The organism is Reyranella sp., from assembly GCF_004297405.1.
Classification (GTDB): domain Bacteria; phylum Pseudomonadota; class Alphaproteobacteria; order Reyranellales; family Reyranellaceae; genus Reyranella.
The window spans coordinates 1-111,982 of the sequence record NZ_SCVC01000039.1 but is presented as its reverse complement, the minus strand read 5'-3'; the positions used below and the strand labels follow the sequence as shown (position 1 = coordinate 111,982).

At 63.1% G+C, this 111,982-nt stretch carries 108 protein-coding genes, 1 tRNA gene, 2 pseudogenes and 2 riboswitches (1 of these 113 cut by a window edge); of the genes and pseudogenes, 47 read left to right on the top strand and 64 right to left on the bottom strand.

Features of this window, described 5'->3' with window-relative positions:
• Positions 1 to 572, bottom strand: partial view of a tripartite tricarboxylate transporter substrate-binding protein gene (locus EPO50_RS25140; protein WP_296348689.1) — the 5' portion only. It extends 415 nt beyond the left edge of the window; 572 of the gene's 987 nt are visible here — the first part of the coding sequence; it begins with the start codon at positions 570 to 572; its stop codon lies beyond the left edge, outside the window.
• Positions 573 to 674: 102 nt separating this feature from the next.
• Here EPO50_RS25140 and EPO50_RS25135 point away from each other — a divergent pair, with 102 nt between their 5' ends.
• Positions 675 to 1,589: a LysR family transcriptional regulator gene (locus EPO50_RS25135; RefSeq protein ID WP_296348687.1), complete on the top strand. Its 915-nt coding sequence runs from the start codon at positions 675 to 677 to the stop codon at positions 1,587 to 1,589.
• A gap of 38 nt (positions 1,590 to 1,627) precedes the next feature.
• On the opposite strand, the gene EPO50_RS25130 is transcribed toward EPO50_RS25135, so the two are convergent.
• Positions 1,628 to 2,716 carry a site-specific DNA-methyltransferase gene (locus EPO50_RS25130; protein WP_296348686.1) on the bottom strand — a complete coding sequence of 363 codons (1,089 nt, stop codon included), beginning with the start codon at positions 2,714 to 2,716 and terminating at the stop codon, positions 1,628 to 1,630.
• 180 nt (positions 2,717 to 2,896) lie between these two features.
• Here EPO50_RS25130 and EPO50_RS25125 point away from each other — a divergent pair, with 180 nt between their 5' ends.
• Positions 2,897 to 4,000 carry an amidohydrolase family protein gene (locus tag EPO50_RS25125; RefSeq protein ID WP_296348684.1) on the top strand — a complete coding sequence of 368 codons (1,104 nt, stop codon included), beginning with the start codon at positions 2,897 to 2,899 and terminating at the stop codon, positions 3,998 to 4,000.
• A gap of 17 nt (positions 4,001 to 4,017) precedes the next feature.
• Here EPO50_RS25125 and EPO50_RS25120 read toward each other — a convergent pair whose 3' ends face one another.
• From EPO50_RS25120 to EPO50_RS25110, 3 genes are all read right to left on the bottom strand, one after another.
• A complete protein-coding gene (locus EPO50_RS25120; protein ID WP_296348801.1) occupies positions 4,018 to 5,004 on the bottom strand; it encodes an amino acid ABC transporter substrate-binding protein in 987 nt (328 codons plus the stop codon).
• Positions 5,005 to 5,088: 84 nt separating this feature from the next.
• A complete protein-coding gene (locus EPO50_RS25115) occupies positions 5,089 to 5,718 on the bottom strand; it encodes a glutathione S-transferase N-terminal domain-containing protein (protein WP_296348682.1) in 630 nt (209 codons plus the stop codon).
• A 4-nt stretch (positions 5,719 to 5,722) separates the two neighbouring features.
• Positions 5,723 to 6,343, bottom strand: coding sequence for a ribonuclease HII (locus EPO50_RS25110; protein ID WP_296348679.1), 621 nt, complete (start codon positions 6,341 to 6,343; stop codon positions 5,723 to 5,725).
• A gap of 30 nt (positions 6,344 to 6,373) precedes the next feature.
• Here EPO50_RS25110 and EPO50_RS25105 point away from each other — a divergent pair, with 30 nt between their 5' ends.
• Positions 6,374 to 6,916: a nucleotidyltransferase family protein gene (locus tag EPO50_RS25105; RefSeq protein ID WP_296348677.1), complete on the top strand. Its 543-nt coding sequence runs from the start codon at positions 6,374 to 6,376 to the stop codon at positions 6,914 to 6,916.
• Here EPO50_RS25105 and EPO50_RS25100 read toward each other — a convergent pair.
• Positions 6,913 to 8,070 (bottom strand): PA0069 family radical SAM protein, encoded by a 1,158-nt coding sequence (locus EPO50_RS25100; protein WP_296348675.1) that lies wholly within the window; start codon positions 8,068 to 8,070, stop codon positions 6,913 to 6,915. The genes EPO50_RS25105 and EPO50_RS25100 overlap by 4 nt on opposite strands.
• Before the next feature lie 99 nt (positions 8,071 to 8,169).
• Here EPO50_RS25100 and EPO50_RS25095 point away from each other — a divergent pair, with 99 nt between their 5' ends.
• Entirely contained in the window at positions 8,170 to 8,640 is a 471-nt protein-coding gene (locus EPO50_RS25095) for a GNAT family N-acetyltransferase (RefSeq protein WP_296348673.1), read from the top strand.
• Here the strand turns inward: EPO50_RS25095 and EPO50_RS25090 are convergent.
• Both EPO50_RS25090 and moaB read right to left on the bottom strand, forming a co-directional pair.
• The gene (locus EPO50_RS25090) at positions 8,635 to 9,621 is read right to left on the bottom strand and encodes a phosphotransferase (RefSeq protein ID WP_296348671.1); all 987 of its coding nucleotides are present in this window, start codon (positions 9,619 to 9,621) and stop codon (positions 8,635 to 8,637) included. The two genes, EPO50_RS25095 and EPO50_RS25090, sit on opposite strands and share 6 nt — an antisense overlap.
• On the bottom strand, positions 9,614 to 10,162 hold the full coding sequence (gene moaB / locus EPO50_RS25085; RefSeq protein ID WP_296348669.1) for a molybdenum cofactor biosynthesis protein B: 549 nt from the start codon (positions 10,160 to 10,162) through the stop codon (positions 9,614 to 9,616). The genes EPO50_RS25090 and moaB overlap by 8 nt, the downstream gene beginning before the upstream one ends.
• A 58-nt stretch (positions 10,163 to 10,220) precedes the next feature.
• Between moaB and EPO50_RS25080 the strand changes: the two genes are divergently transcribed.
• Complete coding sequence (locus EPO50_RS25080) at positions 10,221 to 10,685, top strand: cupin domain-containing protein (protein ID WP_296348667.1); 465 nt, start codon at positions 10,221 to 10,223, stop codon at positions 10,683 to 10,685.
• A 40-nt stretch (positions 10,686 to 10,725) separates the two neighbouring features.
• Here the strand turns inward: EPO50_RS25080 and EPO50_RS25075 are convergent, their stop codons facing one another.
• The 7 genes from EPO50_RS25075 to EPO50_RS25045 form a co-directional block, all read right to left on the bottom strand.
• Positions 10,726 to 12,210 carry a tripartite tricarboxylate transporter permease gene (locus EPO50_RS25075; RefSeq protein ID WP_296348665.1) on the bottom strand — a complete coding sequence of 495 codons (1,485 nt, stop codon included), beginning with the start codon at positions 12,208 to 12,210 and terminating at the stop codon, positions 10,726 to 10,728.
• Positions 12,211 to 12,223: 13 nt separating this feature from the next.
• A complete protein-coding gene (locus EPO50_RS25070; RefSeq protein ID WP_296348663.1) occupies positions 12,224 to 12,721 on the bottom strand; it encodes a tripartite tricarboxylate transporter TctB family protein in 498 nt (165 codons plus the stop codon).
• Positions 12,718 to 13,689: a tripartite tricarboxylate transporter substrate binding protein gene (locus EPO50_RS25065; protein ID WP_296348661.1), complete on the bottom strand. Its 972-nt coding sequence runs from the start codon at positions 13,687 to 13,689 to the stop codon at positions 12,718 to 12,720. Before EPO50_RS25065 ends, EPO50_RS25070 begins: the two co-directional genes overlap by 4 nt.
• Before the next feature lie 108 nt (positions 13,690 to 13,797).
• The gene (locus EPO50_RS25060; protein WP_296348659.1) at positions 13,798 to 14,163 is read right to left on the bottom strand and encodes a VOC family protein; all 366 of its coding nucleotides are present in this window, start codon (positions 14,161 to 14,163) and stop codon (positions 13,798 to 13,800) included.
• A 17-nt stretch (positions 14,164 to 14,180) separates the two neighbouring features.
• Positions 14,181 to 14,792: a cysteine dioxygenase gene (locus EPO50_RS25055; protein WP_296348657.1), complete on the bottom strand. Its 612-nt coding sequence runs from the start codon at positions 14,790 to 14,792 to the stop codon at positions 14,181 to 14,183.
• Complete coding sequence (locus EPO50_RS25050) at positions 14,789 to 15,952, bottom strand: CaiB/BaiF CoA-transferase family protein (RefSeq protein ID WP_296348656.1); 1,164 nt, start codon at positions 15,950 to 15,952, stop codon at positions 14,789 to 14,791. The genes EPO50_RS25055 and EPO50_RS25050 overlap by 4 nt, the downstream gene beginning before the upstream one ends.
• Positions 15,953 to 16,004: 52 nt before the next feature.
• Entirely contained in the window at positions 16,005 to 17,855 is a 1,851-nt protein-coding gene (locus tag EPO50_RS25045) for a lytic transglycosylase domain-containing protein (protein WP_296348654.1), read from the bottom strand.
• A 74-nt stretch (positions 17,856 to 17,929) separates the two neighbouring features.
• Here EPO50_RS25045 and EPO50_RS25040 point away from each other — a divergent pair, with 74 nt between their 5' ends.
• From EPO50_RS25040 to EPO50_RS25015, 6 genes are all read left to right on the top strand, one after another.
• On the top strand, positions 17,930 to 20,131 hold the full coding sequence (locus EPO50_RS25040; RefSeq protein WP_296348652.1) for a rhodanese-like domain-containing protein: 2,202 nt from the start codon (positions 17,930 to 17,932) through the stop codon (positions 20,129 to 20,131).
• A 155-nt stretch (positions 20,132 to 20,286) separates the two neighbouring features.
• Positions 20,287 to 20,622: an AtpZ/AtpI family protein gene (locus EPO50_RS25035; RefSeq protein ID WP_296348650.1), complete on the top strand. Its 336-nt coding sequence runs from the start codon at positions 20,287 to 20,289 to the stop codon at positions 20,620 to 20,622.
• A 22-nt stretch (positions 20,623 to 20,644) separates the two neighbouring features.
• Positions 20,645 to 21,373 (top strand): F0F1 ATP synthase subunit A, encoded by a 729-nt coding sequence (locus EPO50_RS25030; protein WP_296348648.1) that lies wholly within the window; start codon positions 20,645 to 20,647, stop codon positions 21,371 to 21,373.
• A gap of 54 nt (positions 21,374 to 21,427) precedes the next feature.
• Positions 21,428 to 21,652: a F0F1 ATP synthase subunit C gene (locus tag EPO50_RS25025; RefSeq protein ID WP_020698011.1), complete on the top strand. Its 225-nt coding sequence runs from the start codon at positions 21,428 to 21,430 to the stop codon at positions 21,650 to 21,652.
• Positions 21,653 to 21,660: 8 nt separating this feature from the next.
• A complete protein-coding gene (locus EPO50_RS25020; protein WP_296348646.1) occupies positions 21,661 to 22,230 on the top strand; it encodes a hypothetical protein in 570 nt (189 codons plus the stop codon).
• Positions 22,227 to 22,751: a F0F1 ATP synthase subunit B gene (locus EPO50_RS25015; RefSeq protein ID WP_296348645.1), complete on the top strand. Its 525-nt coding sequence runs from the start codon at positions 22,227 to 22,229 to the stop codon at positions 22,749 to 22,751. Before EPO50_RS25020 ends, EPO50_RS25015 begins: the two co-directional genes overlap by 4 nt.
• 97 nt (positions 22,752 to 22,848) lie before the next feature.
• Here the strand turns inward: EPO50_RS25015 and EPO50_RS25010 are convergent, their stop codons facing one another.
• The 7 genes from EPO50_RS25010 to gcvT all read right to left on the bottom strand — a co-directional run bounded on the left by EPO50_RS25010 (position 22,849) and on the right by gcvT (position 29,184).
• A complete protein-coding gene (locus EPO50_RS25010; protein ID WP_296348643.1) occupies positions 22,849 to 23,532 on the bottom strand; it encodes a class I SAM-dependent methyltransferase in 684 nt (227 codons plus the stop codon).
• A complete protein-coding gene (locus tag EPO50_RS25005) occupies positions 23,529 to 23,993 on the bottom strand; it encodes an Rrf2 family transcriptional regulator (protein ID WP_296348641.1) in 465 nt (154 codons plus the stop codon). The genes EPO50_RS25010 and EPO50_RS25005 overlap by 4 nt, the downstream gene beginning before the upstream one ends.
• A 66-nt stretch (positions 23,994 to 24,059) precedes the next feature.
• Positions 24,060 to 24,671, bottom strand: coding sequence for a LysE family translocator (locus tag EPO50_RS25000; protein ID WP_296348640.1), 612 nt, complete (start codon positions 24,669 to 24,671; stop codon positions 24,060 to 24,062).
• Between the two features lie 45 nt (positions 24,672 to 24,716).
• Positions 24,717 to 26,315, bottom strand: a complete 1,599-nt coding sequence (gene gcvPB / locus EPO50_RS24995) for an aminomethyl-transferring glycine dehydrogenase subunit GcvPB (RefSeq protein ID WP_296348638.1) — start codon at positions 26,313 to 26,315, stop codon at positions 24,717 to 24,719.
• The gene (gene gcvPA, locus EPO50_RS24990) at positions 26,315 to 27,661 is read right to left on the bottom strand and encodes an aminomethyl-transferring glycine dehydrogenase subunit GcvPA (protein ID WP_296348636.1); all 1,347 of its coding nucleotides are present in this window, start codon (positions 27,659 to 27,661) and stop codon (positions 26,315 to 26,317) included. The genes gcvPB and gcvPA overlap by 1 nt, the downstream gene beginning before the upstream one ends.
• Before the next feature lie 12 nt (positions 27,662 to 27,673).
• Positions 27,674 to 28,051: a glycine cleavage system protein GcvH gene (gcvH, locus tag EPO50_RS24985; RefSeq protein ID WP_296348634.1), complete on the bottom strand. Its 378-nt coding sequence runs from the start codon at positions 28,049 to 28,051 to the stop codon at positions 27,674 to 27,676.
• Between the two features lie 11 nt (positions 28,052 to 28,062).
• The gene (gene gcvT / locus EPO50_RS24980; RefSeq protein ID WP_296348632.1) at positions 28,063 to 29,184 is read right to left on the bottom strand and encodes a glycine cleavage system aminomethyltransferase GcvT; all 1,122 of its coding nucleotides are present in this window, start codon (positions 29,182 to 29,184) and stop codon (positions 28,063 to 28,065) included.
• Positions 29,185 to 29,240: 56 nt separating this feature from the next.
• Positions 29,241 to 29,334: riboswitch (glycine riboswitch) on the bottom strand.
• A 3-nt stretch (positions 29,335 to 29,337) separates the two neighbouring features.
• Positions 29,338 to 29,429, bottom strand: a riboswitch (glycine riboswitch).
• Positions 29,430 to 29,570: 141 nt separating this feature from the next.
• Here gcvT and EPO50_RS24975 point away from each other — a divergent pair.
• Positions 29,571 to 29,768: a hypothetical protein gene (locus EPO50_RS24975; protein WP_296348630.1), complete on the top strand. Its 198-nt coding sequence runs from the start codon at positions 29,571 to 29,573 to the stop codon at positions 29,766 to 29,768.
• A complete protein-coding gene (locus EPO50_RS24970) occupies positions 29,735 to 30,310 on the top strand; it encodes a TetR/AcrR family transcriptional regulator (protein WP_296348628.1) in 576 nt (191 codons plus the stop codon). Before EPO50_RS24975 ends, EPO50_RS24970 begins: the two co-directional genes overlap by 34 nt.
• A gap of 7 nt (positions 30,311 to 30,317) precedes the next feature.
• Here EPO50_RS24970 and EPO50_RS24965 read toward each other — a convergent pair whose 3' ends face one another.
• Complete coding sequence (locus EPO50_RS24965) at positions 30,318 to 31,520, bottom strand: acyl-CoA dehydrogenase family protein (RefSeq protein WP_296348626.1); 1,203 nt, start codon at positions 31,518 to 31,520, stop codon at positions 30,318 to 30,320.
• A gap of 88 nt (positions 31,521 to 31,608) precedes the next feature.
• Between EPO50_RS24965 and EPO50_RS24960 the strand changes: the two genes are divergently transcribed.
• On the top strand, positions 31,609 to 32,520 hold the full coding sequence (locus EPO50_RS24960; protein ID WP_296348624.1) for a LysR family transcriptional regulator: 912 nt from the start codon (positions 31,609 to 31,611) through the stop codon (positions 32,518 to 32,520).
• On the opposite strand, the gene EPO50_RS24955 is transcribed toward EPO50_RS24960, so the two are convergent.
• From EPO50_RS24955 to EPO50_RS24935, 5 genes are read right to left on the bottom strand one after another with little or no spacing between them, the layout of a single operon-like run.
• Positions 32,521 to 32,874 carry a gamma-glutamylcyclotransferase family protein gene (locus tag EPO50_RS24955; protein ID WP_296348622.1) on the bottom strand — a complete coding sequence of 118 codons (354 nt, stop codon included), beginning with the start codon at positions 32,872 to 32,874 and terminating at the stop codon, positions 32,521 to 32,523.
• The gene (murA, locus tag EPO50_RS24950) at positions 32,871 to 34,205 is read right to left on the bottom strand and encodes a UDP-N-acetylglucosamine 1-carboxyvinyltransferase (protein ID WP_296348620.1); all 1,335 of its coding nucleotides are present in this window, start codon (positions 34,203 to 34,205) and stop codon (positions 32,871 to 32,873) included. The genes EPO50_RS24955 and murA overlap by 4 nt, the downstream gene beginning before the upstream one ends.
• A gap of 4 nt (positions 34,206 to 34,209) precedes the next feature.
• Positions 34,210 to 35,553, bottom strand: a complete 1,344-nt coding sequence (locus EPO50_RS24945) for a (Fe-S)-binding protein (RefSeq protein ID WP_296348618.1) — start codon at positions 35,551 to 35,553, stop codon at positions 34,210 to 34,212.
• Positions 35,550 to 36,089 carry a hypothetical protein gene (locus EPO50_RS24940; protein ID WP_296348616.1) on the bottom strand — a complete coding sequence of 180 codons (540 nt, stop codon included), beginning with the start codon at positions 36,087 to 36,089 and terminating at the stop codon, positions 35,550 to 35,552. Before EPO50_RS24940 ends, EPO50_RS24945 begins: the two co-directional genes overlap by 4 nt.
• Positions 36,086 to 36,328 carry a CDGSH iron-sulfur domain-containing protein gene (locus EPO50_RS24935; RefSeq protein WP_296348614.1) on the bottom strand — a complete coding sequence of 81 codons (243 nt, stop codon included), beginning with the start codon at positions 36,326 to 36,328 and terminating at the stop codon, positions 36,086 to 36,088. The genes EPO50_RS24940 and EPO50_RS24935 overlap by 4 nt, the downstream gene beginning before the upstream one ends.
• A gap of 121 nt (positions 36,329 to 36,449) precedes the next feature.
• Here EPO50_RS24935 and ispH point away from each other — a divergent pair, with 121 nt between their 5' ends.
• From ispH to rnhA, 3 genes are read left to right on the top strand one after another with little or no spacing between them, the layout of a single operon-like run.
• Positions 36,450 to 37,400: a 4-hydroxy-3-methylbut-2-enyl diphosphate reductase gene (gene ispH, locus EPO50_RS24930; RefSeq protein WP_296348612.1), complete on the top strand. Its 951-nt coding sequence runs from the start codon at positions 36,450 to 36,452 to the stop codon at positions 37,398 to 37,400.
• Between the two features lie 10 nt (positions 37,401 to 37,410).
• Complete coding sequence (locus tag EPO50_RS24925; protein WP_296348609.1) at positions 37,411 to 38,361, top strand: homoserine kinase; 951 nt, start codon at positions 37,411 to 37,413, stop codon at positions 38,359 to 38,361.
• Positions 38,358 to 38,801 carry a ribonuclease HI gene (gene rnhA / locus EPO50_RS24920; RefSeq protein WP_296348607.1) on the top strand — a complete coding sequence of 148 codons (444 nt, stop codon included), beginning with the start codon at positions 38,358 to 38,360 and terminating at the stop codon, positions 38,799 to 38,801. The genes EPO50_RS24925 and rnhA overlap by 4 nt, the downstream gene beginning before the upstream one ends.
• Here the strand turns inward: rnhA and EPO50_RS24915 are convergent.
• Both EPO50_RS24915 and EPO50_RS24910 read right to left on the bottom strand, forming a co-directional pair.
• Entirely contained in the window at positions 38,798 to 39,460 is a 663-nt protein-coding gene (locus EPO50_RS24915) for a hypothetical protein (protein WP_296348606.1), read from the bottom strand. The two genes, rnhA and EPO50_RS24915, sit on opposite strands and share 4 nt — an antisense overlap.
• 34 nt (positions 39,461 to 39,494) lie before the next feature.
• Positions 39,495 to 40,361: a tetratricopeptide repeat protein gene (locus tag EPO50_RS24910; RefSeq protein WP_296348604.1), complete on the bottom strand. Its 867-nt coding sequence runs from the start codon at positions 40,359 to 40,361 to the stop codon at positions 39,495 to 39,497.
• Positions 40,362 to 40,397: 36 nt separating this feature from the next.
• On the opposite strand from EPO50_RS24910, the gene EPO50_RS24905 reads away from it, so the two are divergent.
• Complete coding sequence (locus EPO50_RS24905) at positions 40,398 to 41,261, top strand: SDR family oxidoreductase (RefSeq protein WP_296348602.1); 864 nt, start codon at positions 40,398 to 40,400, stop codon at positions 41,259 to 41,261.
• Here EPO50_RS24905 and EPO50_RS24900 read toward each other — a convergent pair.
• Positions 41,258 to 42,004, bottom strand: coding sequence for an alpha/beta hydrolase (locus EPO50_RS24900; protein ID WP_296348600.1), 747 nt, complete (start codon positions 42,002 to 42,004; stop codon positions 41,258 to 41,260). The two genes, EPO50_RS24905 and EPO50_RS24900, sit on opposite strands and share 4 nt — an antisense overlap.
• 59 nt (positions 42,005 to 42,063) lie before the next feature.
• On the opposite strand from EPO50_RS24900, the gene EPO50_RS24895 reads away from it, so the two are divergent.
• From EPO50_RS24895 to infC, 3 genes are all read left to right on the top strand, one after another.
• Entirely contained in the window at positions 42,064 to 43,197 is a 1,134-nt protein-coding gene (locus EPO50_RS24895; RefSeq protein WP_296348598.1) for a glycosyltransferase, read from the top strand.
• A gap of 212 nt (positions 43,198 to 43,409) precedes the next feature.
• Positions 43,410 to 45,353 carry a threonine--tRNA ligase gene (gene thrS, locus EPO50_RS24890; protein WP_296348596.1) on the top strand — a complete coding sequence of 648 codons (1,944 nt, stop codon included), beginning with the start codon at positions 43,410 to 43,412 and terminating at the stop codon, positions 45,351 to 45,353.
• Positions 45,354 to 45,424: 71 nt separating this feature from the next.
• Positions 45,425 to 45,961, top strand: coding sequence for a translation initiation factor IF-3 (gene infC, locus EPO50_RS24885; RefSeq protein ID WP_296348800.1), 537 nt, complete (start codon positions 45,425 to 45,427; stop codon positions 45,959 to 45,961).
• Between the two features lie 49 nt (positions 45,962 to 46,010).
• On the opposite strand, the gene EPO50_RS24880 is transcribed toward infC, so the two are convergent.
• The gene (locus EPO50_RS24880) at positions 46,011 to 47,018 is read right to left on the bottom strand and encodes a LacI family DNA-binding transcriptional regulator (RefSeq protein ID WP_296348798.1); all 1,008 of its coding nucleotides are present in this window, start codon (positions 47,016 to 47,018) and stop codon (positions 46,011 to 46,013) included.
• Positions 47,019 to 47,125: 107 nt separating this feature from the next.
• On the opposite strand from EPO50_RS24880, the gene EPO50_RS24875 reads away from it, so the two are divergent.
• From EPO50_RS24875 to EPO50_RS24865, 3 genes are all read left to right on the top strand, one after another.
• Complete coding sequence (locus tag EPO50_RS24875; RefSeq protein WP_296348594.1) at positions 47,126 to 47,995, top strand: phytanoyl-CoA dioxygenase family protein; 870 nt, start codon at positions 47,126 to 47,128, stop codon at positions 47,993 to 47,995.
• A 65-nt stretch (positions 47,996 to 48,060) separates the two neighbouring features.
• Complete coding sequence (locus EPO50_RS24870; protein WP_296348592.1) at positions 48,061 to 49,407, top strand: MFS transporter; 1,347 nt, start codon at positions 48,061 to 48,063, stop codon at positions 49,405 to 49,407.
• 3 nt (positions 49,408 to 49,410) lie between these two features.
• Positions 49,411 to 50,256 (top strand): sugar phosphate isomerase/epimerase, encoded by an 846-nt coding sequence (locus EPO50_RS24865; RefSeq protein WP_296348590.1) that lies wholly within the window; start codon positions 49,411 to 49,413, stop codon positions 50,254 to 50,256.
• A gap of 11 nt (positions 50,257 to 50,267) precedes the next feature.
• On the opposite strand, the gene EPO50_RS24860 is transcribed toward EPO50_RS24865, so the two are convergent.
• Both EPO50_RS24860 and EPO50_RS24855 read right to left on the bottom strand, forming a co-directional pair.
• A complete protein-coding gene (locus tag EPO50_RS24860; RefSeq protein WP_296348588.1) occupies positions 50,268 to 51,050 on the bottom strand; it encodes a hypothetical protein in 783 nt (260 codons plus the stop codon).
• Positions 51,051 to 51,359: 309 nt separating this feature from the next.
• On the bottom strand, positions 51,360 to 52,118 hold the full coding sequence (locus EPO50_RS24855) for an SDR family NAD(P)-dependent oxidoreductase (RefSeq protein ID WP_296348586.1): 759 nt from the start codon (positions 52,116 to 52,118) through the stop codon (positions 51,360 to 51,362).
• Between the two features lie 192 nt (positions 52,119 to 52,310).
• On the opposite strand from EPO50_RS24855, the gene rpmI reads away from it, so the two are divergent.
• The 5 genes from rpmI (at position 52,311) to lepA (ending at position 58,319) form a co-directional block, all read left to right on the top strand.
• Positions 52,311 to 52,514: a 50S ribosomal protein L35 gene (rpmI, locus tag EPO50_RS24850; protein ID WP_296348583.1), complete on the top strand. Its 204-nt coding sequence runs from the start codon at positions 52,311 to 52,313 to the stop codon at positions 52,512 to 52,514.
• Positions 52,515 to 52,517: 3 nt separating this feature from the next.
• Positions 52,518 to 52,874, top strand: a complete 357-nt coding sequence (gene rplT / locus EPO50_RS24845; protein WP_020698044.1) for a 50S ribosomal protein L20 — start codon at positions 52,518 to 52,520, stop codon at positions 52,872 to 52,874.
• A 101-nt stretch (positions 52,875 to 52,975) separates the two neighbouring features.
• Positions 52,976 to 54,076: a phenylalanine--tRNA ligase subunit alpha gene (pheS, locus tag EPO50_RS24840; RefSeq protein WP_296348580.1), complete on the top strand. Its 1,101-nt coding sequence runs from the start codon at positions 52,976 to 52,978 to the stop codon at positions 54,074 to 54,076.
• Positions 54,073 to 56,469: a phenylalanine--tRNA ligase subunit beta gene (gene pheT, locus EPO50_RS24835; protein ID WP_296348578.1), complete on the top strand. Its 2,397-nt coding sequence runs from the start codon at positions 54,073 to 54,075 to the stop codon at positions 56,467 to 56,469. Before pheS ends, pheT begins: the two co-directional genes overlap by 4 nt.
• A gap of 47 nt (positions 56,470 to 56,516) precedes the next feature.
• The gene (gene lepA / locus EPO50_RS24830; protein ID WP_296348576.1) at positions 56,517 to 58,319 is read left to right on the top strand and encodes a translation elongation factor 4; all 1,803 of its coding nucleotides are present in this window, start codon (positions 56,517 to 56,519) and stop codon (positions 58,317 to 58,319) included.
• A gap of 16 nt (positions 58,320 to 58,335) precedes the next feature.
• Here the strand turns inward: lepA and EPO50_RS24825 are convergent, their stop codons facing one another.
• Complete coding sequence (locus EPO50_RS24825) at positions 58,336 to 58,692, bottom strand: hypothetical protein (protein WP_296348574.1); 357 nt, start codon at positions 58,690 to 58,692, stop codon at positions 58,336 to 58,338.
• A gap of 108 nt (positions 58,693 to 58,800) precedes the next feature.
• Here EPO50_RS24825 and EPO50_RS24820 point away from each other — a divergent pair.
• Positions 58,801 to 58,890, top strand: a tRNA-Ser gene (locus tag EPO50_RS24820).
• A 207-nt stretch (positions 58,891 to 59,097) separates the two neighbouring features.
• On the opposite strand, the gene EPO50_RS24815 is transcribed toward EPO50_RS24820, so the two are convergent.
• Positions 59,098 to 59,412, bottom strand: coding sequence for a hypothetical protein (locus tag EPO50_RS24815; RefSeq protein ID WP_296348572.1), 315 nt, complete (start codon positions 59,410 to 59,412; stop codon positions 59,098 to 59,100).
• Between the two features lie 225 nt (positions 59,413 to 59,637).
• Here EPO50_RS24815 and EPO50_RS24810 point away from each other — a divergent pair, with 225 nt between their 5' ends.
• Entirely contained in the window at positions 59,638 to 60,951 is a 1,314-nt protein-coding gene (locus EPO50_RS24810) for a hypothetical protein (protein ID WP_296348571.1), read from the top strand.
• 183 nt (positions 60,952 to 61,134) lie between these two features.
• The gene (locus tag EPO50_RS24805) at positions 61,135 to 61,998 is read left to right on the top strand and encodes a hypothetical protein (RefSeq protein ID WP_296348569.1); all 864 of its coding nucleotides are present in this window, start codon (positions 61,135 to 61,137) and stop codon (positions 61,996 to 61,998) included.
• A 246-nt stretch (positions 61,999 to 62,244) separates the two neighbouring features.
• Here EPO50_RS24805 and EPO50_RS24800 read toward each other — a convergent pair whose 3' ends face one another.
• The 3 genes from EPO50_RS24800 to EPO50_RS24790 form a co-directional block, all read right to left on the bottom strand.
• The gene (locus EPO50_RS24800) at positions 62,245 to 62,703 is read right to left on the bottom strand and encodes a hypothetical protein (protein WP_296348567.1); all 459 of its coding nucleotides are present in this window, start codon (positions 62,701 to 62,703) and stop codon (positions 62,245 to 62,247) included.
• Positions 62,704 to 62,713: 10 nt separating this feature from the next.
• A complete protein-coding gene (locus tag EPO50_RS24795) occupies positions 62,714 to 63,727 on the bottom strand; it encodes a hypothetical protein (RefSeq protein ID WP_296348565.1) in 1,014 nt (337 codons plus the stop codon).
• Between the two features lie 1,017 nt (positions 63,728 to 64,744).
• On the bottom strand, positions 64,745 to 65,596 hold the full coding sequence (locus tag EPO50_RS24790; protein ID WP_296348562.1) for a hypothetical protein: 852 nt from the start codon (positions 65,594 to 65,596) through the stop codon (positions 64,745 to 64,747).
• Positions 65,597 to 66,154: 558 nt separating this feature from the next.
• On the opposite strand from EPO50_RS24790, the gene EPO50_RS24785 reads away from it, so the two are divergent.
• The gene (locus EPO50_RS24785) at positions 66,155 to 66,409 is read left to right on the top strand and encodes a hypothetical protein (RefSeq protein WP_296348560.1); all 255 of its coding nucleotides are present in this window, start codon (positions 66,155 to 66,157) and stop codon (positions 66,407 to 66,409) included.
• A 105-nt stretch (positions 66,410 to 66,514) separates the two neighbouring features.
• Here EPO50_RS24785 and EPO50_RS24780 read toward each other — a convergent pair whose 3' ends face one another.
• The 3 genes from EPO50_RS24780 to EPO50_RS24770 form a co-directional block, all read right to left on the bottom strand.
• Positions 66,515 to 67,285, bottom strand: coding sequence for a hypothetical protein (locus EPO50_RS24780; RefSeq protein WP_296348557.1), 771 nt, complete (start codon positions 67,283 to 67,285; stop codon positions 66,515 to 66,517).
• A gap of 86 nt (positions 67,286 to 67,371) precedes the next feature.
• Positions 67,372 to 67,797 (bottom strand): hypothetical protein, encoded by a 426-nt coding sequence (locus tag EPO50_RS24775; protein ID WP_296348555.1) that lies wholly within the window; start codon positions 67,795 to 67,797, stop codon positions 67,372 to 67,374.
• A gap of 12 nt (positions 67,798 to 67,809) precedes the next feature.
• On the bottom strand, positions 67,810 to 68,091 hold the full coding sequence (locus EPO50_RS24770; protein WP_296348554.1) for a hypothetical protein: 282 nt from the start codon (positions 68,089 to 68,091) through the stop codon (positions 67,810 to 67,812).
• A 128-nt stretch (positions 68,092 to 68,219) separates the two neighbouring features.
• Here EPO50_RS24770 and EPO50_RS24765 point away from each other — a divergent pair, with 128 nt between their 5' ends.
• Positions 68,220 to 68,723: a helix-turn-helix transcriptional regulator gene (locus EPO50_RS24765; protein ID WP_296348552.1), complete on the top strand. Its 504-nt coding sequence runs from the start codon at positions 68,220 to 68,222 to the stop codon at positions 68,721 to 68,723.
• A gap of 275 nt (positions 68,724 to 68,998) precedes the next feature.
• A complete protein-coding gene (locus EPO50_RS24760; RefSeq protein ID WP_296348550.1) occupies positions 68,999 to 69,286 on the top strand; it encodes a putative quinol monooxygenase in 288 nt (95 codons plus the stop codon).
• Between the two features lie 540 nt (positions 69,287 to 69,826).
• Here EPO50_RS24760 and EPO50_RS24755 read toward each other — a convergent pair.
• Positions 69,827 to 71,320 carry a hypothetical protein gene (locus EPO50_RS24755; protein ID WP_296348547.1) on the bottom strand — a complete coding sequence of 498 codons (1,494 nt, stop codon included), beginning with the start codon at positions 71,318 to 71,320 and terminating at the stop codon, positions 69,827 to 69,829.
• Between the two features lie 337 nt (positions 71,321 to 71,657).
• On the opposite strand from EPO50_RS24755, the gene EPO50_RS24750 reads away from it, so the two are divergent.
• Both EPO50_RS24750 and EPO50_RS24745 read left to right on the top strand, forming a co-directional pair.
• A complete protein-coding gene (locus tag EPO50_RS24750) occupies positions 71,658 to 72,635 on the top strand; it encodes a hypothetical protein (RefSeq protein ID WP_296348545.1) in 978 nt (325 codons plus the stop codon).
• 197 nt (positions 72,636 to 72,832) lie between these two features.
• Positions 72,833 to 73,933 carry a hypothetical protein gene (locus tag EPO50_RS24745; RefSeq protein WP_296348542.1) on the top strand — a complete coding sequence of 367 codons (1,101 nt, stop codon included), beginning with the start codon at positions 72,833 to 72,835 and terminating at the stop codon, positions 73,931 to 73,933.
• A 302-nt stretch (positions 73,934 to 74,235) separates the two neighbouring features.
• On the opposite strand, the gene EPO50_RS24740 is transcribed toward EPO50_RS24745, so the two are convergent.
• The 10 genes from EPO50_RS24740 to fghA form a co-directional block, all read right to left on the bottom strand.
• Positions 74,236 to 76,149 carry a right-handed parallel beta-helix repeat-containing protein gene (locus tag EPO50_RS24740; protein ID WP_296348540.1) on the bottom strand — a complete coding sequence of 638 codons (1,914 nt, stop codon included), beginning with the start codon at positions 76,147 to 76,149 and terminating at the stop codon, positions 74,236 to 74,238.
• 417 nt (positions 76,150 to 76,566) lie between these two features.
• Positions 76,567 to 76,902, bottom strand: coding sequence for an HGGxSTG domain-containing protein (locus tag EPO50_RS24735; RefSeq protein WP_296348538.1), 336 nt, complete (start codon positions 76,900 to 76,902; stop codon positions 76,567 to 76,569).
• Positions 76,903 to 77,205: 303 nt separating this feature from the next.
• Entirely contained in the window at positions 77,206 to 77,814 is a 609-nt protein-coding gene (locus EPO50_RS24730; protein WP_296348536.1) for a hypothetical protein, read from the bottom strand.
• Between the two features lie 24 nt (positions 77,815 to 77,838).
• Positions 77,839 to 78,486: a hypothetical protein gene (locus tag EPO50_RS24725; protein WP_296348534.1), complete on the bottom strand. Its 648-nt coding sequence runs from the start codon at positions 78,484 to 78,486 to the stop codon at positions 77,839 to 77,841.
• Entirely contained in the window at positions 78,440 to 78,688 is a 249-nt protein-coding gene (locus EPO50_RS24720) for a PC4/YdbC family ssDNA-binding protein (protein ID WP_296348532.1), read from the bottom strand. Before EPO50_RS24720 ends, EPO50_RS24725 begins: the two co-directional genes overlap by 47 nt.
• Entirely contained in the window at positions 78,688 to 78,975 is a 288-nt protein-coding gene (locus tag EPO50_RS24715; protein ID WP_296348530.1) for a hypothetical protein, read from the bottom strand. Before EPO50_RS24715 ends, EPO50_RS24720 begins: the two co-directional genes overlap by 1 nt.
• A gap of 258 nt (positions 78,976 to 79,233) precedes the next feature.
• Positions 79,234 to 79,440, bottom strand: coding sequence for a helix-turn-helix domain-containing protein (locus EPO50_RS24710; protein ID WP_296348528.1), 207 nt, complete (start codon positions 79,438 to 79,440; stop codon positions 79,234 to 79,236).
• 235 nt (positions 79,441 to 79,675) lie between these two features.
• On the bottom strand, positions 79,676 to 81,037 hold the full coding sequence (locus EPO50_RS24705) for a hypothetical protein (protein WP_296348526.1): 1,362 nt from the start codon (positions 81,035 to 81,037) through the stop codon (positions 79,676 to 79,678).
• Between the two features lie 134 nt (positions 81,038 to 81,171).
• A complete protein-coding gene (locus tag EPO50_RS24700; protein WP_296348796.1) occupies positions 81,172 to 82,356 on the bottom strand; it encodes a site-specific integrase in 1,185 nt (394 codons plus the stop codon).
• Between the two features lie 718 nt (positions 82,357 to 83,074).
• Positions 83,075 to 83,923, bottom strand: coding sequence for an S-formylglutathione hydrolase (fghA, locus tag EPO50_RS24695; RefSeq protein WP_296348524.1), 849 nt, complete (start codon positions 83,921 to 83,923; stop codon positions 83,075 to 83,077).
• Between the two features lie 124 nt (positions 83,924 to 84,047).
• Here fghA and EPO50_RS24690 point away from each other — a divergent pair, with 124 nt between their 5' ends.
• Both EPO50_RS24690 and EPO50_RS24685 read left to right on the top strand, forming a co-directional pair.
• Complete coding sequence (locus tag EPO50_RS24690) at positions 84,048 to 85,679, top strand: GMC family oxidoreductase (protein WP_296348521.1); 1,632 nt, start codon at positions 84,048 to 84,050, stop codon at positions 85,677 to 85,679.
• A 17-nt stretch (positions 85,680 to 85,696) separates the two neighbouring features.
• A complete protein-coding gene (locus tag EPO50_RS24685; protein WP_296348519.1) occupies positions 85,697 to 87,004 on the top strand; it encodes a tetratricopeptide repeat protein in 1,308 nt (435 codons plus the stop codon).
• Positions 87,005 to 87,272: 268 nt separating this feature from the next.
• Here EPO50_RS24685 and EPO50_RS24680 read toward each other — a convergent pair whose 3' ends face one another.
• Genes EPO50_RS24680 through EPO50_RS24670 form a run of 3 tightly spaced genes read right to left on the bottom strand, consistent with a single transcriptional unit; the run spans position 87,273 to position 90,571 of the window.
• Positions 87,273 to 88,436: a cobalamin-independent methionine synthase II family protein gene (locus EPO50_RS24680; protein WP_296348517.1), complete on the bottom strand. Its 1,164-nt coding sequence runs from the start codon at positions 88,434 to 88,436 to the stop codon at positions 87,273 to 87,275.
• A gap of 42 nt (positions 88,437 to 88,478) precedes the next feature.
• Positions 88,479 to 89,882: an amidohydrolase family protein gene (locus tag EPO50_RS24675; RefSeq protein WP_296348515.1), complete on the bottom strand. Its 1,404-nt coding sequence runs from the start codon at positions 89,880 to 89,882 to the stop codon at positions 88,479 to 88,481.
• Positions 89,879 to 90,571: a TetR/AcrR family transcriptional regulator gene (locus EPO50_RS24670; RefSeq protein ID WP_296348513.1), complete on the bottom strand. Its 693-nt coding sequence runs from the start codon at positions 90,569 to 90,571 to the stop codon at positions 89,879 to 89,881. Before EPO50_RS24670 ends, EPO50_RS24675 begins: the two co-directional genes overlap by 4 nt.
• Before the next feature lie 154 nt (positions 90,572 to 90,725).
• Between EPO50_RS24670 and EPO50_RS24665 the strand changes: the two genes are divergently transcribed.
• Genes EPO50_RS24665 through EPO50_RS24645 form a run of 5 tightly spaced genes read left to right on the top strand, consistent with a single transcriptional unit; the run spans position 90,726 to position 95,781 of the window.
• The gene (locus tag EPO50_RS24665; protein WP_296348511.1) at positions 90,726 to 91,850 is read left to right on the top strand and encodes an ABC transporter substrate-binding protein; all 1,125 of its coding nucleotides are present in this window, start codon (positions 90,726 to 90,728) and stop codon (positions 91,848 to 91,850) included.
• A gap of 7 nt (positions 91,851 to 91,857) precedes the next feature.
• Entirely contained in the window at positions 91,858 to 92,724 is an 867-nt protein-coding gene (locus EPO50_RS24660) for a branched-chain amino acid ABC transporter permease (protein WP_296348510.1), read from the top strand.
• The gene (locus EPO50_RS24655) at positions 92,721 to 94,499 is read left to right on the top strand and encodes a branched-chain amino acid ABC transporter ATP-binding protein/permease (RefSeq protein ID WP_296348508.1); all 1,779 of its coding nucleotides are present in this window, start codon (positions 92,721 to 92,723) and stop codon (positions 94,497 to 94,499) included. The genes EPO50_RS24660 and EPO50_RS24655 overlap by 4 nt, the downstream gene beginning before the upstream one ends.
• Complete coding sequence (locus EPO50_RS24650) at positions 94,496 to 95,200, top strand: ABC transporter ATP-binding protein (protein ID WP_296348506.1); 705 nt, start codon at positions 94,496 to 94,498, stop codon at positions 95,198 to 95,200. Before EPO50_RS24655 ends, EPO50_RS24650 begins: the two co-directional genes overlap by 4 nt.
• Before the next feature lie 32 nt (positions 95,201 to 95,232).
• Positions 95,233 to 95,781 (top strand): cupin domain-containing protein, encoded by a 549-nt coding sequence (locus EPO50_RS24645; RefSeq protein WP_296348504.1) that lies wholly within the window; start codon positions 95,233 to 95,235, stop codon positions 95,779 to 95,781.
• A gap of 312 nt (positions 95,782 to 96,093) precedes the next feature.
• Here EPO50_RS24645 and EPO50_RS24640 read toward each other — a convergent pair whose 3' ends face one another.
• From EPO50_RS24640 to EPO50_RS24630, 3 genes and pseudogenes are all read right to left on the bottom strand, one after another.
• On the bottom strand, positions 96,094 to 96,756 hold the full coding sequence (locus EPO50_RS24640; protein WP_296348502.1) for an integrase core domain-containing protein: 663 nt from the start codon (positions 96,754 to 96,756) through the stop codon (positions 96,094 to 96,096).
• A 485-nt stretch (positions 96,757 to 97,241) separates the two neighbouring features.
• Positions 97,242 to 97,445: pseudogene (locus tag EPO50_RS24635) on the bottom strand (helix-turn-helix transcriptional regulator); the annotation flags it as partial.
• Between the two features lie 94 nt (positions 97,446 to 97,539).
• Positions 97,540 to 98,226, bottom strand: coding sequence for a Crp/Fnr family transcriptional regulator (locus EPO50_RS24630; RefSeq protein ID WP_296348500.1), 687 nt, complete (start codon positions 98,224 to 98,226; stop codon positions 97,540 to 97,542).
• Between the two features lie 233 nt (positions 98,227 to 98,459).
• On the opposite strand from EPO50_RS24630, the gene EPO50_RS24625 reads away from it, so the two are divergent.
• The 3 genes from EPO50_RS24625 to EPO50_RS24615 all read left to right on the top strand — a co-directional run bounded on the left by EPO50_RS24625 (position 98,460) and on the right by EPO50_RS24615 (position 101,568).
• Entirely contained in the window at positions 98,460 to 99,884 is a 1,425-nt protein-coding gene (locus EPO50_RS24625; protein ID WP_296348498.1) for a DUF1254 domain-containing protein, read from the top strand.
• A gap of 84 nt (positions 99,885 to 99,968) precedes the next feature.
• Positions 99,969 to 101,354 carry a DUF1254 domain-containing protein gene (locus tag EPO50_RS24620; RefSeq protein ID WP_296348497.1) on the top strand — a complete coding sequence of 462 codons (1,386 nt, stop codon included), beginning with the start codon at positions 99,969 to 99,971 and terminating at the stop codon, positions 101,352 to 101,354.
• Positions 101,355 to 101,439: 85 nt separating this feature from the next.
• Positions 101,440 to 101,568: a hypothetical protein gene (locus EPO50_RS24615; RefSeq protein WP_296348495.1), complete on the top strand. Its 129-nt coding sequence runs from the start codon at positions 101,440 to 101,442 to the stop codon at positions 101,566 to 101,568.
• Positions 101,569 to 102,109: 541 nt separating this feature from the next.
• Here EPO50_RS24615 and EPO50_RS24610 read toward each other — a convergent pair.
• From EPO50_RS24610 to EPO50_RS24590, 5 genes and pseudogenes are all read right to left on the bottom strand, one after another.
• Complete coding sequence (locus EPO50_RS24610; RefSeq protein ID WP_296348494.1) at positions 102,110 to 102,580, bottom strand: MAPEG family protein; 471 nt, start codon at positions 102,578 to 102,580, stop codon at positions 102,110 to 102,112.
• Positions 102,581 to 102,657: 77 nt separating this feature from the next.
• Positions 102,658 to 106,101, bottom strand: a complete 3,444-nt coding sequence (locus EPO50_RS24605) for a BTAD domain-containing putative transcriptional regulator (protein ID WP_296348492.1) — start codon at positions 106,099 to 106,101, stop codon at positions 102,658 to 102,660.
• A gap of 130 nt (positions 106,102 to 106,231) precedes the next feature.
• Positions 106,232 to 106,414, bottom strand: a pseudogene (locus EPO50_RS24600) (IS3 family transposase); the annotation flags it as partial.
• A gap of 600 nt (positions 106,415 to 107,014) precedes the next feature.
• A complete protein-coding gene (locus tag EPO50_RS24595) occupies positions 107,015 to 111,328 on the bottom strand; it encodes an autotransporter domain-containing protein (RefSeq protein WP_296348490.1) in 4,314 nt (1,437 codons plus the stop codon).
• A 461-nt stretch (positions 111,329 to 111,789) separates the two neighbouring features.
• On the bottom strand, positions 111,790 to 111,982 hold a 193-nt coding region (locus EPO50_RS24590; RefSeq protein WP_296348488.1), incomplete at its 5' end, for a hypothetical protein.

Below are 111,982 nucleotides of genomic sequence, written 5' to 3'. Positions count from 1 at the left end.
GGACCGGTGCCACGATAGCCAACCCCCTCGACCTGGAAGCCGACACCCTTCAACAGCATCAGCGCACAGAGATGCGACGCCGAGCCGATGCCGGCATGGCCATAGGTCGCCTTGGCCTTCTCGGCGCGCAACCAGGCGAAGAACTCCGTGACGTTTTTCGAGGGCAGCGCATTCTTGGAAACGAGCGTCATCGGCACGTCGGTGATGCGACCGATCGAGTCGAAGTCGTTGACGACGTCATACTTGAGGTCGGGATAAAGAGCCGGTGCCGTCGCCTGCGCGATGTGCCAGACGGCGATGGTGTAACCGTCGGGCGCAGCGCGCGCGACGCGGGCCATGCCGATCGTGCCGCCGGCGCCACCGGTATTGTCGACGATCACGGACTGACCGAGCGTCTTGCCCATCGATTCGGCAATGAGCCGTGCGACCGTGTCGGTCGGACCGCCCGCGGCTGCGGGCACGACCAGGGTGATGGGCTTGTTCGGATAGCCTTGAGCGTGAGCATGAACGGCGAACGACGCTGCGGCGAAGGCCAGCGCGCCTGAGACGAGTGCGCGACGAAACGAGGTCATTGGGCGGCTCCCTAGCGGTTTCTTTGTTCCCTCCTCCCTAGGACGGCGGAGCCGCGACCACAATCGTCACTGGATTATACAAATTCTGGCTATAATCGCTGGATGGACCTCACGCAGCTACGCTGCTTCGTCGCCGTCGCGGAGGAGCTGCACTTCGGCCGGGCCGCGCGGCGGCTCGATATGCTGCCATCGGCGCTCGGTCGCCACATAAGGCGGCTGGAGGACTCGGTCGGCATGCCGCTGCTGCTGCGGACCACACGCAACGTGACGCTGTCGCAGGACGGTGCCGCCCTTCTCGACAACGTCCGTGCGCTGCTCGCGCAGGCCGACGTGCTCGACCAGCAGTTCCGCGATCGTGGCCGGCGCCGTTCATACGTTCTGCGGGTCGGTGCCATCGACACGGCCGCGGCGGGCCTCGTGCCCGATCTGCTGCACGACTTCCGCGAGCAGCATGCGTCCGTCACCGTGCAGCTCGTCGAAGACAAGACGGTGCGGCTCCTTCCGAGGCTTCTGTCCGGCCGGCTCGACCTTGCGTTCGTGCGGCCACCAGAGAACCTCGACAAGCGGATAGAGCTCCTGGAGCTGTTCCACGAGACACCTGTTGTTGCGCTGCCGTCGCGACACAGGCTGGCAAAACGCCGCCACCTCACCGTCGCCGCCCTCCTCGACCAGCCGCTCATCGTGCCGGACCGGGGATCTCGGCCACACAGCCACGACCTCACCATGAAGCTGTTCGAGCGCGCCGGGCTGAAACCCACGATCGCCCAGGTGGCCGAGGAGAAGCAGACGATCGTCAATCTCGTCGCGGCCAAGCTCGGCCTGGCGATCGTGCCGCGATGGGCTTCGCGTTTCGCCGTCTCGGGCGTGCGGTTCATTCCGCTCACGCAGAAAGAGACGGCGGCCCCGAAGCTCCTTCCTCTCGCGGCGGCGTGGCTGCGCGGCTCGCGCGATCCCCTGCGCGACGAAATGATTGCGATACTGAGACTGCGTCTGTCGAGGTACGCAGCGAGGGCCTGAGGGCCCGGCCGCTCAAGCCGGACAGCGGTTCGCTGTCTCTACAGCCCCGCCCTCACCTGCTGGCGCAGATGATCGATAGGCCGCTTCGCGCCGGCGACATCGATATGCCAGAAGGTCCAGCCGTTGCACGCGGGTGCACCCTGCACCGCCGCGCCGACCTGATGGATCGAGCCGCGATGCTCGCCGAGCGCGTTGGCCGCCGACAGGGTGCCGTCGGCACGCACGCGCGCATGCACGCGACCGCTCTGGTCGCTCAGCACCGTGCCAGGCTGCAACAGCCCCGCCTCGATCAGCACGCCGAAGGGAATGCGCGGCTCGCTGCGCTTGCTGGGCTTGGGCGCCACGTCCTCGCCGGCCAGCGGCTGGATCATGGCAATGCGCTTGCGCGCGATCGCGGCATAGTCGGGATCGCGCTCTAGGCCGATGAAGTGCCGGCCGAGGCGGCGCGCCACCGCGCCGGTCGTGCCGGTGCCGAAAAACGGATCGAGGATGACGTCGCCGGGATTGGACGCCGACATCAGGCAACGGAACAGCAGCGACTCGGGCTTCTGCGTCGGATGCGCCTTCTTGCCGTCCTCGCCCTTCAGCCGCTCGCCGCCGGTGCACAGCGGCAGGAGCCAGTCGGAGCGCATCTGGATGCCCTCGTTCAGCTCCTTCATCGATTCGTAGTTGAAGGTGTAGCGCTTGGCGCGCTTGTCGCGCGCCGCCCAGATCAGCGTCTCGTGCGCGTTGGTGAAGCGCTTGCCGCGGAAGTTCGGCATCGGGTTCGACTTGCGCCACACGATGTCGTTCAGCAGCCAGAAGCCCAGATCCTGCAGCGCCGTGCCGATGCGGAAGATGTTGTGATAGCTGCCGATCACCCAGAGCGTGCCTTCGGGCTTCAGCACGCGTCGCGCGGCCGCGAGCCAGCCGCGCGTGAACTGATCGTAGCGCGCGAAATCCTCGAACTTGTCCCAGTCGTCGTCGACCGCATCGACCTTGCTGTTGTCGGGACGCAGCAGGTCACCGCCCAACTGAAGATTGTAGGGTGGGTCCGCGAAAACCATGTCGACGGAAGCTTCGGGCAGGCTGCGCATCAATTCGATGCAGTCGCCCACCAACACTCGATCCAACTTATCCCCGTTCATCTGTGGAAAATGAATCCACAGCGACGAGGGGTCAAGAAGCCAATTGATTCAAGTGTTTAGACACTAGATCGAGTCTTTGTCCGGTGCTCAACCCACCAGCCCTAGCGAGGTCTCGATAGCCGATGGGCGATCACGCCTGACATCTTCTCCTTCTCGAACGGCAGCGAGGCAGAAGGAAACATGATCGTCGATTGCCACGCCCATGTGTTCACCCACTGGATCGGCTCCTGCGGACATCCGACGCGCGACATTCACAGGCGCTACCTGCAGCGGGTCGTCACCCGAACGGTCGCATCGACTTTCCGAATCCGCGATGGCGCACGCGCCGACACGAAGGCCCTGTTCCAGGCCGGAGACGAAGGATGGAGCGGCCTCGCGGACGTCGATTTCCGCGTCGGCCGTTTTGGTCAGCTCGAATTCACGCACGACGGAGAAGACTACGCCATCCAATACATGCCCGTAGGCATGCAGGAGATGACGGCACCGCCGGAACTCATGCTGGCCCAGATGATGAACGCCGGCGTCGATCACTGTCTCCTGCAGGCAGGCGGCGGCTATGGGGCGATGACCGAGATGAATGCTTTCGCCGAGCGGCAGTTTCCCGAGAGGATGACCGGCCTGATGCATGTCGACGAGGCGATGGCAGGACACCCGGCGCAGCTCGCCGAGATCGACCATGCCTTCAACGTACTGAAGCTGCGCGGACTCTATTTCAACGTCGATTCGCTGAGCCGCCATGGTTTCCCCTGGCCGCTCGACGCGCCGCAGATGGAGGCGTTCTGGGACAAGATCGCGGCGTTGGGAATCGTGCTGTGCCTCGAACTCAGCTCGGGGCCGAGCTACGACATGGCAGGTTACATGGCGCATGTCACAGCCTTCGGCCGGGTGCTCGCGCGACATGCCGACCTGCGCGTGCATCTGGCGATGAGTCCACCTGTCGCCTACTTCGCCAGGAATGGCAGGTACGAGTTCCCCGAGGAACTTTTACGCCTCTATCGTCACGAGCCGCTGGTGCTGGAAGTGGTGTTTCCGATCACCTATGGCGGAATCTGGGACTACCCCTATCCGGAAGCGCAGATGTTGATCGCGGACATGCGCGATCAACTTGGCGCCGACCGGCTCGTCTGGGGCTCCGACATGCCGAACGTCGAACGGTTCTGCACGTACAAGCAGTCGCTCGACTATGTGAGACGATACTGCCCGTTCCTGAGCGCGCGAGAGAAAGACCTGATCCTTGGCGACACCTGTGCGGCGTTCTACGGGATCAACAAGGCAGACACCTGACGACAGGCGTCAGTTCCTCAACGGATGGGCGGGGCGTATTGCAGGCCACCCTGGGTCCACAGCGCGTTCTGGCCACGTTCGACCTTGAGCGGTGAGTCCTTGCCGACATTGCGGTCGAAGCTCTCGCCGTAATTTCCGACCTGTTTGATGATGTTGTAGACCCACTTCTCGTCGACGCCGAGCGCCTTGCCCATACCCGGTGTGACGCCGAGGATGCGCTTGATGCTGGGATTTTCGGACTTCAGCATTTCGTCGACGTTCTTGGCGGTGATGCCGTACTCCTCGGCTTCCAGCAGTGCGTACTGCGCCCAGCGCACGATGTCGGCGAACTGGTTGTCACCGTGGCGCACGACAGGACCCAGCGGTTCCTTCGAGATGATTTCGGGCAGAACGATGTAGTCATCGGGATTGGGTGCGTTGGCCGCACGCGTGGCATAGAGGCGGGCCTGGTCACCCGAATAGGCATCGCACCTGCCGCTGAAGAAGGCCGCCCGACTCTGGTCGGGATCCTCGAAGAGCACCGGCCTGAAGGTCATCTTGTTGGTGCGGAAATAGTCGGCGATGTTGAGCTCGGACGTGCTGCCCGACAGCACGCAGATCGAGGCGCCGTTCAGCTCCTTGGCGCTCTTCACGCCGAGCTTCTTCGGCACCATGAAACCCTGGCCGTCATAGTAGGTGATGCCCACGAAATCGAGGCCGAGCGCACTGTCTCGCGTCAGCGTCCAGGTCGAGTTGTTCGACAGCAGGTCGACCTCGCCCGACTGCAGCGCCGTAAAGCGCTGCTGACCCGAGAGCGGCACGTACTTCACCTTCTCCGAGTCGCCGAAGATCGCAGCCGAAATGGCGCGGCAGACGTCGACGTTCATGCCGGTCCACTTGCCCTGGCTGTCGACGGTCATGAAACCGGCGATGCCGCCCACCGCCACGCCGCAGATCAGTGTGCCCCGGGCCTTGACCGCATCGAGATCCTTGCCGGCCAGAGCCTGGCCGGCGTGAGAGACCATGGCCCCGCAAACAGCCAACGCCAGAAAGATTCGTTGCATCACTCCGACCTCCCTCGTGCAGATGTGTCCCTTACTCTTGTCGGTCTATTGCGCGAGCTCCTGGGCGATCGCCTTCTTCACATTGGGCCGCTCCGACATGCGGCGGCGATGGTCGACGATCTTCGGAATGCGCGCGAGGTCGACGCCGTCGGCCTCCAGCCACTGCGCCAGGGTGAAGAGATAGGGGTCGCAGATGGTGTAGCGCTCGCCCATCACCCAGGGGCCCTTGAACATGTCGTGCTCGATCTGCTCGAAGCCGGCCGTGACCGACTGTGGCACCTTGCGCTGCATGGCCGCAATCGCGGCCGCATCGTCGGCATCGACCCAGCGATAACCACGCATGCGATGGGCGTGCGCGATGTGCAGGGAGGAGCAGAGATAGCTGTTGAAGGCCTGGACCTCGGCGAAGGCGAAAGGGTCGTCGAGCGGCGCCAGTTGCGTGGCCGGAAAACTCTGCGCCACGAAGGCCAGCATCGCCGGCGTCTCCGTCAGGATGCCACGATCGGTCACCAGTGCCGGCACGCGGCCTTTTGGATTGACCTTGAGATAGTCGGGTGACTGCTGCTGGTTGGCGGCAAAACTAATCCGCACCGTCGAGTAGTCGGCGCCGACATCTTCCAGGGCGATATGCGTGGCGAGCGAACAGGTGTGTGCCGCGTAGTAGAGCTTCAACATCCGCTCAGACTAGCTCGCGAACCGGCGCGAAGCTCCTACGGTGATGCGGGGTCGGCCCGAGAAGTTTGAGGGCTTCGAGATGGGCGGCGCTGCCGTAGCCGCGATTGGTTTCCCAGCCATAGCCGGGGAACGCCGTCGCCAGCGCCGCCATCTGCCGGTCGCGGGTCACCTTGGCCAGGATCGACGCGGCCGCGATGGAATAGGAATGCGCGTCGCCACCGATAATAGTTTCTGCCGGACAACCGAGTTGCGGCGGCACCCGATTCCCATCGACGAGCACCATACACGGCGGCTCGGTCAGCGCCTGGACCGCACGACGCATGGCGAGAAACGTCGCCTGCAGAATGTTGATTGTGTCGATCTCCTCGACACTGGCCTCGGCGACAGCGAACTGGACAGCGCCCGACGCGATCATGGCTTCGTAGGCCTCCTCGCGCTGCGCGTGATCCAGCTTCTTGGAATCGTCGATCAGACCCAGGAGCTTGCGCGTGGCGCGGCCGCGATCGATGACGGCGACAGCGGCGACCACTGGTCCCGCCAGCGGCCCGCGCCCGACCTCGTCCACGCCGGCAATTCGCACGGCGCCCTGGGTCTCACAACGCAGCTCGAAACGAAAACTCGGCATATCCCCTGCCGCCGCGCGTAGGATGCGGCGATGTCCCTGATTGCCGACATCATCGCTCAAGACCCTGTGGCTATGAAACAGCTTCGTGCGGCCCGCACGCTCGGCCTGCCGGACTGGTGCATCGCCGCAGGCTTTGTGCGCAATCGGGTGTGGGATCATTTCCATGGCATCGTGCCGCCGCGCGCGCCGGCGGATATCGATGTCATCTACTATGATGCGGGCGACCTCTCGAAGGAGACCGAGCAAGCCCACGAAGCCGCGCTCGATTGCCTGCTGCCCAGCCTGCCCTGGCAGGTCCGCAACCAGGCGCGCATGCACATCTGGAAGAACCTGCCGCAGCACCGCGACACGGCCGATTCGATGATCTACTGGCTGGAAAGCGTGACGGGCATCGGCGTGCGCCTGGAGGCCGACGATTCCCTCACTGTGATCGCGCCGCTCGGCACCGACGATCTTCTCAACCTGCGCTGTCGCCCGACACCGTTCGGCCGCACCAAGCGCCACGAATACGACGAACGCATCGCCAGCAAGCGCTGGCGCGAGCTTTGGCCGAAGGTCGTCTTTCTCGACTAGAACAGTCGCATCTGCCGGGCGTCGCGCTTGGCGTCGACCAGCGCGGTTCGCGCGGAGTCCGGCACGGCGAAGCGCAGCGTGTCGAGGCGGTAGCGGACGCGGTTGAGCTCCAGCCGCTTCACCGCCGCCGTAAAGCGGGCGCTGAGGAGCTGGGCAATCGGCCCCTCGCCTCTCATGCGTGTGCCGAACTCGGCCTGATAGAGCGCCCCGCCACGCATCTGACGGACCAGCGACAACACGCGCTCGGCACGATCCGGCCGGTTGAGGCGCAGCCACTCTTCGAACAGATCCTTGATCTCGAGCGGCAGACGCAGAACCGTGTAGCCCGCCCGCGTGGCGCCGGCCTCGTGCGCAGCATCGAGAATGGATTCCATCTCGTGATCGTTGAGGCCCGGGATCATCGGCGCGCTCATGACGCCCGTCGGGATGCCGGCGGCCGACAGCGCCCGGATGGCATCGAGCCTTTTCTGCGGCGTCGAGGCCCGCGGCTCCATCGCGCGCGCGAGATCACGGTCGAGCGTCGTCACCGACAGGAAGACCTCGGCGAGATTGCGCTTGGCCATGTCGGCCAGAATGTCGATGTCGCGCGTGATCAGGTGGTTCTTGGTGACGATGCCCACCGGATTGTTGAAGTCGCTGAGCACCCGCAGTATCTGGCGCGTCACCTTGAGGTCACGTTCGACCGGCTGATAGGGATCGGTGTTGGTGCCCATAGCCACCACGTCGCAGCGATACTTGGGCGACGCCAGTTCCGCCATCAGCAGCTTGGCCGCTTCCGGCTTGAAGAGAATCTTGGTCTCGAAGTCGAGGCCGGGCGACAGGCCAAGGTAAGCGTGCGTCGGCCGCGCGAAGCAGTAGATGCAGCCGTGCTCGCAGCCGCGATAGGGATTGATCGAGCGGTCGAACGGCACGTCGGGCGAAGTGTTGCGCGCCAGGATGGTGCGCGTGGCATCGCGTGTCAGCGTCGTGCGCAGTGGCGGCAGATCGTCGTCGTCCGACGGATCGGACGACGCCTCGTGTTCCCATCCGTCGGTCGTTCGAATCCGCTTCTCGCTGTCATAGCGGCTGGACTCGTTCGACAGCGCACCACGGCCTTTGTGCACGGGCTCGGGGATCGCATCGTCCGGATAGTCGGGGGGAACCTTCGGCCTCATGGGCCGACTCTTAGAACAAAACAGGAACGAGTCAACGGTTGTTGTGCCACAAGATCGGGATATAGCTCCCGCCCCTTTCCCGTTCGACGAGCGTCAGAAATGTCAGGCATCGAGATCAGGCTCGCCGAGCCCACCGACATGGATTTCGTGACCAGCCTGTCGCCACGTCTGGCGAATGTCCCGGGACCGGCCTGGCACACAATAGAAGCCATGGAAGGCTTCCAGGATCGCTATATGTCGTCGACCTTCGCAGCCACCGCGTTGGAAGGCTCAAGGACGTTGATCGCCTGGTCCCCGGACGGGCGACGGCTCGGCTACATCCATATGCGACCCGGCAAGGACGGCGTCACCGACGAACCCTGCGGTTACGTCTCGCTGCTGGCCCTGGGGAAAGAAGCCGAAGGGTCGGGCGTCGCACGCCTGTTGATGGCAGAGGCCGAAACCTGGGCGCGCGGCTGCGGCTATCGTTTCCTCAGCCTCGACGTCTATGCCGACAACAAGCGGGCGATCGACTTCTACACCAGCGGTGGCTTCAAGCCCGAGACCATCCGGCTGGTGAAGCCGCTATAGCCATTCGGCCCTGACCGCGCGAACGAAGTCACGGTCGAAGCAGCGATCGATGGCGGCATCGATATGCGCCTTCATGCGGGGTTCCAGTCCCGCGTCGCTCCATTGAGCAGGATCAGACGAGTCGCGCGGGCTGCGGGTCTGAACGCGCCAGCGCGCCATGAACAAGGTCGTGCGTAGCCACGTCAACCGACGCATCGGCAGCAGCCACGGCTGCAATTCGGCAGCACGCTTCTTTCCGACCTCGTCGAGATAGAGAGCGTAGAAGCGCTGCACCTCGTCGCGCGACAGCAGCTTGCCGATGTCGGGATGCCACAAGGTCGAAGTGGCAAGCGTTGCGTGCGCGAGATCGATCGCTGGTGAGCCGACATGGACCTTCTCGAGATCGACGAACCAGGCGAGCCCTGCCGCGTCGATGATGAAGTTGCCGGGATGGGTATCGGCGAGCGCGATCGATAGCGGTTGCTTGCGCTGCGCGAAGGCCAGCGCGATGCCTCGCATAAGGCGCAGCTCCTCGGCGATCTCGGCGCGCGCGCCTGAGTCCGGCACGGCCTTGTCGAGAAACCGCATGGCATTCAGCTCGACGGCTTCGAGCGTTTCGAGAAAGGGATTCTTCTGACGCGGGATAAGCGAGCTTGCCACCGGCAACGACAGGGAATGAAGGCGCACCAGAGTATCGGCCAGGGCCGTCAGATCGTCCGGCAAACGCGGCGGTCGACCCTCGACGAAGTCGATGATCAACGCACCGCCGGGCAATCCCGGCTGCGGCTCGACGATATTGTGTAGCTTCGGCGTACGCCCCGCCGGCGCGAGATGGCGAAAGGCCTCGGCTTGAGTGGCGAGGCGTCCTGTCGCCGCAGGATCACCGTCATGCGCATAGGCAATCCGCGCCAACAATCCGTTGGCCAGACGCACATGCCCGTGTGCCGTGCCTGTCGCCGGCAGTGTCTCGCCATTGCGGATGGCGTCGAGAAGGTCAGCCACTCCGCGGCATCTTGCCTTCGTTGAGGCGCGGCATCAGCTCGGCGAAGTTGCAGGGCCGGAAGCGGATGTCGAGTTGCTGGCGCAAGATGTCGTCCCAGCCGTCTTTGCAGGCGCCGGTCGAGCCGGGCAGCGCGAAGATGTAGGTGGCATTGGCCACACCCGCGACGGCACGCGACTGCATGGTCGAAGTGCCGATCTTCTGGAAGCTGATCCAACGGAAGGTCTCGCCGAAACCTTCGATGCGCTTCTCGAACAGAGCCTCCAGCGCCTCGGGCGTCACGTCGCGGCCGGTGACCCCGGTGCCACCTGTCGTGATCACAGCCTCGATCTTGGGATCGTCGATCCATTTCTTCACCTGGGCGCGGATCACGGCAATATCGTCCGTGACGATCGCGCGATCGACCAGGACATGGCCGTCGCGTGCGATGCGCTCGACCAGGGTGTCGCCCGACTTGTCGGTCTCCAGCGTCCTCGTGTCGGACACCGTCAGCACGGCGATGTTCACCGGCTTGAAGGGCTTCGTCTCATCAATCCTGTTCATGCGAACATTCTATCTTTCCTCGCTTGTCGAGGCGAGCCGGCGAGCCTAGATGGGAGCTATGACCGACTGGAAGCATGACGGCGTGCGGGTCATCCCCGCAGGCTCCCTCGACACCAACACGGCCCAGACCCCGGGCATGAACCGCGCTGCGGCCATCAATTTCGCCCGCGTCGGCGCCCAGAAGCTGTGGGCCGGTACGGTGACCATCCACGCCCACGCCAAGACGGGCGCGCATCATCACGGTCACCTCGAAAGCGTGATCTACGTCGTGAAGGGCCGTGCGCGCATGCGCTGGGGCGACCAGCTCCAATTCACCGCCGAGGCGGGTCCCGGCGACTTCATCTACGTGCCGCCCTACGTGCCGCACCAGGAGATCAATGCCTCCGAGACCGAGCCGCTGGAATGTGTGCTGGTCCGTTCCGACAACGAGGCGGTGGCGATCAACATCGACATCACTCCGGCCGAGAAGGTCGAAGAGGTCTACTGGGTCGATCCAACCCACCCGCATCCGCACAAGCACTAAGCTTTCGCGGAACGGCGAACGAGACGAAGGCGCGGGCCGCTCAGGCGGGCCGCGCCTTTTTCTTTGGCCAGAGCCCGGCGATCAGCAGCGCGGCCGCGACGATCGCGAAGCCGGTCGACAGGTAGCTGTGCAGAAAGATCGACGGGTCGCCGTCGGAGATCGCCAGCGATTGGCGCACCGAGCGCTCGAAGATCGGCCCCAGCACATAGGCCAGGATCACGATGCCGAGGTCGAAGCCGTAGCGGCGCAGGCCGTAGCCCACGAAACCGAACACCACGGCAATCAGCACGTCGGCGGGATTGCCGCTCGACGAATAGACGCCGATCAGACAGACCGCGAGGATCATGGGTGTCAGATAGGCGCGCGGGATCTCGAGGATGCGCACGAACAGGCCGATCAGCGGCAGGTTCAGGATCAGCAGCATCACGTTGCCGATATACATGCTGGCGACCACGCCCCAGAAAACCTGCGGCTGGCGTTCGAGAATGGTCGGTCCCGGCACGACGCCGTGGATGATGAAGGCGCCCAGCAGCAGCGCCGTGATGGCATTGGCGGGAATGCCCATGCAGAGGAGCGGCACGAAGGCGCCGGCAGTGCCGGCATTGTTGGCGGACTCCGGCCCGGCCACACCCTCGACGGCACCCTTGCCGAATTCCTCGGGATTCTTGGAGAGCTTGCGCTCCATGCCATAGGACAGGAACGAGGCCAGCACCGCGCCGCCACCGGGTAGAAGGCCGACGAGAAAGCCCATCACCGTGCCGCGCGCCACCGGTCCGACCGACCGCTTGGCCTCCTCGCGCGACGGCAGGAAGCCGAGCAGGCGCGACGGCGGCGGCAGGATCTTCATGTCCTCGGGCCTTTGCCGCGCCATGAACAGCACTTCCGACAAGCCGAACAGGCCGATCGCCAGCGGCACCAGGTTGACGCCATCACCCAGCGCCAGGATCCCGAAGGTGAGCCGCGGCGTCATGTTGAGCGGGTCGCTGCCGACCGTACCGAGCAGCAGACCGAACGCCGCCATCAACAGGGCGCGCGGCAGCGAACCGCTCGACATGTAGGTGACCATGGTGAGGCCCGCGAGCATGAGCATCGCGTATTCGGCTGGACCGAACGCCAGCACCAGCTTGGCGAGCGGCGGCGACAGGAAGGTGATGCCAATGACACCCACGGTGCCGGCAAAGAAGGAGCCGAAGCCCGCGATACCCAGTGCCGCACCAGCGCGGCCCTTGCGCGCCATCTCGTAGCCGTCGAGACAGGTGACGACCGATGAGGCCTCACCCGGGATGCGCATCAACACCGACGTCACGGTGCCACCGTAGGCAACGCCGTAATAGATGCCCGACAGCATGATGATCGCCGACGTCACCTCCATCTTGAAGGTGATGGGCAGCAGGATGGCGATGGTCGTGAGCGGCCCCAGGCCGGGCAGGATGCCGACGACGGTTCCCAGCAGCACGCCGACGAAGCAGTAGAACAGATTGTCGAGGCTCAGGGTGACGACAAAGCCGTCGAGCAGGGCTTCCATGAGACGGCCTCGATCAGCGCACGAGGGTATAGAAAGCGCGCTCTATCGGACCTTCCGGCAGGTCGACGCGCAGCAGCCAACCGAAGCAGACCAGGCCGATGGCCGCACAAGCGACGCCGTAGCCCACTGCCGCCACCCACGATCGCCGCTCGGCGAAGCGCATGATCAGCACCGTCACGGCAACGATCGTGACGAAGAACCCGGCGAAGGCAGTGCCGAGCGCCAGCACCGCGAACGAGGCGACATAGATCGCGAAGGTATTGCCTGTGCCTGCAGAGGGGTCCTTCGGCACGTCGTCGGTGTCACCCTCCTCGGTGACACCGGCGCGGCCGGGCGAAAAGAAAACGATCACGGCGAGCACGACGCAGACGCCGGCCACTAGGGTCGGGAAGAATCCCGGCCCCGGCCCGTCAAAGCCCCAGCTATCGAGCCGCAGGGACTGCCAGAGGCCGACCAGTGCGGCCGCCAGCAACCCGAGCGTGGCGATCCGCGTCCCGCTCAGCCGGCTCATGCCGGCTTCTTCGCCATGCCGGTTTCCTTCAGGATCGGCACGAGCTCAGTCTCAAGCGACTTCAGGAGCGCGGCATAGTCCTTGCCGTTGCGATAGATCGCCTGAATGCCGAGCTTGGTGATCTGGCTGGTCACTGCCTCGTCCTTCATCACGTCGGCCAGCGCCTTGTCCATCCGCTCCTTGATCGCCGGATCGACGCCCACCGGGAAAGCGTAGCCGAACGGACCGTTGGTGACGGCGTTGTAGCCGAGCTCGCGTAGGGTCTTCACGTCCGGATAGTCGGGCCAGCGTGCCTCCGCCGCCGAAGCGAGGAAGCGCAGCTTACCGGCCTCGATCTGCGGCCTCATTTCGGTGACGGTCTGGATGACCGCGTCGACATGGCCGCCGATCGCCGCCGTGACCGACTCGACGCCGCCCGGGAAGACGACCCAGCGGAACTTGGCGCCGGTCAGCTTGGCGAGCTGGAACATCGCCACGACGTTGGTCACGTTGTTGGAGCTGTAGGTGAGCTGCTTCTGCTTGCCCTGGGCGATCAGATCGTCGATCGACTTGATCGGACCATCGGCGCGCGCGCCGACGCCATAGCGAAGGGCGGCGACCTGACCAATGATGTCGAACGCCTTCCACGGCTCGTAGCTGACATTCATCATGTTGGGGACGGCGATATGGCTGGAGATCGCCACCAGGCCGATCGTGTGGCCATCCGGAGTCGATTGCGCGAGCGTCGTCGGCCCGAGGGCGCCGGCGCCGCCCACGACGTTCTTGACGATGACCGTGGCGTTCAGCCGCTTCTCCAGCGCCTGCGCAATGATGCGCGCAGTAAGATCCGTGGAGGCGCCCGGCGCGTTGGGATTGATCAGCGAAATCTCGCGGCTCGGCCACTTGCTCGATTGTGCAATGGCAGGCGCAGCTACTGTCATTGCCGCCAATGCGGTGCCGCTACGCAACACGGTTCTACGGTGCATCATGCCTTCCCTCCCTTTGTTACCGCGACAGTGCGTGCCACCAACGCGATGGGTCAAGGGAGCCGTACCGGTACGCGAACGCAATCGGTCGCAGAGAAGGAACCTGCGTCCTTATGTCGAACTGACGACGATTCTGTTGCCTTCGCTATCGCGGAATTCTGCGAAGACCGTGCCCGGCGCCCACGGCGCTTCCCGCGCATCGGTGATGATCTCGACACCCTTGGCGCGAAGCCGCTCGATCATGCCGCGGACATTCGCCTCCACCAGTACCAGCGAAGGAGTGTCGGATGGGCTTTCATCGGCGCGTCGTGAAAAGAGCAGACGTGTCTGCGCACCCGGCAGTGCGATCTCGAGCCAGCGCCAGCCGCCCTCGCCATAGGGCTTGTCGGTCACGGCCTCACCGCCAATCATCTGCCTGTAGAACGCCAGCGCTCGGTCCTGATCGAAGACAGCCAGCTCGGCGAACTTCACGTGCATGGCGCTGCCTCGCGCGGTCAACCGGCGGCGCGGACCTCGGCGGAACGGTCCCAGATGTTGGGCTGCTCGCGGTTGGTGTAACCCGAGACGAACAGGTTGGGATCGCCCGTCTTCACGTCGAACGTGTGCCGCCGCACCGCGCCGATATTGCCACCGTAGACATGGATGCTGATCGAGCCGCGATCGGTGAAAGCGTTGGTGACCTGATGGATATCGCCGACGGCCGGCACCAGCACTTCGACGTCGCCGGGTTCGAGCTTGGTGAGCTTGCCCGGCACCAATGCACCGGTCTCGGGATGGCGCGAGAAAGCGAGCGAGGTTTCCGAGCCGCGCAGCATGCCAACCAGTCCCCACATCTGATGATCGTGCACCGGCGTGTTGGCGCTCGGCGCCCAGACGAAGCTCACGATGCAGAAGCGCTCGAACGGATCGCACCACAGAAGGTTCTGCGCATAGCCGTGCGCCGGCACCTTCGCAGCACTTTCCGGCAGCCAGTCGTCATACTTCACCAGCTCGCCCAGCAGCTTGGCACCGACTTCGACGATCGCCCCCTCGTCCTTGTCCTGCCAGGCGCCGCCGGTGAGCGATGTCATGTCGCCGATGAAGCGGCGCAAACGGTCGATGGTCATTGCGCGGCCTTTCTCACGAGAGACGTGCCGAACACCGACTCGGTATCGGCACCGAGTGCCGGCGGATCACGCCGCTTGGCGAGATCGGTGCCGGAAATGCGAACCGGGCTGCCGAAGGTCCGCGTCTTCACGCCGGACGGCAGCGCCATCTCCTCGATCCAGCCCATGTGCTGAACCTGCGGGTCGGCGAGGATCTGGCTGTAGCTGTTGATGCGGCCCTGCGGCACGCCGGCCTTCTCGAAGGCGGCAAGCCAATGGTCGACGCCCTTCTTGGCGAACTCGACTTCGAGCAGATCCTTCAAGGCGACCTGGTTGGCAGCGCGCAGTTGCGTCGTGGCGAAGCGCGCATCGGCCAGCAGATCGGGACGGCCGACGACCTCGGTCACCGACTCCCAGAGCTTGTTGTTGCCGGCGGCGATGACGAAATAGCCATCGCCCGCCTTAAAAGCCTGATAGGGCGCGTTGCGCGGATGCGCCGAACCCAGCTTCTTGGGATCGCGGCCGGTGCCGAAGAATTCGCTGGTCTGCAGCGCCGCCATGCCGAGGCTGCAGCCCAGCATCGACGCATCGATGTGCGCGCCCGCCCCGCCACCGGCCACGCGACGCAGAACCGAGACGATGGTGAAGGCGGCATAGAGACCGGTGCCCACGTCGGAAACCGGCACGCCGCATTTCACAGGGGCGCCCTCGGGCTCGCCGGTCACGCTCATGATACCGCTCATCGCCTGCACCGTGACGTCGAAGCCACCTTCCGCAGAACGCGGGCCGCTCTGGCCGAATGCCGAGATCGAGCAATAGACGAGGCCGGGCTTCTCTTCGCGAAAGGACTCGTAGCCGAGCCCCAGGCGATCCATCACGCCGGGCCGGTTGTTCTCCAGCACCACGTCGGCCGACAGCACGAGCTGGCGCGCCGCCGCCTTGTGTGCGGGATCCTTGAGATCGAGTACGACCGAGCGCTTGTTGCGGTTGATCGAGGCGAAGTTCTCGCTGTAGCCGCCGTTGGCGCCTTCGGTGATGGGTGGCCATTGCCGCATCATGTCGCCGTCGGGCGGCTCGACCTTGATCACCTCGGCGCCGAGATCAGCCAGCAGCATGCCGCAATAGGGACCTGCCAGAACCTGGCAGAACTCGACAACTCTCACGCCCGACAGCGGCTGCATTTCCTGTTACGTCTCCTGACTCAGCGCCTAGCTCCTTTGCTCTATAGAGAGCTTAACGGCGTCCGTCTTGCGGCGCGTAGCGCGGCCAGTCGTGCGAAGCGATCTGGTCGAGCGACGGCGTCTGCTGTCCCATCCTGATCTGATACATCCAGTAGTTGGTCAGCACGCGCTGCACGAAATCGCGCGTCTCGTGGAGCGGGATCGAGGCGATGTAGAGCAGCGGATCCTGCGAGGCGTTGAGCGAGTTGTCCCAACGCATGACGTTGCCCGGCCCGCCGTTGTAGCCGGCGGCCGTGCGCACCAGATTGCCGTCGACCTCGTTGAGCAGCATCGAAATGTAAGCCTGGCCCAGCGCCACATTGGTCGACGGATCCCAGGGATTGGCGCCTGCCGTCTCCGGTGCATAACGCGCCGAGACAGCACGCGCGGTCGCCGGCATGAGCTGCATCAACCCCATCGCACCGACATAGGAACGCGCCTTGGGATTGAAGGCCGATTCCTGCCGCATGAAACCGTAGACCAGCGCGCGATCGACGATGAAGCCACCCGACGGCTGCCAGGACGGGATGGGATACATCGCGCCGTCGTAACCCTTGATGTTGTGGCGCTGATCCCAGTTGGCGTTGCCGACGCGCACAGCCAGCGCCGGAAGGTCAGCCTTGAGCGCCAGCGCCATCACCGCCTCGATATAGGCGGGATCGTTGTCGATGGCGGCGGCGAAGAGTTCGCGCTCCGCAGCCGTTGTGGCGCCTAGCTGTATCAAACCCAGGGCGCGCCGCGCCGCGCGATCGTTGCGCAGCAGGTCGGCCTTCTTCCGATCGAGCGCCGGCACGTCCCAGTCGGGCTGGATCTGCATGCCGAGCGCTTTCTGGGCTACGAGACCGTAGAAGGTCCGACCATGCAAGGCGGCGCGCTTGAGGTAGGGCGCGTATTTCTGCGGATTGCCCGCCAGCAGGTTGGCGCGTGCCGCCCAGAAAGAGCCGGCTGACAAGGTCCATGACGATGCCTGATCGGGCGAAGCATCGGCCACCAGCTCGAAGCGCCGTGCGGCCTCCGCCATGTTGCCGCGCGTAAATGCCTGGAGGGCGGCCGTCCAATTGGCGTCGGGCGGCGCGCCGACCTCGACCGGGATCTGCACGCCGCGCTGCGGATCGGCCTCGAGCTGGCGGGTGCGCATGCGGCCGCGCCACAGCTCGACTTCCTGTGGCCCCAGGACATCGACCGTCGATTTGCGGTCGAGGAGCACGAAGGCGGCGTTGAAGCCGCCATCGTCGGCCATGTTCTGCAGGCGGGCGCGCAGCTCGGCGGCCTGGCTTGCATCGGCGCCCCGCACCGTGCGGGCGGCCGCGAAGGTCGGCGACGGTTGGGCCTGGCCGACGAAGCTCGCCGGTGTCAGCTCCGGCCCGCCCGGCGTACGACGAGCGAGTGCAAGGCGGTAAACCGCCGGCGCGTCGGGATGATCGTTGTATTCCTGGAGCCAGGCGGCGAGCTGGTCGTAGCGTGCCTGATAGTTGGGCGCGAGCAGCCGCTGGGCACCGACATAGCCCATTAACAACTTGTCCTTGAGCTGGGCGATCTCGGCGTCGGCCTGCCCCCAGTTCCCGCTCGCCTGCGCCTGGAAGATGCGCCGGTAGCGATCGCGGCTCTCGTTGTCGAGGACGGTCGGCAGGTCGGCGACGACCGTGGCCTCGTCGAGTTCGATGACCGGCGGCGGCGGTACGAAGACCGGCGGCCGCGCCGCCGCGGGGCGAACGGCCGGCCGCGCAGCGGGTCGGGCGGCGGGTTTGACCGCCGCGGGCTTGGTCGCCTGCAGCTTGGTCGGCTTTTTCAGGGGCTGTGCCGAGGCAGAAGCTGCCATCAAGGCGACTGCACCGATCATCACGGCAGAAACGATCGTTTTCATGCCCCACCGTAGTTTGACTTGCCCTAGGGCGACAAGCGCCCGCCTCGCTATACTGTACCCAAACGGAGGAGCAAATGACCCTGCATCAGGAGCGCGCCGCGGCGGTACGGCGCTTGATCGACGAGGCTCGGCAGATCGAAAAGGGCGGCGTTACCTACGCCAATCTCGACAAGATCGGCGGGCTGCTGGCATCGCTGGCAAGCCGGGCCGATCTCTTCCCGCAGGAGGAATTCCCCCTCGGTGCCGATGGCGGCATCTATCGCCTGAGCGAAGACCCCGACCACCGTTTCGCGCTCTACGCCTCGGCCGGCGGCGCCGGCAAGAAGGTGCCACCGCACAATCACACGACCTGGGCGATCATCGCCGGCGTCCACGGTGCGGAGCGCAACGTGGTCTATGAGCGCCTCGACAATGGCGCCCGCGAAGGCTTCGTGCAGCTTCGCGAGGCGCCGGCCAAGGAAAAGACCCTGAAGCGCGGCGACGTGATCGCCTATCTCCCGGACGACTTCCATCACATCGAGACGCCCGTCGGCTCGGGCAACGCGCTACATCTCCATTTCTATGGGCTCAGCCTGGAACAGCTCCCCGATCGCGTGACCGTCGACCTGGCGGCCGGCACGTCCAAGCGTTTCATGGCCAAGGCCAAGATCCTGACGCCGGTTCTTTCGGTGCAGCAGGTCAAGGCGATGCTGAAGTCAGGCGAGATCTTCGCCTTCTTCGACGTGCGGGAAGAAGGCGAGTTCTCCACGCAGGGCCATCCGCTGTTCGCGACGCCGCTCCCCCTCTCCCGACTGGAGCCGCGGGCATTGGCGCTGCTGCCCGATCCCGCCATCCGCATCGTCCTGATGGACAGCGGCGATGACGCCCAGGATCCGCAGTGGGCAGGCCGCGCCAATCGCGCTGCCGCCAAGCTCTCCCAGCTCGGTTACACCAATCTCTCCGTCGTGAAGGGCGGCCTGAAAGCCTGGCGCGACGCGGGCTACGAGGTCTTCACCGGCGTCAACGTGCCGAGCAAGGCGTTCGGCGAGGTCGTGGAGCACGAGAACGACACGCCCCGCATCGATGCCGCCGACCTGCAGAAGCTGGTCGACGCCAAGACCGATCTAGTGATCCTCGATTCACGGCCGATGCCGGAATTCAACAACATGTCGATCCCGGGCGGCGTCGACTGCCCCGGCGCCGAGTTGGTTTATCGCGTGAAGGACTTCGCCCCGAACCCCGATACCCTGGTCGTGGTAAATTGCGCCGGCCGGACCCGTTCGATCATCGGCGCGCAGTCGCTGATCAACGCCGGCCTGCCCAACAAGGTCATCGCGCTCAAGAACGGCACGATGGGCTGGCACCTCGCCGGCCTCAAGGTGGCGCGCGGCGAGACCAGGAGCTTCGGTCCGCAGGGGCCCGAAGCCGCCAAGTTTGCCCAAGCCGCAGCGGCCGACGTCGCCAAGCGCATGGGCATCAACAAGATCGACAAAGCCGGTCTCGACAAGCTCGTGGCCCAAGGCGGACCGCTCTATCGCCTCGACGTGCGCGATCCCGCCGAATATGCGCAAGGCCATCTCAAGGGCTTCCGCCATGCTGCCGGGGGCCAGCTCGTGCAGGCGACAGATCAGTATGTCGGCGCGCGCAATGCGACGATCGTACTGCACGACAATGATGGCGTGCGCGCCACCATGACGGCGCACTGGCTGATGCAGATGGGGTGGGCCGAGACGTACGTGCTCGACCACAAGCCGGCCGCGTCCGAACTCACGACCGAGGCCGAGCCGCGCTTCCCTGCTGGCTTCGCCGCGCCGAAGGCCGCGACCGTGTCCGCAGCCGATCTGCACAAACAGCTCGCCTCGACATTGGTGATCGACCTCGACACGAGCCTCAAATATCGCGACGGCCACGTCCCGGGCGCCTGGTTCGCCGTCCGCGCCGGCCTTGGCCGGTCCATTCCGGAAATGCTGAAGAAGCAGGCAGGCGCGACGCGCGTCGTGTTGGTCTCGTCCGACGCCGAGATTGCGGCCCTCGCCGCTCCGGAAGCAGCCGAAGCCGCAGGCGGCCTGCCGGTCGCGATCTTGGAGGGTGGTTTCAGGGCCTGGCGCGACGCCAAGCTCGCGGTCGAGACGGGTCACGTCCGCATGGCCGATCCGCCGACCGACGTCTGGTACCGCCCCTACGACTTCAAGGAGGATGTCGAAGCCGCCATGCGGCAGTATCTCGACTGGGAGGTCGACCTGGTGCCGCAGGTGGTCCGCGACGGCGACGCAAGGTTCTCGGTTCTGAAGCGCTAGAGAGGGCAGAAAGTGCTTGGAATTCCGGGCCTTGGCACATCGTCGCGTGTGCTTGACACCCAACGGGCCTGCCAATAGGTTCCGGCGCGTTTTTCACTGCTACGGAACCGTCGTGGAACTGGTGCGGTGGAGAGCCCGGAACGGAACATCCGGTTATGGCCGAGGACGAGCGAAAAGCGACGCCTGACGACCTGGACAAGCGCCTCAAAAGCGTTCGCCAGGCCTATCAAAAGGGCGTCGGTCGGTCGTCGAAGCCTGCAGCAAGCACCGGGGGCGAAAAGCTCGGTGTCGGCATGCGGGTAGCGGTCGAACTGGTAGCCGGCGTCGTGGCGGGGGCTTTCCTCGGCTTGATGGCGGACCGGTGGTTGGGGACGAAGCCCTGGCTGCTGATCTTGGGTTTCGTGCTGGGGTGCGGGGCGGCATTCATGAATGTCTACCGGGTCGCGCAGGCTGAAGAGCGGCGCGGCAAGAACCCGCCAGGTACAGAGTAGACGGATTTGGGGATAGTTTATCGTGGCCAGCCCGGTTGAGCAGTTCGCTATCCAGAACCTAAGTGCCCCGCTGTTCAGCATCGGCGGCAACGAAATCGCCATCACCAATTCGGCAGTGTTCATGTTCGCGGCAGTGGCCGTGTCCTCCGTCCTGCTGGTGGCTGGAGCGAGCAAGGCGGCGATGATCCCCGGCCGTTTCCAGGCGATGTCCGAGCTCTTCTACGAGTTCATCGCCAACATGATCCGGGACAATGTCGGCAGCGCCGGCAAGAAATTCTTCCCGTTCATCTTCACGCTCTTCATCTTCACGCTGTTCGGCAACCTGCTGGGACTGATCCCTTACGGCTTCACCTTCACCAGTCATATCGCCGTCACGTTCTTCATGGCGGCCGTGGTGTTCATCGCCGTGACGCTGATCGGTATCTTTAAGCACGGCCTGCACTTCTTCTCGCTGTTCTTCCCGCATGGCGCGCCGCTGTTCACCGCGCCCATCCTGATCCCGATCGAACTCGTCTCCTACCTCAGCCGGCCGATCAGCCTGTCGGTCCGCCTGTTCGCGAACATGACCGTTGGTCACGTGCTGCTGAAGGTGCTGGCTGGCTTCGTCGTGGCGCTCGGCATCTTCGGCGTCATACCGCTGGCTGTCCTCGTGGCGATCACCGCACTCGAGGTGCTGATCGCGCTGCTGCAGGCCTACATCTTCACGATCCTCTGCTGCATTTACCTGAACGACGCGCTGCATCTGCACTGATCGCCGCGCCCGTAACCATCCACTCAATCAACGTTCGCTAAACAGGAGACAGAAATGGACGCCTCAGCCGCCAAGTTTATCGGTGCTGGCCTCGCCGCCATCGGCATGATCGGCGCCGGCATCGGCGTGGGCAACGTGTGGGCGAGCTACATCACGGCTCTGTCGCGCAACCCGGCCTCGAAGGCCGAAATCGGCGCGAACATCTGGATCGGCTTCGCCGTCACCGAGGCCATCGCGCTGTTCGCGCTGATCGTCGCGCTGATCGCCCTCTTCGCCTGAGTTCGATCGTGCCCGTTTCGGCACTGCGGACTTCGGCATGGGCTGCGGCCCTGATCGGCCTGCCTGCAGCCGCGCAGGCGGCCGGCATGCCGCAGTTCGACATCGCCTCCTTCCCCAGCCAGATCTTCTGGCTGGTCGTGTCGTTCGCCGTGCTCTACGCGATCATGGCGACGCTCGTGCTGCCGCGCATCGGTTCGACCGTCGAGGCCCGCGAGCGCAAGATCCAGGCTGACCTGGATGCGGCACAGCAGGCCAACGACGCGGCCCGCACCACGGCGGCGGCACAGGACAAGGCTCTCGCCGAAGCGCGCGGACGCGCCGAAGCGGTCATCCGGGCCGCCTCCGATGCAGCTACTGCCGAGACCTCGGCGCAGATGCATGCCGTGGGCAGCCGGTTGGCGGCCGACATCACGGCAGCCGAGCGCCGTATCGGCGAGCAGCAGAACCAGGCCATGACCGGCTTGACCGGTATGGCGGCGGAGATCGCCTCGGCGATCCTCGGCAAGCTGGTCGGCTCGGCGGACGGTGCGCAGGTCGCCCGTGCCGTCGACGAAGCGGCCAAGGCAGGTAAGCGATGATCAGCACCGCGTGGGCCGCCGATGCACATGGCGGCGGCTTCTTTTCCGACCCGAACCTGTGGGTCGCCGTCGCCTTCATCATCTTCCTGGTCCTCACCGGCAAGATGATGATCAAGGGCATCACCAAGATGCTCGACGATCGCACGGCACTCATCAGGCGCACGCTCAGCGAGGCCGAGAAGCTTCGTGCCGAGGCTCAGAAGGCTCGCGACGAAGCCCAGAAGAACCTCGCCGAGTCGGCCACTCTGGCCGAAGGCATCGTGGCGCAAGCCAAGGCGGAAGCCGAGCGCCTGACGCAGCATGCCGCCGAGGAGCGCGAGGCGCTGATCGCGCGGCGTGAGCAGCAGGCCCGCGATCGCATCGCGCAGGCCGAGGCTCAGGCCACACGGGAAGTGCGCAACCTGGCGGTCGACGTTGCTCTCACGGCAACCCGCACCCTGCTCCGCGAGCAGGTCGGTTCGGCCAAGGGCACGGCGCTGATCGAAGAAGCGATCGCGGATTTGCCGCGCCGCCTGCACTGAGTTTCAGAAATCCAAGGATTGCCCGCAAACAATAATCGCGGGCTACCTGACGCCCCCGCCGCAAGGCGGGGGTTTTTCTTTGTGAGAACGGGATGCCTCAGGCGGAGGCCACCCAGCCACGCCACGTAAAGGCGGCGTAGAACAGGCTCACGTCGGAGAAGCCGGCGCCTCGCAGGATCGCTTCGTCCTGCTCGGGCGTGAAGATGTTCAGGTGCACCGCGACCGCCGCTCGCGCTCTCTGCGCGAGAGCAGGATCGGCCCCCGAGGCGACTGCGAAAGCGGCATATCGCGACAACCAAAGCGCCCGCTCGTCCTCGCCCTGGGGAAAGCTGGAATGGGCGGCCACGAAGGGTGCACCGGGCTTGAGTCGCTTTCGGATTTCGCTGGCGGTGCGCTGCCGTTCCTCCGGCGCCAGGAAATGCAGCGTCAGCAGACAGGTCGCCGCATCGAACGGACCTTCCGGCGCATCGTCGATATAGCCCTGGTGCAAACGGGCGCGAGGAGCGAGTGGGCCCAGGGTCCGCCCGGCCTGCTTCAGCATTTCGGCCGCCGGATCCACGCCGTCGAATGTCCAGCCCGGATGAGCCTCAGCCAGCGCCTTCAGCTCCAGCCCGCCGCCGGCCCCGAGGACGAGCACCCGAGCCTCCCGCGGCGCGCGCTCGCCGAGCAGGATGGTGGTCATGCGATGCAGGTCGGTGAAGCCGGGCACGAAGCGCGGCGGCCCCTCGGCGTAGCGCGCCACAGCCTGCGGATCGGAGAACGGCGCCATCAGGTCACTCATGACGCATGAACACTTTGCAGATCGTGCCGTCCGCCGCGTGCCACGAGGCGGGTGTGGAAGTCGGCGCTCAACATGGCCAAGGTCACTTCACCAAGCCGCGCGAGCAGCAACGCTTCCGCATCGTCGAAGGCCTGGTCGAGGGCGGCATTCACCGCCTGCTCGACGAGACAGCCCGGTGCTTCCGTCCGATTCCCCATGGCGAGAAGCGAGGGACTGCCAAGCGCGGTGTAGACGTCGCGCAAGGTCACCTTCGACAGGTCGCAGGCCAGCGTCCACCCGCCGCCATGGCCCTTCGCCGAGCGGACATATCCCTGCTCCCGGAGGCCGGCCATGGTCCGCCGGATCACCACGGGGTTGGTATCCATGGCCTTTGCCAGCACTTCGGAAGTTATGGGGCCCTCATGCTCGGCCATGTGCAGCAGGACGTGGAGCACGCCCGACAATCGACTATCACGCTTCATATAACTTCATATGTTACGTGACAGCTCAAACGTCAAGGCCTGACTCAACTCTCCGATTTTGAACTTCTATCGCTCTGACAGGGCGAGCTTGGCGCCCAGCGCCGCGAAGGCACCGGCGAATACACGACGCATCCAGGTCATGACCTGCGGCCGCGAGATCACATGGTCGCGCACCGACGCTGCGAACAGACCATACGCCGCGAAGACCGCGAAGGTCAGCAGCATGAAGACCGCGCTCAGCTCCGACATGCGCAGCACGGGATTGGCCTCCGTCGCCTCGACGAACTGCGGCAGGAAGGCGAAGAAGAAGATCGAGAGCTTGGGATTGAGGATGTTGGCCAGGATGGCCGAGACGATGACCTGCAGCGAAGAGCGCGGTGCTGCGTCGGGCTGGACGGTGAGCGCGCCATGATCGCGCAACGTCACCCACGCCATGTAGAGCAGGTAGGCGACGCCGAGATACTTCAGGATCTGGAAGGCGAGCGCGCTGGTGTGCAGCAGTGCCGCCAATCCCAGGATCGCGGCCAGCATGTGCGGAACGATGCCGAGCGTGCAGCCGAACGCCGCCACGACGCTGGCCTTCGGGCCACGCGACAGGCCAGCCGCTACCGTGATCAGAACTCCGACACCGGGCGAAGCGACCACGATCAACGACGTCAGCAGAAAGTCGAGGCTCATAACCGCCCTCCCCCAGCTATCGGAAAGAGAAGATAAGGAGGCGGCCTACTCGGCCGCCTGCTTCATCGGATCGCCTTCCGGCGGATTGTTCGACGGCCGCCAGCGCAGGATCGGCTTACGTGCCGCCAGGGTCTCGTCGAGACGCCGACGCGGCGAGAAGCGCGGCGCCGCCTTGAATTCCTCGGCTGCCGTGCCGGTCTTGGCCCGCTCGGTGAGCGAACGCAGCGCGCCGATGAACTGATCCAGGTCTTCCTTGGCCTGGCTCTCGGTCGGCTCGATCAGCATCGCGCCATGCACGACCAGCGGGAAGTACATGGTCATCGGGTGATAGCCCTCGTCGATCATCGCCTTCGCGAAGTCGAGGGTGCTCACGCCGGTGTCCTTGAGGAAGCTGTCGTCGAACAGCGCCTCGTGCATACACGGCCCCTCGAACGCAGGGCTCATGACGTCCTTCAGCGCCGCCATCACATAGTTGGCCGACAGCACCGCATCCTCGGCCACCTGCTTCAGCCCGTCGGCGCCATGGCTCATGATGTAGGCCAGAGCGCGCGTGAACATGCCCATCTGGCCGTGGAACGCCTTGAGACGTCCCAGCGGTGTGCCATCGACCTTGGCGCCATCCTCGGCGACCCGCCACGTGTCGCCGTCCTTCACGATCCAGGGATAAGGCGCATAAGGCGCAAGGGCTGCCGACAGCACCACCGGACCTGCGCCCGGCCCGCCGCCGCCGTGCGGCGTCGAGAAGGTCTTGTGCAGGTTGATGTGCATGCAGTCGATGCCGAGATCACCCGGCCGCACGCGACCGACGATGGCGTTGAAGTTGGCGCCGTCGCAGTAGAAGTAGGCGCCGGCATCGTGCACGGCCTTGGAGATCTCGACGATCTCGCTCTCGAACAGGCCGCAGGTGTTGGGGTTGGTCAGCATGATCGCCGCCACGTCGGGGCCGAGGGCGGCCTTCAACGCTGCGAGATCGACGCGGCCTCGATCGTTGGCCGGGATCGGCTTCACGGTGAAGCCAAGCGCGGCCGCCGTCGCCGGGTTGGTGCCATGCGCCGACTCCGGCGCCAGCACGACCTTGCGCTGGGCGCGTTCGCCCTTGGCCTCGAGGGCCGCGGCGATCGCCATCATGCCGCACATCTCGCCATGTGCGCCGGCGGCCGGCGACATGGCGACGGCCGGCATGCCGGTCAGCGTCTTCAGCCAATGCGCCAAGCGGTCGATCAGCTCCAGCGCGCCCTGCACGGTCGAGACCGGCTGCAACGGATGGAGATCGCCGATTCCGGCCAAGCGCGCGACCTTCTCGTTGATCCGCGGGTTGTGCTTCATGGTGCACGAGCCCAACGGGTAGACGCCCATGTCGATGGCGTAGTTCTTCTGGCTGAGGCGCGTGTAGTGCTGCACCACCTGCGGCTCGGACAGGCCCGGCAGGCCGATCGTGCCGGCGCGACGCAGGCCGTTCAGCCGGTCCTTCACCTTCGGCGGTTCCGGCAGGTCGACGCCGCAGCGTCCCGGCTGGCCCATCTCGAAGATCAACGGCTCCTCGATCTGCAGTGCGCGGTTGCCCGTGTACGTGCCGTGGTTCGAGGCGGCACCGGCGGCGACGCCGCCAGCACGACCTTGCGAACGGTCGAGCGACTGGACCATCACAGCACCTCCTTCAGCGCGGCGACCAACGGGTCCATGCCCATGTCGGTCGCGGTCTCGGTGGCTGCCAGCAGGAGCAGGTTCTCGACCGAGGGATCATTGGGAATGAGACGCGACACCGGCAGGCCGCCCAGGATGCGCTTCGCCGCTAGCGCCTCGACGACGGGCGCGGCCGGCTTAGGCAGCTTCACCGTGAACTCGTTGAAGAAGCTGTCGTTCAGCAGCTTCACGCCCGGAATGGCGCTCACCTTGTCGGCGAGCTGCGAGGCCTTGGCGTGGTTGATCTCAGCCAGCCGGGTGAAGCCCGCTTCACCGAGCAGGGTGAGATGCACCGTGAAGGCCAGCGCGCAGAGGCCGGCATTGGTGCAGATGTTGGAGGTCGCCTTCTCACGGCGGATATGCTGCTCGCGCGTCGACAGCGTCAGCACGAAGCCGCGCTTGCCGTCGGCATCGACCGTTTCACCGACCAGGCGGCCCGGCATCTGGCGCATGTACTTGTCGCGGGTCGCGAACAGGCCGACATACGGGCCACCAAAGCCCAGCCCGTTGCCGATCGACTGGCCCTCGCAGACCACGATGTCCGCGCCCATCTCGCCCGGCGGCTTCAGAAGGCCGAGCGACACGACTTCCGTCACGACAACGATCAGCAGCGCGCCGGCCGCGTGGCAAGCTTCGGCAAGCTTGGTGAAGTCGCGCACATGGCCGAAGAAGCTCGGATTCTGGACGACGACGCAGGACGTGTCCTTGTCGACCGAGGCGATCAGGTCCTCGAGGCCTTCGGCATCGGCCTTGGACAGGACAGGCTTGAAGCCTTCCCACTTGGCCGTGGTCTCGATGATGCTGCGATACTGCGGATGCAGCCCGCCCGAGATCAGCGCCTTGTGGCGGCGCGTGATGCGGTTGGCCATCAGCACCGCCTCGGCAGTGCCGGTCGAACCGTCGTACATCGAGGCGTTGGCCACGTCCATGCCAGTGAGCAAGGTCACCTGCGTCTGGAACTCGAAGAGATATTGCAAGGTGCCTTGCGTGATCTCCGGTTGGTACGGCGTGTAGGAGGTCAGGAACTCGCCGCGCTGGATCATGTAATCCACGGTCGAGGGCACATGGTGGCGATAGGCGCCGGCGCCGATGAAGAAGGGCGCGGTGCCCGGCGAGACGTTCTTCGCCGCAAAGGCCTGGAAGGCGCGCTCGACTTCGAGCTCGCCCTGATGGTCGGGCAGGCCGCCGATCTTGGCGCCGAGCCGAGCCGATGCCGGCACGTCCTTGAAGAGATCGTCGACCGACTTGGCGCCGATGACCGAGAGCATCTCCCGGCGATCGGCGTCAGTGAGGGGGAGATAGCGCATTAGGTGCTCCGTTTAGCCCAGGCTCTTCACGAAGGCTTCGTAGCCGGCCTCGTCCATCAGGCCATCGAGCTCGGCCTTGTCGGCGAGCTTCAGCTTGAAGAACCAGCCCTTGCCCGTCGGCTCGGCATTGACGTCGCCCGGCGAGTCGGCGAGCGCTGCATTGCCTTCGACGATCTCGCCCGCCACGGGAGCGTAGATGTCGGACGCGGCCTTGACCGATTCGACCACGGCGCAGGCCTCGCCCTTGGCGACCTTGCGGCCGACGGCGGGCACTTCCACGAACACCACGTCGCCCAACTGCTCCTGGGCGTATTGCGTGATGCCGACGGTGGCGACATCGCCTTCGACGCGGACCCACTCGTGCTCTTCGGTGTATTTGGTAACGGCCATCTCTAGCTCCCTTATCCGCGATAGTAGGCGTGTTTGACGAAAGGCATGGGCACGATCTCGGCGGGCACAGGCTTGCCGCGCACCATGAGATCGACCTTGGTCCCGTTGGCTGACTGGGCGCGCTCGACGTAGCCCATGGCGATGGCGCGTCCGAGGGTCGGCGCGAAGCCGCCCGACGTCACCGTGCCGACAATCTTGCCGCCGATGGCAATCTCCGCGCCTTCGCGCGCGATGGCCTTGCCGTCGGGCAGAAGGCCGACCCGCTTGCGCGTCGAGCCTTCGGCGATCTGCTTCTGGATGACCGACGCGCCGGGAAAGCCGCCTTGCACGCGGCGCTCCTTGCCGACGCTCCACAGCAGCACGGCCTCGACCGGCGTGGTGGTCGTGTCGATGTCGTGGCCGTAGAGGCAGAGGCCCGCTTCGAGGCGCAGCGAGTCGCGCGCGCCCAGCCCGATCGGTTTCACTTCGGGGTTCGACAGCAGCTTGCGGGCGATGGCGTCGGTCTGGTCGGCGGGCGTCGAAATCTCGTAGCCGTCGCCGCCGGTGTAGCCCGAGCGCGTCACGTAGCAGCGCGCGCCGTCGATCACGACATAGGCGCCGGTCATGAACTTCATGGTCGCGACCTGCGGCGCCAGCCGCGACAGCACCGCCGAAGCCTGCGGCCCCTGCAACGCAAGCAGGCCGCGCGAAAACATCGGCTCAACCTCACACATGCTCGAGAGATGCTTCTGCATGTGCGCGAGGTCGGCATCCTTGCAGGCGGCGTTGATGACCACGAGCAGATGATCGCCCGTGCTGGTCACCATCAGATCGTCGAGGATGCCGCCCTGGTCATTGGTGAACTGCGTGTAGCGCTGCTGGCCGGGCTGCAGGCCGACGATGTCGCCCGGCACCAGCGTCTCCATCGCCTTGGCGGCGCTATGGCCCGCCTTGGCCGTGAGGCGCACTTGGCCCATGTGGGAGACATCGAACAGGCCGCAGGCGGTCCGTGTCTGCGTGTGCTCGGCCAGGATGCCGGTCGGGTACTGCACCGGCATCTCGTAGCCGGCAAACGGCACGAGACGCGCGCCAAGCTCGCGGTGAAGATCGTAAAGCGGTGTACGTTTCAGGGGGCCGGCGGCGGGATCGCTCAAGAAGGTCTCCTCAGAGTCGCGTTCGCCGACGCAAGGGCTGCGCCGGTCGCGACCCCCTCTGTCCGGAGACCTGAAAGATTCGCCAGCGGCTAAGCCGGCTTACTTCGTCGGTGGGAGCACATCCGTCAGGACGCACGCCACTTTCCAGAGACCCATCCTCCTGCGGTCCTTTTGCCTGAGAGTTTCCGGGGTCGGTTGCTCCTTCGGCGCCGCCCGTGCCGGGCGGTCTCTCCCACAGGGATCGTCTGGGTGAAAACGACCATAGGGAGGGCCATTGCCGGCGTCCACCGGGAAAACATGTGAAAAATCAGGGGCTTTGCTAGCTCTTGATTTTGAGTGATTGCTCACTTATTTTGTGAGCGCTTACTCACTTCAAGGAGGGTAGCATGTTCATTCGCCGGTCTTTCGATGAGTTCCTGAAGCTTCAGAGCGAGGTGGCCCCCACGGTCGGCGAGGGGCGCGACTGGGTGATCGACTGGCGCTGGTTTTCGACGCCGGCGGACCACGACACAGCTTTGCCGAGTGAGCGCTCCCTCATAGACTGCGCGGCATGGGCAAAGCCGAAGAAACCAAAGCACGCGTAGAGCGCGCGGCGCTCACGCTGTTCGTGGCGCGGGGCGTGACGGAGACTACGACCCGCGAGATCGCCATGGCGGCGTCGATCGCCGAAGGCACGATCTACCGCCACTTTCCGAGCAAGGAGCAGCTCGCGCTCGACCTCTTCCTGCGCCACCACCGGGCGCTGGCCGAAGCACTGGCCGGCGCCGCGCAGCGGGCGCAGGGCCTGCGCGCCCAGATCGACGCCATCGTCCGCTGCTATTGCGAATGGGCCGACGATGACTGGACCCTGTTCGCCTACCACCTGCTGACCCAGCACATGTTCCTGGCGATGGTGCCCGAGGGTACGCCCAATCCAGTGGACGTCGTGCGCGAAGTGATCGTGCAGGCGATGGCGACAGGCGAGATCCCGTCGCGCGACGCCGACCTCGCCGCCGCAGCGGCAATCGGCACGGTGATGCAGCCCGCGACCTACAAGCTCTACGGCCGCTTCGAAGGCCCGCTCAGCACCCACGCCAACTTCTTCGCCGAAGCGGCATGGGCGGTGTTGTCGGTGAAGGAAACGTAAGCGTCCCTCAATTGTACTTCGCCAGTTCGAGCTTGCCGATCTGGTTGCGATGGACCTCGTCAGGGCCGTCGACCAGGCGGAGCGTGCGCGCTGAGGCGTAGGTGAAGGCGAGGCCGAAGTCGTTCGAGACACCGGCACCGCCATGGGCCTGGATCGCCATGTCGGCCACCTTGGTCAGCATCGCCGGCACGGCGACCTTGATCATGGCGATCTCCGCCTTGGCGACCTTGTTGCCCACGGTATCCATCATGTAGGCGGCCTTGAGCACCAGGAGGCGCGCCTGCTCGATCATGATGCGGGCTTCGGCGATACGCTCCAAGGTCACGGTCTGCTGCGCGATCGGCTTGCCAAAGGCCACCCTCGCCTTCACGCGCTTGCACATCTTCTCGAGTGTCCGCTCGGCCGAGCCGATGGCGCGCATGCAGTGATGGATGCGTCCCGGACCCAACCGGCCCTGCGCAATCTCGAAACCGCGTCCCTCGCCCAACAGGATGTTGGACACCGGCACGCGCACGTTCTCGAACAGCACTTCGCCATGACCGTGCGGGGCGTCGTCGTAACCGAACACCGGCAGCGAGCGCAGCACCGTGACACCCGGTGCATCGCGCGGCACCAGCACCATCGACTGCTGGCGGTGACGGTCGGGATTGCGGGCGTCGGTCTTGCCCATGAAGATCAGCAGCTTGCAGCGCGGATCGGGTGCGCCGGACGTCCACCATTTGCGGCCGTTCAGCACGTAATGATCGCCGTCGCGCACGATCGAGCTTTCGATGTTGGTGGCGTCGGAGGACGCCACGCCCGGCTCTGTCATGGCGAAGGCCGAGCGGATGCGGCCCTCGAGCAGCGGCACCAGCCACTCCTCTTTCTGCGCGGCGCTGCCGTAGAGTTCGAGCGTCTCCATGTTGCCGGTATCGGGCGCGGCGCAGTTGAAGACCTCGGGCGCGATCTTCGACCGGCCCATAATCTCGCACAGCGGCGCATATTCGAGGTTGGTGAGGCCGGCCCCGTGTGTGCCGGGCAGGAACAGGTTCCACAGGCCCTGCGTCCTCGCCTTCTCCTTGAGTTCCTCCATAACGGCGGTCGGCTGCCAGCGGCCACCCGCCGTAAGCTCGCGCTCGTAGCGCTCCTCGTTGGGATAGACGTGCTGGTCCAGAAAGGCGCCGACCTTCTCCTGCAGCATCTTCACCTTGTCGGTGTAGGCGAATTCCATCGGACACTCTCCAGCGGTTCGGGTTGACCGACCCTAGGTCCGGCAGAAGAATGAATAAAATGATCGTTCATCATGAGAATCCATCGATATGATTCATGATCGCCGCACCGATCTCGACCTGCTGCGCGTGCTCGACGCCATCCACGGCGAAGGTGGCGTCACGCGCGCAGCCGAACGCCTCAATCTCAGCCAGTCGGCCATCAGCCACTCGCTGGCGCGGTTACGTCGGCTGTTCGGCGATCCGCTGTTCACGCGCGACGGCCGCCAGCTTAGCGCCACGCCGCTAACCCGCGACCTGATCGGACCATTGCGCCAGGGTCTGCAGGCCCTCGACCTGCTGGTCGCCAATGCCGGCCGCTTCGATCCTGCGACCGCGGCGGCACAGTACACGATCAGCCTGCGCGATCCGACGGAGACGCTGATGATGCCGGCGATCATGCGCCGGATCGCGAGGGCCGCTCCCGGGGTCAATCTCCGGACAGTGCAGGTCCGGCGACGCAACCTCGAAGCCGCACTGGCGACCGGCGCCGTGAGTCTGGCGACCGATATCGCCCTGCCGCTCTCAGAGAATGTGCGCCGTCAAAAACTCTCAGCCGACCGGATGGTGGTGGTCGCGCGCCGGAACCATCCGCTCCTGCGCAAGGGCCTGAAGCTCGACACCTATCTGGCGCAGGACCATGTCATGGTGACGTCGCGCCGCAAGGGGCCGGGCCTCGAGGATGTCGAGTTGAGCAAGCGCGGCCTGCAGCGACGAGTGCGGTTGCGCTGCCGCAACTATCTCGCAGCCCTCGGCACCGTCGCCGAGACCGATCTCGTGCTCACCATGGCCGAGCGTTACGCCAACCGCTTCGCATCGGGACTGCGGCTCCAGGTCCTGCCCTTCCCGCTCAAGATGCCGACCCTCGACCTCTATCTCTACTGGCACGCCTCGTCCGACGGCGATGCCGCGAGCCGCTGGCTACGCGGGCTGGTCGTCGACAGTTTCAAGGATACGCGCTGATCAGGCGGCGACGTAGACGAAGGCCTCGAGCCCCGACTTCAGGCGAACGGCGACACGCTTGTAGTCCGACACTTCGTAGGTGTCGGCGGCGGCAAGTTCTTCCGGTGTGATCTTGAAGACAACGCCCGCGATCTCATCGGCCGGATTGCCGGTGGGAAGCGCCAGCAGATGATGGGTCTTGCCGCTGGTCGCGATCACATCGGCGTCCTTGATCTCGAGCAACGACGTGGCATAGCCCGGCAAGGCATCGGCGCGGCCTTCGAGCCGGCGGCCGAAGGTCGCGAGCTGCACTTCGTCCTGCTGCAGGGTCCCGTAGGAAAAGAGCCAGACGTTTGCACCGGCGACGCCGCTCACGACAGGCCATTCCTCGCGATATCGGCGCCACAGGCTGCCAGCTTCTCGGCCATCCGCTCGTAACCTCGATCGAGATGGTCGAGACCGGCGAGCGTGGTTTCGCCGCTCGCCGCCAATCCTGCGATGACCAGGGCGGCAGCGGCCCGCACGTCGGTACAGGTCACGGCGGCGCCACGCAGCTCGGCCGCCCCGCGCACCAGGGCCGTCCTGCCGTGGACGGCGATGTCCGCGCCCATCCGGCGCAGTTCGCCGACATGCAGGAAGCGTTGTTCGAAGAGTGTTTCGGTGATGGCGCTGGCGCCCTTCGCCACCGACAGCAGCGCCATGGCCGGCGCCTGGAGATCGGTCGCGAATCCCGGATAAGGCTGGGTGATGATATCGATGCCCACGAGGCCATCCGGCGAGCGGCGTGCGATCAATCCGTCCTCGACGTCACGCAGATCGACGCCCGCCGCCTGGAATGCCGACAAGGCTGCCCCAAGATGGTCGGTGCGCCCATTGCGCAGCAGAATCTCGCCATTGGTGACGGCGGCCACGCAAGCGAGCGTGCCGAGCTCGATGCGGTCGGGCATCACATCGTGGACCGCGCCGGCAAGCGTCGCGCCGCCTTCGATCGTGATGACGTGGCTGCCCTGGCCAACAATACGCGCGCCCATGGCGATCAGGCATTGCGCCAGGTCGACGATCTCGGGTTCGCGGGCGGCGTTGCGGATCACCACCGTGCCCTTCGCCATCACAGCGGCGAGCATCAAGTTCTCCGTTGCGCCCACCGACGGCAGCGGCAGCAGGATCTCCGCGCCCTTCAGACCATCGGGCGCTTTGGCCACGATCAGGCCGGCGGACAGTTCGATCTCGGCGCCCATGGCCCTGAGACCGGCCAGATGAAAATCGACGCCACGCAGGCCGATGGCATCGCCGCCGGGCATCGGCAGGCTCGCTTCGCCACAGCGCGCCAGCATCGCCCCGAGCAGCAGGACCGAGGCGCGCATGCGGCTCACCAAGTCGCCGTCGATGCTGCCAGGATGGAGCCGGTCGGCGCAGATCGTGACCGAGAGTCCATCGGCCGTCGTCGACCAGTGCATTTCCGCCCCGAGGCGTCGCAGCAGCGCCGACAGCACCGCCACGTCAAGGCTCGCGGGCACATTGCGTAGGGTGACGAGATGAGGTGTCAGCAACGCCGAGATCATCAGCGGCAGCACGGCATTCTTGGCGCCGCTGATCGGGTAGACGCCGGAAAGCGGGCGTCCGCCGCGAATGACCAGTGAATGACCATGAGCCGGGCGCCACCAAGGCGCTGCCGCCTGCAGCGACACCGGCGGCAAAGCGCCCATGTCGCTAACCCTCGCGTGCCAGCGCGGTGAAGGCGTCGGTGAAAGCCTCGCGCGGACCGCCGAGGCCAGTCTCGTTGAAAATGTCCGCCGTCAGGGACTTCACGGCATTCTCGTCGACCTTCACGCCATTGCCCAGCAGGAAGCCGCGTGCCGCCGCGACGGCTTCGTCCATGGCGCCGCCCTTCTTGTAGAGCTGGTAGTAGTCGGGGTGGCCGCCACGGCCCAGCGCCTCGGCCAAAATGTCGGTGAAGTTGACGACACGCAGCGGGTAGATCGCCTCGGCGCCGGACAAAGCGCGATGGCAGGAATGATACATAGTGACGATCGTGTCGGCGCCAGCCTCGACCGCGCCCATCACCAGCCCGCGATGGATCGCCTGTTCACGCTCCTTGAACTTCGCAGCTTGGCCGCCGCAGGCATAGGAGAAGCCCGAATCCTGCGGCAGCTCCACCAGCTCGAGATTGGGCACGGCGCGAAGCAGGTCGCGAATGCTCTGGACCGTGGCGCCAATGCCCAGATGCTCGTGGATCACCACGCGGCGCTTGGGCTGGTCCGCCTTGAAACGCGCCTTCAGCGTGTCGAGGTTGGCGGCAAGGAACTCACTGATATGGTCGAGGCCGAACGACGGCGCCTCGACGTCCTTCTCGAGCTCGTCGAAATTCTTGGTGCAGGTCGGGCACCAGGTCAGCACCTTCGACGCGCCCGACTGACCGAAGCGCTGGAAGGTGCGATGGCCCATGCGCTCGTAGGTCGGCAGATCGGCTTCCTGGAACTGATAGACGCCGCAGCAATGGGCGGTGCCGCCGACCACGTCGAAGTCGAGATCGAGCGAATCGAGGATATCCATGACGTTCAGCACGATGTGCGGCGTGCGCAGCACATTGCAGCCCGTATAGAAAAGAACATCAGCCGTGCGCCGCTCGGCCGGCACGAGGATTTTCTTCAGCGTCTCCGAGGGGAGCTGCATGCTGGCCAGCAGTCGCACCGCCTGCGCCATGTGGCGGAACCGGCTGGCGGCCTGGGTCGCCCCGTCGCTCACAGGCCGGCTGACCTGCAGCGACTTCAGCTTGGCGATGGTCACCCACTGGCGGACGTTGATGTCCTCGGGGCAGGCGTCGCTGCAGCGCGCGCTGCCGTCGCAGGCGTTGAGCCACGACTGCAGAGTCGGCGCCGCGGGTCCATCGCCTCGCGTCAGGGCAAGGAGTTCGCCGACTCTCTGCACGCCCGCCGCCATGTCGAGGCCGCTCTCGCGAGCCGTCGGGCAGGCCTCGAAGCATTTGCCGCAGGTCGTGCAGCGATCGGCCGCCTCAGCGGCCAATGCTTCCAACCTGTCGGCATATGCGGTCATTGGCGTCCGTCCATCCGCCGATTGTAGTCGAGTTCTTCCTGCGTCGGCTTCAGGCCGACGGCAATACGATAGGCGGAGAGGTCGTTCGGTTGGCTGTAGGGCAAGGTGAGCACCAGCTCCTCCTGCGACTGCCCCCGCGGATTGGCCGCCGACAGCTTGAAGCCGGCGATGAAATCCTGGCCCTGTGCAACCGTGCCCGCTCCTGTCAGCACGCGTACGAAGTACGGCACCTGCGTCGGCGCGCCCGTGACCGACGGTCCGGCGTTGACGGCAATGCGCATCACCAAAGTGACGTTCATCTGCTTGCGTTTCAGTTCGCACTGGGTCGCTGCGCTGACCAGCGACGCCTCGTATTCGATGTCACGCGGGTCGCGACCGCCGCCCGGCTTGAAATGGGTGATCCGGCCGGCGTCCTGCACGGTGAAGGCCGTCGGGCAATAGACGTTGGCGGTTGGGGTCGACGAACCGCCGCCGCAGCCGCTGAGAACGAGCGCCAGCGCGACCGGCGCGGCGAAAACGATTTTCTTCAAGGTCATGCCAATGTCTTGTGGGTGCCGTCGCAGAGGGGTTGCTTGTGGGTTTGCTTGCAAGCGCAGAGCCAGTAATCGCCGGCTTTTTGCGCGGTGTACTTCATCGGGGCAAGCCCGGTGCCCTTGTGGCTGCCATCGCAGAAGGGCTGGCTCGCGGAACGCCCACAAGCACACCACCAGTAGTCCTTGCCCGCCTCAAGCGTCACCTTTGCTGGCGCCTTGGCCGCGACAACCGGCTCGGTCATGTTGCTTTCCCCGTTGCGGCGGCTTTGTTACGGTGCCGCGCAAATCCGTCGTGCGCGGACTCTAGGCAATGGCCCGCAGGGCCGCAAGCGAACGGACCTGCATCCTAGTGAACGTTTTTTCATGATTGCCTCGAAGAAGCCGCTCACGATCCTGCTGGCCAGCCCGCGCGGCTTTTGTGCCGGGGTCGACCGCGCCATCCAGATCGTGGAGCGCGCCATCGAACGCTACGGCCGACCGGTCTATGTGCGCCACGAGATCGTGCACAATCGCTTCGTGGTCGAGAACCTCGAGGCCAAGGGCGCGATTTTCGTCGAGGAGCTCGACGAAGTACCCGACGACCGTCCCGTCGTCTTCTCTGCGCATGGCGTGCCGAAATCGGTCCCGGCCGAGGCCGGTCGCCGAAACATGATCTATGTCGACGCGACCTGCCCGCTGGTCTCCAAGGTCCACCGCGAAACCGAACGCCACGCCGCTTCCGGCCGCACCGTCATCCTGATCGGCCATGCGGGTCACCCCGAGGTCATCGGCACGATCGGTCAGTTGCCGCCGGGCGCGGTCCTCTTGGTCGAGGATATCGAACAGGCGGAGCAGATCGACGTCGCCGACCCGCTGAACCTCGCCTACGCCACGCAAACGACCCTGTCGGTCGACGACACGATCGAGATTGTTGCCGTCCTGCGTCGCCGCTTTCCGGCCATCCAGGGGCCGAAGCTCGAAGACATCTGCTACGCCACGACCAACCGTCAGGCCGCGGTGAAGGCGATCGCCGAGCGATGTGACGCGCTGGTGGTGATCGGCGCGCCCAACTCGTCGAACTCGATGCGCCTTGTCGAGGTCGCGGCCAACTACGGCTGCGCGCATTCGCGACTGGTGCAGCGCGCGATCGACATGGACTGGGCCTGGCTGGGCGACGCCAGGAGACTCGGCATCACCGCCGGCGCCTCCGCACCGGATTTGCTGGTCGATGAGTTGATCGAGGCCTGTCGCGCGCGCTACGACGTCACCGTCGAAGAAGTGCGGACGACCGAGGAGAGCGTGGTGTTCAAACTGCCGCGAGCCCTGGTGGCGTAGTGGTGGTTTGATGGCGGTCTATACGGAAGTCAGTGATACCGATCTCGAAGCCTTTCTTGCCGAATACGATATCGGCGAGGCCGATGCGCTCAAAGGCGTGGCCGAAGGCGTCGAAAACTCCAACTACCTGCTGACCACCAGCAAGGGGCAGTATTTCCTGACGCTCTACGAAAAGCGCGTCGATCCAAAGGATTTGCCCTTCTTCCTCGGCCTCATGGACCATCTGTCGGCGCGCGGCATCAATTGCCCGCAGCCGATCCACGGCCGCGACGGCAGTGCCGTGCGCACCCTGGCTGGCAAGCCTGCCGCCATCACGACGTTCCTGCACGGCCTGTCGCCGCGCCGTATCAACGTCGGTCATTGCGGGCCCGTCGGCGAAGCCCTGGCGGGACTGCATCTCGCCGGCAAGGATTTCGCGTTGAAGCGGCCCAATGCCCTGTCAGTGGCTGGCTGGCGGCCACTATTCGAAGGATCGCGCCATCACATCGACAAGGCGCTCGACAGCGAGCTTGCCGCAGAGATCGACTTCTTCGAAGCCAACTGGCCGAGCGACCTGCCGTCGGGCGTGATCCACGCCGACCTGTTCAACGACAATGTCTTCTTCCTGCACGACAAGCTCTCGGGCCTGATCGATTTCTATTTCGCCTGCAACGACCTGCTGGCCTACGACGTCGCCATCTGCCTCAACGCCTGGTGCTTCGAGGTCGACAACGCCTTCAACGCCACCAAGGCGCGCAACCTGCTGCAGGGCTACGACAGGGTGCGCAAGCTCAGCGACGCGGAGCGCAAGGCGCTGCCGCTTTTGGCGCGCGGCTCGGCACTGCGCTTTCTGCTGACCCGGCTCTACGACTGGGTGCACACGCCGCCCAACGCGCTGGTCAAGCGCAAGGACCCGCAGGAATACCTCGCCAAGCTGCGCTTCCATCGCAGCACAAATTCACTGGCGGATTACGGCCTGTGACCCACACCAAAGTAGAGATTTTCACCGACGGCGCTTGCAGCGGAAATCCGGGACCAGGCGGCTGGGGCACCATCCTGCGAATGGGCGACCGCGAACGCGAACTCTCCGGCGGCGATCCGGCGACGACCAACAACCGCATGGAGCTAATGGCGGCGATCCAGGGGCTCGAAGCATTGAAGCGCCCCTGTCACGTCCGGCTGTTCACCGACAGCACCTACGTGAAGGACGGCGTCACCAAGTGGATCCACGGCTGGAAGAAGAATGGTTGGCGCACCGCCGACAAGAAGCCGGTGAAGAACGTCGAGCTATGGCAGCGCCTCGACTCGGCGCGCAGTCCCCATCAGGTCGAATGGCACTGGGTCAAAGGCCATAGCGGCCATCCCGAGAACGAGCGCGCCGACCGCCTGGCGCGCGAAGAGATCGTAAAGATCAGGTCTTAGCTACGCTTCGGCTGCGCAGGGACGGGCTTCTTCTCAGCAGGTTTTTCCAGCACGAGGTCAAAACCTTCGCGCTTGCCGTCGCAGGGATTGTCGCCCTCAGCCAGACGCCAGACGTTCGATTTGCCGGAGCGACGGAAATGGAGCGTGCCAGCCACCTTGCAGGGCGTGCCATTCTCGAGCTTGGCGATGCGGAAGGCGACTTCGCCTTTCATCTGCACGACACCTGCCGAGATGCGCTCTACAACACCGTCGACCGACGCCCAATCGCCTTCGGTGCCGGGGGCGACGCTATCGATGCGGCCCTTCACGACCCAGAGATTGCCCTGGCGCGTCACAGTGACTTCGCCAGCCTTGGCGCCTTTGATCTTGGCGTAGCGACCCCAGACGATCTTGCGTGCATCGGCGAAAAGCTGCGCCTCGGCGTCGGAGGCAATGTCGGTGCGCTCGACTTTGTGTTCACCCGCCGGCAGCGGCGAGCTGAGGCCAGTGGTCGGCACGCCTTGCTGGGTCGACGGCGCCTGCAATGGCGGCGGTGCGGGATAGTAGGACGAGGGCGGCTGGGGTTGGCCTGCCGTTACCGGAGGAGGTGTCTGGGCGAAGGTCGGCGCCGCGATGACCAATGTACCGAGGAGCGCGATCGACGAGAGGAATTGGTTCATTTGTATGGCTCTTACATCAGGGAGGGGGATGACGCTATCGCTTCCCGCCGGCTGGCGGCGGAGCGCCCGGTGTCGCCGGTGCAGGGGCGACCGGAAGACTGCCGCTGAGGCCGGCTTCGGCGCGCCGCGCGGCCGCGGAGTTCGGTGGCACCAGCTTGAGCACCCGTTCGAAATCTCTGTTGGCGGCATCGCGCGTGCCGCGCGCCAGATAGGCAAAGCCGCGCTCCAGGAGCGCTTCGGTGTGGTCGGGGGCGATCGAAAGTGCGCGACCCGCATCGGCCAGCGCGCGGCCAGGGTCGCGCGCATTGCGCCAGGCGGCAGCGCGCAGCACCAGCACCTCGACATCGTCCTGACGCAGTCGTATCGCGCGATCGAAGTCGGCGATGGCTCGCTGCCAGGACTGCATGGCGGCATAGGAAAGGGCACGATCGACCCATAGATCGGGATCGTCGGTCTTGAGTTCGAGCGCGCGGCTCTGCGCCTGGGCTGCCTTGTCGGCCGCACTCGCCTCCATCCAGGCCTGCCCCGCCTGCGCCCATAGCTCGGCGCGCAGGCCCGGCCGCTCATGGCCCATATCGCGAGCGATCGCCTCGAACTGCGCCGCGGCCTGGGCGTACTTGCCCGACTGGAACATGGCGATGGCCACACAGTGACGCGCCCCCATGCCGCCGCCCTCGCTCATCCACTTCTCGGCGAGCGGCAGCGCCTTCAGCGGCTCGCCGCGCGCCAGCTTCATGCATTCGGCGTAGCGGCGCTGATGGTCCGGCGGGATATCGAGCACGCCGGGGCCGGGAATCGTCGGCTGCGGTGTCGCCGGAACGACGGGAATAGGTTGCGCGCCCGCGGCCGGGGAGAGAAACAGCGCGGCCGAGAGCCAAAGCGCCTTGTGACGAAACAACATAGTTGAAAAGAACCGCGCCACAGCGATCCTGACAAGATGACAAGGCGTCTTTTCATTTTTGGTCTGGGCTATAGCGGCCTTGAAATCGCCAAGCTTGCGCAAGCGCAGGGTTGGAGTGTTGCTGGAACTTGCACGGCCGGCGAAAAAGCCAATCGCCTTCGCGCAGAGGGCATCGAGACATATACATTCGACGGCACAGCGGCCCTGCCGGCGTCGACGCTGAACGACACATCGCACGTTCTTTGCACCATCGCGCCCAAGGAGACCGGCGATCCCACCCTCGGCGCCTGTCGTCCGATGCTCGGCCGTGCCCGATGGCTGGGCTATCTCTCGACCACGGGCGTCTATGGCGATCACAGCAGTGGCTGGGTCGATGAAACGACACCGGCCACGCCGGGCCGGGCGCGCAGCATCGAGCGGCTGGCGGCCGAACAAGCCTGGCGCGATCTCGCTCGGGAAACCGGCGCCACGCTCGACATATTGCGCTTGCCTGGGATCTACGGTCCGGGACGCAGCGCTATCGATCGAGTGAAAGCCGGCACGGCGCGGCGTATCGACAAGCCCGGCCAGTTCTTCTCGCGGATTCACGTCGAGGATGTCGCGAATGCGGCAGTGCGCGCGATGGCACGCTCAGGCGAGACGGCACTCTGGAATGTGGCCGACGACCTGCCGGCCCCGAACAGCGACGTGATCGCCCTTGCCTTCGAGCTGCTTGGCATGCCCGTGCCGCCGGCCATTCCCTGGGAGCAGGCAGCGCCGGCGATGAGCCCGATGGCGCGGTCGTTCTATATGGAAAGCCGGCGCGTACGGAACGACCGGATGAAGCGCGATCTCGGCGTCGTGCTGCGCTACCCGACCTATCGCGAAGGTTTGAAGGCGATCGCCGCGGCTGCAGGCTAGCGCGTCAGCTCCTCGACCGTCGCGATCAGGCGAGCGATGTCGGCAGGCGTGCTGAGACGATGATCACCGCCTTTGACGAAGGTGGTGATCACCTCTGGCGCGTCGAGGTGCCTGGCAATCTGCAGTGAATATTCCCACGGCACGTCGGGATCGCTCTGGCCATGCAGCAGGCGCACGGGACAGGGCAGCGCCAATGGCTTGTCGAGGAGCAGGTGGTTGCGCCCCTCCTCGATCAGCTTCCAGGTGAAGACCGACGGTTCGGCCGAGTATTGCGAAGGCCGTTCGAGGCGGCCGTCGCGCTGAAGGATCGCGCGATCTTCGGATGAAAGGCCGCCGAGCAGCATGCGTTCGGTGAAGTCGGGCGCGGCGGCGATGAGCACCAGGCCTGCGAGTCGCTCCGGCCGTGCTTGCGCTGCCAGCAGTGACAACCAGCCGCCCATGCTCGAGCCCACCAGCACGAGCTTGCCGTCGGTCAGCGAATCGATGGCGGCCAAAGCATCGTCCTTCCAGCGACCGATCGTTCCGTCTTCGAAGCGGCCCGAAGACTGACCATGACCGAGATAGTCGAAGCGCAAAAAAGCGTGACCGGACTTTTCGGCCCAGGCTTCGAGCGCAACGGCCTTGGTGCCGGTCATGTCCGATCGAAAGCCACCGAGAAACACGACTGTCGGCGACTTTCCCGACGTCCTTGCATAGGCAACGTAATTGCCGTCGTCGCGCTGCAATTGCTCAACCCTACCCACGCACCGGCTCCCGTGTTACCTGCACGATCCTCTGTTCTTCTTACGCTTAAGCAAACACAGTGTCCGCGCCAACCCTGCTGCAGATCGTTCCCACGCTGGCCGGCGGTGGCCTGGCGCGCGCGACGCTCGACGCCGCGCAGGCGGTGATTGCCGCCGGCGGTTCGGCGGTCGTCGCCTCGCCCGGCGGCGCCATGGTCCCCGACCTGCTGCGTTTGCGCGCCAGCCATCTCGAACTGCCCGACAGCACGCATGCGGTGTGGGGCCGGCTGACCCTGCCCAGCAAGCTGGCGTCGAGCCTGCGCGAAGCAAAGGTCGATGTCGTCCAGGCGCGCTCGCCTGCAACAGGATGGGTCGCCCGCGCCCTCGCGCGACGCCTCGGCATCAAGTGGATCGCCACCTTGCATCGCCCGTTCCTCGCGCACGATCTCGCCGGCCGCTTCATCGAGCGGCGCCAGTCGCGCGCCGACGCGGTGATCGCCGTGTCCGACCATGTCGCGCGCGATGCGCTGCAACGCTTCCCCGCGCTCGAAGACCGTCTCGAGACGATCCCGCCCGGCATCAACTTCGACCGGTTCGATCCGGCGATCGTGCGCGCTGACCGGTTGATCCGGCTGGCCGGCGAACTGCGCGTGCCCGACGGCAGTCTTCTCGTCCTCTGCCCAGCGCGCTTCACCGAAGACAATGGTCAGAAGATCCTGATCGAAGCGATCAAGCGGCTGGGCCGCGACGATGTCTTCTGTCTGCTCCTGGGCTCGACCGGCGCATCGACGCCGTTCGAGAAGGAGCTGGAAAATGCCATCGTGGCCGCCGAGCTGCAGGGCCGCGTGCAGATCGGTCCCTATGTCGACGACATGCCCGCGGCCTACATGCTGGCCGATGTGGTCGTAGCGACAGGCGGCACTCGCCAGGGTTTCAGCCGCACACTGATCGAAGCGCAGGCGATGGGCCGGCCCGTCGTGACCGAAGATGGCGGCGGGGCAGCCGAGGCCGTGCGTATTGGCGTCACTGGCTGGGTGGCACCTCCCAACGATCCGGCGGCACTGGCCGATGCGCTGCAAGCCGCGCTTTCGCTGTCGATCGAGCGGCGTGCGGAACTGGCGCGGGCCGCGCAGGAGCATGTGCGCAGCCAGTTCAGCCTGGCGCAGTCCAACGCCCGCCTTCTCGCGCTCTACGAGCGCCTGCGAATCCCCTGAGACCGCCGAGGACCTAGCTTGACTCGGGTCGGACCCCCGCCTATCTCCAAGCGCATGGAACGCAGGTTTTCAACCGCTCCAGCCAACACCACCACCGTACGAACTTGATTCGGCCGGGCGCTGGCACTCGTGCCGCTTCCCGGCCCGTTGTGGCCGACGTTTTCACGTCGGCAGACGTATCTTGTTCGCAATTTCGTTAGCTGGTGGACACCATGATCAACATTTCCTTGCCGGACGGTTCGGTCCGGTCGTTCGATAAACCGGTCAGCGGCGCCGATATCGCCGCCTCGATCGGTCCGGGCCTTGCCAAGGCGGCCCTGGCGCTGCGCATCGACGGGCAGATGAAGGACCTCGGTTACGTAGTCGATCACGACGCCAAGATCGGCATCGTGACGTCACGCGATCCCGATGCCCTGGAATTGCTGCGCCACGATGCAGCCCATGTGCTAGCGCAGGCAGTGCAGGAGCTCTATCCCGGTACGCAGATCACGTTCGGCCCCTCCACGGAGGACGGCTTCTACTACGACTTCGTGCGGTCCGAGCCCTTCTCGTCCGAAGACTTTGCCAAGATCGAGCAGCGCATGGCCGAGATCGTCGATCGCGATCTGCCGATCACGCGCGAAGTGTGGGACCGCGCGAAGATCAAGGACTACTTCGTCCAGCACGGCGAGAAGTTCAAAGCCGAGTGGGCCGACGAACTGCCGAAGGACGAGGAGATCTCCGTCTACAAGCAGGGCGACTGGCTCGACATGTGCCTCGGCCCGCACCTGCCCTCGACGGGCAAGCTCGGCAAGGCGTTCAAGCTGACGAAGGTGTCGGGCGCCTACTGGCGCGGCGACGCCAAGAACGCCCAGCTCCAGCGCGTCTACGGCACGGTCTTCTTCTCCGACAAGGATCTCAAGGCCTACCTGACGCGTATCGAGGAAGCCGAGAAGCGCGACCATCGCCGGCTCGGCCGCGAGATGAGCCTCTTCCATCAGCAGGAAGAAGCGGCAGGCATGGTGTTCTGGCACCCCAAGGGCTGGACGTTCTGGCGCACGCTCGAAGGCTATCTGCGACGCAAGCTCGAAGCCGGCGGCTATGTCGAGGTCAAGACGCCTCAGCTCGTCGACCGCAAGCTCTGGGAAGAGTCGGGCCACTGGGAGAAGTTCCGCGAGAACATGTATCTCAGCGAGAACGAGGAAGGCCTGAAGGAGTTCATCGCCGACGATACGAAGCGCATCTTCGCGCTGAAGCCGATGAACTGCCCCTGCCATGTCGAGATCTTCAATCAAGGCTTGCGCAGCTATCGCGAGCTGCCGCTGCGCATGGCCGAGATGGGCTCATGCCATCGCTTCGAGCCGTCGGGCGCGCTGCACGGCATCCTGCGCGTGCGCAACTTCACGCAGGACGACGCGCATATCTTCTGCAGCGAGGAGCAGATCGAGAGCGAGACGATCCGCTTCTGCAAGCTGCTGGACGAGGTCTATCGCGACCTGGGCTTCACGGACTACTTCGTGAAGTTCTCCGACCGGCCGCCCGTGCGCGCCGGTTCGGATGCGGTGTGGGACCAGGCCGAGGGCGCGCTTCTGTCGGCATCGAAGGCGGCCGGCCTCGACGTCATCCTCAACCCTGGCGAGGGTGCATTCTACGGCCCGAAACTGGAGTTCGTACTGCGCGATGCGATCGGCCGCGACTGGCAGTGCGGCACGTTGCAGGTCGATTTCGTGCTGCCCGAGAGGCTCGATGCCAGCTACGTGGCGGAAGACGGATCGCGCAAGCGACCCGTCATGCTGCACCGCGCCATCTTCGGCAGCTTCGAACGCATGATCGGCATCCTGATCGAAAACTATGCCGGCCGCTTCCCGCTCTGGCTGGCGCCGACGCAAGCTGTGGTGGTCACGATCGTGAACGATGCCGATGGCTATGCCGAGGAAGTCGCCTCGGCCTTGCGCGCCGCCGGCATGCGGGTCGAGACGGACCTGCGCAACGAGAAGATCAACTACAAGGTCCGCGAACATTCGCTGGCGCATGTGCCGCTGATCCTCGCGGTCGGCCGGCGCGACATGGACGGCCGCACGGTGGCCATCCGGCGATTGGGCTCGGAAAAGCAGGAGGTCCTTGAACTCGGGGCCGCCGTCACTAAACTTTCAGTAGAGGCGCGGCCGCCCTTCTAGGGCGGCCAAGACTCGACTTCCCGCCCCGACTTTCGAGATGGAAGGGGGCTTCGACAAAGGAGAATGAAGCCATAGCACGACCTGCTCAACAGACTGCCCCGACCCGTGAGGGTCCGCGCGTCAACGGCGAGATCAGAGCGCCGCAAGTGCGACTGATCGACGAGAACGGCGACATGGTCGGCGTCCTCAACACCCGCGAAGCGATTGAAATGGCCGAAGAAGCCAGTCTCGATTTGATCGAGATTTCGCCCAATGCGGTGCCCCCAGTCGCCAAGATCTCAGACTACGGCAAGTACAAGTACGAGGCCCAGAAGAAGGCCCACGAAGCGCGCAAGCATCAGAAGGTCATCGAGGTCAAAGAGATCAAGATGCGCCCGAACATCGACGAGCATGATTACGAAGTGAAGATGCGCGCGATGAAGCGGTTCATTGAGGAAGGCGACAAGGTGAAGGTCACCCTGCGCTTCCGTGGCCGCGAGATGGTGCATTCCGAACTCGGCCTGCAGGTCCTGAACCGCGTCCGCGGCGAGATGGATCCGTTGACCAAGATCGAATCGATGCCGCGCATGGAAGGCCGGCAGATGATCATGGTACTGGCACCGAAGTGATTAGTCCGGCGTAAGCGGCTGAGCGGGATCGACGCGACGTCGGCCCGCTTCAACCGCTCTCTCTCAAGACAAGTTCGAAGCCCAGATCGACACGGCGTGGCTTGGTCGGATCGAGCGCCAGTTCGGCGGCGGCCCGGCCTATGGCTGCGCCGTCGATGCGGATCGTGCTGACCGTCGGCGAGAACAATCGGCCCATCTCGAGATCGCCCAGGCCGACCACTGCAATCGGTGGCACCGTTCCGGGCTCAACATCGAGCCGGCCAGCGCGCCGAAGAGCCGACAGCAGGCCAATGGCATAGGCATCGTTGGCCGCGAAGACGGCATCGGCGTCGGGCGCCGTGGCGAGGAGCGCCGCTCCCGCGCCAGCACCGGACTGCCACTCGATCAGCACGCGCCGCGGCTCGGTGAGCCCGGCCTCGCGCGCGGCCTCGACGAAACCATGCCACCGTTGCGTCGCGCGGCGATCATCGCCACCGACGAAGGCCAGCCGGCGTCGGCCGGCTTTGGCGAAATGACGGCCCACGACCACGCCAGCATCGTGATTGTCGAAACCCACGGCCGCATCGACGGGCGCCGCCGGCAGTTCCCAGGTCTCGACCACGGGAATGCGCGCCCGCCGCAGCATCTCGGCGCCCTCGGCGGTGACTGGCGCGCCGACCATGATGATCGCTTCAGGCCGCCGTGACAGCAGCGCCGCCAACATCCGCTCCTCGCGCTGATGGTCGTAGCCGGACTGCGCCAGGATGACGGAGAACCCCAGCGGCTCGAGGACGTCGGACAGGCCCTGCACCGTGTCGGCGAAGATCGAATTGGCGATGGTCGGAACAAGCACGCCGACCGATTTGGTGCGGGCGCTGGCCAGCGAGCCGGCCACCATGTTCGGGACATAGCCCAGTTTGCGGATAGCGTCTTCGACGCGAAGCCGCGTCCCGCTGGACACAATGTCCGGCCGGCGCACGACCCGGCTGACCGTGATCGGCGACACCCCCGCCATTCTGGCGACGGCCATCAGCGTCGGCACCGGTGGTTTCAGAGGGTCCGACGGCCCGTTTTCCATGCCCACCGGCATATCTCCTAGCGCAGGTGGTCTGCAAGAAAGGGATAGCTCGGCCGAGAATGATAGCGCTATCATTTCCGCAATCAAGAAACCCCAGGAGGGAAACCATGATCGGTGAGCGGGAAGTCCAAGCCTACAAGCAGGACGGTGTCATCGTCGTGCCGGATGTCCTCGACAGCCCGACCCTGGCCCGCATGCGCCAGGTCGTAGCCGAACTAGTGGCCGGAGCCGCCGGCACCACCGAACATACCGACATTTACGATCTCGAACCCGGCCACACCCCGGCCAGCCCGCGCGTGCGGCGGATCAAGGCGCCGCACAAAGTGCACGCCGTGTTCGACGAGGTCGTGCGCAGCCCGGAGGTGATCGCCATCCTGAAGGCCCTGCTCGGGCCGGGGCTGCGCCTGCACGGGTCGAAGCTCAACATGAAATCGGCGCATTACGGCTCGCCCGTCGAGTGGCATCAGGACTGGGCTTTCTATCCGCACACCAACGACGACGTGCTGGCGATCGGCGTCTTGCTCGACGACACCGACCTCTCCAACGGCCCCATGCTGGTGTCGCCGAACACGCACACTGGTCCGGTATGGAGCCATCACGGCGCGGATGGCCGCTTCGCCGGCCTGATCGATCCTGACGAGATTCGCGCGGAGATCGATCGCGCCATCCCTTGCATGGGCAGCGCCGGCAGCATGTCGTTCCACCATGTCCGCGCGCTGCACGGATCGGCGCTCAACACGTCGGACCGTCCGCGCAACCTGTTGCTCTACGAAGTCGCCGCGAGCGATGCCTGGCCACTGATGGGCGTGAAGGATTTCGACGAGTTCGACAGCCGCCTGCTGGCCGGCGGTTCGGTCATAGAGCCACGCCTGACGGCAGCACCGGTGCGTATTCCCCTGCCGCCGCCACTGCGCAGCGGATCGATCTACGAGACGCAATCCATCGCGACGAAATCCTACTTCAATCGCGCCGCTTAGCTGGCGAACGAGACCGGCAAGGAATGCCGGCCGCTTCAAAAAGAACAATCTCGTGAGGAAACACCATGACTACGACGACCAAGGACGCCGGCAAGAAGATGCCGGTGCGTGTGATCATTGCCGCCAGCGTCGGCTCGGCGCTCGAATGGTATGATTTCTTTCTCTACGGCACGGCTGCCGCGCTGGTCTTCGGCGAACTCTTCTTTCCGAAGAGCGATCCGCTTGTCGGCACGCTGCTAGCCTTCCTGACCTTCGGCGTCGGCTTCGTCGTCCGGCCGCTGGGCGGCATCATCTTCGGCATCATGGGCGACCGCTATGGCCGCAAGCCGGTTCTGGTGATCACTCTGCTGATGATCGGCATCGGCACCACACTCATCGGCCTCCTGCCGACCTATGCACAGATAGGCTACTGGGCGCCGATCCTCCTCGTCGCGCTACGCGTGGTGCAAGGGCTGGGCGCCGGCGCCGAGTATGGCGGCGCGGTGATCTACCTGGTGGAGAATGCGCCACCGAAGCATCGCGGTTTCTGGGGCGGCTTCGCACCGCTCGGCGTTTCGGTCGGCAACCTGATGGCCGCCGGCGCCTTCGCGCTCGTGACCATGCTGCCACGCGAGGAGCTGATGGCGTGGGGCTGGCGAGTGCCGTTCCTCGCGAGCGTCCTGCTGATCGCCGTCGGCATCTATGTCCGTCTGCGTGTCAGCGAGACCCCGGTGTACACCGAGGCCGTGGTCGCCCGGAAAAAGGTCGAAGCCAATCCGGCGATGGCAGCGCTGCGCAAGCATCCACGCAACTTCATGGTCGTGCTCGGCGCCCGCCTTGCGGAGAACGGCCTGGGTTACCTCTTCCCGGTCTGGGGGTTGAGCTACGTCATCAGCCTGGGCGTCCCCCGCGCCGATGCCCTGAGTGCCCTCATGGTCGCCTTCATCGTCGAGCTGTTCACAATCCTGGGCTTCGCGGCCCTCTCGGATCGGATCGGACGCCGACCCGTCTATATGTTCGGCGCCTTGGCCGGCGTGGCCCTCGCCTTCCCGTTCTTCTGGCTGGTCGAGACCAAGGAGTGGATCTACATCGCGCTCGCCTTCATCCTCGCGCGCGCCGTGGTGACGGCGGCGATGTTCGGGCCGCAGGCCTCCTACTTCGCCGAGCTCTTCCCGCCGCAGCGACGCTTCGCGGGCTTCGCCTTCGCCCGCGAGTTGGGATCGTTGCTGGCCGGTGGCCCGGCACCGTTCCTCGCGACGGCGTTGGTAGCGTGGGCCAGCGGCTCCTGGTGGCCGGTGTCGATCTACGTGATCGTGCTCTCGCTGCTCACCACCTGGGCCATCTGGGCCGGCCCCGAGACCTACGAGGAGAACATCGCCGACGACAACTCGCAGCAGCCTCTATCGGCATCGGCACAGCCAGCGCGAGCCTGATCCGTGGCGCAGCAGCTTCGCGTTCTGCAGTCACTCTGGGCCATGGAGCGGCGTCGCGCAGACGCCGACGAGTGGCCGCTGCAGACGCAGCTCGAAATGATCCGCGACGCCGGCTTCGATGGAGCCGGCGTTCGCTTCATCGATCCGGAGTTCGCCACCGAGGTGACCGGCTTCCTGCGCGCGCACGACATGATCTGGCAGGCGCAGTGCTATCCGACCTGCGTCGACGATCTCAAACCTGTCCTCGAGCTGGTGGCACGGTTGGGCGCCGACCACGTCAACCTGCAGCCGAACGTGCGGCCGCGTCGGCTCGAGGACTGCATCCCGTTGCTGGAAGGTTGGCGGCGACTGAGCGAACAGTCGGGCGTGGCGGTCCATGTCGAGACCCATCGCGATCGCATGACGACCGATCTGTTCTTCATGCTGCAGCTTCTCGACTGTTTTCCCGATCTGCGGCTGACAGCGGATATCTCGCACTATCTGGTCGGACGCGAATTCGCGTGGCCGGTCGACGACGAGAATCACTGCATGATGCATCGCGTGCTCGACAATGCCTGGGGCATCCACGGCCGCATCGCCAGCCGCGAGCAGGTGCAGATCTCGCTGGGCTTCCCGCAGCACCAAGGCTGGGTCGAATTGTTCATGGGATGGTGGGAGTACGCCATCCGTTCCTGGCGCAAGCGTGCCAGCGCCGATGCCGTGCTGACGTTCCTGTGCGAACTGGGACCGCCGCCTTATGCCATCACCGGCCCCGATGGCGCGGAACTGTCGGATCGCTGGCAGGATGCGCTTACGTTGAAAGCCATGATCACTGCGCTGTGGCAGCGCATCGAAGCCGAGGGAGCGTAGGCGCCGGCTTCCTATTTCTGCGGCGACCGTTCGCGCAAGGTCACCGTTCCCGTGGTGCGCTGTTCATCGGGATTGAACCGGCCACCGCCAATTGTGCCGTCCCGCCAGCGCACGCTGTAGACGGTCTCCTCGGCGAAAGACATTGGACCATCTGGTCGTGCCGGCAGCCAGTAATCGCAGCGCGATGCATCATCGGCGTCGAGCTGCTGGGTCTGGCAGATCTGGCGCAGCACAAAGGGAATGAAGCGCACATCGCCGCCCGCTGGCGCGGTCGAGAAGTTGAGGCCGAGCGAGGCCTGTTGCTGATCGCAGCGATAGACGGCGTGGATCACCGCCGCGCCCGGCGTTTGCCGCCGCAGCCCGTCGAGCTCGCTCTGCAGGGTTTCGAGCGCCCGCGTGCGCGCGGCACCGGCGAACTTCGCGTTAACCAGCGCCGCTTCGTAGCGCCCGATCGCCTCGGCCGTCGGCTTTTCGGGATAGCCTGCGCGGACGAGATCGCGCGACCAAGCGAGGGTCTCCAGGGAGCGCACAACCATCTCGCCCGTCAAACCTGCGCGATCACTCCACTCCCCCAGCACGTTGTGGGGCGTCCAGCAGTATCTCAGCAGATTGTAGCCATCCACCTCTACCGGCAGCGCGCGCGCCTTGAGAACGCCGAGCGACTGGCCGGTAACGGTCTTCACCAGCACATACTGGGCGGCGGGATTGTCGCGGACTTTTTCTGAACTCGTCTGTGCTCCCGCATCAGTGGCAGCGAGGCAGGCAAGCAATGCGATGGTTGCAGTCTTCGACATAACAAACCGACAACGCACGAAACGGCTTGTCGTTCCCGCGAGCGTGGTTCGTGTCGATCAATTGGAGAAACGATAGAGCCACGTCGGGGGCGGTCCAATTGGGGTCTTGCCTAACTGATGCGACCCACGGGGACCGCCCCGGCGCGCCATTCGTGTGTGTGTCCGCTATGCCGATGCCCGAAAGATTGCACCAGCAATCATTGCGGAACGTTGACCCGGTGGAAGCATCTAAACCTCCGCGTCTGACGTCGATGGAGAGACTCAGACACGTGCCGGGATCACTGTCAATGGCGAATGGAGTCGTCACCTTCAGGGCATGTACGATCCACCGTTCACGTGCAGCACCTGACCCGTCGTAGCGCTTGCATCCTCCGACGCGAGAAAGACAGCCGTGCGTGCAATCTGATCCGGAGTCAGTAGACGACCACCCAAAGGAATGTTGGTCCGCGCCATCTCGATCAGCTCGGCGTCGGTGTTGCCGTAGCGCGGCTGCGCCGTGTCGGTGAGACCAGGCGCGATGGCATTCACGCGAATGCCGTGCAGCGCCAGTTCAAGTGCCAGCGCACGTGTCATCGAGACCACGCCGCCCTTGCTGGCGCTGTAGTGCACGCCGCGCACCGCGCCGCGGATTGCAGCGGAGGACAGGTTGATCACAGCGCCGCCCTTCCGGCCGGCCGCGATCAACGCCTTGGCCACGGCAATGGTGGCAAAGCAGCCAGCCTTGAGATTGATGTCGAGGACATGATCCCAGTCGCTCTCGCGCATCTCGAGCAGCGGCACGCGAGGATAGACACCGGCATTGTTCACCAGAATGTCGGGCGTGCCCAAGGTCCGGACCGTCTCGGCGACCATGGCTTCGATCTCGGCCAGCCGTGCGACGTCGGCCTTGATGAGATGCGCGCGGCGGCCGGCCTTCCGGATGTCGGTGGCCACCGCCTCGGCGCCGGCCTGGTCATCGAGCCAGGTGATCGCCACATCGGCGCCCTCGCCCGCGAGCGCGCGGGCGATCGCAGCCCCGATCCCCTGCTGGGCGCCCGTCACCAGGGCCACCTTTCCTGCCAGCTTCATGCGAAAATCCCCCGTCAGATCGCCATTCTGCCCGATCCCGCTGTGCTTGCACGCGCCCGGTCGCATCGCTATAAGCCCCGTTCCTTCGAGTGGCTTGGCCAATAAGGGCATTGCCTCGGCTGCTTCGTAAGGACTTTCCGGACTTCGGTCCGGGCCGGCGCGCAAGCGCTAACCCTTTGAAAAGGAACAAAAATGCCCAAGATGAAGACCAAGAGCGGAGCCAAGAAGCGTTTTCGCTTCACGGCCTCCGGAAAAGTGAAGCATGGGGTCGTGGGCAAGCGCCACGGCATGAGCAAGCGGGGTAACCGCTTCCTCCGTCAGGCGACCGGCATGACCATCGTGTCCGAGCCGGATACCCGGATCATCAAGCGCAACTTCTTCCCGTACGAGAGGTAGACCATGGCACGCGTAAAGCGGGGCGTGGCTGCACACGCTCGTCACAAGAAGGTTCTGAAGCTCGCCAAGGGCTATCGCGGCCGCGCCAAGGCTGCGTTCCGCGTCGGCATCGAGAAGGTCGAGAAGGGCCTTCAGTATGCTTACCGCGACCGTCGCAACAAGAAGCGTGCGTTCCGTGGCCTCTGGATCCAGCGCATCAACGCCGCTGTCCGCGAGCATGGCATGACCTACTCGCAGTTCATGAACGGCATCCTGAAGTCCGGGATCGAGGTCGACCGTAAGGTCATGGCCGATCTCGCGGCGCGGGAACCGGCGGCATTTAAGGCCCTGGTCGATCAGGCCCAGGCCGCCCTCAAGTAACGTCCGCCCGCGTCTTATCAGGCGCAACGGATAGAGATCGCAAAGAGGGAGCCTGGACCACAGGCTCCCTTTTTTCGTGTTCGGTTTCGAGAGTGGGAAAGATGGACGATCTTTCGACGATACGCAGCGAAGCGCTCGAAGCGGTGCAGGCCGCCGCTGATCTCGGCGCGCTCGATGCCGCACGCGTTGCAGCGCTCGGCAAGAAGGGCAGCGTCACCGGATTGATGAAGACGCTGGGCGCGCTGGCGCCCGAGCAGCGCAAGGAATTCGGCGCGCGGGTCAATCAGCTCAAGGGCGAGATCGAAGCCGCTCTCGACGCGCGCAAGGGTGCGCTGAGCGCCTCTGCCCTCGAAGCCAAGCTCGCTGCCGAAAGGATCGACGTCACCCTGCCGGCGCGGCCCGAGAGCCAGGGCACCTTGCATCCGATCGGCCAGGTGATGGACGAACTCGGCGCCATCTTCGGCGAAATGGGTTTCACCTGGGCCGACGGTCCCGATATCGAAGACGACTGGCACAACTTCACCGCCCTCAACATCCCGCCCGATCATCCGGCGCGGCAGATGCAGGACACATTCTATCTGCCCTCACGCGCCGACGGCATGCCGATGGTGCTGCGTACGCACACGTCGCCCGGCCAGGCGCGCACCATGTTGGACAAGAACGTGCAGAAGATGCTGGCCGATGGCGGCTCGCTGCGCATCATCGTGCCGGGCCGCACCTTCCGCATCGACAGCGACGCCACCCACACGCCGATGTTCCATCAGGTCGAAGGCCTGGTGATCGACCGCACGACGCACATGGGCCACCTCAAGGGCTGCCTGGTCGATTTCTGCCGCGCCTTCTTCGAGATCGACGACCTGCCGCTGCGTTTCCGCCCCTCCTACTTCCCCTTCACCGAGCCTTCGGCCGAGGTCGATATCGGCTGCTCGTGGAAGGATGGCGAACTCAAGATCGGCGCCGGCGATTCGTGGCTGGAGATCCTGGGCTCCGGCATGGTGCATCCCAACGTGATCCGCAATTGCGGCCTCGATCCCGCCGTCTATCAGGGCTTCGCCTTCGGCATGGGCATCGATCGCATCGCCATGCTGAAGTACGGCATCCCCGATCTGCGCGCCTTCTTCGACGCCGACCTGCGCTGGCTGCGCCACTACGGTTTCTCGGCCCTCGAGATGCCCTCGCTGACCGGAGGGCTCGCGCGATGAAGTTCACGCTTTCCTGGCTGAAGGAACATCTCGATACGAATGCGACGCTCACCGAGGTGCGCGACGCGCTGACCATGCTCGGCCTCGAAGTCGAGGGCATCAGCAATCCGGCCGAGGCCCTGAAGGGCTTCGTGGTCGGCTATGTCGTCGAGGCGGTACAGCATCCCAACGCCGACCGGCTGCGCGTCTGCAAGGTCGATACCGGCACTGGTGTGGTCCAGGTCGTGTGCGGTGCGCCCAATGCGCGGACCGGCATGAAGGGCATCTTCGCCCCGACCGGAAGCTACATCCCCGGCACGGACATGACCCTGAAGGCCAGCAAGATCCGCGGCGAGGAGAGCAACGGCATGCTCTGTTCCTCGCGCGAGCTGCAGCTCGGCGACGACCATAGTGGCATCATCGACCTGCCGGCCGGGACCGTGACCGGCCAGCCGGCGGCCGAGGCGCTCGGGCTCGACGACGCCGTGATCGAGATCAAGGTGACGCCCAACCGCGGCGATTGCCTGGGCGTGCACGGCATTGCCCGCGACCTGGCCGCCGCCGGCCTCGGCACCTTGAAGCCGATGAAGGTCGACAAGGTCGCCGGCAGCTACAAGAGCCCGATCAAATGGACGCATGGCTACGAGGCCAAGCCCGACAGTCCCTGCCCCATCGTGGTCGGCCGTCACTTCCGCGGCCTCAAGAACGGCCCCTCGCCTGACTGGCTGCAGCGCCTCCTCAAGGCGATCGGGCTGCGTCCGATCTCGGCGCTGGTCGACATCACCAACCTCGTGACCTTCGATCTCAACCGGCCGCTGCACGTGTTCGACGCCAGGAAGCTCGCCGGCGATCTGGTGATGCGTCAGGCGCACGAGGGTGAGCAGGTCCTGGCGCTCGACGGCAAGACCTACACGCTCGATCCCACGATCGCCGTGATCGCCGATGCCAAGGGCGTGCACGGCATCGGTGGCATCATGGGTGGTGAGGATACCGGCGTGCAGGAAGACACCACCGAGGTCTTCCTCGAAGTCGCCTACTTCGATCCCATTCGTACCGCCGCCTCGGGCCGCAAGCTCGGCGTCCAGTCCGACGCGCGCTATCGCTTCGAGCGCGGCATCGATCCCGAATCGGTGCGGTGGGGCGCCGAGGTCGCGGCTCGCCTGATCCTCGACCTGTGCGGTGGCGAGGCGAGCGAACTCGTCTCGAGCGGCGTGATGCCCGCCTGGCAGCGCAGCTACGACCTGCGTACGGACCGCGTGAAGGGCCTGACCGGCATCGACGTACCGGCAGCGGAAACGGCGGCCATCCTCGGCAAGCTGGGCTTCGCGGTGAGCGGCAATGGCCCCTGGACTGCCGCAGTGCCGTCCTGGCGCTCCGACATCGTGGGCGAGGCCGACCTCGTCGAAGAGGTCACGCGCGTCTATGGCTTCGACAATATCCCGACCACGTCGCTGCCGCGGCTGTCGGCGACATCGAAGCCGGTGCGTAATCCGATGCAGCGGCGTGTGCCACAGGCGCGCCGGGCGCTGGGTGCGCGCGGCATGAACGAGGCCGTCACCTGGTCGTTCCTGCCACGCAAGAAGGCCGAGCGCTTCGGTGGCGGCCAGGCCGACCTGTGCCTGCTGAACTCGATCGACGCCACGCTCGACACGATGCGGCCCTCGATCCTGCCCAACCTGATCGATGCAGCGGCGCGCAACGAAGCGCGCGGCCTCGTCGATCCGGCGCTGTTCGAAGTGGGCCCGCAGTACAAGGATGCGACGCCGCAGGGCCAGCGCACCGTGGCCGCCGGCATCCGTCACAACATGGCGATCCCGCGCAACTGGGCAGGCCCTGCCCGCGCGGTCGATGCTTTCGATGCCAAGGCCGATGCGTTGGCCGTGCTGGCCGCGATTGGCGCGCCCGACAATCTCTCGACCCAAACCGGCGCGCCGGACTGGTATCACCCCGGCCGCTCGGGCGCGATCAAGCTCGGCGACCGCGTGATGGCCTATTTTGGCGAACTGCATCCCGAGATCGCAGCCGCCGCCGACTTCAAGGGTCCGGTCGCAGCCTTCGAGGTGTTCCTCGATGCGCCGCCGCTGCCCAAGGCCAAGGCGAGCAAGGCGCGGTCCAAGCTGGTGGTCTCGGCCTTCCAGCCTGTCGAACGCGACTTCGCCTTCCTGGTCGATGCCGCAGTCGAGGCCGAGAAGCTGGTGCGCGCCGCACGCAATGCCGACAAGGTGCTGATCACCGCGGCCCGCGTGTTCGACGTCTATGCCGGGAAGGGCGTACCGGAAGGCAAGAAGTCGCTGGCCGTTGCCGTCACCATGCAACCGGTCGAGCGTACCTTGACCGATGCGGAGATCGAGGCGGTTTCCGCGAAGATCGTCGCGGCGGTGACCAAAGCGACGGGCGCCGCCCTGCGTGGTTAAATTCATTGGAGTGCGCCACCCGCTGGCGCTTCCCGAAGTAGAGTGACATGACCGACCTGTCGTTGATCCGCAATTTCTCGATCATCGCTCATATCGACCACGGCAAGAGCACGTTGGCCGATCGGCTGCTGCTGCGTTGCGGGGCGGTGACGGAGCGTGAGTTCCACGACCAGATGCTCGACTCGATGGACATCGAGCGCGAGCGCGGCATCACCATCAAGGCGCAGACCGTGCGGCTGGACTACCCGGCACAGGACGGCAAGACCTACGTCCTGAACCTGATGGACACGCCGGGCCATGTCGACTTCGCCTACGAGGTCAGCCGCTCGCTCGCCGCCTGCGAAGGCTCACTGCTGGTGGTCGACGCCAGCCAGGGTGTAGAGGCACAGACCCTGGCCAATGCCTATCACGCGATCGACGCCAACCACGAGATCATCCCGGTCCTGAACAAGATCGACCTGCCCTCGGCCGAGCCCGAGCGGGTATGCCGCGAGATCGAGGACGTGATCGGCATCGACACCTCCGAATCGATCAAGGTTTCGGCCAAGACCGGCCTCGGCATCGACGACCTCCTGGAAGCGATGGTGAAGCGCCTGCCGCCGCCCAAGGGCGAACGCAACGCGCCGCTGAAGGCCCTGCTGGTCGATAGCTGGTACGACCCGTACCTCGGCGTCGTGACGCTCGTGCGCGTGCAGGACGGCGTGCTGAAGAAGGGCATGCGCATCCGCATGATGGCGGCCGCGGCTTCCTACGACCTCGACAAGGTCGGCGTGTTCAAGCCCAAGGCGACGGACGTGGCCGAGCTCGGCCCCGGCGAAGTCGGCTTCATCATCGCCGGCATTAAGGCCATCGCCGACTGTAAGGTCGGCGACACGATCACCGACGACCGCAAGCCCGCGACCGAGATGCTGGCGGGCTTCAAACCCTCGGTGCCGGTGGTGTTCTGCGGCCTGTTCCCGGCCGACGCCGCCGAGTTCGAGACCCTGCGCGAATCGCTCGCCAAACTGCGCCTGAACGACTCCTCCTTCCATTTCGAGCCCGAGTCGAGCGCCGCCCTGGGCTTCGGCTTCCGCTGCGGCTTCCTCGGCCTCCTGCATCTCGAGATCGTACAGGAGCGGCTGGAGCGCGAGTTCAACCTCGACCTCGTCACCACGGCGCCCTCGGTCGTCTACAAGCTCAAGATGACGGACGGCACCGCGCTCGAGCTGCACAATCCGGCCGACTATCCCGACCCCGTGCATATCGAGAGCATGGAAGAGCCTTGGATCAAGGCCACCATCATGACGCCGGACGAGCATCTCGGTTCGGTGCTGACACTCTGCCAGGAGCGCCGTGGCCAGCAGATCGAGCTGACCTATGCCGGGGCGCGCGCCATGGCGGTCTATCGCCTACCGCTGAACGAAGTGGTGTTTGATTTCTACGACCGGCTCAAATCCGTGACGCGCGGCTATGCCAGCTTCGACTACGAGATGGTGGGCTACGAGGAAGGCGAGCTGGTGAAGGTGTCGATCCTGGTCAACGCCGAGCCGGTCGATGCGCTCAGCATCATCGTGCACAAGAGCCAGGCCGAGCATCGCGGCCGTGCACTTTGCGAGCGGCTGAAGGACCTGATCCCGCGCCAGCTCTTCAAGATCGCCATCCAAGCGGCGATCGGCGGCCGCATCATCGCCCGAGAGACGATCAGCGCGCTGCGCAAGGACGTGCTGGCCAAGTGCTACGGCGGCGACATCAGCCGCAAGAAGAAGCTCCTGGAGAAGCAGAAGAAGGGCAAGAAGCGCATGCGCCAGGTGGGTGACGTGGAGATCCCGCAGTCCGCCTTCATCGCCGCGCTGAAGATGGACAGCCGCTAACCAGGCTGGAACGGGCTCAGGAGAGCCCGCGGCTGCGGCGCTTGCGCGAGGGCCGGGAGCCGCCGAGGAAGCTGGGGTCCGGCCGGTCGCCATCGCGGTTGCCCAGCCAGAGCAAGAAGAACCCCAGGATCAGGAAGGCCGGCAGCGCCGGCAGCGCCAGGAAAGGTTGGACCGTCCAATTCCACAGGGAGCCGGGCAGATGCCGCAGCGCCGAAGTCTGGGCGCTGCCGAGCGAGCCGGGATCGAGGTGCGACCAAAGGCTTCCCAGGGTCGAAAAAGGATAGCTGCCCTCCGACCACCAGGTGAGGAGGTCATGCACGACCACTGCGACTGCCAGCGCCAGCAGTAGCCACCCCAGGGCACGAAACGCCACCATTACTCCCCCAAATACCCGGCGGCACCCTAGCCAAGGAGCCGCACCGGGGAAAGGCCGTTGCCCATGCCATCCACCGCGTTATAAGAGCGGCCGACCGCGCTTCCCGGACAGGTGGCCGAGCGGTTTAAGGCACACGCTTGGAAAGCGTGCGTGGTGTAACAGCCACCGCGGGTTCGAATCCCGCCCTGTCCGCCAAAAGCCCTCAAGAGGGCCAATATTTTGTGACTTTCTGAGATTTGTCGGTTTCTCTACCCACCATCTTACCCACCCAACACGAAGTGTAAGGCGGGATATCGCGGGACCTACCCGGGATGATGAGGAGTGCCGCCGCGCGAGCGGCGGGGCGTTTCAAAGTGGCAATCAACGCGGCTATCGACTGGTCAACCGGTATCGGCGGACCAGTCAGCTGCCGCGATCCTTCTGGCGGTCAGACATAGCGAGGTAGACCTTCATGGCAAGGTCCTCCGGCGAATTCCCAACCGGCTGACTGAGGACGTCAGCCCCGGCATGATTCATTGCAGTTGTCCGCCCATTACCGATGACCCCACCCGCACGATCGGCCTTACGCCCTTTTCCAAGTCCGGAACCACCGCGCGCTTTCTCCATGACATCGAAAATGGCTCCGGCGAGTTCCGTTGACGTTCGACCTGACGGTGCTTTGAGAACGTCAGCACCGACCTTCTTCATTGCTTCAACAACTTCCTTGCTAAGGCGCATTGGGGACATCCCATCTTCTCCTACCGTTGGTGATCAGCAGCAGGCCTTTCGACAGTGTCTGAACCGGTAACGGAAGTCTCGTCATTCGGCTCGCATAGGGCTTGTGACGGAGGAATTCCCTACTCTACACTTCTAGATGGTAGTGTCGTCTCTTTGTTCTCGGGAAGAGAATCGACAATGTCGAGGGTGGAAGCCGGACTCTAGTGGGTTGGCTTAGGGGGCAAGATGAAAACGGGTATGTTTTGGGGGGTCGCACTGTCCTTCCTGCTATTGACTGCGTGCAACGACAAGGAAATCGAAACAGAAAAAGCAAAACTCGAACTAGCTCGGACCAAGCAGGATCTTGATCAGATGTTCCTGTCTTCACGCAAACTCACTGAGCTAGGAGATAAGGAAGCGAAGACTGAGCTACCGAGGATCACTGACGCGATCCGCACGCGCGAAGCTATGTTGACGGCGATTGCTGATCATGACCACGAGGCGGTTCTGGTGGCAGCTGACAAATTGTTGGCCTTATCGCCACAGAACAAGGATGCAACACGCGCACTTCGAGAGTCAGGGCAAATTTTCTGGCTTCTTAGCCGGGCACAATCTGAACTGGCCGCAGTATCGGAGCAGTATGCAGTGCCTCCCGAAGTTAATCGAGAGAGCCTAACTGGTTCCGGCCCAGACGCCGAAAGATTGCGGATCAACGCACTTAAGCGTGCCTTGAGGGATCTGGGGCAAAAGACTGCGCCAAATGATGATGTGATGGCTGCACAAGACCTCGCAGCGATGCGTGAACTGGAACCCAGCTACCAAGGAGATCAGATCACCGACGATGTTGTCGCTACTTTTTGGAAGAAAGTCCGTCGCCAGGAAATCCAGGATGCAAGAATCGCCTGGGATGAGCGGCGCTTCGTTGCGATTCGAAATGCTCGCGAAATGGTATCGAAGGCACGATCATTGGATCCACAGTTCAAGGGTAGCTTGCAGCTTGAAGAGCTTCTTGAGAAGGCTCAAGCGGAGATGATCGTGGACGCGGCCGTCGAAATATACCTCGCCGGTTCGTACGCCTTTCTCGCCGCCGCACAAGCGAATGAAACGATTCTGAATGGGTTAAACCAGGCAGCTCGAATGCGTTCTGGATCCATTCAAGAAATGTGGAACCTAATGTCACCACTTGCCAGCGCAATGAAGCGAACGTTGAAGTACGACTACCTGAAGCGGCTGGAGGCAACCTCGAAGAACTTGGCCTCCTACAAAGGCGGTCCAGCGCTCGCTCTTGCCGAGGAGGCTCAGAAATTTGCTGTAATGAGCGCGAGAAATGCAGAACGTCTTCTAGAGCCCACTGGCAGTCTCGTGGACTTTAGGAAAGCAAGTTTAGATTCGATGGACGAGTTTAAGCTGTTCGACGTTAGGTTTAAGGCAGCCCTTCCACGAAAGACTGATGCTGACGAGTTCACTGCCGCTGCTAAAGCTGTGGTGAATTATGGCTTGTATAGCCGGGGAGAAACGCCAGCCATTATCAGAAAGAACGAGAAGGTGATTTCTTTGTAACTTAGGACATCTGCTTCCAGTGCCCAGCGCGCGAACACCAGTCGATGCACTAGGCAACGATCCCGGTAGCGGCGAAGGCATTGCTCAAGACGATGGAAGGCGTGACCTGGACGGCAGCACCTGAGCCGAAGAAGCCTCGGTCGCGGGAACGCTGAAGGGCATTCACCATTAGAGAGTATCAGCATGAGCTATGTTCCCAAGTGGCTGCAGTTGAGGGCCCGAATAGTTGGTCTCGTAAAGGCGGGGCAGCTGCACGCAACATTTACAGGCAATGATAGCTTCGGGCGCGATCAACGATTGCGAGACAATGGCGCGAGAACACTGAGCGAGCTTGAGAGGTTTGGGACGGATAACCGATCTATTCTTCCTACGATTGCAATCGACGCAGTTGCAGATTTTTCGGACCGCATCGGGCCGCTTCTTCGAAGCGAAATGTCGAGAGATATGGCACGAGAGGCTACTGGCGCTGCCCTAGTGGCCTTCGCCTCTCTAGAAGCTGAGCTTTCTTACCTGCTGGCCGACACTCAAGAGTCTATTCGCGGTCTATCCGCGCGTGCCTTTAAGCATCTGCAGCGCCAGATCGTAGCCGACACTGACGTTCGGACGAAATGGCAACGCGCCCACTTAGATGGCGAAGTGTCATGCGAGAAACTCGGATCAGTGCATCTGCTCTCTCATGGAATATTTGCCTTCAAGGCATCTGGGGAAGGCGAACGCACAGATCTTGTATTCAATGATACAATTCAATCACTCTCAGACATTCAAGGTTACGTAGACGGCGTTGTCTTGACCGAATGGAAAGTTGCCACTCCGGCAAATATGAACGCAAAAATTGAGCAAGCTCGGTCGCAGGCAAGTCGGTATCAATACGGAGTGCTTGGTGGGATTGAACTGGTCAACTATCGATACATCGTCGTCGTTTCTGATGACTTCCTGCCAGACTTTCCCGGTGAATTCGCCGCCGGCAATATCATTTATCGTCAGGTCAATATTGCGGTGAACCCCAGTGTTCCGTCGCGAGCTATCGGCCGCGGCACCGTATGTTAGCGGAGCGATTGAGTACGACTGTGCTACAGAGAGCGGCACCTCTGGGGCACCCATCTTTGCATTACGCCATGCCAGCCGCTGCTCGACGTGGATGGCGATGAAGGACGGTCGACGCCGCAGGGGAATGACACTCAGCATGCTTGGGTTCCCAAATGTCAGAGGAAGCTGGCTTCAGGGTCTGGGGCATCGCGCCAGTATGGCTAGGCGATGTGTTTTAGGTGTGTCCCATGGTCCGTGAAACCGGTTTCACGAACCCGTGGCGCGCAATGGCGGCATGTTCGGAGGTTCAGTGACCGTTGCTCCTGCCGGAAGCTGGACCCTTGGACTATTCGAGTTGAGTTCAGGTCTTTCACCAGAACGGGCCTTGAACCTGCGGATGAGCTCCGCTTCGATTGCCGCCGCTAATCCATAGTCGTCTATGCACAGGAGACTCACCGACATGTCTTTCAGGTCGTGTTTGCGCTTCTTCAAATAGGCAGGCCAACGTGACTTCCCGAACGAGATGCCTGCAACGGGCCATCCGAGGAGCTTCACACAGTGCTTGATAAGCCGGCCACCGAATACCTCTTTGCGAGCCGAGCCGATGTACACGATTTTGGATTTGTCAAAGATGACGTACACACCGCGACAAGCCATCTGAGCCTGCACTTTCGGGCCGCCTTGTACGAGATCCGTCAAAGGCAACATTTCGGTCCAAATCATCATCTAGCCCTTCTTAGTCCGCGCCAAACATCTGGCGCGTTGCTCGAATTTGCCCACTCTCGATGTCCCGCACGTTGACCATCGGATAGCCAACTGGCGTGGTAGCGCTCTCTTCGCAAGCCTGGACGATCATGTCCCGGACTGCTTGGGCACCGGCAGCCATCCTAGTCGTTGCGAAGGCAACGCCGCGCGGGTCGCCCTTCTTGAAGCCACCCTCCTTCTCCAGCGCATAGAGCGGCGCAACTTGACTAAGGCTGGCCAGCAGAAGGACCTTCGTCCGCTCCTCAATCGAGCAGTTGCATGGTTGGTAAGGTCCGACCTTCGCTGCCACTTCGGCGCGCTGCAGATTGCGCTTCACGAACTCGCCCTCAAAGTAGGCGTGGATCTTGTTTGCCGTGTAGCCGTTGGGGTTAGGATAGTTGCCCCATCCGTTGTAGTGGACCGAGACATGCAACGGCTGCGAGGCGTCGCCGCCGTAGTGGCTCCACACGCCCAGGTCCCGCAGCGTCAGTTTATCTCGCAGCCGGCGGTCGGTCTCAAACCAAGCCTTCTCCTCCGGTGTGGCCGCCGTCTCGATGGCCTTGGTTAGTGCCCGCCAGTAGGCAAAATCCTTCCGGAGCTGCTGCCAACCGTCGACAATCGAGTACGGGAGGTAACCAGCCTTGTACTGGGTCTTGCCCCCGGCTCGAAGGAGCGTGTCGTATTCCTCTCTGGTCACGGGGAGCGAGGCCAGCGGCACGATGCCCTCAACAGATCCGTCATCGGCCAAGTCGACATAGTGGCCAGGGTCGCGCTCGGCGTCGTGGGTCTTTCCGGCACCCTTCGAGCGGTCCGACTCGCGCCCCATCACCGCAATCTCGGCTACCGCCTCCGGCGTCCGAATAAATGCTGGGACGGTATCCGGCAGCTTCTCGATGGCGATGCCGCTGACCCACTCATGGCCTGTGGCGCCCCAGGCCCAACAGTTACCAGTCCACCCTGCCGTCGACGCCAGTAGCAACACCACAAACGCAACGCATTGGTACATAGATTACCTCCGGAGAGGGCTACTACTGTCCCACTCGACAATTTGTTTCAGGTCGAGTGTGGCACCCTTAACGTGCTGACGATTAACTTCGACCCCGAAGCCGGATTGCCCGTTGATTTTCCATAGGTGATATCCGCTTTGGCTTGCCACGTACTCTATTACGACCCGAGTGCCATCACCGAATGTGAGGGTGTAAGCGAATTTTCCGTTCACCTGCGACGTTCGCATGAGGCAGGGGCCATCCGCGACCGTGTTGGTGGCATCATTCATGTAGCTGCAGCTGGGCACAGAAAAAGTCCGCTGCTGAGCCGTCGCGGGCACCGCCCCGATGCACACAACTACCACTGCTGACGTCCAGAAACTTCGCACTTGCGCGCCTCACGCTCTCTAAGGTGGTATTCTATCACTGTAGTACGACCATATCTGGGGACGCCATGCGAAGCTTGGCTGTGATTGTCGCGCCTATTCACTTGACGAGGCTTTAGTGCCAAGCGTTTGGAAGCGGCTTCGCATTGCGTTTTTTGGCGACCCGAACCAGGCGTTTTTTGATAGAAGGCCGTCAATGTCGGTTGGGCAGAGATTCAAGCGATGGTTCTTCGGAGGCTACACCGAATCTATCTTTGACCCTGACTACGAACCACCAGTAGCGCGGCATTCATCCCAGGCTCCCCTAGTGAGGTATCTACAAGGTCGCGAAGCCCAAGCATCACGTGCTGCGCCGCCCGCAGTTGTGTTTTCAGACGCCGACTACGTTGTTATGGGCATGAACCAAATCGACAGCCACATATGGAGCGTCCGGTATGGCCGGAGGGGATCTGCACCCATTGGCTCTTTCTCGGTATCGCGCGGAACCCGTTCCACGAACATTGGGAAAGTGAAAGTCCAAGTCTTCTTCTGAGGCTGGGCTACATCAATGATCCGCGGCTTTGCTGGCTGGGCATGAAAGCACAAAGGGCGTACCCCTCATGTCGGCTCCGCTCCTAGCCGCCTACTGCTCTCAACGAGCCCCAATTCTGTTCAAGCCGCCAACTCTTCCTTCCAGTACGCAGTCGCGTCGAAGCTAAAACGCCGAATCTCTGTGCGACCACGAAATAGGACCATGCCGTCTAAAGTCACAAAGCGCAGCTTTTCCGCGATGAGCATTGACAGGAGGCTGGGAAGAACGTCGCTGGGCAGGCTCACAAACACTTCGAATTTCTGCTCCCGGCGTACTCTCCACATTTGACCGATGCTAGTGGGCGGCTCAGGAAGGCGCTGCGCGCGCCCCTCCATATCGGAAGGCAAGAAAGATACTTCCGCTCGCGTACCAATCAAACCCGCCGGTCGATGCAATACACCATGAATTGTCAGCGCCCGATGCTCTCTATATGTGCCGCGAAAGTGCTTCTTCCACTCGTTGATGCCAAAACTATAGTCCCACTCCCATCGCTCGATCGATAGGCTGTAGTGCTCGTATGCATAACGCGGCGCAGTCCGTCTTTTCCTTTTCCGGCGAACATTCCCTTTGGGCAATGGCGAGGTTTCAGACGTGCGTTGTGCTTTGCCTTCTAGCTGGGCTCGAATTCCCGTGAACGATGCTCCGGTCGCAGGCGCGTGTAGTTTCGTCGACTTCAGCTTTTGCTCTTCCCCTTGACTGGGCTCTACCGTCGGAGGTCGAGCCTGGGGTGGCAAAGGTGGCCGCGGCGGCATGCGATGGCCCGCATGAACCTTGTTCCAGTAGCCTTGGGGAGGGACGGGCACAGCCTGACTACGGCAGCGCTTCTTAAGACCTACGTCAGAAATGCCTACGTCGGCTGCGGCGTCACGCATGGGCTTTGACCATACAAGGTCGTAGAGCGCCCGTCGCGTCAACTCGCGTCGTGCCGACATGCGCGACCTCCTCCTTGGTGGTGGAATGGCCCCCAGGCTCTTCGCTGCACCAGACGATCCCGCCGAAGCCAAACCTACGGGGTGGCTGATGTGGATTGCACCTTCGGTGATCGAAAGCCAACAAGCACGTACGCGGTTAACGCCCAAACGGGAATCAAAACGTAGTGGAACGGTTGAGAGATAACCAGTTCATGAAGGTTGGGAAGCCGAAGCATTGAAAAAAGAATTATCCCAATCGCAACTGCCTCGAGGAGGCAACGCACTTTCGTTGATGCCACTTGCCCTAACCATCTCCTCTTTGCCGACCGATAGGCCAATGCCCCCAGCAGAATGATAGGCCCACTTATGATCATGTCTCCAGCTCCCGTCCCAAGGCCTCGGTAGGCCGAAGCAAACCCGCCAATGACCGCCAGAACGCCGAGGGCAAGCGCAAGAGAAGATCCTAAATGACGCAGCGCCGATCTAACGCGCGCCAAATCCCCCTCTGTTGCTTTCTGGTTCATTTTTTCCGAAGCATCATGGCAGGCTTTGGAGTTGTTGCGAGCGAAAGGATCGCACATGGTCAAAGGCGACAGCTATTCCTACCCGCCAAGAGGGATGAGCCGCGAAGCCGCCGCCCGATACATCGGAGTCGGAACCTCAACCTTGGATGCCCTGGTGGAAGATGGCCGCATGCCCAAGCCTCTGCGGGTTGGGAAACGTGTCATCTGGGACCGGCTCAAGATCGAGGCGGCTTTTTCCGACTTGGGCGACGTCCAAGAGAACGTCTTCGATCGCGCCCTGCGGCATGCCCACGAGAAGCAGCCCGACTGAACAGTCGCCCATGTGTCACGACAATGGTGGCAGATCGATCCTAGCTTAGAGTCAAGGACAGGCCCGGCCGCCGGAGTTGCCGGCCGGGCTTTTCACTGTATGGCCCTAAATAGGCTTAAAATCGAATTCGTCCATGATGCGCTGGGTGACGAACTGGGCCATGCGTTCGGCAAAGCGAGCACGCTTGCGAGCTGGTACTCGCCAGCCTGTATAGATGATGGTCTCAAGGAGCGCATCGCCGTCATGCCGGTAATTAATTGGCACTTCCGTCAAGATCGACACGCAGGCTTCCATGGCGGCCAATGCCGCTAAGTACGCTTCCCCAACTGTGCCTTGTCGAGCACAAACCCCGGATCCTGCTTGAAGCCAATCGCACTTGGCGGAGACGTCCTGTGCTTCCGCTTCGCTTTTGAAGTCGCGAATCTGACGCGCGAGAGCATTGATTTCAGCTGGCAACAATTGCCACCTGGCGAGGTAATCGCGTGCAGCCTTTGCTTCGGATGCGGAGGAAGCGTCCGGGCCTAGCCTCCACACGACATTGATAACGCCTTCCAGCAGGAAGCGCAGGCGTAGCGGCGTGATGTTTCGCGCCGCCCAATCCGCACTCAACAGAGACGGCATTCTGTACGGTACACTCGGAACCCGAGCCATCTCCTTGCGGCGCGCATCGCGAGCCTGCTTCTCCTTTAGATAGCGACGGCGCTGACTCGCCCGCCGCTTCTCTTTCTTGTCGGGTGCTTCGACGTCCACCCGCTGATCGACAGCAGTGGGCACCATAATTGAAGCATCACCGCCCTTCAGACGGGGCGCTATCGGCGTAACCACCGAAAGTGCGGGCGAGGTCGACGACTGCAGGAAGTTTGAACCGTCAGGCATGTTATTCTTTCCTGTGACGCGGTGGGTCAATGCAGAGGCAGCGTCACTGAGCCCCTGTCTTGAGGAGCTGCGCGAGCTGGGGGCGGTCATGTCGCGGCTCCATCGGTTTGAAGCAACCCAGCCCGCCCCCGGCCTTGCATCGTATTGTCGACCACCAGCCGCAAGCCGGTGCCGACGTGGCGCTTCAAGGTGGCAATCTGCCGACCCTGGCGAGCTTCATGGCCAAGGCGTTCCGTGGCGGGCGCCTTGAGCCGTCCTAAACGTTCGGACTCGTCCCTGAGCGAATCGTGTGGTGCCCTCGCACCATCGACCATACCGCAAACAGAATTGTCGACCGCTCGGAGAGCGCCCACTGCGAAGTGAGCTTCCTTGAAAATTCGCGTGCGCGTCACTCGGCCGCCACGTTCGTCCAAGAGGGAAGCCGCTTCCTCGATCAGCACGGTCAGGCGTGACAGGCTTTCGCTCGTGACCTTGACGAAATGGCGAGTAGTGGCGGACTCAAAATCAAGCATGCTCCGCCTTCCCTACGCTGCGAGCGTTTCGCGGACGAGCCGCGCGAGCGTGATAGCGGTCAACCTTTCGCCGCTGGGCATGCCGTTCCGGGCGGGAAACATGCCGACAGCATGGGCGCGCCCGTACTCTCCAGAATCGTATTCGCCGTACAGGTCGCTAACCTCATTGGGGCTGGCGCAATGCTCGTAGCTGTAGTGACCCTTTCGGGCGTTGCTGCTCTCGTCCTGCCACCAGGAGACGACGACGAAAGCGTCGGCCTGGGTGATCGACGTGGTAGTATCGGTGTTAGCCATGATCCGGGGCTCCATCCTCGGGTTGCGGTTAGGCCGGTTGAGGTGCGTCAACACTTCAACTGGCCGACTTGATATTACATCAAAAATGTCATATGTAAATGCAAATGACATCTATGGAGTAATTTTAAGTGATAACACCTGCCCAATGCCGGTCTGCCCGTGCACTCTTAAATTGGTCTCAAGAAGACCTAGAGAAGGCCTCGCGGATAGCTAAGAAGACCATCGCGGATTTCGAGCGCGAAGTGAGGTCCCCTCACGCAACAACGAGCGATGCCTTACAAGAGGCACTGCGAAGCGCTGGCGTCATATTTATTCCTGAAAATGGTGGTGGAGCTGGTGTCCGGTTGCGCTTGGCAATGCCCCGCTTCGCTCGACGGTATGACGACAGAGAAAATGGCCTTGTACAGTTCTGGTTCGACTACAAGGACACGCGGCACAGCGGGCGCATCACAGATGCCGTGCTCGGCAACAATGCCTTAGATCGGATTGGCCCTGCTGCCGTCTTCGATCGCGACCGCGCCCGCATACTGCTGCTAGCTGCGGAGAAAGTAGACCGAGGGGACTTCACACCCGACGGCTGTGTCTTGATTGGTAATATCTCGGAACTTCCACGCATCCCGTGGAAGGATTGAGTGTGGATTTCCTGGCCATTCAAAGTAGTGCCGGCGCGCATTGGTCCAGCCGCGCCAGCTTTGCTGGATGCCTATGTCCAGCGCGGCGGCGTCACGAGAAGCGAGGCCGTGCGACAGCTGATCGAGGCAGGCCTAGTGGCAACCGCCAAGGCGAAGCCAGGAAGCACTAAGTGATACCTACCCTGCTCCGCGCTGAAGGGCTGGACGGACTTGCCTAGCCGGCACTGCAGTGGCATTGGTGGCAGTGCCCCTGTCCGCGTGTGATGGAGCGACCAATGATCGATATAGTTGCAACTCAGCGGATCAAGCTTGGCATGGAAGCGGAAGCCGAGGCCCTGTTCTGGGAGGTTGAGGCGGCGACCCTTGCAAAAGATAAGGGTTGCCTGCGCTACGAATGGTACCGCGCCGAAGAACCAGGAACATACATCCTGCTTGAGCGCTGGTCGGATCGTGAGGCTGTTCAAGCCCACTTCAAGTCTGAGCATATGGCGCAACTACTGCCGAAGCTTGCACCGTATGCCGTCGAGAAATTTACTTCCGTGCGGCTTGCGCGGCTGGACTAAATTCTACCCACCAGACTATCCGGTTCCGGTACTGTCTCGGGGCTCCTTCGAGACCATGGGACAGAAGCATGGCAAAGCAAGAAGCCCCTCCTCCCGGAGATTCGGCTGGCCCAATTTCGCGCGCGATCGACCGTGGGCAAAGCTCAGATTCAAAGCATCCGTTAACGACGTTGTTGGGCGCCCCTGTAACCCATAGCCACCGATTGGACGTTTGACGCTCTGAGGCGTTGTGCCGACTGCTACAGCTGGGACCAGGGGCAAAGCGCGGCCTGGGGTGAGCGAGAGTGTGATGGCAACTTTTTTCTGGCCCGACACAACCTTCGAAGGTGGCCCTTCGTTCCTTCAACGCATCGCACTTGTCCTTTGGTGGCTCTCCCTTGGACTAAGCGTGCTTGTGTTTGCGAGCTACTTCCTTTTTTTCCAGCTCCCGCGCCGGGAGCCATCTACGCCGTACTTGGAGTAGCAGTCATCATTTGGCTGGCCGGGCGCGCTGCGTACTTCATATTGACTGGCCGCTGAAATGTTCTCGGGCTCGATTGCTCAACGGGGCGTTGCGGCCGACGCCCGTCGAATGCGCTCGGCCGCCTCTCCGGCTTTAAGTGTGGCCGATTGAGCTGCAACCAGGTAAAGAAACTTCTCTGGATCCATAGCAAGGCCCAACACCATCGCCATGGTCACGCCAGACAGATGCGATGGAACCAGCCCCTTCGACGTGACAAACAGGTCCGAAAACTGACCGCGCTCAAGGAAGGTTCCGTGGCGCAAGTTCCGGTAACTGCGCAGCCAGCCCAAGCGCTGTGCCTCAGTGGTATGGGCCCCGGCTTGATTGCGGACGGCTCTGTGGACTTGCAGAAGGCGTCGCGCCTGGGCTCGCAACAGCTGGCTTGCTACTGCGTCAGCTGACGCATACTGGCGCGCGATCCACCGCAATCCGTTAGCGGTTGTAGTTGAGAGCAATGCCTTGAAAGCGTGTCCCTCGCCAATGGCACGATCTGTCATCGCCTCAATTATGTTTGCCAACTTATCGAGCGCGGAGAGAGAGAAGGAAACCTTCGAATAATTGGAGGGAACTTCATTCCCTGCTTGGATATCCGAGAACAACAACCCTAGCGCTGTGATGAACTGAATTTGCTGTGTGCTTTGGAGGTGGCCCGCTTCGACAAAGTTCATCGGGTTCAGCGCAAAGAAGGCCAGTCTATCAATCAACTTCGTGACTGTTCTCAGATAGTCGTAAATGCGATCGGGCGTTCCAGGCTTTAGCCAGATACCCGACCTCATCCCTCCCTCAGATGTATCGAGTGACACGCTCGCGTTGAACCTTCCGAAAATCCCCGCGGCTGCAGCGTATGGAAATGTCCACGGTCCCTCTCGATAGAACAAGATGTATCCGCCAAGGCATTGAAACGTCGCCGTCACCTGAATTGGCGGCGACGACAAGAAAACATGGAGCCAGTTCCCCATCTCGTGGGCCAGCGGCATAATCGGATCCAGCACGCGGTCAACCGTAACCCGTCTTGCTATGTCATTCTTGGGAAAGGTCGAAAGGGCCCACCAGGCCTTGGCGAGGGAGAGCCTCATCTGCTGAAGCTTGAGACTAGGACGAACGACGCAGCAGTGCGTAGCGCCAAGCCGCTTGGTTAGGAAAGGCGCAACCTTTTTGGACAGGACGGTGGCAACGTCGGCGCGGTCCCTGGCAAAGTAAACTTCATACTGGAGTCGTTCCAATTCCGAGATGAGGCCAAACCCCGAAGTTGCCGTAACGGACCGGGGCCTTGTCCTATCCGTGAACTGCATGTCAGGGCTAAGGAAAGCCGCAACGCGTCGTCCGAAGTCATCAAGATGCCCATCTAGGGCAATCGGCTGGCCGATCTGGAGGAATGGATCAGCATTAAAGCCCCCAGGAGGCTCTTCTAGGATCCAGCGCCCAGTCTTGAGCACCGGGCGCCGACGAAAAGCACTATAGACCATGTCCGACATAGGTCCGGCTGGGTAGCCATCGCCGAGTTGTTCAGTGAGATCGACAATGCGGGACACAGCCCTCTCCGTAGCTCGCAAGGCATAGACCTCTCGTCATTGTCGCGTCTCGCTTCCGTCTACCGGAGAAGACACCACCTTCCCGGAGGTGGCCGGTTGAGTCAAAATCTGACTCACTGGACTCGATTTGGCCTCTCCGGGCACGGGCGGTAGCCGCGGCCACGCAAATCGACTCCACGGGCAGAAAACCGGCCCTAGCGGCCCTTTCCTTTACAGCCCCCGTCTGGCCCCAGAATCCCTGCGATAGGAACGCGTGCTCTAGCGTCCTCGCAATCCGGTGGTCCTATTGTCGTTCTGTCTCCGTGGCGGCTACTTTCCTCGCGGCAGGGAGCTATCAATGGACTTTCATCTCGAGCGCGGACTACGGCTGCACACTGAGCCCCAGTACAAGAACCTTTATAAATGGGCGATCAACGAAGTTAACGCAGAAGGCCGGCCGATCGGCGGCGACCAAATCCCTTGGCGGTGGTCGCTGGATTTCACGGCAACCTCATGTGTCCTTCGTGACAGCTTCCAGATTCGGCAGCCGCTTGGGTTCTCCTTTACCACGAGCAATTCGGACGGCACGACCTCTCAACAGGAAACTGGCGGACAAGAAGACAGAAGCGAGCGCAGCCAGGTCATTCGCTTAGAATTGCGGCCTGGCTCACCGCGCGACACAGACGGTTATGACCGTCAGACGAAGTTCTCGATGTTCGGCACTGACCGCACGATTCAAAAGTTCGAGCTTTGCATCACTTCACTGGCGAGCAACGACGAGCAGGAGCGATGCACCGTCTGGGGTTGTCCTTCCTACACGACCGAAATCGACTTTAGGGACGAGACGACCGATGACTGCATCGTCTTTAGTTTGTCCGTTAAGCCGGAAGCGTTTACTCGATACATAGAGAAGATTGATCGAGGGCTTGTAGATGACGTCCATTTTAGCGTTGGCCATGTAGACGGCTTCTATTCGGAATGGAGTCCGTCGATTTCCACTAGTCGCGTCAAGGTCTTGACCTCGGATCAAGAGCATAAGGTGACATTGCCTACCGATCGAGAATTTGAAGTTCCCCGTTTGGGTCGCATTGGGGAGGTATCGCTATCCATCAATCGACACCTCGAGTTGGTCGACAATCCGCCACACGCGCATGCTGTAGAACCGAAAACCGAGGTCGGAGCCGGCATCGAACTCAGAGCTCCGCAGGCAACCACAAATCTGCAAGCGCTCACTGACTCGCCGATGATGCACGTGCTGCAGTCACTGAAGCGTGCGGCGTGGCTATCAGCATGGGCTCTTGGGCTCCTTCTTGTGGTGATTTTGCTCCGGCGTTAAGCAGTACTCAGATCTGCTCGAGGGCTTGAGGAGCTCGTCCTACGCTGTTAAATTGCGGGCAGGTCGGATGCACCCAACCTGTCGCCGGGTTAAACGCTCCTGAGGTTCCAACCTCTGCATTCCTTGTCTTCTTGGTCCCGTCCTTGGGGCTGTTGCGTAATCGGCGAACGACAGCCCGAACACAAGGAACACAGATCATGAAGGCCTCTATCTCATCTACTGACATCGACCCGCTAAAGGCGGAATTGTCGATTCTTGCGCCATCCGTCCAGGCTTCTCATCGCGTCGAAGCCATGGCTCGGGGTTTCGGGTTTGGCACCTACGCCGCCCTTGTTGCCGCCATAGGCAAAGGTGCCGTGCTCTGCGCAATCGACGACCGCGCCTTCGCCGAGTTCCTCCGCGAGCGAAATGGCGAGGACCTGCCCTATGGCACCCTCTCCAAAACAGTCGCCAGCATGAAGCTCAAAGCAATCCTGTCTCAAGACCCGGCCCTTAGTGCAAACGGGTTCCGAACCAATGACCCGCGCCTCTCTCTTGAGGAGAACCGGTCTAACTTCGACGCCTCTAGACAGTGTATGTTGGGTATTGACTACGTAGAGCAGTTCGTGCGCGCCTGGGAGTATCTGGAGACGCTAGAGAAGTCCAAATCCGTGTCCCGAAGAAGGACAAGCTACGGATACAAACACAACGCCGAGCAGTTTCACAAAGCCGCCAATCCAGGGGACGACAATTACGTTTCCAATGGCATGTTTATTGCTGCCGCATTGTCTCTCGGCTTCTCAGTCAAGCGCGACGGGAACGGCCCTAACGCCTTCATCAATATCGCAGTGCCACGAACTTCGCACCGAAGCACCAAGGCGGCAGCAACAATGCGGGGTGCTAGGAAGAAAGCGGCTTGGCGCAACATGATGGTCGGGGCCATCAATGCTGGGCTGGATCAGGGCATTTTTGGCTTAACCGAGGATGATAACCGCTGGACGGGTGACCACGGCATCTATCGGTTTGACTTTGAAGGCGTGGCCGCCATCGCGTGTGTGCAAGACGCAGGGTATGGTGAGCTTGCCGTCCATGTCGCGATCAGTCCTACCAACCAGGCCGAGGACTTCATCCGAGCCTCTGACGCCGGTTTCGAGGCAGGAGACGCTTTCGCCTCAGGCTGGCTTGAACGCAGGCGCGGAACTTGGCTTCAGACTTCCGGCGCACCGGTCGGTAGCGTACGAACGGCCATGCTTGATCAGATTTTGGCCGCACAGGTGACGCCAAAGGGGTACTCGGACAGCGGCCGATTCATGATGTAGCTCAATGCGTGCTCCCGGAGCCGATCGATATTCACCCCGGCAGGCACCCGGCCCTGCCGGGTACGCGAGATTGCCCAAATAGGGTGAGCGACAATGCCCACCAAGAAGCGCATGCGCGGCGATGCAGCGCCTCTGAGATGGCCGCTAGAGTCAAAATCCGACTCGCTGGACTCGATTCGACCGCCGGAAGCACCCGCGGTAGCCGCGGCCACGCAAATCGACTCCACGGGCAAAAAACCGGCCCTAGCATTGATCGCTTGCCGCGGTAATTCGGAGATCCAGTGGCTAAGAGCAGCCGCACATCACGTTTGGGTCCCGACGACAGTACCATCCGTGTCACTCGACGGCGCGCTGCTCTTGATCCGCAGTCGGCCAGAACTGTCGATCCAGAGGCGATAATCACCGAGCCGCATACAGCCGGTATTCCATGAGCCCTTACCGGCCATCACATCGCCGCCCGATGGGTTGAGAAATGTCGGCTTCACTAGGGTGTTAGAGTGGATGGACTGGATTACGCCGACATCGTTCACCCCGTCGTAGGCTAGGGCCACCCGCTTTCCGGGCGTGCCTGCGAGTACTGCAGCCAAGGCGCCGAAGTTTCCTGCATTTCCCACCGCAATGGTCAAATAGGAGACAGGTGTGTCGGCGGCCTCTAGTTTGGAGAGCGGTTCCGGCGAGTTAACGCCAAAGTTTCTCGTGCCGCTCTTCCGGCTAAGTACCGCGACTGAGTAACTTCCGAGGTTGGTGGCGGCGGTAGCACCGACAAAGGAACAACCAGTGACGTCCGCGTCGATGGTGTTGCTGCCTCTGGCCTCCAAGCCGTACTTGTGGCCAGTACCTACGGCTGCGCAGCCTACGAGGATCGCATTGGCGATTGCGGCTCCGTTACTGTCAAACACGAACGCGCTGTAAGTATTCGTCGTCTCCTGACTATTGTTGCGAGCGATACAGCCGGTCAGCGTAGTGTTGGACTTGCCAACAACGAAGCCCTCCCGTCCGTTCGCGTAGGCGTAGCAGTTGCTGAGCGCCGCGCCATCTGATGTATCGGCAACAGTAAAGCCAGCACCCGCGCAGAACATGGCGATGCAGCCAGTCACCGTGTAGGGGCCGTCACCGAACCAAAAACCGAGACCAAGCGACTGAGGACCTCCGCTCAGACTTTCGTCGACGACACAGTTTGTCACCGTACCACTGGTAACGGCTCCAAATTCGCCAGCGATCCCGCCATAACAACGCTTGGCATAACAGTTGGCGTACTCGGTGCGGCTGCCACCGTTTCCGAAGCCGTTGCCATAAAAGCCTTCCGGCCCGTATGTGTGGTGGTCTCCCAGTCCGCAGTCAAACGCCCGACAATTGTCGAATATGGCGGCTTCTGGAAACCCGGGTACCGCAGAGAGGCTGAGCGGACTTCCAACTGAGCCGTCACCGGTTACAGCAACTCGTCCGTTGGCAAATCCGCTGTCCCACGCGTTACGCACCGTACAATTGGCGAAGGTAACATGATTGGCCTGATTAACGACGCAGCACTGCCACCACATTGCAACTTGGTTGGAGAGTGATGCTTGATCAACACCTGAGGCGTTGTGGTCGAACTCGATGCCCTCAAATTGGCTTCCTGCAGCACCGACATCCACATTGAGCAGTGGAAGAATGTAACCGAGGACAGTGCTGTCAAATTTGAGCGCCGCGCCTGCTCCGCACCAATTTTGATACGTCGCAAGACTGATTGTGTTCGTGACCAGGATCGTCAGCGAGCCCAAATCAAGGGCCACACCCGAGGCCACAGCCCGCTCGAATGCTCCCGTGTCGTCGGTCACTCCGTCCCCTACGACGCCAAACCACTCGGCAAAGGCACGCCCATCGTAGACGCGTTTGTAGCGCCCCGATTCTCCAGACGAGCACTGAACAACCAGTGCGTCATCCGGTGTCGCGCTCGACCCGCTCACCCACTCCCACATACCTGCCGCGCGACCGGTCTTGACCAGAACTTCTGGTGGTCGAGAAGTCAGCGCTTTGAGTTCCGCAAGGTCGGCGGCGACGAAACCAACGGAGAGGTTTTCCGCCGCCTCCTGGCTCGTGTCGCCACCCGTGCCGCCTCGAGTCTTTGGCAATATGCCAGTAGCATTCGAGACATCGTTCACATACGCGAAATCAGCATCGAGATAGGCCCCTGGGACGCGGCCAGAACGTTCGGCAAACATGTAAGGGATGGTCATGCTACGCCCGCTGAGAGCGTGATCAGCGAGACACCATTCTCGCGATAGAGGACGAGCTCCCCGTCTTCAATGGCGAAGTAAGTCGGCGAATGCTGATCCGGCGTCTTGCCGTCTGCGTTTGTGGTCGCCAGCTGATCAGTATCGGGAGACCGTGGATTCGCGGCGCTACTATTATTTGCCATCGGAAGACCCTTGGTGGCTGCCGCTGTGCCCTGGGCTCCGCATGGGAGCAAAGAAGACACGTGTGTTCAGGCAAGCCGTTGTCGTTCGGGGTGATCCGGGGCTGTCGCCAACTTCCCGCAAAGGGGTGGAATTGGTCCTCGTGCCGGCTCAGCTGAGTTCGCCGGAAGCGCTCGGCGAGGTTGGCTGAGGATAGGATGTGTATTTTAGCGCAGAAGTTGTTCGGTCGCTACACTTTCACTCACACAGTAGCTCTCGCAATAGCGACAGCGTAATCCGCATCTGCCTTCGCTCCTGCGCCGCCGCTCGCCTCCTTGCAATTGCCTCATAGCTGTATCGGCCATGTTTCCAGTGTCGAGCGCGGATGGCCGCTTTGCCTTCCTCGGTTCGCGGGCCCGTGCTGGGGCCACCGTGCATGCGACAGCGCCCGTTCGGCATCGCGGCAGATCGGCAACGGCCTCCGTTCCGTGTCTTGGCGCCACAACGAGGGGCGTTGTCGGGATTGCCGGGGCGATTGCCATTCTTCAGGCAGCCGCGGCCAGGAAAGCGCTCCGTACGGGGTTTATCGGCCATTGCCGGTCCCTCCCCCCTGACGCTTACGCCCCCCACTTTTAAGGTTGCCAGCAACTACGGCCTGTCCGCCGGGACCCACCGCGACGTGCTGATGGATCACCTTCACAGTCTGACGGCCACCACGCCGGATCCTGTCCAGCGCGAGTAATCCATCTTGGAATGCCGCCATCATCCGCGCTGCGCTGTTCGCCAATCTGGCAGCCTCAATCGTAATGGTCTGGTTGCCATTGGCGAAGTGTGCTGTCCGCTCAAGCAAGGTGGCCGACCGATCGGCGAACATCATGCCGAGCCGATGGGAGGCCGCTAGCTGATGAGCGAGCATCTTTTCCAGGCTGTTCTTCGGCTTGATGCTCTCCGCTGTGTCCACGGCCAGGGTGAGCGCGTCCCCGTCAGTTCCAGGCGGGCGCGGCTTGCGCTCGCGGACAGCATGTCCGGGCTCTCCCGCACAGTATCGATGACACCAGGAATGGACCCACTTGCCTCACGCGTCCGCACAATCAGCTCACCACCGTTACCTTCACTTATCCGGCCTGTGATGTGCGAGCCGATATCGAGGAAGTCGGAGACTCGCGCGTCCATGGCGTCCGCCTCGGCGAGCTCGCACCGTCCGCCGGTGTAATCGCCATCTTCCGCAATCAACGCCTTGCCAATCGCCCGCTTGAGCGCCGCCCCGGATTGGAGCTGCAGCGCTTCCTGGATGGTCTCTGGCTTCATCGGTCGCATCGAATTGAATGCCGCCAACGGCCGCTTGACCTCCGCGACCTCGATACTCTCCGCATTTCGTCCCGACGGAGGCGGCTCCGCCGCATGACTTTGGGCAGGCGGGCAACTGCCCTCGCGCGAGCGCTGGCGCTTGGGCTCCTTGCGGGCCCCGCGCCGCTCTCTCGCTCCCTGAACGGGTGTGCTGATCATCTGAAGCAGACTCCCCATGGTAACTTATCTGTGTGCCCGGAGCGGGGACCGTCGATCGGCGATTTCGGCCGAAAGTGTCCCCGGAGCGATGACAGGTAGGTGTGTTTTGAGGGGTACTGTCCCCGGAGCGGGCACAGTCTGTCCCCTGTAGGGGACCGTCGAATGATTTTGGGAGCGGGCAGCGCGTTGTAGTTCACGGGCGCGCTGTTGCTCAGATGAAGGCTGCCACCGCATGAAATCCCGGGAGCCAGCTCCCTTTGCCTCGCCGATGGGGAACTCAGTCAGGATCCAGCTGGTTGCGTTGCCGCGACGCGCCTCGTGCTTGAGGCTGAAGGCGCCGACGATATTGGGCCTGATAAATCCCCGCTCCTGCAGTTCACCGAATGCAGCGGCCGCCTGGTTCTTGCCGATACCCAAGCGACGGGCGCCCTCACGGACGCTCAGGAACAGGGTGCCGTTGTTGCCGCCCGTGTAGAGAGCCTTCAACTCCAGCAGGAGCGCCCTGGCCGCTACCGAGAGCCATCTGAAGGCAACCGACTCCAGCTCCCAGCGGTAGAAGCGCGCGTGATGCGCGCCTCCCTCGCTGCGGCCGGTGGCGTTGACCCGGCGCCCACGGTTGGTCTGTTTACGTGCCATCGCTCTGGCACCAGCCTGCCTGAAGGGCAGCCGCATGGGCCTCCTCCAGGAGCTTGATCAGGTCGGGGAGTGCCGACGGTTTCAGCGTCACCCCTTTTTTGGTCGGGGTGCTGTCGCCATCTGCATTGGGGATGACGACACGCACGTCACAGAGCCGATGGCCGTTGAACGTCGTGAGCTGGATGGCCACAGCCTCACGGGCGTTCTTTACGAACGAGCCGATCATCTGGCCGTCCATCAGGCGGCCTCCCGCTCGATGTCGACGCGTTCCACTCGCAGGACATACCGGGCGTGATTTCCCGCGAAGGCGCCTTCGTGCCGCTCAGTGATAGTCTCAATCGCAAGGCCGGCTCGTCGCAACTTCAGCACGGCATCCGCAACCCGCACACCAGGATGCTCGATGCTGGTCGTGCCTGTATCTCCGCGCGTCCGCAGGATATCGAGCAGCCAGTTTGGCCGTTTCCCTTGAATTGTGATGGTTAGGGGTGGCCTGTCGAAAAAATGAGCGGTGATCACCCTCCTCATCGATCACCTCCGATCAGGCCGAAGGCTTCAGCAGTCAGGACAGCTGTGGCTGCAGGCAACGCGAAGCGGCCAATCAGGAGCCGAACGGCAGGCATGTTGTGGATGCGAGCGCGCTCTGCAGCGATTGGGCAACGTGCGTGCCGCTTGCGGCGCTCCGCGGGAGGGACTACTTTCTTGTCCATGTTCAGTTTCCTTTTGGTCGAGGGGATTGGACAAACGCATCGAGCCCGCCACGTGCCCCGTGGCGGGTTTTGCGTTTCAGGCGGCTTTGGATGGGAGGTTGTTGAACCAGTCGTTTACGGACTGGGTCGGAATCAGGGTCTTCTTGCCAGCCTTCTTGGCCTGAAGGCGACCCGCCGCGATTTCCTCGTACAAGGTAGATCGGGAGATTGAGAGCTTGGCGCAGGCCCCACGCACCGTAAGGGCGAGAGGGACATCGCGTCCGCTATTGTCAGCTGTCTGCATCGTAGCTCCTTGATGCGGTCTCCAAGACCGTCCAAGGACGATGGACGTGAACGTTCAGCGCTGCATGCGAGGTAATGCGAAGTTTCGCAATCTTCGCGGCGCGGGGTCTAAGCTTTTCGTCTTTTAGCGAGCTTGCCCGTTATCCGCCTGATATCCGCTTCTTGCCGCCCGGGAGTAATGTTGGCTGGCAAGTGCTTGAGGATCGCGGAGCGCGCGGTGAGGTTCCCGTCGAGCTTCATCGCCTTCTCGACGGCCTGCAACGTATCTTCATCAGGGATCTTGCGGCGGCCCCCGCGTCCACTAGTACGGGGCCTGGCTGTACAGATTGGCTGAGCGATGAAGCCGCAGACCGCCCAGCCCACCACGTACGGAGTGCTGCTGTGTTGACGCGCAAACTCCGCCACTTCGTCGGGCCTTCCATTACTAAACGATGTTCATCCATCGTGGCTCTGCTGCTCGGCTCCAGAATGTTGTGGTTGAGGCGAACCTCAACGGGCAGCCGAAAGCAATCTTTCGGCAGCGACTCCCAGATCGATGCGTCATCGGACCGTCGGCCCAGGCATTCCAATTCGCCGCCGAGAAAAGCCCGCAGCAGGCGCCGCTCAGCTTTATCAAGAGACCGTTGCACGAAATCTGCATCAGCATCAGGAGCGCCCTGCCGATGGCGAGCGTCGGAGCGTACTTGATCGAGCAACAGCTTCCGCGAGATTGCCGCGTTGAATTTCTGCGCCACTTCTTCTTTATATTGCTTGGCCCGCTCCACGTTCGAAGCGGCCCCCAAATACTCCGCCTTGATGCCGTTGGGAGGCAGCCCGGTATCAAACGGAGACTCCTTGATCGTTTTGGCGCTCCTGAAGCGCCAAAGAGCATAGGCGAGTGATTCCCTTGCACTCGCGTAGTCACGGTCCGCCTGCCCCACGTCATAGTCGGCGGCCCAGAACCCCGGTGGAACGGCGCACCCCAACGCGCACCATGACAGAGCTTCCACTAACGTAATTTCAACCTCGTCCGGAAGGCCATCGTTACCAAGCGGCAAAACGGCAGCCTGTACACTCATGAACTGGCGACGCCTGCGTTCTGCCCACGCCGCTTCTCCTACTGTATCGGGCCTACCATCTATCAATCCCGACCACGCGGTGACGCGCTCACGAGGAAACGGCAAGTGACGCCGCACTTCGCGAGAGGCGACCCGTAGCTCGTCCCACCATGTCGCGCGCCGGTCGCATATGTCAGGAGACGCGGCAATCACGCCGAATCTGCTGTCGTCACGCAGTTCCAGCTTGGCCCAAGCTATCGCAGGAATCTCGACAGGATCGCCTTCGCCGCAGGCCCGCCCCAACATGGTCAGAGTACCCGCAGCACATGCAGCAGTGAGCAAGTGCCGGGATTCGAAAACCGTGGGCCTCGTAGGCTGCCCCCTCCGCACCGCCTTCATATTTACGTCGTGGCTCGCGTCACGCAGCGAACGACTAGAAAAGGTCTCGTCGGCAACGAATATTGTGTTCAGCCGTTTGTCGGTCTGCGCCTGCGCCACCAGCCTTTCATCATGGGTCGCAATCCAGATGCAGGCTTGTACGGCATTCCAGTAAACAGACATCGCACCTCCGCATGGTGCATCCGCAAAGAGGATCGACGCGGCGGCCTCCGCGGAAGAGGTGTTCGGGCCGTCGCCCTAGCCGCGCCGATTACAATTCTACAGCCACCTACCCGGGTGGTTGATGGGGAAAGTTGCTAGGCACGGCGGCTGCCGATCGACACGACGTTACCGCTCTGGGGCGTCCTGACGAACGTGGCCCACTGCTCCATCATGGCCCGGCGCTTCTCTAGCAACTCGCCTCGCCGATAGGCGGCCTCGACTTTGTCTCCAATGGAATGGGCCAAGGCCATTTCCGACACTTCAGAGGGGAACGACGTGCGCTCGGATGCCCAATCCTTAAAGGTGGACCGCATGCCGTGGACGGTGGCTGTTCCGCCGCCTGCCGCTTTAAGGGCCTTGGAAAGGGCCGTTAGCGACAAGGGGCGCTTTTCCCTGTGCCCTGGAAACATGAATTGGCCGGTTCGAAGCTCGACCATCTCCTCCAGGATCGCCTGGGCCTCCTTGGAGAGCGTGACGCGGTGCTCCTTGTCTGCCTTCATCCTGTGCGCCGGAATGGTCCAAAGAGCCGCCTTGCGGTCAACCTCCGGCCATGTCCCGCCCGTCGTTTCCCCGGGCCGCACGGCCGTTAGGATCGTAAAACGCAGAGCCTTGGCTGCAACACCGCTCGCCTTGACGAGCTTGGCATAGACGGCCGGCAGCTTATCGATCGGCACGGCAGCGTGGTGGCGAACCTTGCGAAGCTTGGCTCGCGGTGGAAAGACCTTGTCGAGATGGCCACGCCAGCGGGCCGGATTCTCGCCCGCCCGATACCCACGAACCTTCGCCCAATCGAGAATCCGCTCAATCCGGCCCCTCACCCGCGAAGCTGTTTCCGGCTTCTCCTGCCAAATCGAGTCCAGCACCTTGGTGACCTCAGGGGTACCAATTTCAGCGACCGCAAGGCCAACAAGGACCGGCTTGGCGTAGGTATCGAGGGTATTGCGCCACTGCTGGCGATGCTTCGGGTTCCGCCAGCTGCTCAGGTGAGCTTTCAGGAACAGATCGACGGCCTTGTCCCAGGTCACCCCGCGAGCCGACTGAAGGCGTGCCTGGGCCTTTTCAGCCTCACGGACCGCAATAGGGTCCTTCCCAGCCTTCACCAGCGCTCGCGCCTTGCTGGCCGCTTCCCGGGCCGCTGCCAGGCTCACAGATGGAAAGGAGCCGACGCCCATCTCACGGCGCCGCCCCGCTAGGGCGAAGCGGAAGATCCAGCTCTTGGAGCCGGCGGGCGCCACCTGCAGGTAAAGGCCGCCGCCGTCGCCATGGTAGCCGGGGGCCATCTTCCGGGAGAGCGAGATGGGCTTCAGATTGTGAAGAGTGCGCGCCAAGGCCTACCCGCCATTTTACCCGCCAATATGGTGGGTACATTAGCGAACGCGGGCGGACAAGCAAGGATAGAAACTGAGGAATAAAGCTTAAAACAATGGACTATCCGGCCATCTGCGGACAAGGGTGGTCATTGGTTTGGCGGAAGCCCTGTCCGCCATCAAGTCTGCGAGCCTTTTCTCTGGGGCTCTCAGCCCTGGAGAAAAGGCCCGCTTTCCGGGCTTATTCCCGCGAAAAACGACCACCATGCGCCGCACAATTCGGCTCCAGATTCGGCCAATCCGGTAGCTTTTGGCGCGTATTCTCCGGGGCCCGATTGTCGAGTAGTTGTTTCCGATGCACCTCGACAAAACACCGCTCCACTTGCACCGGGCGGCGCTGCTCCGAACAGCGATGCGAAACCTTCGAGCTGCCTCACGCGGAGAATGTTTTTGCACCGCAACGTTACGCTGCAACGTCGATCGTCACGATCAATTCGAAGCCCGATCGGTAGGCAGCGAGTCACGACACACCTTTTCTCTGGCCGCGGCGCGCATCTCAGATTGCGGATCAGCAATCAGCCCAAACAGAAGGGGATTGCTGCTTAACTCACGACCGAGGGCTGAACATGAGTTTCACGCTAGATAATTGCCCGAGCAGGAACACGTCCTTCATGGCGACGCCCTCGGACAACTACTTCCGCCTCGCGCGGAGCAGCTCTTCAATGGGTGTGGAAGACCACGCGGCCTGCTGTGACGGCCCTTGCTCGAGGGCCTGGAGGAAATTGCCGTAGAACCACACTTCTTTCCAAGGCCGGACGATGAGGCTCACCGACGGCGTCACGGCACTTTGATCATAACCGGGAGTCGGCAATCCCGTGATACCGCTCCAGTTCGAGACTTGGACGGTTCGATAGTGCAAGCCGCCGATCAACCGGATCTTTTCATCCATGATGGAAACAGCGTCGATGATGCCGAACGCCTTTTCGCCCCACGGCACATCGACGGGGTTACAGATCGGCGCGAAGGCCGAGGCCGACCGATAGGCCTGCGGATTCCTGAGCGCGATCACCAGCGCCCCATGCCCTCCCATCGAATGGCCGAAAACGCCGCGCCGAACCGCATCGACCGGGAAGTTGGCCTCGACGAGCGCCGGAAGCTCCCGCGTCACGTAGGAATACATGCGATAGTTCCGCCGCCACGGCTCCGCTTCCGCGTCAAGATAGAAGCCGGCCCCTGTGCCGAAATCCCAACTGTCCTCTTCGCCCGGCAGGCCGAGGCCGCGTGGGCTGGTGTCCGGCGCCACGAGAACGAGCCCGAGTTCGGCGGCATGACGCAAAGCGTTCGCCTTGATCATGAATGTCTCTTCCGTGCAGGTGAGGCCCGCCAGGAAATAGAGCGCCGGACGCGGCCGCGGCGAGGCATTCGGCGGCACGAAGATCGAGAACTTCATCTCGGCGCCGATCTCCGTCGAGGCGTGGCTGTAGAACCCGATCGTCCCTCCGAAACACGCCTGCTCGCTTCGCGTCGTCACAATGGCCATTTGCATTCCCGTTGGCGAAACCGCGGGGCGCTTCTCGCGCGCCGAGACTTGTCAGCGCGCGTGAGGACTGCTCCCCTTCGTGCCTGGGATATCCCCACTTGCCGGCCATTAGAAAGAACACGAAATGCAGAGCGACTCGACCTATGACTACATCGTCGTCGGTGCAGGGTCCGCGGGTGCAGTCGTTGCGAGCCGGCTGACGGAGAGCGGTGCCCATCGCGTCCTGCTGCTAGAGGCGGGCACCCAGGGCTCGAACTTCTTCTGGTCGAAGGTGCCGGTCGGCGTCGCCAAGATGATCGACGATCCGACGGTCAACTGGTGCTACGCCTCGGAGCCCGACGAGGGTTCAGGCGGACGCCGCATCGCCGTGCCCCGTGGTCGCATGCTGGGCGGCTCCAGCTCGATCAACGGCATGGTCTACATCCGCGGCCAGGCGCAGGACTACGATCACTGGGCACAGCTCGGCAACCGCGGCTGGAGCTACCAGGACGTGCTGCCGATTTTCAAGCGCATGGAGCGCTTCGAGGGTGGCTCGGACGAATTCCGCGGCCGCGACGGCATCCTCTCCGTTACCCACACGCCGCGCAACAAGGTCCCGCTGCTGGAGAAGATGATCGAAGCGGCGGAGCGGATGGGCCTGCCCTACAATCCTGACCAGAACGGCGCCTCGCAGGAAGGCATCGGCATGTCCCAGGTGACGATCACGAAGGGCCGCCGCCAGAGCACCGCCTTCTGCTATCTCGATCCCGCCCGCACGCGCGCCAACCTCACGATCGAGCAGGGCGCAATCGCCGAGCAGCTCATCCTCGAAGGCAAGCGTTGCGTCGGCGTGCGCTATTCCATCGATGGCGAGAAGCGCGAGGCGCGGGCCACGCGGGAGATCATCGTCTCCGGCGGCTCGATCAACTCGCCGAAGCTTCTTGAACTTTCCGGTATCGGCCAGGGCAACCGGCTGCGCGCGCTCGGCGTCACGCCGGTGCACGAGCTGCCAGGCGTTGGCGAGAACCTGCGCGACCACTACTCGCCGCGCATGAAGTTCGCAATCACCGGCAAGAACCTCACCTTCAACGACAATGCGCGCGGCTGGCGGCTCGCCCGCGAGGCGCTGAAGTATGCCATCTTCCGCGAGGGCTTCCTGGCCTCGACCTCGGTGCCCATACGCCTCTACTTCCGCACGCGCGTTGGGCTCGAGACGCCCGATGCCACGATCTCGATCGCGCCCTTCCTCTACGAAATGGTTGGGAAGGAGCGACGGGTTGCGGCCCAAAAGGGTATCACGATGAACGTAAACGTACTGCGCTCCGAAAGCACGGGCTCGGTCCACATCAAGTCCGCCGATCCTGCCGAGCCGCCGGCGATCCGCTTCAACTTCCTGTCCACCGAGCACGATCGCACCGGCATCGTGAATGTCCTGCGCAAGGGCCGCGAGTTGATGGCGACGTCGCCGCTCAAGGAAGTCACCGGCGAGGAGATCGCCCCCGGCGCCCATCTCCAGAGCGACGCCGAGCTGCTCGAATGGGTGCGCAACAATGCCGAGACGACCTATCACCCCGTCGGCACCTGCAAGATGGGCAACGATCCGCGTGCCGTAGTCGACCCTGAGCTGAGCGTCCATGGCATGATCGGCCTCAGGATCGCCGACGCCTCGATCATGCCGACCCTGACGAGCGGCAACACCAATGCGCCCACCATCATGATCGGCGAAAAGTGCGCGGCTATGGTGCTGGCCGCCGCAACGACGGCGCGAGCCGCCTGATTAACTCTGGTGGTGACATGCTGACAGACCGCTACGGCCTAACCGTCTCCACGGCGAGCGCCACCGCGCGCGATGCTTACGTCGAGGGCGTCGACCTTCTGCTAACTGTCTACCCAGGTGCGGCCGCGGCTTTTGACCGGGCAATCGCTGACGATCCCGGCTTCGCCCTTGCTTACATCGGCAAAGCCCGGGCCTTTCAGCTGGCAGGCGACCTTGCGGGCATGCGTGAGAACCTTGCCCCGGCTCTGTCCCTCAGCAAGGGAGCCTCGGCGCGCGACCTCAGCCACATCGATGTCTTTCGTCACCTGTTTGCCGGCCAGGCCATCGCGGCGCTGGCCGCGATCCGTAGCCATGTGCAGACGTGGCCGCGCGACGCGCTGGTGTTGAGCCTGGCCGCCAATCAGGGCGGATTGATCGGGATGTCCGGCCTGTCCGGCCGGGAACAGGACTTAGTCGACTTTCTGGACGTACTCGCCCCGCAGTACGGCGAGGATTGGTGGTTCGAGGCCCATCACGGGATGGCGCTGTCGGAGATCGGTCGGCACGACGACGCGCGCCCCAGAATAGAGCGTTCCGTGGCCCGGTTCCGACGCAACGCCTATGCCGCCCATGCCTTCGCCCATTTGTGTTACGAAACCGGAGAGCAGGACGCCGGCATTGTCTTCATGCGCGAATGGATGCCGCTTTACGATCGCGGCGGCGGATTGTTCGGCCATCTGAACTGGCACCTCGGCCTCTTCGAATTGCACGCCGGGAACATGGAAGCGGCGCTTCGCCTTTACAGCGACGCCTTCTCGGCCGACGATCATCGCGGTGCAATTCATCAGAAGCTTTCGGATTCAGCCGCGTTCTTGTGGCGATCCGAACTGGCGGGCCATCCACGCGATCACGCGCGCTGGGCGAAGCTCAAAGACTATGCGCGGGAGAAACTTCCACGCCCAGGCATGTCCCTCGCCGATTGGCATGTCGGGCTTACCTATGCGGCCGTTGGTGATGACGCAGCGCTCGAGGGTTGGGTCCGGGCCATCGAGGAGCTGGCGAGCGCTGGCCGCTATCCCTCTGGTTCCATCATCCCCGATATGGCGCGCGCTTTCGCGGCCTTCCAGCGGGGCGATTACACAACGGCGATCGACCTGATCGAGCCAAGGCTGCCGGAACGAGAACGTATCGGCGGCAGCCGGGCGCAGGGGGATCTGGTCGAAGCGACGTTGTTGCGGGCGTACCTGGTCTCCGGACGCGATGCAGAAGCCCGGCATCTGGTCGCAGTCCGGCGTCAGGGCCCGGCGAGTCTTCCCGTCTCCGGGCTTGAACAAACCTTCGCCTGACTAGAATCCGCGTTGGTTGGCCGAATGCCATCTTGAGCAAGGTGAAAGGCTATATCCGCTGCAAGAACTGGTATGTCGACTTCTCGCCAGTGACGGTGGGCTAGCTCGGCCTACGCTGCGACAACCGAGAGAACGACCACTTACGACGTCGACTCTGTCGCCGAGCTTCGACGTCGCCAGTGCACGCAAAGACCAGGGACACCAACTTACCCATAATCATGACGCAGAGGATGCTTCGAAGAACGACGGCGTTTGAACCTCGACATGGCTATCGCTTGCCCCATAGCCGGCGTGTAGCGATGTCGGCACCCTCCCGGCAGCTCTTGAGCTTGGCCCAAACGACGTCCTCAGCCACAAACTCGCCGCCGGCGAAAGTGCCGAAGCCACAGTCGCTCGAAGCAATAACCCGGCTGCGATCGCCTACGGCATCGACGGCTTCGCAGATGCGATTGGCCACGACCTCGGGATGCTCGACATAGTTGGTAGTCGAATCGATGACGCCGGGCAGCAGCACGAAGGCATCCGGCAACTTGGCCTTCTTCAGCGCCGCATATTCATGCTGGTGGCGCGGGTTGGCGAATTCGAGGCTGAGCGCACCGACGTGCGCGCCAAACAGGACCGGCAACACTTCGCTCAAGGGAATGTCGTGGGTGTGCGGTCCTTCCCAGTTGCCCCAGCAGCAATGGAGCCTGACCCTTTCACGCGGGATGTCCGCTAGCGCCTCGTTTAGTGCCGCGACATGGATCGCGGCAATCTCAAGGAACTCCGCCACGCTCTTGTCCTGGAACAGCATGGTGTGCTCCATCGCGAGATCAGGCGCATCGATCTGCAGCACGAAGTCCCGTGCGATGCGCTCGTATTCCTTGCGCATCTGGCGCGCCAGCGCGAAGACATAGGCTTCGTGGCTGTCGTAGTGCGCGTTGAGCAGCGTCGTGGCGATGATGCCGGGAGAGGCTGCAGTCATAAATGCATCGACCGGCGGCTTGGCGAGGCCGTCAAGGGCGGTGCGAAACATTCGGCACTCCTCCTCGGCGGCCGTCAGGTCGTCGTAGACGATCTCGGCCTGGGCTTGCGGCGCATTGGAGACTTTGCCGCGCCGCGGGAAACGCTGGCGCATCTGGGCCGCAAAGCCGGGAAACTCGACATAGTCACGCGGACGCGGGCGCGAAGACTCGCCACCGAAGCCCTTCATGCGCTGCGCCACATAGGTCTGGAAACCGACCCTCGGCTGCTCGCCGTCGCCCACGATATCGACGCCCGCTGCAGTCTGGCGCTCGACGACGTGGCGCACCGCCTCGGCGCTGCGCCGGGCCAATTCGGCCTTGTCGATGGCCTCGCCTGCCTCGTCGCGGATCAGGAGATCAGTGAGCAGGGAGTTGCGCGGCAGGCTGCCGACATGGGTGGTGAGAATCCGGTCGTCGCTGCGACGCATTGAGTGTCCTCCGTTGGGTTTCTTCGTGCGGGATGCCAGGCGCTAGGACGCCACGATGTCCTCGATGGCACTGGCGTAGGCGCGGCCTGTGCTGGTGGCCGTCGCAGCATCGTCCCGATGCTCTAGCGACGCGGTCAGGTGCGCCTGCGTCGCCAGCATCGTGGCACGCAGCCGGGCCATGTCGTGACCGATCAACCGGCCATTGCGCTTGCGCAACGCGCCGCCGACCATGACGAAATCGACGTCACTGGCGCGGGCCTGCAACACGATGGCGGGAACCGCCGGCGCTGGCGGCATGAAATGCAGCCCATCCTGGCGCAACGCGATGATATCGGCCTGCTTGCCGATCCCGAGGCTGCCGAACTCCGAGCTGCGGTTCATGGCGGCCGCGCCGTTTACCGTGGCGAAGCGCAGCCCCTCGCGCACGCCGGGCGAGATGCTGCCCGGCATCTTGCCGGCCCGTAGCGCGGGCTCGTTGCGCAGCGCACGCTCAACCTGCAGGCCGATGCGCATCTGGCTGAACATATCGCCCGAATAGTCGGAGACGATGTCGATGCCGAGCGACGGCGCCATGCCAAGCGCCATCAGTCGGCCGATCACGGGAAAGCCCATTGCCATCTGTAGTTCGGTCTCGGGTGTGCAAGAGACCGCGCCGCCAGAATCCCGGATCATCTTCAACTCGTCGTCGGACGAGAAATTGCAATGGACATGGAGGATGTCCGGACCCAGCAATCCGTCGGCACCGAGACGGGCCACGGCGTCGGGTGTGGAAAGGGTCCCCATATGCGCCGTGATCGGCAGACCGTGGCGGCGCGCGAAACCGATCTCGGCCGCCGTCTCCACGGGCGAGACGAGTTTCGCCTCCGTAAGTGCCACGCCCAGCTCCGACAGCCCGACCGTCGTGCCGAACTGCCGCACGAGACGTTCAGCATCGGCAAGGCGAGCGGCATGGTCGATGAAAGCCGGCTGCGACAGAGGCACATCGTAGAAGCCGTAGTGGAGGCGCGTGCGCATCCCGGCATCACGCACCGCCGCCAGCGCCGCATCGGCGTGCGCGGGGCTGTTCATGATGTGGCAGAAATCGCAGAGCGTGGTGATGCCGGAGTCGAGCGCTTCGAGCAGGCCGACCAAGACGCTGATGTAGACATCCTCAGGCCGATAGGCACGGGCATAGCCCATTCGGATGCCGCGCACGTAATCGAGCAGACTCCAGTCGGCGGCGACTCCACGAATGCCGGTCTGCCAGGAATGGCGATGGGTATCGACAAAGCCTGGCAGAACGATGTGGCCGCTAAGATCGATGACTTCGGCATCGGCCGGCGGCGCGATCTGTGGTGCGATGGCTGCGATCCGGCCGCGCTCGACCAGGATGTCGGCGACGGCATGGAGTGTGTTGGTGGCATCGACGGTGACGACCTGGCCACCTTTCAGAAGGATGCGGCTCATGCGCCGGCCACCGCGCCGTCGCCGGGCGCCTTCATGCCGGCGGTGAGGAAGACCAGCAACTGCTGCAGCGCCGTGTCCGAATGGCCCGCGCCGCGGTCGCCCAGCAGGTAGGCGACGCGCCCATTGTCGGTGCGCATGTACATCATGCTGCCGTAGATGCAGTGCTGGCGCCAATAGAACTCCTCGTCGGTGAGATGAGGGCAGGCCTTGCGCAGCAGCGCCGTGAAGTGGCGCGACACCGTATCGTAGGAATCGAACACCACTTGGCGCACCGCCGGGTCGGGGTCGACCGAACACAGCGCCGAGATGCGATTGAAGGCCTGGCCGCCTTGCGCCCGCGTGCGGCGGATGGCCGGCTCGATGAAGGCGCGCAGCACAGCATCCACCTCGGGCGTGCCGTCGCCGCTCTGCTGTTCGATGGCCGCGAGGCGCTCCTGCCGCTCCTCGTTCATGGGCGCCACCCGCATCTCGAAGATCGCGCGCAGCAGCCCCTCCTTGTGCCGGAAGTAATAGTGAATGGACGCTGTATTGACCTCGGCTGCGGCCATGATCGAGCGCAGCGACGCGCCGCTGTAACCATGCTCGGCAAACAGCCGTTCCGCCGCCAGCAGAATGCGGGTTTTGGCCTCCCCCACCTCCGCAGCCGAGGATGCGGCGTCCGCCGATGCACGATGGCCTGTCTGCGCCATTTCTCACCTCTCAATCCCTAACATACTGACAAATCTCTCGAAAAAATCAATCACTTGATTTAATCAGTCGATTGACACATCCACGAGGATCGACGATGGTCTCGCGTCGCCCGATAGGGCCGACCCATGCATCAACACGCTGAGGGAGGATCAATTGGGTATCGTCGCGCGCCGATCGGTCATCGCCACAACTATTGCCGCCCTGCTGGGCAGCTTCACCTTCGGGGTAGCGGCACAGCAGCCGCCGCCTGTGCGCATCGGCGTGCTGATGCCCGTCAAGTCGCTGGTCGGAAAACAGGGTCACCAGGGCGCGGTCGTCGCCGCAGAGATGATAAACGCCGACGGCGGCATCTTGGGCGGCCGGCGCATCGAGCTCGTGGTCTACGACACCAACTTCCAGCCGGCCGAAGGTGTGGGCGCTGCGCAGCGGCTGCTCAATCAGGACAAGATCAAGTTCATTGCCGGCGAGATCAGCAGCACCGTGGCGCTGGCCGTGGTCCAGCTCGCCCAGGCCAATGGCGCCCTGTTCATGGCGGCGGTTCCCAAGCATCCGGACGTGACGGCGTCGGGCTATGACCGCGTGTTCCGGCTGAACTCGACCACGGCGATGGACGCCCGTGACTTCGACATCGTGCTCACCGAGAAGATCAAGCCCAGCAAGGTCGCGGTCCTGGCTGAGAACAGCGATTTCGGCCGTCTCACCATCGCCAACCTGCGCAAACTGTTCGGCAATAAGGTCGTTGCCGCCGAAGCCTACGACATGACGCAGAACGACTTCAGCACCTTGGTCACCAAGGTGAAGGGCAGCGGCGCCGACTTGGTCTGCATCGCCGGCTCCAACATGGAGCAGTACGGCAACATCTTGCGCCTGATGCAGGAGCTGAAGCTTGATGCCAAACGCTGCGTCATGCCGGGCATCCTGAACTCCGAGGGCGTGCGCGTCGCAGGCAACGCGGCCGAAAGCGCCTTCAGCGCCGACATCTATGTACCCTCGCTCGACAATCCGCTGAACAAGCGGTTCGTCGCCGCCTATCAGGCCAAATACAAGGAGACGCCCGAAAAGATCGAAGAGCTGGGCTTCGAAAGCATCTGGCTTCTGGCCAAAGCAATGCAGAAGGCCGGTACGGCCGACGATCCCGCCAAGGTCGCCAAGGTGCTGCACGAGGACAAGTGGGAGACACCGCGCGGCATCGTGACCTTCGACAAGAACGGCCAGGCTGCAAGCGGCGCCCTGATCAACCTGGTCGTCAAAGACGGCAAGCTGATCCCGGCACCGTAACTCGACCATGGAGATCGTCTTCCAGCAGGTCGCCAACGGTCTCTCTGTCGGCATGGGCTATGCGTTGGTGGCGCTCGGCCTGTCGCTGATCTTCGGTGTCCTGCACGTGATCAACTTCGCCCATGGCGAGACCTTCATGATCGGCGGCCTGGTCACCTTGATCGTGACCTCGCTGCTGGGCGTGCCCTATCTGCTCGCCCTGCCGATCGCCGGTATCGCCGGCGCGATCCTGGGCCTCGGCATCAATCGTCTCGCCGTTCAGCCGCTCCTACAGCGGCGCGATGGCAGCGCCGACGTGCTGCTCGCAACTTTCGCCGTCAGCATTCTCATTCATCAGGCCGTGGTCGTGCTGTGGGGACCGGCGCCGGCCCGCATCGACGGGCTGCCCGGCGCAATCGAGATCGGCCCCGTGGTGCTGACCAATCAGCGACTGTTCGTGCTCGCCATCGGCCTCGCCTTCCTGCTGGCGCTGGAATGGTGCCTGAAGCGAACGCGCTTCGGCACCGAGCTGCGCGCCGTGGCGCAAAGCCAGTTCGCGTCGCGCGTGGTCGGCATCGAGGTCGATCGTGTCAACCTGCGCACCTTCGTCATTGCCGCAGTCATCGCCGCGGTGGGCGGCGGGTTGCTGTCACCGGTCATCCTCTATTCGTCGCTGATGGGCCAGGTCGTGATCATCAAGGCCTTCGTCGTGGTCGTGATCGGCGGCATGGGCAGCATCGTGGGCGCCGTGGTCTGTGGCCTGTTGATCGGCCTGCTCGAATCGATGCTGGGCCTGGTGACCAGCGAAGGCACTGCCACCGCCGTGATCTACTCGCTGCTGCTGGCTGTGCTGTTGGTGCGGCCCTATGGCCTCGCCGGAAAGAAGGCGCGATGAGCCGCACATCGGTGTGGCTGGCAGGCGGTCTTCTCGTCGCCTTTCTCGCCGCCTTCCTGATCGACTCACCCTATGTCGCTGGCCTCCTCGCCTATGCGCTCGTACTCGGCATGTTCGCGCTCGGTCTTGGCGTGACCCTCGGCCAGATGGGCTACGTCACCTTCGGCCATGCCGCCTTCTTTGGCCTCGGCGCCTATGCCGCCGGCCTGATGAGCACCAAGTTCGGCTTCAACTTCTGGCTCATGGCGTTCCTGGCTCCTCTGCCGGGTGCTGCCCTGGGTGTGCTGGTCGGCTTTGCCGCGGCAAGACTGGGCGGCGCTTACTTTGCCATCGCGACCCTCACGACCGCCGAGATCCTGCGCCTGGTCGCCGCCAATTGGATCGATCTCACGCGCGGACCGATGGGGGTTCTGGTGACTTCGCCACCACTGCCGTGGCAGACGCTGTTCGGCTGGGGTCAGCAGCAGAGCTATCTCTTTCTGTTGATCATCGTCGTGACCCTGCTGCTAGTGGGATTGCGCAACCTGCAACGAAGCCCGCTCGGGCGTGCCTGGGTTGCCGTGCGCGAAGCGCCGGACCTCGCCGAATCGCTCGGCATTCCCACCGTGCGGGCCCGCGTCGCGAACGTTGCGATCTCGGGCGGCATTGCCGCGCTTGCCGGCGCGCTGCTGGTGCCGAAGATCTTCGTCGTTACACCCGATCTGCTGGGCGTCGGCTACTCCGCCACCGGTCTGCTAGCCACCATCATGGGAGGTAAGGCGAGCCTGTTCGGACCGCTGCTCGGCGGCTTCGCCTTCGCCGTGCTGCCCGAGTCGCTGCGCTTCGTCGATGCGGCCCGGCTCGCGATCTTCGCCGTCATCCTGCTGCTGGTGGTACGGCTGATGCCGGGCGGCATCGTCTCGTTGCTGCCGGGTTTCCGGCGCAACACCAGAGCGCCGACGTTCGGCCAGCATACGCTGCCCGCGCTCCTGAGGCCCGACCTGCCGGCAACCGGCACCGATGTGCTCACGGTGCGCGGCCTGCGCAAGGCCTTCTCCGGCCTCAAGGCCACCGACGATGTCTCCTTCACCGTACGGGCCGGCGAGCTGGTCGGTCTGATTGGACCGAACGGCGCCGGCAAGACGACCTGCTTTAATCTCCTGAGCGGTTTCGCCAAGCCGGATGCCGGCGACGTGCTGTGCCTCGGCCAATCCGTGAACGGCCTCGCCCCCCATCGCATCGCCGATCACGGCATGGTGCGCAGCTTCCAGCAGGCCGCCGTCTGCCCCACGCTCACGGTTTACGAGAATGCACTGACGGCCACTCATCGTGCCGCTCGCGAACCCTTCCTGTCGGCCCTGCTGCGGCTGCCGGGTTGTTGGCGCCGCGAACATGACCGGCGCCTGCGCGCCGAAGCCTGCCTGGGCGCCATGGGTCTCCAGAAACGTGCCGACGAGCTGGCGAGCGACCTGCCTTATGGTGACCAGAAGCTGCTGGCCATCGCCATGGCACTGGCGGCGCAACCCAAGATCCTGCTGCTCGACGAACCCGCCGCAGGCCTCAATCAAGTGGAAGCGGCACAGCTTGCCAAGGTGCTGGGCGACCTGCGGCGGGCCGGTCTCACGATCATGGTCGTAGACCACAATCTCAAGATGATGATGGCACTCTGCGACCGCATCGTGGTGCTGCATCATGGCGCCAAAATCGCCGAAGGCACGCCCGAGGCGGTGCGCGGCGACACCGGAGTCATTCAGGCCTATTTTGGAGCGGCAGAGCCGACGGTGGTGACACCATGACCCTCACCGTCCAGGCCCTCGGCGTCTCCTATGGCACGGTTCCGGCGCTGCGCGAGGCGAGTTTCACCATCGGTTCCGGTGAGGTCGTGGCGCTGATCGGCGCCAATGGCGCTGGCAAATCCTCCCTGCTCAAGGCGCTGATGGCGCTGGTACCGCATCGAGCAGACAAGCTGGCTCTCGGCGATGCCGATCTGCGCACACGCACCACCCGCGAGCGGATCGCCCGAGGCTTCGCCCTGTCTCCGGAAGGCCGCCATGTCTTCCCGGACCTGACGGTGCAGGAGAATCTCGACCTCGGCTATCTCGGCCGCGACACTACGGAAGCAACCCAGCGCGCCGACGCTATGTTCGATCTCTTCCCCCGCCTCGCCGAGCGCCGCCGCCAGCATGCCGGCACCCTTTCGGGCGGCGAGCAGCAGATGCTCGCCATCGCGCGCGCGATGATGGCGGGCCCGAGGTTCCTGATGCTCGACGAGCCGACGCTCGGCCTTGCTCCCATCGTGGTGCAGCAGATCGGCCAGTTCATCAGCAAGGTCCGGACTCAGGGCGTTTCCGTGCTCATCGCCGAACAGAATGCCGAGATGGCGCTCAGCGCCGCCGATCGTGCCTATGTGCTGGAGAACGGCAGCATCGTGCTCTCCGGAACAGCCGCCGACCTCCTCCGTGATCCCGCAGTAAAGAAGGCCTTCCTCGGCCTCTAGTCTCGACGACAACCCCTCGAAAGGATTTGCCAATGGACAAGCCTGTGCTGCGCCGCCCCCGCCGCATCGTCACCGGCCACGACGCCGACGGCCGCTCGATCTTCCTGGAAGACGGCCCGGCGCCGAACCTGATTCAGCCCGACCATGCACCGAATGTCGGGATGTTCAATCTCTGGCGCGTGATGTCGATGCCCGCCAGCAATGCCGGCAGCGCCGACACCGCGCCGGCCGACGCCAAGATCACGCTGGTGCCGCCCGAGGGTGGGATCACCCTCCGCGTCATGGAGTTTCCGCCGGACAAGGAGCGCAACTACACGGCCCAGCAGGAGGTGTTCAAGGCCTATGGCAATCCGGAAACGATCAGTCACGGCCATCAACGTCATCCCGGCTTCCACAAGACCGATTCGGTCGACTTTGCCATCGTGCTCGACGGTGAGATCTGGGCGCTCATGGATGTTGGCGAAACCATGATGAAACAAGGCGACGTGCTCATCCAACGCGGCACTAACCATGCTTGGTCGAATCGCTCGACCAGACCTGCGCGCGTGGCGTTCGTGCTGATCTCCGCCGAGCCTCATTGACGCGACAGCCGAGGTTCATCGCCAGGTGCGGAGTCTTGTTGGAGAGGACTCTGAGGTGCCGTGCGCTGGTCCGGAAGGCTCCGGTCGAGCAGCACTTGGGGAGCGGGAGCCCCTTCACCATCTCATGCCGGAACGGCGCTGGCCGATCCGATAGGGTATTATGCAGTTGCGACGGATAGAGCATTGCGTCGGCAAGCTGTCCGAGCCTTTCACGACTGGCTTCTGGATCAAGCTAAAATGAACCAGGCAAGCGGCTTCGGGGGTGCCGCCCGCCGGCTGCCTTGACCTCGCACCCCTTGTGCCCGCCAGAAACTAGATCCGACAATACTGATTATGAAGTCCGCCGAGAATCGGCTGAGTAACGAGCTGGCCGAGCCGTTGGATCGGCCGACGATCTGGCGGATCCTTGTCCAATAACAGATGTGTTCGGCATTCGTTGCAATAAGCGGTGTAAGCCGCAAGGATCCGGCGCAGGTGGGCCTCGCCTATGATAATGGTATGATCGAGGCAATCTCGGCGGATCGAACCGATCAGTCTCTCCGCATGCCCGTTCTGCCAGGGTGACCTCGGGGCGATCGGATGATCCCGTATTCCCATGGCTGCAAGACGCTTCGTGACGGCACGACCGTAGCATCCGTCACGATCCCGGATCATGTGGGTTGGCGCTTCGTCCCACGGAAAGGCATCCGTGATCTGATGGGTGATCCATTCCGCCGTGGAATGGGTCGTTACACTCAGCGATATCAGTCGCCGTCGTTGGTGACTGAGCACGACGAGGGTGAACAGCAGCTTGAAACCGACCGTCGGCACGATCAGCAAGTCCATGGCGCCGATGCCGGCCGAATGATTGCGGAGGAAAGCTTCCAGGGTCTGCGACCGCCCTCGCCCACTCTTCGCCATATACTTGGCGACTGTCGATTGTGCGATTTCGATCCCGAGTTTCAGCAGTTCACCATGAATGCGCGGCGCCCCCATAGCCGGTTGGCCAGGCTCATCTCGCGGATCAGGCGCCGGACCTCCAGCCGAATCCTAGGCCGACCACCACGCGAGAGCGACTTCCAGCGCCAGTACAGGCGGAAGCCGGCCCGATGCCATCGGATGATGGTCGCCGGTTGAATAATCGTGGCGGCGTTCAAGACCGACGGAACAGGCGATACAGCCAGACGAAGAGCAGTCGGGTCGGCGACCGCCGACTTCGGGTTCGAGGGAACGCGCCGTCACAGCACGTTCAGCTGATGCCGTAGCGAGACCACGACGTGGAGAAGCAGACTCAGGAACGCGATCATCGAGGATCAGCCTACCTGATCTCGCCAGTCACGCCAGTGCGGATGCAGTATTCGGTAAGGACAACCGAAACATCAATTGTAATGAATTGATGCCCCCGCGACCACCTCGCTCATTTGGCTCCTGCCGATTTGAGCAGGCAACCTATCGACGGGTTTTGAGTGTTTTCGTGTTGGCGGCTGCACCAGGTCCATATGTGATACCCCGAGCGCTTGAGCGATTTCATAGGGGCTCACGATCGTCGGATTGCGTTTGCCGCGCTCGAGATCGCTCAGATATTGCTGACTGAATCCCGATCGCTCGGCGAACTGCCCCTGGGTCACCCCCTGCCGTTGGCGCAGGCGCTTGACGTTCTCGCCAACCAGGGTGCGCATATCCATGCACCCAGATCAGCCCAATCGCGGCTGCGGGGCCATTTTCTATAGTATGTAACGGGCGCTGGACTTCGTGCTCAGTCGACGCTGGGACGCACGCTCAATCGGTGCCATCTCGCTCGGCGAAGCGGCGTAGCGCTCCCGGGTCGGTGATGTTGATGGAACGATAGGTGTTCGTCACCCATCCGGCCTCCGAGAAACGTTTCAGCGCCGCATTCACCTGCTTGCGCGAGGCGTTGGCCATAGTCCCCACCTCGCTCTGCGTTAGCGGGACTGAGACGTCGCCGATCGAGGTTGTGCGCTGAAGAACCGAGGCGATCCGCCTATCCGCCTCAGGCAATTGCAGATCGTGGATCACTCGGAAAAGGAATTCGACGCTCATCATCAGGATCAGTGCGACGTGATGCACGACACCCGGATCCCGTGCGGCCATCTGGTCCATGGCATCTAGAGGAAGATGCAGCATCGTCGTTTCCACAACGGCCCTGAGCTCGCCGCGGCGTGGCTTTCGGGTGAGGAAGCAGGCTTCGCCGGTCCAATGACCAGGAACTCCTAGAAGGACGAGTCGAGGGGTGGAGCCAGCGGGAGCAATGCCTACACTGACGCTGCCGGCGACGAGTCCGTAGATTCCACCCATCGGATCGCCGAGGTGAAACACCGCTTGTCCCGGAGCGAAGTGCAGCAAGGTCGAGCGCCGCAGCACCTCGTCCCGGTATCCTTCCGGCACCAGCGCGAGCCAGCCGCGCTCACTCATGACCCGTTCGGCTTCGGCCCTGCTGATCTGCATCACAAAAAAACCTGCCTTTGTCCGATTTCGGACAAATAAGCTCTTTCTTCGCGTTTATACCAGAAGCGCACGATCAAGAAAGCTTTGGCCTCTTCCAGAGGCACTTCCAAGGAGCGTAGCGCTACTATCAGGCAGGCGCCTTTCAAGGCCACATGGTGCTCGGCACCTCTGCGACAAGACTGAGGACGGCGGGCATGGGATCGCAACCCAATAGAAATAGAAGGCGCAAGAGGATGATTCAGTCCAGTACGACAGATTTTTGCCGGAAGGCGTTGCTCGTTCTTGGAGCCTTCGTTGGCCTTCAGGGAGTTGCGGATGCTCAGACTGCGCAAAACGCACTGACATCCGAAGAAACCTACGCAATCGCGAGGGATGCCTATCTCTACGCCTTCCCGATCGTCAGCATGGACGTGACCATGCGCCAGGCGACGAACGTTCCGGACACACAGACGATCAGTATGCGCGCGCCAGTCAATCAGTTCGCGCACGCGCGGACTTATCCCAAGGCCGACGAAAAAGACGTCGTGCGATTCAATTTCGACACGCTTTATTCCTTTGCCTGGCTCGACCTTTCCAAGGAACCGATCATTGTTTCCACGCCCAATACTAACGGTCGCTACTACCTCTTGCCGATGCTGGACATGTGGACGGATGTGTTCTCCGTGGTTGGCAGCCGAACCACTGGTAACGAAGCTGGCAACTATGCTGTCGTGGCACCCGGCTGGAGCGGAACGCTTCCAGAGGGCGTTAGGCGGATTGACGCGCCCACGTCTTCAGTTTGGATCATAGGGCGCACCAAGACTGATGGGCCTGCCGACTACGACAACGTTCATAAGGTTCAAGACGGCTACAAGCTGACGCCGTTATCTGCTTGGGGGACCAATTACAAATCACCAACCGGGACCACCGTCGATCCTTCGGTTGACAACAAGGCACCTCCACTTATTCAGGTGAACAAGCTGGACGGCGTCGCCATGCTGACGCACCTAGCCAAGTTGATGAGCAAATACCCACCTCATCCGAACGACTACCCGATGATCTTTCGCCTCGAACAGATTGGCATTGTAGCCGGTAAGCCGTTCAACCCCAGTCCCGACATGGCTGCAATCATCAATAAAGCCGCCAAGGACACGCAAGCCTACCTTCCTGAAGCGATGAAGACGAATGGCTACATCGTCAACGGTTGGAACATCGGTCGCGATAACATCGGCACTTACGGTACTTCCTACCGCCAGCGTGCAATCGTCACCCTGGGCGGTCTCGGGGCCAACCTTCCGGAAGACGCCATCTACCCCACGGCTTTCGTAGATGGGGACGGCACGCCGTTAACTGGCGCTAACAAGTACCTATTGCACTTTGCCAAGGGGGAGTTGCCACCAGCAAACGCCTTCTGGTCGATCACCATGTACGACAAAAATGGCTTCCAAGTCCCCAACGAACTCAATCGGTTCGCCATAGGAAGTTACGACAAACTAATCACCAATACCGATGGCTCGGTGGACATCTACGTTCAGGCAATGTCTCCCGGAAAGGACAAGGAGGCCAACTGGCTACCAGCCCCCAGCGATGTGTTCCAGCCGACCATGCGCATCTACTCCCCACGACCAGAGGTGCTCGATGGTACATGGTCGCCGCCACCTTTCCGGAAGGTGAACTAAGCAGACGAGGCTTCACTGGACTCGGGCTTTGCACGGTCTGCCCTCTTTCGATCGATCTTAGTGGAGAGAATATTGAGAAACGCAATGCTGTCGGCGGTATGCGCTGGGATGATGCTGTGGGCTCCGGAAGCGTCCGCCCAGCAGGCAGCGGTGTCCACTGCGGAGGCGCGGGAAATCGCGCGCGACGCCTTCATCTACGCCTATCCGCTGGTCCTATCCGGCGTGACTTTTGATGTCGGCAAGAACGTCGCGGAACCAATCGGAACTAGTGCGCCGCTCAATCAATTCGGCCACATGCGGCAGTTCCCTGACGCTTCCTTCACGATCGTCGTTCGGCCGAACGCTGACACTTTGTACTCCTCCTTGGGCTACGATGTTACCAAGGAACCTCTCATCATCAGCGTTCCCGCGTCCGGCGATCGCTACTATCTGCTGCCATTCCTGGATATGTGGAGCGATATCTTCACGGTGCCCGGCACTCGCACCACCGGCAACGGCGCACAGACATTTGCGATTGTAGGTCCAAACTGGCAGGGCACTTTGCCCGCGGGCGTGACCGAGTATAGATCCCCGACTGGATTGGGGCTGCTGATCGGGCGCACGCAGACCAACGGCAAGTCTGATTATGAATCTGTGCGCAAGTTCCAGGACGGAATGAAAGCCGTGCCGTTAAACGGCTACGGCAAGCCCTATACGCCGCCAAAAGGCACGGTGAATCCGAACCAGGACATGAGCGCGCCACCCGACCAGATCGACAGAATGGATGCGGCAGCATTCTTCGCCAAATTCGCCGAGTTGATGAAGGACAATCCGCCACACGCCAACGACAATCCGATCCTCGACCGGATCAGGCGGATCGGCATCGAGCTCGGCAAGAGCTTCGATCTCGCGTCAGCGCCGAAGGACATCCAGGACGCGCTGAACGCCGCTCCGGCCCAGGCACTTCCTCAGATCAAAAGTGCCTGGAGCGAAGCCGGCGTGCTCGTGAATGGATGGCGAACCAATGTCACGGCCATCGGCACGTACGGGACCGACTATCTGCATCGGGCGGGAGTCGCCTATGGAGGGTATGGCGCGAACGTCATAGAGGACGCGCTCTATCCGACAGCCTTCGCCGACGCCGATGGCAAGCCATTCAGCAGCGACAAACATTATATTTTGCACTTCGCCAAGGACCAGACGCCGCCGGTCCGCGGTTTCTGGTCATTGACGATGTATGACGAGCGCCAGCTCTTCACCGCCAATCCAATTAACCGCTATGCCATCGGCAACCGCGACAAGCTCGCCTTCAATGCCGACGGTTCGCTCGACCTTTACATACAGAGCGGATCCCCGGGCAAGGACAAGGAAGCAAATTGGCTGCCCGCTCCGAAGAGCGGATCTTTCACAATGAATCTGCGTCTCTACTGGCCTAAGACCGAGGCGACGAACGGTTCCTGGGCGCCGCCGCCGGTGAAGAGAGTCGATTGAACGGGCAAAGTCATCGACGTGAGACACCGCGACGCTCTTTCTGCGTGGCCATGAAAACGCATAATTGGGCAGCGACGAGGCACGGTTGAATCGGCCGGCTGAGACGCTGAAGGTGGTGCGCTCGTCGAACGGCACGGTCAACACCAAGTTGATGATCGTGTCGCTCTGGGTGCGGATCGTGCTGGGATCTATTATCGGGTCGGCCGCGTCATAGGTCCACCATTGCTGGTTGACCGACAGGTTGATGCCCCACGCCATCTGCGACCTGAACACCGGATCGGCAAAGCGGAAGGCCAGCCCGCCCCCGATGCCCCATAGGGTGTAGTTCAGCCACGTCGTCTGCTGCGTCTGGTACCGTTGCGCATTGCCGATGGCATAGACCGCCAGCAGATCGTTGATCTGATACTGGAAGGTCGTGCTGCCGGAGAGCTGCAGGCCGGTATACTGGCTGTTAGCAAGTACGACGTTGGCCGAGAGAGGCAGGTCCTCGTAGAGAACCAGCCACGCCTAGTGTCCTGGCAGAACAAGGGTATCGTCAGCAGCGAGTGCTAACTGAGCAGATGAAGACTGCGAAGCAATGAGCCGCCTCCGGCTGTTAGATGGGCGGGTTGTGCCTTGCGGCTGGAGCTCAACGGGCAATCGCTCCTGATCAAGAGCGCTCGCCGCTCAACTAGCTTGAGTGTGACCTGCTGTTCGAATCTCTCCTGGCGTGCCGGAGTGGTCAAAAGAGAGAACTCGCGGCCATCTTCCTGCCGCTAAAGCAGCGACATCGCCACGATCAACACATGAATGCCCATATAGATCACGATCAACGACCCGATCGTGAAAGGAACAGCCCGGATTTCGTGGCGCTGTTTCGACAGATAAGCGGCCGTATGCAACAGGCGCGCGACCACGAAAGCCCCCATCAATAGGCCGGCAAGCAGCAGCGATGGCCGAACGGCCACAAACAGCAGACCGGCCACCAGAAAGGCCGGAATGGCCTCCAGATCGTTCCGATGAATCCGGCGTGACCGATCGACATACTCATCGATCTGGAGTTGCTGCGCATGCGGATTGCGATTCGCGGGGCCGGGTATGAGATCTTCAGGATTCAGCAATCCAGATTCACTCTTGATCATGCGATAGACCGTCATCCAGCCCTGCCCCATGAGCTTCAAGACCATGATTGCAGCAGCAATCATGTAGACGAGAAAGACGGGGTTCTGGATGCTGTAGGGGTGCATGGTAGATGTCGTCCGATTTCAAAGATCCCGGGATCATCCGCAGTGACCGATTGGATGACGCGCAATACGCGCCTTGTCTATTCGGCAACGCCGACCATTCGCTGGGCTGACAGGTAACGCTCGAGGACCTCGTCCTGCTTGAAGAAGCGCATGGCGCGAAGCTCCCGTATCGTTGTCTTTTGCACGGCATCACGATTGCGGGTGATGTCGCGGGCTTCCTCCAGACGACCGGCAACCGCCAGATTCGCCGCCAGCATTCGATGGCCCGTCCCATTGCCCGGATTGTGTTGAACAGACTTGCGTGCCCAGGCAATACCCTCTTCGTGACGCCCAAGCGCGAAGCACGCCGAGGTCAAACCTGTCATCCAGAAATGGAGCATGTTGTCGTAGGGACTTAGAACGAGCGACCGGTCGAGGCACTCGATGGCGTTCTTGTAGTCGCCCCCCATACTGCCGATCATCCCCAGCACCCCCCAGGCAAACGCCGAACTCGGGTTGAGGCGCACCGCTTCCTCGCAGTGGATGCGTCCCTGATCGTTCTCACCGACCGGCCCGAACAGCGTGAATCCGTAAACAGCCTGGGCAAAGGCATCGGTACTGTCCTGCTCGACGGCACGGCGCCCCAGGTCAAGTGACTCGATTTTGGTTCCCAGCGGTGCATCCGCTCCAAGGGGGGCAGCCATGACGAGCCCCCAGGCCAGCCCCGCGAGCGTCGGAGTGCGGGTCGGGTCGAGGCGGAGAGACTGTCGAAGTAACTCTATCGCCTTCGTGATATCGCGACCGGTCCCGGCCCATAAATGAGGAAGCGCCTGCAGATAGAGGTCGTAAGCCGAAAGACTCGCTGGCGGCTTGCAGCGCGCGCGTTCGATTTCGGCATCTCGGACTGCCGGTTCAACTACCGCAGCGACGGTTCGGCTGATGTCATCCTGCAAATCAAAGACGTCGACGAGGGCGCGATCGTAACGATCCGACCAGACCTGAACGTCGCTCCCAGCATTGGTGAGTTCAGCCGAGACGCGGATGCGGTTGCCCGCCTTGCGCATGCTGCCGCTCAGGACATATTGAGCGCCGAGGAGCTCGGCGATCTGCCGAAGAGTCAGACCCTTGCCCTTGAAGGCGAAGCTAGAGCCGCGCGCGATGACTACGAGTCCGTGAAAGCGCGACAAGGCCGTGACGATGTCTTCAGTGACACCGTCAGTGAAGTAATCCTGCTCCGGATCGCCGCTCAGGTTCTGGAAAGGCAGGACCGCGAGCGAAGGCTTTTCGACGACCAGCATGGGCGCCGGCAAAGGTGGCGTAGATTTCGCGATCTCACTGACGGCTAACGATCTGCCCGACGGTTGTGTGCTGCTAAACTCGGAGGCGAGCGGCCCGGTTGTCACATCGGACTTCCTGTTCAGCTGGCGCTTGGGCCCTGCATCGAGTTCCTGGTAGCGTTCGAGCGCCGCAGCCTCTGCATTGCCTGGTTGCCCCACCTGTTCGATGTGTACGATCACGTATGGCTCACGCGTCGCCGCGTCGGCCTGCTCTTGCCAGAACCGCATGCTCATCTCGCGGTACATCGTTGTCGCGGTTGTGAGATGTTCGTTGGCCTGCTTGTGCGCGCCCTTGCGTCGGTAGAGCTTGCCGAGCCCGAGGTGGCAGTGGGCAACGACCGGGCTCATACCGTGCGATTCGGCGAGCGTCAGCGCCTGGCGGTAGTAGGCTTCACCGCTCTTGGCATCAAACCGATCAGGGTGGGTCGCGACGTCGCCGAGGAGGTGCAGCGCATGGGCTGCGAATCCGGGTTGGTGCGGTGAGAATTCGAGCGCGCGGGTGGCCAAACGCCGTGCGTTCTCGAGCCGGCCCAGCACCAGCGCAGCTCGACCCAGCCCGGCATAGAACCATCCGAGAGTACCGGTTTGTCCGCTAAATGCATGGCGCTCGAGAAGCTGCTCTCCTTCCTGTAGCCGACCTAAAGCCTCGCTGGTGTTGCCCAGCCGCGCTAAGCTCCAAGCCGAGAGGCTGATCGCGAAGGGAAGCAGTGGGACGACATTGCCAGCTCTGAGCACCGACGTCGCATGCTCGACTCCCGGGCTCGCCCGCGCCCAGTCGCCCCTCAGTAGATGAACACAGCTTGCAGCCAAGTGCGCCCAGCCTACCGTGTAGGCGTGCTGTGTCTGCGCCGCGAGCCGGAGTACCTGGTCTTCTAGCTCGGTCACTTGGGCGAAGCGGCCAAGCTCGGCCAGGCTGATGATCAGTCGACCTCGATCGTAGACGGATGGTGGAGTAGCGAGCCCGAAATCCTCCGTGAGGGAATCAGCAGGCAGCGAAGCCAGATTCTCGGTAGCGAGGATCGTCACGCGTTCGTGCTCGCCGCGGTAGAAATGCACCTGCTGCAGAATGGTCGTAGCAGGAACGAGGAGTTTCAAGTCGCCGAGGCGCTGCGCGATTTCCAGCGCCCGTGTACCGGTTAGAAGCGCCTTGTCCAACTCACCGAACAGTGCGTGAACGATGGTCATAAAGCTAAAAGCTCTGCAGCGCCGGCGCTCGTCGTTCAGACGCTCGGCGAGGGTCTTCGCTTCCTGTAGACGCTCCAGTGCCCGCCGGACTTCGCCGAGCTGGATCAGCACCTGCGGCAGTTCAAGCCGGATGTCGAAGGCCCGCTCCAGCGTGGACAGGTTCTCCGGCAACGACGAGAGGGTTCCCAGCGCCCGATCAAAGAACTCGACAGCCTCGCGGTTGGCCCAACGCGCGTAAGCAAGCCTGCCTGCCTCGACCGCATAGTCGATCGCCTCGCTGGCAAGGCCGGTGTCAGTGCGAAGCCCGGCGACGAGCGACCGGGTCACCGTGTCAGGTTCCGTATCCAGCTCGCGCTTGAGTAGCACGACGAGGTCCTGATAGTGCCTGAGCGCTTCGGCCTTACGTCCGGTGGCGGCCAGCGCCTGTACGATCACCCGATGTGCATCCTCCCGCAAGGCATTCAGTGCGACTGCACGATAAGCGACCCTAAGCGCGGACTCCGCATTTGCCGAGTACAATGCTTGCCCAGCGTGCTTGATCATGGCGTCGAGCGCCAGAGCTTCCAACCGCCGTCGCTCTGTGCCAAGCCAATCCGCCCAGGCCTCCTCTACGATATTCACATCGGCCAGTAGCGGACCTTGGTAGAGGTCGGCGGCCGCGGCGAGTGAACTGCGACTTCCTTCGCCACTCAATGCCTCTAGTCGTGCCACGTCGCAATCGATCATGCTGGGCGCGAGCCATACTTCGGCACCATCGCTCATGAGGGCGTTGTGGCCCAGCACCCGGCGCAACCTGAACAGGGCTTGGCGCAAGTTCTGTTGCGCTTGGGTCTCGAAATGCGAGCCCCAAAGCAAGGTCGCCAGTTTTTGCCGTGGTTGCGGCAAGGGGGCAGTGCAGGCCAAATATGCCAGCAGGCCGACGAGCTTCTTGCTGGGCAGCTCGACGGGCCCCTCCGGCCCGGTAAGCTCGAAGCGGGCCAGTAGCGAGAGGCCGAACTTCGGGAGCAGCACGTCTTTCATCTCTGCTCCTGCGCGATGCGCACACTGGCGCGTGACAGGAAGCCTGCATTTTTCACCATACAACCGCAAGGTTTAACGCAGTAGTAACGCTGAACCGCCCACAGATTCGCCGGAGGCTGTTTCGTTTGAGTCACGCCGCCATGGCTGGTTGGTCCAGTGTGGCGTAGTAGTGCTCCTCAGCCTCGGCCGGCCGGATGTTGCCAATGGGCTCCAGCAGCCGGCGATTATTGAACCAGTCCACCCATTCCAAGGTCGCGAACTCGACGGCCTCGAACGACCGTTAAGGCCTGCGCCGATGGATGACCTCGGCCTGTAGGGACCGTTGGCATGCGCAGCCGCACTGCGCGACCACGGGCCTCAGGCGAAAACTTGTTCGTTGTCTTGCTCGTCATGGCTCCGCCCTCCCAGCAGTTGGAGCCTCCGATAAACCCGGGGCGGTTCACGTCGGCGACGATCGTCTCCGACAACATGGTCTTGATCGGCATGCCATGGTCTTCGGAGAAGGGCACGACGTCGGTGTTGAGCAGATGCGCGGCGGTCGGCGACATCTTGTTGGTGTAGAGGCAACTCCACCTGAAGACGCTTAGGTCTTTCTTCGCGGGTCACGCCAATACGATGGACAGAATGCTGATCGTCACTGCGGACTGGGATGAATGCGCAGCACAGCTCTGCGACAGCGATGAAGGCAAGGCCTTGGGCTGAAGGCTGGCCGCCCCCATCCCTGAAGTTGCTGCGTCTGCTTCACACCGAAGCTGAACACCAGGGGCTATGGCTGCCTGATCGATCCGGCTCTAACCCGAGATCGTCGTACTAACCAACCGTCAGATACACCACGCCATGCGGCACGATCCTTTTGGCTTCCAACGTCGTCCTCGAAAGCCTTACTTCGGCGGGCAGCCGGCAGAAAACAAGCTCACCAGGTGAGTCGGAATCCGGCGCGCAGCGAGTGGTTGTCGGTGCCGCCGCCGACCTCGCCGTCATAGGAGATGAAGAGGGAGGTGCGGTCGCTGAGCGCGGTGGCGGCGGAGAAGCCGATCACCGCACTGTCGCGCTGCGGCGTGGCACCGAACACGGTGAACTGGCTCACAGGCGCGGCGGCGAAGGCTGCCGTCATCGGCCGTGCGGTGTCGGCGAACTCGTGCATCCAGCCCAGACGGAGGCCGAGGTCGAGCAGAGTGCCGCCGATATCGAAGCCGCCGGCGAGGTCGACGCCGAAGGTCGTGCGGACCGAGGTGGTGGTCTGGCTGGCGACCGCGAGGTTGAACAAGCCGCCGCCATACTCGGTGAAGGCCGCCTGATTGATCGAGCCGATCTGCAGGCGCGCGAACGGGCTGATCGAGGTGTTGGCGCCGAGGCCGAGGCCAAACTTGTAGCCGGTCTCGATCTGGCCGAGGAACTGGTTGGCCGAGGTGTTGCCGTTGGCGATGCCGGTGGGATTGCCGGGCAGCGAGATCACGCGCTGCATGCGGTTGCTGGCATTGGCATAGCCCGCCAGGGCATCGGCGTAGAAGCCGGGTCCGCTACCGTTCTGGGTGAACGAGCCGTAGAGCGCGACGGAGAAGGCGTCGGAGTATCCGTTGCCGGAGAAGCCGTTGACCCACTGCGTGCCCGAGGTGTAGCCGCCGGCGATGCCGACAAGGAAGCGGGGATCGAGGCGATAGTCGACACCGAAGGCGGTGCCGCCCATCGTGTAGGTGAAGCCGGAAGCGTTGGCGTCACCCAGCACGCTGCCGGTGCTGCCGATACCAGCGAGCCAGGCGCCGAAGCGGCTGGGCTGGGCGGTGTCGCAGGCAACGTCGCACGCCTCTGCCAGCGCAACCCGCTGCGGCCCACCGAGACCCGCCCCGCGTTCGGTTGCCATCTGTCGGCCGACCGAGTTCATGAACAACTGCGAGGCACGCGTGTTGAGCGTGCCGAAGTCGGCATAGGGCTGACCGCTCAGGGCCTGGAAGGCCGAGGCGCCCTGCGCCGTCGGCAGGTTGGCCATCACGGTGACAAGACCGCCAACATTACCGCTGGCGGCAATCGCATCCAGCGCGCCGCCGACCGCCTGCTGGTTGACCGTTTGGCCAGCCGAACTAAAGGCATTCGGTGCTAGTACCAGAGAGACAGAGATCACCCCGCCATTGAGCGATACCTTCGGCGTCAGGAAGCCGACGCCGCCGGCCACGTCGCCGAGCCAAACCGTGCCCCCCGCCTCAGTCGTGACAATCGTGTAGGTCGTGTTGGGCACGTAGGTGCCGGCCTGCGGTACGATCTGGAGCAGACCGGCGTTGATCATCACCTTATGGTCAGCGCCGATGACACTGATCCGGTCGCTATCGCCTTGCGGATTGATCTCCACCGCCAGCGTTCCACTAGTGAAGGTGAAATTACCGTTGACCGTCATGTGGCCGATCGAGTTTCCCGGATTGACGATGCCGCCGTGGTTGGTGATGTCGCCGGTGATTTCGCCCGTACCGCTCAGAATGCCGCCGTTGACGGTGACGTTGCTATTCAGCGTGCCGTTGACTGCAAGGCCTCCGTTATTGAGCGTCGTGCCACCTCCTACGCTGCTGGTCCCGGTGAGATTTACCTTCCCGGTGCCGTTCTTGATCAGCGCGCCGCTTCCTGCCATGTGGCCGGCATAGATGCCGTCTGAGGTTTGGTCGAAGATGACAGTGGCGTTGTTGAGGATGTTGCCCTGCAGGGAACTGGTCGTACCCTGCAGAATGCCGGCGAGGACGTTTGTGCCTTCGCTGTAGTTGTTCGTGCCATTCAGGATCAGCTTGCCGGCGCCGCTTTTGGTGAGACTGCCGATACCCGAGATTGGGCTTCCGTAGGTGCCATCAGTACCTTGGTCGAATGTGACCGATCTTGCACTCGGGTTGTTCTTGTTTAAGTCGAAAATGATAGCACCTCGCAAGCTGGAGGTGTTGCCTTGCACCATTCCGCCGTTGATCGTGAGCCAGCCATGAGAACTGTTGGCACCCGTGAGTATGAGGGTGCCATCAGCGACCTTGGTAAGGCCGCCCGGTCCGTCGACGATCCCGCTCAGGGTGAGGGTCTTGCCGCTATCGACGAGGAACACACCGCCGGAACCCGGTCCACCCTCCAGCTGGAAGTTTCGCAGGCTGGTGAAGGTCTCTGACGCGCGCAGGGCACCATTGTCCTTCAGGGTGACGCCCGTCCCCGATGCGCCGAGCTTGTCGTCGGAGGCCACCCGCAGCGTTCCGCGCGTCACGAGGGTGCCTCCGGTGTAGGATGTCTCTCCGGTCACCCAGAGTTCGCCGTCGCCGCTCTTGATGAACTGGCCGTTACCGCTGATGTCGCCGGTCCAGGCAATTGGATGCAGCGCCACGTCGATGCCGCCGCCGGAGCCGACTAGGGTTATGTTGCGACCCATATCGGTTGCCGCGGGTGTGTCCTTGGTCGTTCCGATCGACCCACCGTTCAGCGTGATTGCCGAGCCGGCTGCGCCGAGGATTGCCGCATTGGTGAATCGCAGAACTCCTCCGGTAACCAGGGTGCCGCCGGTGTAGGTGTTGCTCCCGGTAAGGCGGAGTTCACCGGCGCCGCTCTTGATGAACTGGCCGGCGCCGCTGATGTTGCCGATCCAGGTTAAAGGATTCTTCACCACGTCGATGCCGCCGGAGCTGATCAGGTCGAGGCCGCGCACAATCGAGATGTTCGAGGGCGTATCGATAGTCGTTCCGATCGACCCGCCATTCAGCGTCACAGCCGCACCGACTGCGCCCAGATTAGCGTCGGTGTTGAAGCGCAGGCGGCCGCCGGTGACTTTGGTGCCGCCGACGTAGCTGTTGGTTCCAGTGAGCAAGAGTTCGCCATCGCCGCTTTTGATGAGCTGACCGAGGCCGGTGATGTTGCCGCTCCAGATCAGTGGATTTTTAGCTACGTCGATGCCGCCGCTGAACAGGTCGATCCTGTGGCTGATCAAGGTATTCGCGGGCGTATCGATGGTCGTTCCGATCGACCCGCCTTGCAGCGAGACCCCCCACCACCACACGGGACCCAGGCTGGCGGCGGTGGCAACACGCAGAAAACCGCCTTTGACGGTCGTGTCCCCCGTGTAGGCATTCACCGCCGTCAAGATGGTCGTGCCAGCGCCGGCCTTAACCAGCGACCAGCTTCCAGCACCGCCGCCTGCGCCCTGCTGATCGACGATGGCGTCGTTGATCGTTTGAGTCTGCCCAGCATCAGGGGCGAGGAGCAAAGTCCCCTTGCCTTGAAGGAAGATACCCGATCCAGCTGCGCTGCCCGCCTGTCCTTCGCTGCTTCCGCCGCCGACGACCTTGTTTCCGGAAAGACCGAGGGAGCCCCCCAAAGTCAGGGTCCCGCCCTCCTGGACAAAGACTGCCCCGCCGAGCCCGGCGCCACCGCCGCCGCTTGTGAGTTTCCCGGCGCCCCCAAAGAGCCCACCTCCTCCCGCGATGGAGGTACCGGCCGCGCCTCCGCCACCGCCGCCGAAGCCGCCGATTCCACCGCCTAGTTGCCCAGGGTTGCCATGTCCGCCGCCACCGCCGCCGCCAAATCCACCGAAGCCTCCAGTGTGCTGGGAAAACCCATCACCGCCGGTGGGCATTCCACCGCCGCCGCTTTGTAACCCGCTGCCGTTGTTGCCGTCGGGTGCGATTAGTCCATAGCTGCCTCCGCCTCCATTGGTGACGAAGGAACCAATGTTGTTGCTGATTCCGCCATCTCCACCAATCGCCGCGCCTTCCAGCAACCTGACATTGGTCGCCGTCACATTGGCGCCCGTGGCGACGAAGAGTGCACCACCAAGTCCAGCGCCGCCGCCGCCGCCGCCCCCGTTTAGACCGTTTCCTCCTTTGCCGCCCTGCGCCTTGGCGTTAGCAATGGTGAGATTGTTGACGGCGACCGTACCGGACTGCACGAACAGACCGCGATACTGGTTATTGCCCGACAGGGTGAAACTGGCGCCGTTGATGGTTACGTTTCTCGTCACGGCCGGCAGGTTGGCAGTCAGGGTAATGTTGGCGCTGAAGGTGATGGTGTCACCGATGCCCGCATTGCTGATCGCGTTCGAGAGCTGCGCTTCGTTGGCGACGTTGATATTCGCGGCACTTGCCGGCAAGGCCATCCATAGCACCGCCGCGGCGACGAGGGCGGCCGGCGGCGCACCCGACCCTCGCGTGGAACACCACGTTTCGCCGTACTGGCGGAGGCTCGTCATTTTCAGGGCGACCGCGGCACGGGTCTGGCTCATGGGATCCTCGATTGGCGTCGTGTGGTGGCTGCTGTCTTCCGAATTCACACGCGCCGCTTGCGGGCCACGGTGTTCCTAGTCGCCAGGCCAGTATTGAAGCCCAGCGCCGACGTCGCCGGCGTCAATCCAGCGTTATACGGGCGTGAATTTTTCCCGGAGAATCCTGAAAAGCGCAGAGTGCACGTACTGGAAGGGTATCACCGTGCAAATGCTGCATGCGCCGATAGGGCGCTGGCCGACGACTGCTTCGTACTCGTAGAGCATTCAGCCATCGCAGATCTCTCAGCGGCAGAAGCAACAGCGCTTTGGCTACCGCCGCTATCTTCTGCCGTGGCAAGAGTCCCAAGCCCCTGCAAGACTCGATCAAGGCGCTTCGAATGGTCTCTGCGGAACGGTCCATGTACGCCCCTCGCCAAGCGGCGAAGAAAACGCTGCTTGTGGTCCCCCAATTGCACTTTCCTTCAAATCAGGCAGACAATGTGGATAGGATCGCCTGCCGCTCTGATCCGCACGTCGGCGACGGCTTCCTTCGCAGCGGCCCGGGCTTCCTCCGTTGTCAGCCCCATGCGAGCGGCGACTTCCGCAAGCACTACCCACTGCCGGTCTGCTCGCATGACGCGCAACTCGCCGCACAAGGCATCGGCTAGTTTACGG

Bases quoted from the DNA above. Each gene is read 5' to 3' on its own strand.
- EPO50_RS25135 (WP_296348687.1), top strand. From the start codon at position 675: ATGGACCTCACGCAGCTACGCTGCTTCGTCGCCGTCGCGGAGGAGCTG.
- EPO50_RS25130 (WP_296348686.1), bottom strand. From the start codon at position 2,716: ATGAACGGGGATAAGTTGGATCGAGTGTTGGTGGGCGACTGCATCGAA.
- EPO50_RS25125 (WP_296348684.1), top strand. From the start codon at position 2,897: ATGATCGTCGATTGCCACGCCCATGTGTTCACCCACTGGATCGGCTCC.
- EPO50_RS25120 (WP_296348801.1), bottom strand. From the start codon at position 5,004: ATGGTCTCTCACGCCGGCCAGGCTCTGGCCGGCAAGGATCTCGATGCG.
- EPO50_RS25115 (WP_296348682.1), bottom strand. From the start codon at position 5,718: ATGTTGAAGCTCTACTACGCGGCACACACCTGTTCGCTCGCCACGCAT.
- EPO50_RS25110 (WP_296348679.1), bottom strand. From the start codon at position 6,343: ATGCCGAGTTTTCGTTTCGAGCTGCGTTGTGAGACCCAGGGCGCCGTG.
- EPO50_RS25105 (WP_296348677.1), top strand. From the start codon at position 6,374: ATGTCCCTGATTGCCGACATCATCGCTCAAGACCCTGTGGCTATGAAA.
- EPO50_RS25100 (WP_296348675.1), bottom strand. From the start codon at position 8,070: ATGAGGCCGAAGGTTCCCCCCGACTATCCGGACGATGCGATCCCCGAG.
- EPO50_RS25095 (WP_296348673.1), top strand. From the start codon at position 8,170: ATGTCAGGCATCGAGATCAGGCTCGCCGAGCCCACCGACATGGATTTC.
- moaB (WP_296348669.1), bottom strand. From the start codon at position 10,162: ATGAACAGGATTGATGAGACGAAGCCCTTCAAGCCGGTGAACATCGCC.
- EPO50_RS25080 (WP_296348667.1), top strand. From the start codon at position 10,221: ATGACCGACTGGAAGCATGACGGCGTGCGGGTCATCCCCGCAGGCTCC.
- EPO50_RS25075 (WP_296348665.1), bottom strand. From the start codon at position 12,210: ATGGAAGCCCTGCTCGACGGCTTTGTCGTCACCCTGAGCCTCGACAAT.
- EPO50_RS25070 (WP_296348663.1), bottom strand. From the start codon at position 12,721: ATGAGCCGGCTGAGCGGGACGCGGATCGCCACGCTCGGGTTGCTGGCG.
- EPO50_RS25065 (WP_296348661.1), bottom strand. From the start codon at position 13,689: ATGATGCACCGTAGAACCGTGTTGCGTAGCGGCACCGCATTGGCGGCA.
- EPO50_RS25060 (WP_296348659.1), bottom strand. From the start codon at position 14,163: ATGCACGTGAAGTTCGCCGAGCTGGCTGTCTTCGATCAGGACCGAGCG.
- EPO50_RS25055 (WP_296348657.1), bottom strand. From the start codon at position 14,792: ATGACCATCGACCGTTTGCGCCGCTTCATCGGCGACATGACATCGCTC.
- EPO50_RS25050 (WP_296348656.1), bottom strand. From the start codon at position 15,952: ATGCAGCCGCTGTCGGGCGTGAGAGTTGTCGAGTTCTGCCAGGTTCTG.
- EPO50_RS25045 (WP_296348654.1), bottom strand. From the start codon at position 17,855: ATGAAAACGATCGTTTCTGCCGTGATGATCGGTGCAGTCGCCTTGATG.
- EPO50_RS25040 (WP_296348652.1), top strand. From the start codon at position 17,930: ATGACCCTGCATCAGGAGCGCGCCGCGGCGGTACGGCGCTTGATCGAC.
- EPO50_RS25035 (WP_296348650.1), top strand. From the start codon at position 20,287: ATGGCCGAGGACGAGCGAAAAGCGACGCCTGACGACCTGGACAAGCGC.
- EPO50_RS25025 (WP_020698011.1), top strand. From the start codon at position 21,428: ATGGACGCCTCAGCCGCCAAGTTTATCGGTGCTGGCCTCGCCGCCATC.
- EPO50_RS25015 (WP_296348645.1), top strand. From the start codon at position 22,227: ATGATCAGCACCGCGTGGGCCGCCGATGCACATGGCGGCGGCTTCTTT.
- EPO50_RS25010 (WP_296348643.1), bottom strand. From the start codon at position 23,532: ATGAGTGACCTGATGGCGCCGTTCTCCGATCCGCAGGCTGTGGCGCGC.
- EPO50_RS25005 (WP_296348641.1), bottom strand. From the start codon at position 23,993: ATGAAGCGTGATAGTCGATTGTCGGGCGTGCTCCACGTCCTGCTGCAC.
- EPO50_RS25000 (WP_296348640.1), bottom strand. From the start codon at position 24,671: ATGAGCCTCGACTTTCTGCTGACGTCGTTGATCGTGGTCGCTTCGCCC.
- gcvPB (WP_296348638.1), bottom strand. From the start codon at position 26,315: ATGGTCCAGTCGCTCGACCGTTCGCAAGGTCGTGCTGGCGGCGTCGCC.
- gcvPA (WP_296348636.1), bottom strand. From the start codon at position 27,661: ATGCGCTATCTCCCCCTCACTGACGCCGATCGCCGGGAGATGCTCTCG.
- gcvH (WP_296348634.1), bottom strand. From the start codon at position 28,051: ATGGCCGTTACCAAATACACCGAAGAGCACGAGTGGGTCCGCGTCGAA.
- EPO50_RS24975 (WP_296348630.1), top strand. From the start codon at position 29,571: ATGTTCATTCGCCGGTCTTTCGATGAGTTCCTGAAGCTTCAGAGCGAG.
- EPO50_RS24970 (WP_296348628.1), top strand. From the start codon at position 29,735: ATGGGCAAAGCCGAAGAAACCAAAGCACGCGTAGAGCGCGCGGCGCTC.
- EPO50_RS24965 (WP_296348626.1), bottom strand. From the start codon at position 31,520: ATGGAATTCGCCTACACCGACAAGGTGAAGATGCTGCAGGAGAAGGTC.
- EPO50_RS24960 (WP_296348624.1), top strand. From the start codon at position 31,609: ATGATTCATGATCGCCGCACCGATCTCGACCTGCTGCGCGTGCTCGAC.
- murA (WP_296348620.1), bottom strand. From the start codon at position 34,205: ATGGGCGCTTTGCCGCCGGTGTCGCTGCAGGCGGCAGCGCCTTGGTGG.
- EPO50_RS24945 (WP_296348618.1), bottom strand. From the start codon at position 35,553: ATGACCGCATATGCCGACAGGTTGGAAGCATTGGCCGCTGAGGCGGCC.
- EPO50_RS24940 (WP_296348616.1), bottom strand. From the start codon at position 36,089: ATGACCTTGAAGAAAATCGTTTTCGCCGCGCCGGTCGCGCTGGCGCTC.
- EPO50_RS24935 (WP_296348614.1), bottom strand. From the start codon at position 36,328: ATGACCGAGCCGGTTGTCGCGGCCAAGGCGCCAGCAAAGGTGACGCTT.
- ispH (WP_296348612.1), top strand. From the start codon at position 36,450: ATGATTGCCTCGAAGAAGCCGCTCACGATCCTGCTGGCCAGCCCGCGC.
- EPO50_RS24925 (WP_296348609.1), top strand. From the start codon at position 37,411: ATGGCGGTCTATACGGAAGTCAGTGATACCGATCTCGAAGCCTTTCTT.
- EPO50_RS24915 (WP_296348606.1), bottom strand. From the start codon at position 39,460: ATGAACCAATTCCTCTCGTCGATCGCGCTCCTCGGTACATTGGTCATC.
- EPO50_RS24910 (WP_296348604.1), bottom strand. From the start codon at position 40,361: ATGTTGTTTCGTCACAAGGCGCTTTGGCTCTCGGCCGCGCTGTTTCTC.
- EPO50_RS24905 (WP_296348602.1), top strand. From the start codon at position 40,398: ATGACAAGGCGTCTTTTCATTTTTGGTCTGGGCTATAGCGGCCTTGAA.
- thrS (WP_296348596.1), top strand. From the start codon at position 43,410: ATGATCAACATTTCCTTGCCGGACGGTTCGGTCCGGTCGTTCGATAAA.
- EPO50_RS24880 (WP_296348798.1), bottom strand. From the start codon at position 47,018: ATGGAAAACGGGCCGTCGGACCCTCTGAAACCACCGGTGCCGACGCTG.
- EPO50_RS24875 (WP_296348594.1), top strand. From the start codon at position 47,126: ATGATCGGTGAGCGGGAAGTCCAAGCCTACAAGCAGGACGGTGTCATC.
- EPO50_RS24870 (WP_296348592.1), top strand. From the start codon at position 48,061: ATGACTACGACGACCAAGGACGCCGGCAAGAAGATGCCGGTGCGTGTG.
- EPO50_RS24860 (WP_296348588.1), bottom strand. From the start codon at position 51,050: ATGTCGAAGACTGCAACCATCGCATTGCTTGCCTGCCTCGCTGCCACT.
- EPO50_RS24855 (WP_296348586.1), bottom strand. From the start codon at position 52,118: ATGAAGCTGGCAGGAAAGGTGGCCCTGGTGACGGGCGCCCAGCAGGGG.
- rpmI (WP_296348583.1), top strand. From the start codon at position 52,311: ATGCCCAAGATGAAGACCAAGAGCGGAGCCAAGAAGCGTTTTCGCTTC.
- rplT (WP_020698044.1), top strand. From the start codon at position 52,518: ATGGCACGCGTAAAGCGGGGCGTGGCTGCACACGCTCGTCACAAGAAG.
- pheS (WP_296348580.1), top strand. From the start codon at position 52,976: ATGGACGATCTTTCGACGATACGCAGCGAAGCGCTCGAAGCGGTGCAG.
- pheT (WP_296348578.1), top strand. From the start codon at position 54,073: ATGAAGTTCACGCTTTCCTGGCTGAAGGAACATCTCGATACGAATGCG.
- lepA (WP_296348576.1), top strand. From the start codon at position 56,517: ATGACCGACCTGTCGTTGATCCGCAATTTCTCGATCATCGCTCATATC.
- EPO50_RS24815 (WP_296348572.1), bottom strand. From the start codon at position 59,412: ATGCGCCTTAGCAAGGAAGTTGTTGAAGCAATGAAGAAGGTCGGTGCT.
- EPO50_RS24810 (WP_296348571.1), top strand. From the start codon at position 59,638: ATGAAAACGGGTATGTTTTGGGGGGTCGCACTGTCCTTCCTGCTATTG.
- EPO50_RS24805 (WP_296348569.1), top strand. From the start codon at position 61,135: ATGAGCTATGTTCCCAAGTGGCTGCAGTTGAGGGCCCGAATAGTTGGT.
- EPO50_RS24800 (WP_296348567.1), bottom strand. From the start codon at position 62,703: ATGATGATTTGGACCGAAATGTTGCCTTTGACGGATCTCGTACAAGGC.
- EPO50_RS24795 (WP_296348565.1), bottom strand. From the start codon at position 63,727: ATGTACCAATGCGTTGCGTTTGTGGTGTTGCTACTGGCGTCGACGGCA.
- EPO50_RS24790 (WP_296348562.1), bottom strand. From the start codon at position 65,596: ATGTCGGCACGACGCGAGTTGACGCGACGGGCGCTCTACGACCTTGTA.
- EPO50_RS24785 (WP_296348560.1), top strand. From the start codon at position 66,155: ATGGTCAAAGGCGACAGCTATTCCTACCCGCCAAGAGGGATGAGCCGC.
- EPO50_RS24780 (WP_296348557.1), bottom strand. From the start codon at position 67,285: ATGCCTGACGGTTCAAACTTCCTGCAGTCGTCGACCTCGCCCGCACTT.
- EPO50_RS24775 (WP_296348555.1), bottom strand. From the start codon at position 67,797: ATGCTTGATTTTGAGTCCGCCACTACTCGCCATTTCGTCAAGGTCACG.
- EPO50_RS24770 (WP_296348554.1), bottom strand. From the start codon at position 68,091: ATGGCTAACACCGATACTACCACGTCGATCACCCAGGCCGACGCTTTC.
- EPO50_RS24760 (WP_296348550.1), top strand. From the start codon at position 68,999: ATGATCGATATAGTTGCAACTCAGCGGATCAAGCTTGGCATGGAAGCG.
- EPO50_RS24750 (WP_296348545.1), top strand. From the start codon at position 71,658: ATGGACTTTCATCTCGAGCGCGGACTACGGCTGCACACTGAGCCCCAG.
- EPO50_RS24745 (WP_296348542.1), top strand. From the start codon at position 72,833: ATGAAGGCCTCTATCTCATCTACTGACATCGACCCGCTAAAGGCGGAA.
- EPO50_RS24740 (WP_296348540.1), bottom strand. From the start codon at position 76,149: ATGACCATCCCTTACATGTTTGCCGAACGTTCTGGCCGCGTCCCAGGG.
- EPO50_RS24735 (WP_296348538.1), bottom strand. From the start codon at position 76,902: ATGGCCGATAAACCCCGTACGGAGCGCTTTCCTGGCCGCGGCTGCCTG.
- EPO50_RS24730 (WP_296348536.1), bottom strand. From the start codon at position 77,814: ATGATCAGCACACCCGTTCAGGGAGCGAGAGAGCGGCGCGGGGCCCGC.
- EPO50_RS24725 (WP_296348534.1), bottom strand. From the start codon at position 78,486: ATGCGGCTGCCCTTCAGGCAGGCTGGTGCCAGAGCGATGGCACGTAAA.
- EPO50_RS24720 (WP_296348532.1), bottom strand. From the start codon at position 78,688: ATGGACGGCCAGATGATCGGCTCGTTCGTAAAGAACGCCCGTGAGGCT.
- EPO50_RS24715 (WP_296348530.1), bottom strand. From the start codon at position 78,975: ATGAGGAGGGTGATCACCGCTCATTTTTTCGACAGGCCACCCCTAACC.
- EPO50_RS24710 (WP_296348528.1), bottom strand. From the start codon at position 79,440: ATGCAGACAGCTGACAATAGCGGACGCGATGTCCCTCTCGCCCTTACG.
- EPO50_RS24705 (WP_296348526.1), bottom strand. From the start codon at position 81,037: ATGTCTGTTTACTGGAATGCCGTACAAGCCTGCATCTGGATTGCGACC.
- EPO50_RS24700 (WP_296348796.1), bottom strand. From the start codon at position 82,356: ATGGCCCCCGGCTACCATGGCGACGGCGGCGGCCTTTACCTGCAGGTG.
- fghA (WP_296348524.1), bottom strand. From the start codon at position 83,923: ATGGCCATTGTGACGACGCGAAGCGAGCAGGCGTGTTTCGGAGGGACG.
- EPO50_RS24690 (WP_296348521.1), top strand. From the start codon at position 84,048: ATGCAGAGCGACTCGACCTATGACTACATCGTCGTCGGTGCAGGGTCC.
- EPO50_RS24685 (WP_296348519.1), top strand. From the start codon at position 85,697: ATGCTGACAGACCGCTACGGCCTAACCGTCTCCACGGCGAGCGCCACC.
- EPO50_RS24680 (WP_296348517.1), bottom strand. From the start codon at position 88,436: ATGCGTCGCAGCGACGACCGGATTCTCACCACCCATGTCGGCAGCCTG.
- EPO50_RS24675 (WP_296348515.1), bottom strand. From the start codon at position 89,882: ATGAGCCGCATCCTTCTGAAAGGTGGCCAGGTCGTCACCGTCGATGCC.
- EPO50_RS24670 (WP_296348513.1), bottom strand. From the start codon at position 90,571: ATGGCGCAGACAGGCCATCGTGCATCGGCGGACGCCGCATCCTCGGCT.
- EPO50_RS24660 (WP_296348510.1), top strand. From the start codon at position 91,858: ATGGAGATCGTCTTCCAGCAGGTCGCCAACGGTCTCTCTGTCGGCATG.
- EPO50_RS24655 (WP_296348508.1), top strand. From the start codon at position 92,721: ATGAGCCGCACATCGGTGTGGCTGGCAGGCGGTCTTCTCGTCGCCTTT.
- EPO50_RS24650 (WP_296348506.1), top strand. From the start codon at position 94,496: ATGACCCTCACCGTCCAGGCCCTCGGCGTCTCCTATGGCACGGTTCCG.
- EPO50_RS24645 (WP_296348504.1), top strand. From the start codon at position 95,233: ATGGACAAGCCTGTGCTGCGCCGCCCCCGCCGCATCGTCACCGGCCAC.
- EPO50_RS24640 (WP_296348502.1), bottom strand. From the start codon at position 96,756: ATGGGGGCGCCGCGCATTCATGGTGAACTGCTGAAACTCGGGATCGAA.
- EPO50_RS24630 (WP_296348500.1), bottom strand. From the start codon at position 98,226: ATGCAGATCAGCAGGGCCGAAGCCGAACGGGTCATGAGTGAGCGCGGC.
- EPO50_RS24625 (WP_296348498.1), top strand. From the start codon at position 98,460: ATGATTCAGTCCAGTACGACAGATTTTTGCCGGAAGGCGTTGCTCGTT.
- EPO50_RS24620 (WP_296348497.1), top strand. From the start codon at position 99,969: ATGCTGTCGGCGGTATGCGCTGGGATGATGCTGTGGGCTCCGGAAGCG.
- EPO50_RS24610 (WP_296348494.1), bottom strand. From the start codon at position 102,580: ATGCACCCCTACAGCATCCAGAACCCCGTCTTTCTCGTCTACATGATT.
- EPO50_RS24605 (WP_296348492.1), bottom strand. From the start codon at position 106,101: ATGAAAGACGTGCTGCTCCCGAAGTTCGGCCTCTCGCTACTGGCCCGC.
- EPO50_RS24595 (WP_296348490.1), bottom strand. From the start codon at position 111,328: ATGAGCCAGACCCGTGCCGCGGTCGCCCTGAAAATGACGAGCCTCCGC.